Here is a 115,343-nt window from a genome sequence, read left to right as displayed (position 1 = left end):
AATATGAAAGTGGCGTGGTAACAGATCCTGTAACGGTAAACCATAATTTCACTATAGAACAAGTGATGCGCAAAGCCGATGAGCTTGGTTTTTCTGGCTTTCCTGTCGTTGATGATAGTAACAACCTAGTTGGCATTATCACTGGCCGTGACTTACGTTTTGAAACAGATCTTACTAAGCCGGTTTCTGCTTTAATGACGGCAAAAGATAAGCTGGTTACCGTAAAAGAAGGTGCGGCTCGTGAAGAGATTTTAGGCTTAATGCATGAAAACCGCATTGAGAAGATCTTAGTGGTTGATGATGCCTTTAAGCTGGTTGGTTTAATTACCGCGAAAGATTATAAAAAAGCTGAGAAAAAGCCAAATGCTTGTAAAGATGAGTTTGGTCGTTTACGTGTTGGTGCAGCTGTCGGCGTTGGCGCCGGTACAGATGAACGTATTGAAGCTTTAGTTGCTGCGGGTGTTGACGTGTTATTAATTGATACCTCACATGGTCACTCTCAAGGGGTAATCGATAGAGTAAAAGAAACACGTGCTAAATACCCAGATTTACAAATTGTTGCTGGTAATGTTGCTACCGGTGCTGGGGCTAAAGCATTAGCTGATGCCGGTGTTGATGCGGTTAAAGTGGGCATTGGCCCAGGCTCTATTTGTACCACACGTATTGTTACTGGTGTTGGTGTTCCGCAATTAACGGCTATTTCAAATGCTGTTGAAGCGTTAAAAGGTACAGGTATTCCTGTGATTGCTGACGGTGGTATCCGTTTCTCAGGTGATATTGCTAAGGCGCTTGTTGCTGGTGCGCACTGCGTTATGGTGGGCAGCATGTTAGCAGGTACTGAGGAATCACCAGGTGAAGTTGAACTGTATCAAGGTCGTTACTACAAATCATACCGTGGTATGGGCTCATTAGGTGCTATGGCACAAAAAGAAGGTTCAAGTGATAGATACTTCCAAAAAACTGATGGCGAAGCAGATAAGTTAGTACCTGAAGGTATTGAAGGTCGTGTTGCTTACAAAGGCCCAGTTGCTGCGATTATTCATCAGCAAATGGGTGGTTTACGTTCATCTATGGGTTTAACCGGTAGTGAGACAATTGAAGTAATGCGTACTAAGCCAGAGTTTATGAAGATTACATCTGCTGGTATGGGTGAGTCACATGTACATGATGTGACTATTACTAAAGAAGCGCCTAATTACAGAATGGGCTAGTCGAATAGTCTATTTCTTTGCTATCTAGCATAATAGCTGCATCAGAAGTACTCATTGACTAGCGTCAACTCCGTGCTTCTTCTTTGCTCTAATGCTAATTAGCTTCGAACTTAACTATTCTTAAGAAACTGAATACAAAAATTCAAACAGGCTGAGCTAAACTCTTACTAGAGAATACTCAGCCTGTTTATAATTTTACAACTATCCATTGCTCTATATGAACGAGCTTTAGGCAAAGCTGTTGAGCAATAAAATAAATGAGTTTATGTCTATAAATGATTTTGTTTTATTGCGATAACAATGCTGTATAAAGTGTGTTCATGACGAGCCATTAAAAGTAGGAAAACAACCGTGAATAAAGACATTCATGATCACCGCATACTGATATTAGATTTTGGTTCTCAATACACTCAGCTTATTGCTCGTCGTGTACGTGAAATTGGCGTTTACTGTGAGCTATGGGCTTGGGATGTAACAGAAGAGCAAATCAAAGCATTTAATCCTACCGGGATTATTCTAGCAGGTGGTCCTGAGTCAGTAACAGAAGCTGATTCACCTCGTGCTCCTGAGTATGTTTTCAATGCCAATGTACCTGTTTTAGGTATTTGTTACGGCATGCAAACTATGGCTGAACAGCTTGGCGGTGGGGTGCAAAGCTCTGAGCATAAAGAGTTTGGCTATGCAGCTGTTGAAGTGGTAGCGAAATCTGAATTGTTCAAAAACATTGAAGATCATATCGGTGCCAATGGCAACGCTTTATTAGATGTGTGGATGAGCCACGGCGATAAGGTTTCTGCTATTCCGGCAGGCTTTACTACTGTTGCTAAAACAGACAGCTGTGCTTATGCAGCAATGGCTAATGAAGAGAAGCAATTCTACGGTGTGCAATTCCACCCAGAAGTAACGCACACTAAACAAGGTATGCGTATTTTAGAGCACTTTGTTGTTGATATTTGTCAGTGTGAAAAGCTATGGACATCAGCATCCATCATTGAAGATGCTATTGCTAAAATGAAAGCACAAGTAGGTGACGATGAAGTGGTATTAGGCTTATCAGGTGGTGTTGATTCATCTGTTGTTGCTATGCTATTACACCGCGCCATTGGTGATAAACTTACTTGTGTCTTTGTTGATAACGGTTTACTTCGTTTAGATGAAGGTAAGCAAGTCATGGAAATGTTTGGTGACCATTTTGGTTTAAACATTGTTCATGTTAATGCTGAACAGCGTTTCCTAGATCGCCTAGCTGGTGAAAACGATCCTGAGAAAAAGCGTAAGATCATAGGTAATGTTTTCGTCGAAGTCTTTGATGAAGAGGCTGGTAAACTGGCTAACGCCAAGTGGTTAGCACAAGGTACGATTTACCCTGATGTAATTGAATCAGCTGCATCAGCTACAGGTAAAGCACATGTTATTAAGTCTCACCATAATGTTGGTGGCTTGCCTGAAGATATGGAGTTAGGCTTAGTTGAGCCACTTCGCGAGTTATTTAAAGATGAAGTACGTAAGATTGGTTTAGAGCTAGGTTTACCGTACGATATGCTTTACCGTCACCCATTCCCTGGCCCTGGTTTAGGTGTACGTATTTTAGGTGAAGTGAAAAAAGAATACGCTGATTTATTACGTCGTGCTGATGCTATTTTCATTGAAGAGTTACACAAGCATGATTTGTACAACAAGGTAAGCCAAGCATTTACGGTATTCTTGCCAGTACGTTCAGTCGGCGTAATGGGTGATGGTCGTAAATATGACTGGGTAGTAAGTTTACGTGCAGTAGAAACTATCGACTTTATGACCGCTCATTGGGCGCACTTGCCATACGATTTCTTAGGCTTAGTGTCTAACCGTATTATTAATGAAATTGATGGTATTTCTCGTGTGGTTTACGATATTTCAGGCAAGCCGCCAGCGACAATAGAGTGGGAATAATTTAATTCTGAGCTTTACTAAAAATTGATGAATTTTTCTCTAAATTAGATAGTAGAATAGAAATGAAGTTCGGCCCCAATATCGAAAGGTTTTGGGGCTTTTTAATTAAGGAATCAGGCAGTGAATATTTAACTAAGTTTAATCCTGATTATAAGTTGTCCGATTATTTTACAGTATTGGAACTTTATTTAATTAAAAACATTTAAGTTGTTGATTTTTTGGTGCTTTTTGTCTTTGGCTTGTTTTTTGCTAATCCCTGTGGAGTTTTTAATTTTTAAGGAATAAAAATAAATGAAAAAAGCTATATTAGGTGCGCTAGTATTTGTAATGAGTTTAACAGCTAACGCTACTTTGATAACAACAGAATCTTTCACAGGTAATTTTGATAATGATGAAAGTCGTTTTTACATCAGCTTTGATGTTACTGCTGACAATTCATTAGTTGAATTTACAAGCTGGGGTTATGCAGGTGGTGTAAATGCTGCAGGCACAACTATCTTAGACGGTGGCTTTGATAGTCAGCTATTTGTTTTTGATACTGCAAGCGTATTGTTAGCATCTGACGATGATGCATCAAACATAGAGTCAATCTCAAGTGGTAACTCTTGGGATGCTTTCATCTCTATTACCTTAGATATAGGTTCATACTTTGCTGTATTAACTCAATACAATAGTGATTATCTTTCTGGAGATTTAGTTACAGGAACATGGTCAGACTCAAATACTTCAGGTTTTGTAGATGCGAGCGGTAATGTTCGCACTTCTGCTTACGCATTTGATATCTCAGGGGCTAACTTAGCAAATGTTGGTGGTATTGGTCATAATACCACGCCTACTGATATACCAGAGCCGAGCTCTATTGCTTTGTTCGGTTTAGTGCTAGCTGGTTTAGCAAGCAGAAAAAAATTTGCTAAATAAAAGCTAATCAATACATATTATAAAAGCCTCACAAGTTGTTTGTGGGGCTTTTTTTTTATTACAATACTCTCAAACATTGGAGTATAAAATGATAGAAAGACTAGAAACAAAACAAAGAATGAGCCGTATCGTTAAGCATAACGGTACCATTTACCTCTGTGGTCAAGTTGCAGAAGATGCCACAAAAGATATTACCGAACAAACACAAACCATGCTAGATAAAGTGGATGCGTTATTAACGCAAGCAGGTAGTGATAGAGAGCATATCTTATCAGCAACGATTTATGTGAAAGATATGAGCTATTTTGCTGAGATGAATGCCGTGTGGGATGCTTGGATTCCGGAAGGTCATGCGCCAGCTCGTGCTTGTGTTGCAGCTAAAATGGCACGCGAAGCACTACTTGTTGAAATATCTGTGATTGCCGCAGAAATTACCGCCACTGACGCGCGCGGTTAGTTGATTGTGACAATACCCTAAATATGCTAGCTTTGAGCTTAAGCTAGCATATCTTGAAAATCGATAACAACAACTATTAAGGCACAGGAATGTCAGACTCAGGATTCTCCTCACAAAAGCTCAACCTTACTTTAGCACTTTGTGCCATGCTTATTTCTGCAGCATCATTTTATGCAACTTATTTGCAAGCTAAGTCTGCCGAACAGCAAGTAAAAGCCATGACTTTACCTTTATTACAATATGGTACTGGCAATGTCGATCCAGAGACTAATAAGCCGGTTATATCATTTAATTTAACGAATGGTGGCGTTGGCCCTGCCTTAGTGAAAACTGTGACCTATAAATACAAAGGGAAGTCTACTGTAAATTTCTTCGATTATTTAGAGGATTGTTGCTCAACTGAATTGAAAGAATTTAATAGTAACCCGCCTAAAAATTTAAGCCTTGCTAAAGGTGGCTATGTCACCTCATCAACGAATAATGTTGTAGTACCAGCCCAAGATAAGCTCGTATTTTACAAACTTTATCGAGGCGAGTTAAGTGAGTCTTTATGGTCAAAGTTAAATGCTGAAAGAGGCTATTTGACTGTGCAGGTTTGTTATTGCTCTTTATTAGAAGAATGTTATGTTACTGAGCAAAAGGGCGTTGTCGAATCTGTTGAAGCGTGTCCTGTCACTAATTAATAGTTAATTACTTAGGTGTGATTAGCTCTGTTAAAGGAAGAGTAAATGATAACTTTATATGGTTTTGGCGCCAATTTAGGTGTAGTTGATCCAAGTCCGTTCGTGGTAAAAGTGGATGCCTTTTTGCGCATGGCTGGCTTGGAGTATCAAACTATCGGTCGCTCAAGCAACTTAAAGCAGTCTCCGAAAGGCAAATTACCCTTTATTACCGTCGATGGTACTAATGGCAAAGAAACTATTGCCGATTCACAACACATTTTTGATTACTTAACAGAGCACCATCAAGTCACGCTTGATGATTGGTTAACCGATGAACAAAAAGCACAAGCGTATTTATTGACTAAATCGCTCGATGAAAACTTATATTGGTGTATTGTTTATTCTCGTTGGCTCAATGATGAGAGTTGGCCTAAGGTGAAACAAGCCTTCTTTGGTAAACTCCCTGTTTATTTACGTTGGTTTGTGCCAAATATGCTGAGAAAATCAGTATTAAAAACGCTATATCGTCAAGGTACAGGCCGTCATAGTAAGGCGGAAATTCTAGCCATAGCGGATAAAAGTTTTGCAGCGCTTTCTCAAATACTTAGCGATAAAGAATTCTTTTTTGGCGATAAAGTCTGTTCTTTTGATGCAGTTGCTTATTCATTTTTATGCCAAGTTATTACGAGCGACATTAGCAATAGTTTCAGCGAAAAAGCGCAAAGCTACGATAATTTAGTACGCTTTTGTCAGCGTATCGAAAAAGCCTTTTACTAACAGGAATCCTTAGTGCAATTTTTACAGCAGTATCACCAGCTCGGTGGAGCATTTTATCAGCAAACCTTACCTGTGCCGGTTAAAGCACCGAAGCTTTTACTTTGGAATGATGCTTTAGCGGCTGAGTTAAACATTAGCTTTAATCCGCAATCAGATGACACTTTATTAGGCGAAATATTTTCTGGCAATAAAATCGTTGAAGGTGCAATACCCTTAGCACAAGCCTATTCTGGTCATCAATTTGGTCACTTTAATCCACAGCTTGGTGATGGCAGAGCGCATTTGCTGGGTGAGCTAAAAGATATCAACGGCAATGTGCGTGATGTCCAGTTAAAAGGCTCAGGTATTACTCGCTTTTCTCGCCAAGGGGATGGTCGCTGTGCGTTAGGGCCTGCGCTGCGCGAGTTTATAATGAGCGAAGCCATGTACGCGCTGGGTGTACCAACAACGCGCTGCTTAGCTGTGGTAGCAACGGGAGAGCAAGTTTATCGTGAGCGCCCCTACCCAGGTGCAATCGTTACTCGTGTTGCTTCAAGCCATATCCGTGTTGGTACTTTTCAGTATTTTGCTATGCGCAAAGATGTAGACTCGCTAACAAAGTTGGTTGATTTTGCTATTAACCGTCACTTTCCAAGCATTAAAGCTGAGCAAGATGGACAATTGACGTCAGAGCAGGTATTAGCATTTTTCACAGCCGTTTCTGAAAAGCAAATTCCACTGATTTTGTCGTGGATGCGGGTTGGCTTTATTCATGGCGTAATGAATACGGATAACACCGCCATTTCAGGTGAAACCATAGATTTTGGCCCTTGTGCCATGATGAATAATTATCATCGTGAAACTGTGTTTAGCTCGATTGATAAATACGGTCGCTATGCTTTTGGCGAGCAAATGACCATTATGATGTGGAATATGACTCGCTTTGCTGAAACCTTGCTGCCATTAGTAAGTGACGATGAACAACAAGCGGTGGAATTGTTACAACCTTTACTAAGTTCGCTTCATCAAAAGCTGATGCAAGGCTATTTAGAGATGATGGCGGCTAAGCTGGGTATTGACGTGTTAACCGAGCAGGATAATGCACTTATTACCGAGTTAATTGAAATCCTAGAAAGCCAAGGACTAGATTACACGCAAACCTTTGTGAAATTAACTAAGGCGTTAGTTGATGAAGAGCTTCATCATGAACTTAAGGCAAGTTTAGGTGAGTGGTTTGCACGTTGGCTAAAACGGGTAAGTTCAGATAAAGAAAATGCCCAGAAAATCATGCAAAAGCATAACCCTTTGCTGATCCCAAGAAATCATCATGTTGAAGCTGTTCTTAAAGAGAGCCAAGAAACAGGGGATTTATCAGCATTACAGCAATTTTTGGCGGTGCTAAAGCAGCCTTATAGTCAATTGGCTGATACGCATTTATACCAAGATGCGCCATTAGATAATGATGAAAATTATCATACCTTTTGCGGCACTTAATAGAGAGCGGTTAACTAAGGGGCAACGAGCTTTTAGCTAAAATGAACTTATCGGAATCGTTACAACAATACTTTGGCTTTGATAGCTTTCGTGCAGGGCAAGAGCAAGCGATTAGCCAGCTGCTGCAAGGGCAATCGACACTGGCTATATTTCCAACTGGCTCGGGTAAATCACTGTGCTATCAGTTCACTGCTACACAGTTGCCGCATTTAACGTTAGTTGTTTCCCCGCTGATTGCTTTGATGAAAGATCAATTGGCATTTCTGCAAAGTAAAGGTATTGCCGCGGCTTGTCTTGATTCAAGTTTAACGCCGCAACAAAGCCAAGCCGTTATGCAAAGCGTTCATGCTGGTGAAACGAAAATTCTTATGGTTTCCGTTGAGCGTTTTAAGAATGAGCGTTTTCGACGTTTTATCGAAACTGTCACTATTTCTATGTTAGTGGTGGATGAAGCGCACTGTATTTCTGAATGGGGTCATAACTTTAGGCCAGACTACTTAAAGCTGCCTCAATATTGCCAAGCATTAAATATTCCTTTGGTGTTACTGCTAACCGCAACGGCAACCAAGCAAGTAAAATTAGATATGGCAGCAAAGTTTGCCATTCAGCCTGAGCATATAGTGCAAACTGGCTTTTATCGCGCTAATTTAGATTTGACCACGCTCGCGGTTGCTGAGCAGGATAAAAAAGCGCTATTACTAGCGCAAATAAGCAAGATGACTCAATTACATGGTCATGCCAGTGGTATTATTTACGTTACCTTGCAGCAAACGGCAGAGCAGGTTGCGCAGTTTTTACAAGAAAATGGCGTTAATGCCTGTGCTTATCACGCTGGTTTTGCTAGTGAAACACGTGGGCAAATTCAGCATGACTTTATGAGTAATAAGAGTCAGATTATTGTTGCCACGATTGCTTTTGGTATGGGCATAGATAAAAGCGATATTCGCTTTGTTATTCATTATGATTTGCCCAAATCAATTGAAAATTACAGCCAAGAAATCGGTCGCGCAGGGCGAGATAACCTGCCATCACATTGTATTACCTTGGCAAATTTAGATGGCTTAACCACCTTAGAAAACTTTATCTATGCTGATACGCCCGAGCAAAGCAGTATAGCCTATGTATTAGAAAGCATTGAGAGCCAGAAAAATAATGCTCTGTGGGAGATGCAGTTACTAGCGCTTGCCAATGACAGTAATATTAAACAGCTGCCATTAAAGACCTTGCTGGTACAACTGGAACTACTCGGTATTATTCAAGCAAAATACAGTTATTTCGCTGATTTTAAAATTAAGCTCTTACAACCTATTGAGCAAATTTTAGCGCGTTTTGATGACAATAGACGAGATTTTTTAGTACGAGTTTTCAATGCCGTTGCCTTTAAGAAAGTATGGGGCAGTTTGGATTTTACTCAGCTATTACAAGATACCAGTATCGAGCGCACTCGTGTAATAACCGCGCTTGAGTATTTGCAGCAGCAAGAGCTAATCGTGCTGGAAACTAAGGCGATGACTGATGTTTATGCTGTGCAAGTGAATGCTATTGCAGTGCAAGAGTTAAGTAAGCAGTTACACCAATACTTTGTTGATAAAGAGCGTAAAGAAGTTGCACGTATTGCCAACTTAATTGACTTTTTCCAGCTTAAAACTTGCCTTAGCGTTAATCTTGCCTGTTATTTTGATGATAGCTCTTTTCAACAACAGATGACGCAGCAATCGGGCAGTTATCAATGTTGTCATTGTAGTGTTTGTCGGGGGCAGACTATTAACTTAACAGGGATTAAGCAAAACTTAGCTTGGCCTAGTGATGAGATTATTTTGTCAGCGCTAGCTAAGCTTAAAAATGCGCTTGCTGATAAAACCCATTTAGCCATCAGCACAGAAAGCTATTGTCGTTTTCTGGCAGGTATGACATCACCACTATTTACACGTAATAAAGTCAGGCAAATGGATGGTTTTGGCTTATGTCAGCAACATGCCTATCAAGATATTCGTGATCATTTAGCTCAATTACTGCAACACTAAATCGCCAATATGGTTATAAGTTATTCTGATTGGGTATATGTGTGGCTATAATTGCTGACAGCGTTGTCATTTTGCGGTCTAGCAGCATTTCTATTGGCAAATTCGCTCAGATTGCTGTTTGATTGTACGAATAATTATCAGTTAATCTGCATGAACATTCATTTTATATTTAAGCCACTTTGACTATTAGGTGATTATGAAGGTTCTGAATAAGGGAGTATGCTGCGCTATTGCATTAGCCGTATCTTCAACAGGTTATGCGCAAGATAATTTAAGTGAGTTAATGCGCCAATGGCTCGATATTGAAAGCCAAAAGGGTAAAGTCCAGCTAGATTGGAATAGTAAAAAACAATATCTTGAGCAAACCCAATCCCTGCTAATTGTTGAGCAGCAAGAACTTAGCAATTTATTGAAAAAAGCCGATACCGATCGCTCTGACGTTGATCAACGTCGAATTGAATTAAGCCAACAACAAAGTGTTTTAGAGCAAGAGCAACAAGTGGTAAATAAGCAAATTTTGCAAGCCACTGCTTTTTGTCAAAAGTTACTGACGCGCTTACCACCACCACTACAAGAACAATGGCAAGAAAAGCTGTTATTGCTTAGTCAAGAGGGAGCAACTGATAGCGAAAAGCTTGAGCGTATTTTATCGCTTTATCAAATGGTAAATGAGTTTGATCAGCGTATTGCTCTTAATCGTGGTTCAATGGCGATTCCCGTTGAAGCAGGGCAAGAGAAAAACTTATTGGTTACGCAAATGTATTTAGGAGTGTCTCAAGGCTGGTATGTAAGTGACGATGGTTTGCATTATGGTTATGGCCGAGCTGATAACACAGGTTGGCAGTGGTGGCACAATGAAGCCTCTTCAGCAGAGCTTGGTAGAGTGCTGTTAGCTGATGACTTATTAAAGCTTAGAGATATTTTGCAAAAACCTACTACGGCGAAGTTCATCGACTTGCCTGTAAAAATACTTAGCAAGAAGGATGTAAGCTAATGGCAATTTATCAAGTAAAAATGAGTATCTTAACTGTGGTATTACTCGTTATTAGTAGCTTAACGGTTAAGGCACAGGCTAACGATAACTTGGTGGAAGAATTACTAGCGAGAATTTCTACCTCAAAGCAAGCGCTTTTGGATGTTGAAAAAAGCGTTAATAAACAGTCTACCGCACTGGCACGAGATATTGCCAAGCAGCAAAAACAAGTAAAAGAATTAAGAGAAAAAGCAGTAGTTTTGCAACGCTTTGCTGATGAACAGTTAATGAGTGTTGCTCAGCTAGAAAAGCGTTTGCAGCAATGGTCAACTCAGAGCAACTATCAAAAGCAATTACTAACCAGTTATGCTGAAGCAAGTCATTTGCCAACAGAGCAATTAACTCAGGCAAACGGTGAGGTAGTGGTTGATATCAATGCCTTGTCACATATGTCAGAGCAAGTATTAGCGCGATTATCACCAAGCTGGCAAGTGCAGGATGTCGTTACTGAGCAAGGCAGCATAGCGCAGGTAAATACTATTGCCATAGGACCGGTTGAAGTGGCTTATGATGCTGGCGCATTATCAGGGGGGCCGGTATCTCGAGAGTTGATAGCTGAGCCACGTATTCTTGCTGATATTTTTGATGAGCAAGCCATTGCCGAGCTTGGCTCAATTCAGGCTTCGGGCTCAGGTACATTACGATTTGACCCAACCTTAGGCAATGCTTACAAACTTAAAGATAAACAGCAGGGCATTTTAGCGCACATTAAAACAGGCGGTGTTTGGGCGCTGCCTATACTTTTCTTTGGTGTGCTATCGCTAGTAGTCTCTGTGGCAAAAGCTATTCAGCTGGTGAGACTGCCAACAATTGATGTCAATTTGACTGAAAAAATCAAAGAAATCTTACATCTAAATAACAATCAAGATGAGGTTAGCAAAGCGCAAACCCATGAGAAATTGGCCGTGCTATCAGCGACCAGCCAAGGGGCGCAAAAAGGCTTATTTGATATCGCTATGTCGACGCCTATTTCTCAAGAGCGCGATGACTTATTGATAGCTTATCTACTTGAATATAAGCATAAAACTGAGCGCTTTATTGGCGCGATAGCAACCAGTGCCGCGATAGCGCCGCTGTTAGGTTTACTTGGAACCGTTTCAGGCATGATCAGCACCTTTATGATGATGACCATTTTTGGTACTGGCGATGCCTCGACTGTTTCTGGTGGTATTTCCGAGGCCTTGATCACGACAGAGTTAGGTTTAATTGTCGCGATACCATCATTGATCTTAAGCGCATTGCTTAGTAGGCGCAGTAAAAGTTACTGTGCCAAGCTTGAAGCCAATGCCATTAAGTTAAGTAAAATCTCGTTTGCCTAAGCGGAGTAAGCATTATGGCTGAATACGCATTTTTGCTAGAAAGCGCCGTTATCTGGGCAATATTACTGGTGGCATTGTTTTGTTATGGCTTACTGATGGATTTGTGCTTTATGCATAAAGTCAGCGAGACTTGGTTTGATCGTACTCAGTATTGGTTAAAAAGTATTAGAACCATTTTAGCTTCGCTGCCATTACTCGGTTTGCTGGGCACAATTACGGGTTTGCTAACAACATTTTTTCGTATGTCGGTAGAAAATGGCTTTAATTTACAAGAGGTCATTAGTGGCGGTATTGCTGAGGCTATGTTTACTACGCAGCTCGGCTTAATCATGGTAATTCCTGGGCTATTAATGCTTGCCCATTTACAAGCTAAAACTAATAGATGGGTGGCATTAAGACGATGAAATCATTTATCGAAACTAAATTAGAAGAAAGCAAAGGCCAAGAGTTAGATTTAGCACCTTTGCTTGATGTGGTGTTTATTCTGTTGATCTTTTTTATTGTTACTACAGTTTTTGTTAAAGAAACAGGTGTTGATGTTGATAAGCCCACAGCGGCATCTACTAAGCAATTACAAAAATCGGTGCTTATGATTGCTATAACAGATAGCAAAGAAGTGGTTTATGGCGGCACTAATATTGGTGTTGATGGCGTAAGAGCAACCTTAACCCAAGCCATTAGAACTAAGGTTAAACCTTTGGTTATTCAGGCAGATAAAACCGTACCGACAGACTTATTAGTGCAGGTGATTGACCAAGCAAAACTTGCTGGTATTGCCAATGTCAGTATTGCTACGGTTAATAAATAATCCTATGACGGCAATAATCAACAAGGACAGTGAGAATATTTACTTTGCTTTGCTCAAGAAGATCATTCCTTGGCTTATCAGTTTGCTATTGGTTGTTTGTCTTATCTTGCTAATGCTTTACTTGCAGCAAGGCGATTACAGCAAAGAAGATACGGTAACGGTTCGCAAAGTTGATGTAGCTTTGCCACTGCCGCCACCACCTCCGCCACCAATGGAGCTAGAGCAAAGCCAAGCAGAATCAGAGGCTGCCAGTATTGATCTTATTGGTATGGGGGCAGGCCCAGTTTTAGATTACTCGCAAAAGCCAAAAGTGGCGCAGTTAAAGCTAGCCAAAGTCGATTTACCTAAGTTTGATGTCAATTCATTAGATTTATCGAAAACCATTGCGGTTGATTTTGCTTTAATTGAAGTGAAAAGCTTAGATCAGCTACCTAAAATTATTTCTTCCCGCTACGTACAGCCGCCATGGTCTGTTATTAAACGTGGTGTTACCCGTATTCCTACCTTGGTTGAGATTATTATTGATCAGCGTGGTCATGCTCATATTAAGAAAATTGTCGACCCGGTATATCCAGAAATGGTCGACACCATAAGAACTTGGGTTAAAAACGTTCGATTCTCTATTCCAAAGAAAAATGGTAAACCGGTACAAGCGCTGTATTTATACGGATTAAACTTTAACTATAATAGGTCAAAGTAAGACAATGAAATTACTTAAAAAAATATTAGTATCAAGTTGCTATTTGGCATTTTTGTCAACTTCTCAAGTGAGCCAAGCAAGTGCAGGGCATAGTGATTTCGTTATCAAAGTGGCTAAACCAACCTTTATCTTGCCGTCATTTTCTGGGCCTTATCAAGAACGAGAAGCAACCATAGCACCTGAAGAATATGAAACCGCTGAACGATTACGCTCAATGCTCGATAGTGGTCAAAAAGAGCAGGTATTAAAAGAGTTAGAGTCTTATTTTGATATTGAACTTAGCCCAGCCATGCTGAGCTTAAAAGCGCAAATCTATTTCACCTTAGAACAATTTGATAAAGCTGAACAAACCTTTAAAGCGGTACTGTCACGTAAACCGCAGTTAGTGAGGGTTCATCGTGATTTAGGTCAGTTATACCTGATTCAAGAAAAGTTTAAATTAGCTCGTCATCACTTTTCAGAGGCGATATCGTTAGGCTCAAATGAGGCTATGATCCACGGGCAGCTAGGCTATTTAAACTTAACCTTATATGGGCCATTTAGTGCAATTAGCGCCTATCAAAAAGCCATAACCTTACAACCTGAAGAAGTGCAATGGCAGCAAGGCTTATTGGCGGCTTTATCACAAGCCAAAATGTATGAGTCAGCGCAAGCGCTTATTTCAGAATTACTAGCAAAAGATCCGAACAATAAAGATTTATGGCTAAACCAAGCGGTACTGGCGATAAACGCCGATAATACTAACTTGGCTCTCGTCAGCTTAGAAATGGCGATTATGCTAGGTGATAGCGATGATATCAATTTAAAAACAGCTACCCAGCTGCACTTACAAAGGCATAGTTATGATAGAGCTGTCACCTTGATTAATGAGCATTTAAATAAGTCGACACTAGATATTAAGCTACTTAATGAATATTTAGTCTGGCTTGAACAAGTGGACATGTATCAGCAAGCGGATAAATTACTCGCTGGTGTTGAAGCGAAAGTGAAAGCACTGCCCTTAGCTGAGCAAAGTGTTTTTTATAGCCATAAAGCTAATATAGCGGCGAAACAAAAAAATAAGCAAACAGCCTTACGTTACTACAAACTTGCTTTAGAGCAAGATGCCAATAATGGTGATGCCTTAATTAGATTTGCCCAATTTGCTCTAGCGCAGAAAGACTATATTAATGCTGAGATTTATTACACTCGCGCCTCAGTGCTGCCTAAATTTGCCAAGCAAGCCTTACTGGGGAAAGCGCAAATGTATATAGATATGCTTGATTATAAATCGGCTATTAGCGAACTACAAAAAGCCTATGGTCGCTACCCAGAGCTACATTATTTGCCAGAGCAAATGGATATTTTAAAAAATATTATTCGTTCAAAAGATAAAACGACTATTTAAAAACAGACTTAAGGACAACTTGATGAAAAATTTTCTCGCAATGTTTATGCTCGCCACTTTAGCTGCTTGTGGCAGCACTAGCCAGCCAAGTAGCTATAGTAGTGAAACCCAATGTGATGACAGCAACTGGCAGAATGTTGGCTATAAGGTTGCAATGGCAGGCAAGTCCGTTAGAACCTTTAATCAGCTTAAAGAAAGTTGTAAAGACGCAATTGTGCCAGAGGCAAGAAGCACTTATTTAGCAGGATACCAGCAAGGAATAAAAGAGTTTTGCTCGTTTGAAAATGGTTTACAGCAAGGTAAAGAAGGCAAGCTAGATGCAACAGTTTGCCCTAAAGAGCTGAGAGCGGAATTTGAGCGCGGCTATAACATTGCTGCCAAAGCCGTTGAAATGCAAAATGAAAAAGCCAAACGTGCTGCCGATAGAGAACAAATGCGTCAACAACAAACTTCAGATTTAATTGGTGCAGGGCGTAGTCAGTAGTAAGAGGCATTAGCCTAGCTTTTTGAGTTTATAAAGGTCGCAAAAACTATATTCAGTACAATGTACAATAAACACAAGCATTGAATTAGCCGTTATCATTAAGTATTATTAGAATTAAGTTTTTGCTTAAAGTTGTCCTTTGTGAACTCATCTACGCTAAGAATATTAACCATATTATTGCTGTGCTTTACCTTTGTTGGTCAAGTAATGGCTAATACTGTTATGTCTTATCATATGGTGTCAATGCAAGCGCATAGCGCAACTATGTCGGCAAAACACACTATGCCTATGTCTCATCATGGTGATGAACATACCATGCACCAGAGTGAGCAAGCAGAGTCATCTGCTGAGCAATGTTGTGATATCAGCTGTTATTGTCTTACCACCGCCTGTTCAAGCTTGGCTGCTATGGTGGCTGGTTTTAATCAAAATACTCCTGTAGTGCAATCTGCCAGTATCACTAACCGTTCTAATTTGGCACTTAGCCAATACTCCTCTTCACTTTATAGACCACCAATATTTGCCTAGTCCTAGGGGTATTGGGTCTAAAATTTGGTCTAACACCTTATTTTTCCATTAATTATTGATTTAACTTAGTAGGCAATGCTGATCCTTCAAGCATAATAACTGCCGCTAAAACTTTGTAGAATAAGGAAGCGCTCTTATGTTTGAGCATAATAAATCCGTGTATAACTTTCGTGGTATTTTTCTGCTGATAATGGTGCCATTTGCGACAACATTACCAGTAAACTCAGCTTTAGCGAGTAATGAATTATCATTTCATAAAGCCATTAAACTCGCCCAAGAACATGATCCTTGGCTTAAAGGCAATATTTATCAGCAGCAGTCGCTGGAGTCTAAGAGTATTGCCGCAGGTACCTTACCTGATCCTAAATTGACCTTGGCATTGGCGAACTTGCCGAGCAATGGCTTTGATTTTCAGCAAGAAGCGATGACACAAGCAAAAGTGGGCATATCGCAAATGTTCGCTCGTGGCGATAGTTTAGCCATTAAACGTGAACAACTAAAAGTGCAAAGCGAAAGCTACCCTTATCAAAGGGATAACCGAAAAGCGCAAGTCGCAGTTACGGTTGGTAGTATCTGGCTTGATGCGTTTTTAAGTGAGCAAAGTATTGCCTTAATTGAAAGTAATCGCGCTTTGTTTGAGCAACTGGCTGATGTTGCTGAAGCAAGTTATTCATCTACCTTAGGGAAAACCCGTCAACAAGATATTGTTAGAGCCCAGTTAGAGTTAACTCGCCTAGAAGACAGGCTTGATTTGCTCGCCCAACAGCAAACAAAATACCAAGGTATGTTATCGCAATGGTTAACTAGCTTAGCACAAGAGCATGCCAGCCAGTTAAGCTTTCATGAGCTGGCATTAACGCAAACTCTGCCGCAAATTGACTTACAAGCACATTCGCTAATTTACAGTAACAATTGGCAAAAACCAGCGCAGATAGTTCAGTATTTTTCTCAGCATCCCGCGGTTTTAGCTATTGATAAGAAGGTGACTGCTAGCAAAACAGGTATCAAGCTAGCAGAGCAGAAGTACCAACCAGAATGGGGCGTAAGTGCAAGTTATGGTTATCGCGATGATGACCCATTAGGTAATAGCCGCGCTGATTTATTTTCTGTTGGGGTTAGTTTTGATCTGCCAATATTTACCGAAAACCGACAAGATAAAGAAGTACAGTCAGCTGTGGCTAATGCTGAAGCGGTAAAAACAGAAAAAGTATTACTGCTAAGACAGTTTTTTGGCTCTTATAAAAGCGGCAAAGGTCGGTTGTTAAGGTTAAAAGAAAGACAAGCACTCTATAAGGATAAGCTTTTACCGCAAATTCAAGATCAAGCGGAAGCATCGCTAACCGCATACACCAATGATGATGGCGACTTTGCCGAAGTGGTGCGCTCACGTATTGCGGTATTAAACGCACAAATAGATGCCTTAGCACTTAAGGTTGCAGAGCAAAAACTACATTTAGAATTAAATTATTTGTTTGCTGGCAATCCAATGCTAGCAAACAATGCAGGAGAAAAGTAATGGCTAATAATAATCATGTCATCAAAACCGCCATTGTTAGCGCTGTATTCGCTTCAATCATTACCGCAGTGGCGCTGATAGCTTTTGAGCCAGCACTAGACTCAAAAAAAAATGCAAATCAAGAAGCAGCAAGTGATGAAAAAAAGCCGCTTTACTGGGTAGCGCCCATGGATGCGAATTATAGAAGAGACAAGCCGGGTAAATCGCCTATGGGTATGGATCTAGTGCCGGTTTATGCTGATGAGGGCAGTGGTCCAGATGAGGGCGTAGGTACTATTAAAATCGCCGCTAATGTTGAAAACAATTTAGGTGTAAGAACCGCTCAAGCCAAGTATCAGTCTTTGCAAACCAAAATAAATACCGTTGGTTATGTTACTTATGATGAAGATAGATTAGTTCATATTCATCCACGAGTAGAGGGCTGGATAGAAAAGCTGTACGTTAAAGCCATAGGCGACCCTGTGATAAAAGGCCAGCCGCTTTATGAAATATATTCTCCTGAATTAGTGAATGCTCAGGAAGAATTATTACTGGCACTTGATAGAAAAAATAACCGTTTGATTAGTGCTGCGCAAAATCGTTTGATGGCACTGCAGTTACCTAAAAGTGCCATTGATTCATTAAAGAAAACCCGCACGGTTAAGCAACATATTACCTTTCATGCGCCGCAAAATGGCGTGGTTGAAAATTTGAAAATTCGTGAAGGCTATTATGTTAAACCGGGCTCAACCCTTATGTCGATTGGTGATTTATCTGAGGTTTGGGTTGAAGGAGAAGTATTTGAACGTCAAGCCGGACAAGTAACCACAGGTACGCCTGTAACCATGACCCTTGATTATTTGCCGGGTAAAATATGGCAAGGTCAGGTTGATTATATTTACCCTACGCTGGATGCTAAAACCAGAACCGTGAAAGTGCGTTTACGTTTTGCTAACGATGAAGGGCTGTTTAAACCCAATATGTTTGCTCAAGTGGCTATTCATACTAACAATCATCAAAGTGCCTTGTTGATCCCAAAAGAAGCTTTGATCAGAACCGGTAATCAAGATCGCGTCGTGTTGGCGCTAGGCCAAGGTAGTTTTAAATCGATAGCGGTTAAAGTAGGGCGTTACGATAGTGAGCATGTTGAAATTCTCTCAGGCCTTAATGAAGGGGATAAGGTGGTAAGTTCAGCGCAATTCCTGCTCGATTCAGAATCTAGTAAGTCATCAGACTTTAAACGTATGAGCAGCAATGCCAGTGATGATGACAGCACAGCGGTTTGGGTTGAAGCTCAGGTGCAAGGCATTATGGCTGATCATCATATGCTGACATTAACCCATCAGCCAATTGATGATTGGGGCTGGCCAGAAATGACCATGGACTTTGCCGTTGCTAAGCACCTTGATATTGAGCCGTTATCACTTGGGCAAACCCTGCACATTGAGGTGACTAAGCAAAGCGATAGCAAGTATATTATCAGTGCAATTCATATCCCAGACAATCAACAAACATCGCTAGAAAGTGAGCAAATAAGCCGCGCTAGCACAAGCGGTACTGTAGTTTCACTGATGAAAGATCACGGTATGATCACTATTGATCGTCAAGCGATTGCAAAGTGGCATAGGCCAGCTGCTACAGTAGACTTTGTCACGGCTGACAACGTTAGCTTAGCTAATATCAGCAAAGGCATGCAGGTTGATTTCACCTTTGAAGTTCGTGACGGCAATTTTATCATCACTGAACTTTCTCAAACAGTGAGTAGCACAGAGCAAAGTGCTGATCATAGCCATCATTAATTAGGAGTAGAATTGAGATGATTACTGCTATTATTCGATGGTCAATCAACAACCGCTTTCTGGTGTTACTGGCAAGTTTATTATTGGTTGCTGCGGGTCTGTATTCAGTTAAAAATACCCCGATTGATGCCTTGCCTGATCTTTCCGATGTTCAGGTAATAATTAAAACCAGTTACCCGGGGCAAGCGCCACAAGTGGTGGAAGATCAGGTAACGTACCCGCTAACCACCGCCATGTTATCTGTACCGGGTGCGGTTACTGTGCGCGGTTATTCCTTCTTCGGTGACTCTTACGTATATGTCATTTTTGATGAAAAAACTGATTTATATTGGGCGCGCAGCCGTGTGCTGGAGTATTTAAGTCAAGTAGCGCCAAACTTGCCAAGTAACGCTAAGCCGCAGCTGGGGCCAGATGCCACGGGTGTCGGTTGGGTGTATTTGTATGCCTTAGTGGATAAATCAGGCCAACATGACTTAAGTCAGTTGCGTAGTCTACAAGACTGGTTTTTAAAGTATGAATTGCAAACCGTATTAGGCGTATCTGAAGTGAGCGCGTTAGGGGGTATGGTAAAACAGTATCAGGTGCGTGTGAACCCAGATAAATTACGTGCTTTTGGCATTCCGCTATCACACATTCAAACCGCGATTAAACAAGGTAACCAAGAAATTGGCGCGTCTGTGATTGAAATGGCAGAAGCGGAATATATGGTGCGCGCCACGGGCTACCTTAAAAGTGTTGCCGATCTTGAAAATATTCCCTTGGGCGTTAATGAAAATGGTACGCCGCTGTTATTAAAAGATGTTGCTGATATTGGTACAGGCCCACAAATGCGTCGTGGCATAGCTGAACTAAATGGTGAAGGTGAAGCGGTTGGCGGCATAGTGGTGATGCGCTATGGTGAAAATGCTCAGCAAGTCATAAACCGTGTCAAAGCCAAGTTAGACCAGTTAAAACAAAGCTTGCCTGATGGTGTGGAAATTGTGCCTGTGTATGATCGCTCCGCCTTAATTGAGCGAGCAGTAGATAATTTATCAAATAAACTCTTGGAAGAGTTTGCTGTAGTCGCGCTGGTGTGTGTGATTTTTTTATTTCACGTGCGCTCATCGTTAGTTGCTATTATCAGTTTGCCGGTTGGTATTTTAACGGCCTTTATTGTTATGCACTGGCAAGGGCTTAATGCCAACATTATGTCCCTTGGTGGTATCGCCATTGCCATAGGTGCCATGATAGATGGTGCGATTGTGATGATTGAAAATATGCATAAGCATATGGAAAAACTCAACCATCAAGGGCAAGAATTAACCAATAAAAATCGTTGGCAGCTAGTGACTGAAGCGGCAACTGAAGTCGGGCCAGCACTATTTTTCAGTTTGCTTATTATCACGGTAAGTTTTGTACCAGTATTTACTTTAGAAGCACAAGAAGGGCGTATGTTTGCACCATTAGCCTTTACTAAAACCTATGCCATGGCTGCTTCTGCTGCCTTAGCAATCACCTTAGTGCCGGTATTAATGGGCTATTTTATTCGCGGTAAAGTGCTTGCGGAGCATAAAAACCCAGTGAACCGCCTATTAACTGCGCTTTATATGCCGGCCTTAAAAACCGTGCTGCGTTTTCCTAAAGTGACCTTGTCTGTTGCTGCCTTAGTGTTAGTTATAGGCATGTATCCTATAGATAAAATTGGTAGTGAGTTTATTCCACCTTTGGATGAAGGCGATTTAATGTATATGCCAACCACCTATCCGGGCATTTCCATTGGCCAAGCGAGGCAGTTATTACAACAAACCGATAAGCTAATTAAAACAGTACCTGAAGTGGCGAATGTTTTTGGTAAGGTCGGGCGTGCAGAAACTGCTACTGACCCTGCACCCTTAACTATGATTGAAACTTTTATTCAATTAAAGCCACGAGATGAGTGGCGAGCTGGTGTAACCACGCAAAGCTTAAAACAAGAGCTTGATGCATTGGTTAAATTACCCGGTGTTACTAATGCCTGGGTGATGCCGATAAAAACTCGTATTGATATGTTAGCGACAGGTATAAAAACGCCGGTTGGCGTTAAGGTTGCAGGCCCTGATTTAGCGGTAATTCAAGATATCGGCAAGCAGCTGGAAGTGCTATTAAATAAGGTTACTGGTACAGCGTCAGTGTATTCTGAACGTGTTGCTGGTGGTCGTTACGTTAAGGTTGATATTCAACGTGCCAAAGCTGCGCGTTATGGCTTGAATATCAGCGAAATTCAACAAGTGGTGGCGACTGCAATTGGCGGTATGAATGTCACACAAACGGTGGAAGGCTTAGAGCGCTATCCGGTGAGCTTACGTTATCCACAAGATTACCGTGATTCACCTGAGCAGTTATCACTGTTACCTATTGTTACCCCTAATGGTCAACGTATTACTTTAGGGGATGTTGCCCAGGTGTTTATTGAAGATGGCCCGCCAGGTATTAAGTCAGAAAATGCTCGTTTAAACGGTTGGACCTTTGTTGATATTGAAGGTGTTGATGTTGGCAGCTATGTAGAAAAAGCTCAGCAGCTTGTCGCGAATGAGTTAAAACTACCGGCAGGCTATTCAATTAGTTGGGCTGGTCAGTACGAGTATATGCAGCGGGCGAAAGCCAAACTAACTTATGTGGTGCCGCTTACGCTGTTTATCATAGTTATTTTGCTGTATTTAAGCTTTAAGAGTGTGGTGGAAGTTGCCATGATCATGGGTACTTTGCCTTTGGCTATGGTGGGCAGTATTTGGCTTATGTACCTTGAAGGCTTTAACTTTTCTGTTGCCGTAGGTGTCGGTTTTATTGCCTTAGCTGGCGTGGCGGTTGAGATTGGCGTCATTATGTTAGTGTATTTAAATCAAGCCTATCAGGATAAACTGAGCAAACTAGCTGAGCAGAAAAGTAAAGTAACTAAGCAAGATATATTTCAGGCGGTACTGACAGGTGCAGGGTTACGGGTAAGGCCAGTAATGATGACGGCTTTATCTATCATCATCGGCTTATTACCGATACTTTATGGTACAGGTACTGGCTCTGAAGTGATGAGCAGAATTGCTGCGCCTATGGTCGGCGGCATGTTAAGTGCGTTAGTGCTAACACTCTTAGTTTTGCCTGCCCTATATTATTTATGGCGCGTGGCTGGAATTGAAAATAGTTCAACGCACCCTAATAACGAGAAAATGTAAATGAAGTTGATAAATACCAGCCGTAAGCTGCATAAATGGTTAATGCTGTTTTTGGGTATTCAGTTTTTAATTTGGTCGATATCTGGCGCTTTTATGGTGATTTTAGATATCCATTATATTCATGGTGATAGCTTAGTTAACAACCCTCAGGTCGCTATTAAAGCAGACAGTGTGCAATTTCCTTTAGCCAAAGTGATTGCCCAATACCCGCAAGCAACAGAGATTGCCCTAGATACTTTTTTAGGGCAAAGCGTTTACCACTTTAAGCAAGGTAAAGAAAAGTACATGTTATCAGCCCTTGATGGCGCGTTACTTTCGCCAATATCAGAGCAACAAGCCATTGCAGCGGCTAAATTTCACTACGCAGGCAGTGGTGAGGTGGCAAGCGTTAACTTGATCACCGAAAACCCGCCATCAGAAGTGCGCGCGAGTATAGTACCTGCATGGCGTGTTGATTTTGATGACTTTGCTAATCCATCACTTTATATCTCTGCACGCCAAGGAACTTTAGTTGGGAAACGTCATGATAACTGGCGTATTTTTGATGTCATGTTCGCTTTGCATGTTATGGACTACCAAGGGCAAGAGGTTGATAACAAGCTGTTGTTTTTCTTTGTCTTATTCTCGCTGTTGGCGGCAATTGTTGGCGCAATTCTTAGCTATTTTGTTATTTTTAAAACCAATAGCGAAGTCTCAAGTATCAACCCTCAACAAGCAGGAGCTGCCTAATGTTATTGATAAAAAAACTGCATAAATGGCTGTCGCTGCTGGTTGGTTTACAACTACTCATTTGGTTGGGGACAGGTTTGTACTTTAACTTAATGGATCACCAAAAAGCCTCAGGTAATCAATATCGGCAGCGCATCGCACAAGCGCAGGTTGATAACAACCGTTTAGTTGAACCTAAACTGATATTGGCAAAAGCGGCACCTGCAGTAGCGTTTAAACAAATCTCCTTACTTGAAAAACCATATTATTTGCTTACGCATGAAAAAGGTTTATACCAACATTTCAACAACAGTTATTCATTGTTTGATGCTTATTCAGGTGAGCAACTTTTCATCGATGAAAATATAGCTGAAAAGCTTGCGTTAGCCTCATACAAAGGTTCAGGTAAAGTCAGCAATATTCAAAAACTATCGCCACCTTATGATGATATACCTAAAGAGCGTAATGATGTGTGGCAAATCAATATGGCTGATGATATCAATACCAGTATTTATGTAGATGCAGGCTCAGGCCGTGTTGTTAAACACAGTAATGATGATAAGCGCTTTGTTGATATCTTCTTTATGTTGCACTTTATGGACTATAGCACTGAGGGTAGCTTTAATAATTGGCAAATCATCGTTCTGGCGGTGTTTACCTTAGTCTTTGCTTTAACTGGGGCTATTTGGACGGTGGAGCTGATTTTTAATGGTCAATATCAAGTGACTTGGTTGACTGAGAGTTTTAGAGAGAGGCTTAGCAATAAACGCAAACTGAATTTAATTGCCGCTGATCAGCAGCTATTAGGCGCGTTTACATTATCAAAACACAGCACTTTGCTTGATGGCTTAGCTGAGCATGATGTTGAACTACCTTCTATCTGTGGCGGTGGCGGCAGTTGTGGTCAATGTAAGGTGCGTTTAGATGCCAAGGTAAGCATAACAGCTGCCGATAAACGACACCTTGCGCAAGCAGATTTGCAGCAAGGTTATCGCTTAGCCTGTCAGCATAAAAGTGCTGAGGTGGAGCAGGTAGGGTTGGTTAGTTAGTGTTCTTTGAAAATAAGTAGAGCTACGTTTTATAAAAGACTTTCTGTATTAAGGTCGTATGATCTTCATTTGTGATAACTCCTCCGTCCTTAGATTTATATTTTGGACAAGTAGCTCCAGTATTTGTCCATAAAAGGTTGGTTTCTCCTACCCAACCTTTTTGATTACGTATACTTATAGCTTTTCCTAATTTTTTTCCATCAGACTTTCTCAGTATGTACGACTCAATCGAATAAATAGGGCCGATTGGAGACAATAATGCTTTTTCATAGTGCACTATTTCGTAGTACTGTTTCAGTACATAAGAATTAATTAGATGTCGTTTATTATGTAAATAGTACGAATCTACTACATTTCTCAATTCAAACTCATCGGTAGGGATTTTTCTAAAGAAACCATGAGTCAAACCTTCTTGCTCAAAAATAAACTGGCCAACAAGTTTTTGTCAGAGCAATATTGTTTAAATAAATGGTTAGATACGTGATAATCACCACATGATATCAGGTATAAACATACTGAGAAAATTATGAGCTTCTTCAATTGCAGGCACTATTGTATTGATAAATTTCTATTTAGGAATAATTGTTCGTGTGTCTAAAATATAGAATGCACAGATAAATACAAACTATATTTATCTCACTATAGTAACTAATTATATATTTATTGCTGTATGCATTTTCCTAAACTCTTTGATAGCAGTATCTATGTATTCAGCTTTTTCTTTTTCATTATTTGGAATGTCATATAACTGCAAAATGTAGTCTGAGGTGGTTTCATGTTCTATATTTAGCAATTTAAAAGCGTCTTTAATTTCATTCATATTGATATCCTTATCTCCAGAACAAAAATCTCTAATTAGTTGTTCAACTTCAATCCGTTTCATAACTTTTCCTATATGTATAATCGTTCAATATTGTTCAATTTATGCTTTTCTGACTATAGATTGGGCACTTCTAAGAGTCAGTTATTAATAACAAATTAGCTAACTCATTGCTATATATAACTTTATGATTAATTTTTTGCTAGCAACATAAGAAAACAAAAAAGCTTGAGCATGGCTCAAGCTTTTTAAGGTGTTTACATTAAGCAAAATGAAAGCAAAACAATAATGCTTAGTGGCTAGTGCCTTTTTCATAATTGATTTTGTTGTAAACATTGTACTTGCCTGATGGCTTTTTCATTGGCATACGTTTAATGATTTCTAATGTGTTGGCATCGTAGACGATAAGCTCGCCATCCATATCCCAAACACTAAGTAGTACGTATTTTCCGTCTTTGGTAAATTCTACGTGAGCGGCATTTTTACCCGGTGAAGGCGCTAAGGTTTTCACAATCTCTAAGGTACTTTTGTTAATTACGTGTACCTTGTCGCTGTTAGGACCAAAGAATACATCAGTCCAGGCATACGGCGAGTTAGAGTGACTGCGCATAAAGAAACCTGGGCCTTCAGTTTGAATCTCTTTAATGACCTGCCAGCTTTCCATATCAATCACGGTAATTTTCCCTTCTTTGATATTTGGCGAAGCAAAGACTTCTTTATCTTGGTAATCCCACGTGATACCAGAACCTAGGTGTGGCATGCCGGTTAAAGCAATAGAGGCCACTTTCTTCTTGGTGTCTAGGTTAATTACTTGGCCGTTATGACTGTTACGCGCGGTACCAATGAGGTTGATGTATTCAGGGTCAAAGAAGAAATCATTTAATACATCGTCAGTTTTAATGCGACGTACTGGGAATTGATGCTCTAGCTTCCACCCCTCGGCTTTAGCTTCATTTTTATAATCGTGTGCCCAGCCTTTATAAACTTCAACGCCGCCTTTATCGCTGTAGGGAATTTCCCATACTTCTTTTACGTCTTTTAAAGCTACGATAAAGCTATGGCGAGGTGGCGCGTTATAAACAGCACTTACCCGAGAGCTGACGCCGTCGCTGTCTTTAGCATCAATCACTTTAATTGGCGATAAATCACTGGTGTTTAAAATCACCACATTATTCGGTAAATAGTTACCAACGATTAAGTAGTTACCATCACTTGAAATGGCGATATTACGGGTGTTAATGGCCGCGCGAACTTCGGTAACGGTTTTGCGGTTATAAATATCGTACTTGCTGATCCAGCCATCACGTGATGCGAAGAATACAAAGCGTCCATCTGGTGAATACTTAGGGCCACCATGTAAAGCAAAGCGAGTTTTAAAGCGATCTAAACGCTCAAAAGTATCACCATTAAGTAAAGTAGCACTATGATCGCCAAGTTCAACCACAATAAATAAGTTCATTAAGTCAGCATCAAACTGGGCTTCATTAGGCAGCTTACTTTGGTCAAAGTGTTCAACTTTTGATTTGTTAATATCCGCTATTGTCCAGCTAAGCGAAGCTTTTGATGGCGTATAGATATAGCTCGCTAAAGCTTCAATTTCGGCTTTGCTTAAGGTTTTATTAAAGGCTGGCATTTGTGTTGCTGCACGACCTTTGTTAATGACCTTAATGGCTTTGTTTTTTCTAAAGCGGGCGAGGTTTTCTGGTAATAGTGCAGGCCCCATAGCACCTAATCGGTCAACACCGTGACAGCTTTGACAGTGCTGCTGATAGAGTTTTTCAGCTTGGCTGTTATCTTCTTTGCTAACTTGAGCATTTGCGCTGTGGAATGCGCCAAGAGATAAGATGAGGCCAATGGCAGTGTTGATAGCAAAGGAGTATTTCATAGACTGATCCTATCGATGACTTGGCTACCCTCAGTGTATCTCAGAGTAGCTTGAGCTTTGTTGCTAAGGCGTGTTTACGCTGATTTGATTTCCTGTGCTTGAATGTAATCATTGGCATCTAAGAAACCTGGCGTAGATAACTGCTGCTCAGTTAATTGATTCACCACGTCACCAATCACAATTAAAGTTGGTGGGGTAATATTGTGTTTTTCAACTAGCTCAGCCAAATTACCTATAGTACCGCGGTAAGTTTTTTGCTCTGGTTGTGTGCCTTTGCGAATTAACGCTGCTGGTGTATCAGCGCTGCGACCATGGTTTACTAACTCTTCAGCAATTTTAGGTAAGGTATTGATACCCATGTAAAACACCACTGTTTGGCTAGCATTACTTAAGCTTGACCAAGGTAAGTTTAATTGGCCGTTATTTTGAATATGACCTGTGATAAAAGTACAACCTTGGGCAACACCACGGTGAGTTAGTGGAATACCTGCGTAGGTTGTACAGCCAGAGGCTGCGGTGATGCCTGGGCAAATATGACAGCTAACGCCACGTTGTAGCATAAACTCAGCTTCTTCACCGCCACGACCAAAGATAAATGGGTCGCCACCTTTAAGGCGTAAAACCTTTTTACCTAGTTTGGCTTGTTCCACTAAAATTTCATTAATTCTATCTTGCGGTACGCAGTGTTTTGCTTGCTCTTTACCAACATAAAAACGCTCGCAATCTTCAGGTAGTAGCGCAAGGATCTCTTCGCTTACTAAACGATCGTAAATGGCGATTTCTGCTTGTTGAATAAAACGCATCGCACGTATAGTCAGTAACTCTGCATCACCTGGGCCAGAGCCAACTAAGGCAACTTCGCCTTTATTTAGCACTGACTTACCTTTTGATGAAATTTCTAAATTAACCTTGCTTAAATTTGTCATGTTTTTGCTCTCGCTTTCTACTTCAACTTTGATTGGTATTCGCAGTCAAAGTGAAAAATATTTTTATATCGTTTTCTACTAGGCCAGCTGTCAGGAATTAGCTTGGCTTAGTTTACTTCCACCATAGGGATGTTTAATGCTTTATTGTTATCAAATTGCTCTTGGCTCATTAGGCCAATTTCTACATCATTTAGGTAACAGCCCGGATCTTCTGCCCATGCATCGCCCGATTGTGCAAAGGCACGTGTTCGGGTGTTACCACCACAAATAGCTAAATGCTCGCAAGATGCACAGCGACCTTTTACTGGTCTTGGGCTTTCTCTAAAACCTAACATTAATGGATCTTGGGTATCGCGCCAAACTTCTGAGAATTTTTGTGTTTTTACATTACCAATGGGATGATTCCACCAGTATGTGTCTGGATGTATGGTGCCAGTATTATCAATGTTAGCAACATTAACGCCACTGGCATTACCGCCCCAGTTGATTAAGCGTTGTTTTAAATTGGCAACACATTCTGGGTGACTGTCACCAAACTTTTTCATTGCCCATTGTAGTAAGAAAGGACCATCAGCATCATTGTTACCAGTAACAAAATCGGTATCTATACCTTGTGAAATATGTGACCAAGCACGCTCGTAAAGCAGCTCCATGGCATCTTTAGTCATTTTAAACATGGCATCGTTTTCAGCATTGCGCTTACCACGACCAGAATAGTTTAAGTGAGATAGGTAGAACTTATCGACTTTGTACTCTTCCATTAAATCAAGCATGGCAGGTAAATCGTCAAAGTTTTCACGTGTTAAACACAAACGCATACCAATTTTTATGCCGGCTTCTTGGCAAAGCTTGATGGCATGCATTGAGGTTTTAAAACTGCCTTTTTGACGACGAAACTCATCATGAAACTCTTCTAAACCATCAATACTAATACCGACATATTGATAATTGGCGGCTTTAATTTGGTCGATATTAGACTCGTCAATTAACGTGCCATTGGTTGATAAGGCAACATAGAAGCCTTTTTCTTTTGCGTAAGCAGTAATTTCATAAATATCAGGACGAAGCAGTGGTTCACCGCCTGATAAAATGAGCACTGGAACGTGGGCAACTTTTAAATCATCAATGGTTGCTTTAATTTGTTCGGTTGTTAGCTCATCTTTAAAATCAATATCTAATGATGTGGAGTAACAATGTTTACAACGTAAATTACAGCGACGAATTAAGTTCCAAATTACCACAGGACCTGGCATTTTTCTTGATGGTTTGACTGGCTTAAAGTCAACCATATCGTCATGTAATGTCTTTAATAATTGTGAAATTCTAAACATAATCGTTATGCCTTGTGCTCTCGAAAGTGGCTTGCCTGTAACAGTTACGCTGTTTTATTTTTTAGTCGCAAACCAGTCTTCTTTAGTATTTCTGTACTGGTTAACATAACATTGCTTTTATAGTGCGTGCTTTGACTTGAATCATTATTGCGCTCGACTAAAACGTCTTTTAACAATTCTTTGATCTGACCTCGTTGTTGTTGAATTTCTTCTGGGGTTTTGCCGTGCACCATGGCAAATAAGTTGTAATTCCAACCGGGTAAAAAACGCGGTCTTAAATAACAATGGCTTACAAAGGGTAAACGGCCAACGGCATCGCCAAACTTTTCTGCTTGCTGATCATCTACATCCCAAACTGTCATACCATTGTACTGATAACCTAGTTTGTAATGGTTAGGCACTGCTGCGATGCGTCGAATAATGCCGCGTGCTTGTAAATCTTTAGTGAGCGCTAACACTTCATCAACACTAATACCCAGTTGCTTAGCAATCGCATGATATGGCTCTTTGGTAATAGGCAAGCCATTTTGCGTGGCTAGAATATATTGGCGCTCTAGCTCTGTTAATCCGTTCATTTCTTCAGACATAGTATTTCTCGTAAATCGCTATTAAACAGGCAAATAAAGGCCAACAAAAAACTCTTTTAGTTTAGGTACATTAAGCACCTTAAGCCCTGTTTTTTCTTCTATGGCGAGTACTACTTGTTCTATTTCTTCCTTCGCTTCGGTGGCGATAACAAACCACATATTGTAGTCATGATCACGCTTGTAGTTGTGAGCAATTTGCTCAAAGCTATTGACCTGTTCGGTAACTTTTTCAAAATCTTGCTCTGGTACAGCAAGTGCCGCTAGGGTAAAAGCACCACCAAGACAAGCAGCATCAAACATTGGCCCAAAGCGTGTTAATACTCGCTGTTCGCGCAGGGCAGTTAGATGTTCGATGACTTCATCTTCTGTGCTGTTAACTTCTTCAGCTATTTGCGCAAAAGGGCGTTCACATACAGGTAAACCGTGTTGCAGTAAGTTAATTAGCTTTTTATCTAGTTCATTTAGCTGGGCTACTTCGCGTCGTTTTGCGGTGCTTTTATCCATGAGCGCGTCCTCTACCGTATTTTGCTCCGTTTTGTTTATAGGCTTTAAAGCTAAACAATACGTTCTTTTCAATATGAGCTAAGCCTAATGACTGAGTAATTTGTGCTATTTGTCTTAGGACTATGTCTCTATCGCGACCGTGGATCATGCAAAATAGGTTATAAGGCCAATCAGGCAAACGGCGTGGTCTTTGATAACATAAGGAGACTTCAGGACATTTAGCTAGTTGATTAGCAATGGTATCAATGTCTTCATCAGGTATATTCCACACCACCATAGCATTGGCGTTAAAACCTAAGCTGCGATGTTTGATCACTAAACCAAAGCGGCGAATTAAACCATCTTGATGCCAAAGGGCAATTTGCTGGCATACTTGCGCTTGCTTGGCATTGATAAGTTGAGCAAGCTCAGCATAAGGTTGCAGGCTTTTGGCTAAACCTTTTTCGATACCGTTTCGTAGCTGGCTTTTTTGCGTCTCACTTAGTGGGGCAATAAAGTCTTGCTTAGCTAAATTGTGATAAAGCTCAAGGTGCTGTGCATTAACAATTGGGCTGCGCACATTGGTGATATTAATGCCAAAGGCTAAATCAATATGATACGAAGCTTCCATTGGCAGCACTAATACTGGGTAGCCAGTTAAGGCTTCAATTTTTTTAATGGTGTTGTTTAAGGCGACTGGGTCGCTGGCGGTAACCACAAACCATAAGTTAAAGTCATGTTCGCGACCGTAATTATGGTTAACCTGCTCAAATTGATTGACTATACCAGCCACTTTATCAAGCTCAGCTGGCGGTACCGCAATGGCAGCAAGGGTACTAGCGCCGGCTTTTTTATGGTCAAATACTGGGCCAATACGCGAGATAACACCTAACTCATCAAGCTGCATGATGGCATCAAAAACATCTTGCTCTGTGTAGCTATTGCCATTAACACTTAACTGCTCAGCTATGCAGAGATAAGGCTGTTCAGATAAAGGCAAACCGCGTTGAAAGTTATTGATAATGTCTTGTTGTAGCTGAGTAATAAACTCGGCATTTGCTCTCTTAGTTAATGACATAATTATAATCCAATGTGGTGTGCGCGATTAGTAAAGAAAATACCGCTCGGGCTTTTTGATGGCATAGTTTTTAATAGCTCTTGGGTTTGAGTGTCATAAACATGTACTTCGTTGCTGTCACGTACCGACATCCAAACATGCTCACCACGTGGCGTGAATTCCATATGTAATACTGCTGGCCCTGGTGTTAGTGTTTTAACTAGCTCAAAGGTTTGTGTATTAAATACTTGAATGGTGTTGTTATCTGGATAAGCAAAGTTAACCCAAATTTGGCGATTGTCAGGCTGAGCCATGACGAAAATTGGCTGGCTATGCGCAGGAATTTCAGCCACTTGCTGCCAAGTTTTGGTGTTAACAACTAATACTTTGTGTTGACCAACGGCTGGCATAAAAGCGTAGTCGCCGGCCATTGCCCAACCTTCTAAGTGTGGCATTTTATAGACAGGTAATTTTTTATCGCCTTTACCGTAATCTTTCAAAATACGGGTAACGCCTTTATCTAGATGCCATAAATCTAACATTGCCATGCCATCTTCACCGAAAAGACCGGCAATGTAGTAGCGACCATCTGGGCTCATTAAGGCATCGTAAGGGAAGTAGCCAATGTCAGTAAACTTGGTTAGTTTCATCTCTTCGCCTTTATCATGGCCGGAGAAATCTGCAATCCAGATTTCATGGCTATCGAATAAGCTAAAGATAAAGCGATGGTTTGGTGCATCCACTAAGCCAACCACTTTTGAGCGAACTGAGCTGCCGTCTTTATTTTTTGGCTTACCAACTAGCTCTGTGGCATCAATGGTGGCGACTAGCTCTAAGGTATCGGCGTTAAACACTTTTACACCACCTGGGGTGTAGTTTGACACGGCAACAAGTTTGCCGTCTTGGCTGATGGCACCGCCAATGCTGTTACCTGATTGAATCACACGGTTATCTATTTTGTCTTTTAAAATATCAACCTTAGTTAAACCGCCATCACGACCAAAAACATAGGCATAACGTTGATCGCGTGAGTAAACAATGGAGGCATGTGATAAATCGCCTAAACCGTCAATTTCAGCTAATACATCCTTGTTAGTGTGGTTAACGATTTGAACTTGGCCTGTGGCACGCTCAATAATGACACCCATATCACCGGTTGAGCGTAATGCTGCATTATTGCTTGTTTGCGCTGTGTTAACACAAGCCGTTAATGCTGAGCCTAATACTATGCCTGTGGCTAACTTGAGTAATGTGTTTTTCATCTTGATTCCTTCTATTAATCTTTTACTTTTAACTTATTGCTATTGGCTAATTGGCTTTTTCAGCCATTGCGCCTTGTTTTAATTGCTCGGCAATCCATAAGGCTTCTTGTTCAGTTAAAAGGCTTTTCCATGGTGGCATAGCTGTGCTGGTGCGACCGTGTAAGATGGTATATTGCAAAAATAATTCGTTCTTACCTTCAAGGTTTTCAGGAAGTAAGGCTGGACCTAAACCACCTTTTAAGGTCATGCCATGACATGAGCCACAATCTTGTTTAACAATATGAGTTAACTGTGCTTTTCTTTCATCGGTAAGCGGTTTTTTATCGCTGGCATGGCTCATTGGTGAGAAAATGATGTTAGCGATAGCCAGCACTGCCACTAAGCTTGGCGATAGGTGAGGCTTCAATCTTGCTATATTCATAGTAGGTGTCCAAACAGTTTTTAAGCTTGGAGACACATTACCATGTTCGCTGTAGGGCTTTTTTGTCAAAGATCATGCTTTGCAAATCTTTGCCAGGGATAATTTGATTTAAATCACCTAAAGGGGATTTTTGTTATGACTAGGCATAATTGAGGTACGCCTAGCCATAATATGGTTAGCTTAGTCGATGTCAAAGACATCAGCACCTAATCTTTCAAGGTAGTTGCTATATTCTTTGTCGGCTTCTTTGATGTGATTTATTAACCAAAACTCTAATAAGTTAGTGACTTGTTTTAGAGATTCATGACCTTGCTCTTGATAAATTTTCACGTAACCATCAACCGCATCTATCATAGCTTTGTGCTCTTCTTTATGCGCTTCAAGATTTGGATAGCCATATTCTTCCATCAGCGCTTCTTCACGTCTAAAGTGATACTTGGTATAGCGCACTAGTTCATGTAAGGCATCACGCTCGAATTCTTCACATTGAGCATAATCATAGGCAATACTAAATTGGTTTAGAAGATGAACTAATTTCTTATGATCCTCATCGATATAATCTATACCTAAGTTATAGTCGTTTGACCATTTGATTTGCCTAATGTGTTTCTGTCGTAGCATCGGCATCAACATTAATGCTGGCGCAACGGGTAATACGGCCACAAGTGGTGATGGAAAAACAAAGGCTAATACGATAGCACATGACATTAATAAGATAACAACATAGAAAAGAGCTGATTTAGTTTTATTAGAAACACTCATGAATAATATCCTTACTATAAGTGTGGTTAAGTAGAGTAGGTACTCTACTCGATATGTCTCTTTGCTGTCAGTGGATAAATTGAAATTAAGACAATAATTTGATTTTGATCAAATCTTTGCAATATCAACTATATATCAACAGATGTCTTTATGTTTTTAGGGCAAAAAAAACCAGCTTGTTTGAGTTAACAAGCCGGCTTTGCTTAAGTTATTTTGCTTAGCTTAGCTTAGCTTAGTCTAGTTGAGTTTAGTAAACACCGCGTTCATGTAAGTGTTCACTGTATTGTTTATCGGTACCATTAATGTGGTTGATTAGCCAGCCGGTAAGGAACTCTACTATTTCATTTAAGGCATCATGACCTTTTTCATTATATAGCTGCACAAACTCTTCTACTTGGGCAATCATTTGCTCGTGTTGTGCTTTATGTGCTTCAAAGTCAGGGTAGTCGTTTTCGCTCATCAGTTTTTCTTCACGTTCAAAATGATACTTGGTATAGCTAACTAATTCCTCTAGCGCTTCTTTTTCGAAGGTTTCGCTCATGGCGTAATCGTAAGCCATGCTAAATTGGTTTAATAGTGAGATTAGCTTTTTGTGATCATTGTCAATGTGAGTGATACCAACACTGTATTCTTCTCGCCACTGTACTTGGTTGTCTTGACCTTTCCTTTTATAGAGCATGGGGATCATGATCAATACGGCGATCAAGATCCATGAAATAGGATTCGCTAAGCTAGAAAGAAATCCTAAGAATATTGCTACTATGATCAGACCTATAACAGCTGCGTAAATAAATGATTTGGTGCGATTGTTCATAAACAATACCCTTAAAAATAATGAGGTTAATGAGTTGTTTAAATAGTCTTAAACACTTTGTGTGGTAATTATTTTCATTAAAGTGGAATGATTTATTGACCTTGATCAAGTTGTCTAGTCATTAAGCGTTATTTTTTTTCAAACTTGATCTGCATCACATTTTCAAAGTCAAAATTGACCGATAGTAATAATTAGTTACACAAAATTGGTCTTTTGTTCCTGTTTCAAGTTTAGGCAAGTTTTCCAATTCTGTCGTTTTTAATGCTTATATCAGTAGATTTGGTCAAGAAAAGTAACCTGCTGATATAAACATTAAAACATAGGAAAGTTTTGTATTTCTTATAAGGCTGACCTAGAAAAGCACTTAAAATAACATCTGGAGAGTAACCGATGAAAAAAGTAAAGTATAGTCTTTCAGTTCTTGGACTTGCTATTGGTATGGCAGCTAGCGGCGTTAGCATGTCAGTATCAGCAGCTGAACCAACTTTATCTGAAGCTGATTTTGAAAAAGCACAATTACACTACTTCCAACGTTGTGCAGGTTGTCACGGTGTTCTACGTAAAGGCGCTACAGGTAAAAACCTAGAGCCTAAGAACATGCTTAAAAAAGGTCAAAAGCGTTTAGAAAAAATTATTGCTTTGGGTACTGAAGGCGGTATGAACAACTTTGATGATTTGTTCACTAAGCAAGAAATTGCTAACTTAGCAACCTTCATCCAAATGAAACCACCTGTGCCACCAGAAATGTCTTTAGAGCAAATGCGCTCTCACACAAAAGAGTACGTTGCCCTTAAAGATTACCCAACTAAACCATTACACGGTTTAAACTGGAAAAACTTCTTCGTTGTAATCGAGCGTGATGCAGGTAAAGCAGCAATTGTTGACGGTGACACTAAGAAAATCGTTACTCACATCGACACTGGTTATGCGGTACACGTAATTAAAGGTACAGAGCACCATAAGAAAGACCACGCGAAAGATGTAGGTCGTTTCTGGTACACAATCGGTCGTGACGGTAAAGTTAACAAGATCGATTTATGGCAAAAACCTGAGAAAATGTTAGTTGCTGAAACTAAGATGGCATATGACGCACGTGATATCGCGGTATCAGGTGACGGTAAATACGTAATTGCTGGTGGTTACTGGCCTGCGCATTTCGTAATTATGGATGCTGAAACATTAAACCCACTTAAAGTTGTGTCTACTCGTGGTTACAACACTAAAGGTGAGTTCATTAACGAAGCTCGTGTAGCGGCAATTTACACTGCGCCAAATGAGTCTGCTTTCATCGTTGCAGTTAAAGAAACAGGTAAAATGTTACAAGTTGACTACTCAGACTTAGACAACTTAACAATTACTGCGATGGAATCTGCTGAATTCTTACACGATGGTTTCTTCGACCCTTCAGGTCGCTACTTCCAAATCGCTGCTAACGCATCAAACAAAATGGTTGTTGTTGATACTAAAGACGCTAAGTTAGAGATGATGATTGACGTAGACAGCTTACCTCACCCAGGTCCTGGTGCTAACTGGACTGATAAAGAGTGTGGTCCTGTTGGTGCAACAACTCACTTAGGTGTTGGTTTAGTATCTGTTTGGGGTAATGACCCAATCAACCACCCTGATCAAGCTTGGAAACTATGTTATGAAGTTGAAACTGACGGTGCTGGTGTATTCATCCGTACTCACCCAACTTCAGACTACGTATGGGCTGACCAACTTAAACACCCAGAGCCAGAAGTACAACAATCAGTACAAGTATTCGATAAGAAAACTCGTGAAATTGTTAAGACTATCCGTGTAACTGAAGAAGAAGGTAAAGCAGCTCTTCACATGGAATTCAGTGCTGACGGTTCAGAAGTATGGGTATCTGTATGGAACCGTACTGATAACTCAAACCCAACAGGTGAAATCGTGGTTTACGATGCAAAAACGCTTAAAGAGAAAGCGCGTATTAAAGGTTTAACTACCCCAACAGGTAAGTTCAACGTTTCTAACCGTATTAACCACAAAACCTAAGTTGTAGGTAATAAAACTTAAGATAAGTTTTATTGATATAAAGGGCATGGCGGATGTCATGCCCCTTTTACTTTCAGGATGAAAGTAAGTTCTGGAGATAGGACATCACAAATTGGTTGCAGGAAGTAAGTTTTAGGTGTGGTCAAGGCGGACAAGCAACACAGTTATTACTCCCTTTACACGTTAATTTGTATACATTAACAATCACGAGTTCATTATGGCAAATAACACATTTACAAAACCTAGCTTTTGGTCACGCCGATTAGTGCTAGGTACGACCGTTGCCGGTGCCGTTATATTTTTCGTTGTTGGTATTATGTTCTGGGGTGGTTTCAACACTGCCATGGAAGCCACAAACACCACAGAATTTTGTATTGGCTGTCATGAGATGGAAGCCAACGTTTACCAAGAATATACACCAACGATCCACTATTCTAACCGTACGGGTGTAAGAGCAGGTTGTCCTGATTGTCACGTACCGCGTCCATGGATCCATAAAATTGTTCGTAAAATTCAGGCTTCAAGAGAGGTCTTTTTCTGGTTAACGGGCAAAATTGACACCAAAGAGAAATTTGAAGAGCACAGATTCGATTTAGCGCAAAATGTATGGAAAGCAATGAAGGAAACTGATTCAAGAGAGTGTCGTAACTGTCACAACTTTGAATCGATGAACCCTGAGTTCCAAAAGCCTCGCGCACGTAAGCAGCATTTAAATGCCTTTGAAACAGGACAAACATGTATTGATTGTCATAAAGGTATTGCTCATACAGACGTAAGACATAAGTTAACAGATGAGCAACTAGAAGAAATTGAAGCACCAAATCCAGCTTATATTCGTGAAGTACCACAGGCGTATAAAGATGGTTTAGCAAGAATTGAAGCGAAAGAAGCTGCAGCAGCCGCTAAATTAAAAGCAGATAAAGCAGCAGAAAAAGCGAAAGTTGATGAAAAAATTAAAGCAGCTGTAGCAAGTGCATTAGCCAGTGCTGGCGCTAGTGCTGGTGGTGACAGTGCTTCGGCAGGCGCATCAGCAGGTGCAAGCAACATTAATGTTGATTGGGGTAAAGCAAATTCAACGGATGTTGGTGTATTCTACCCAGGTACAGCGTCAATTGAATGGATACTAGGTCGCAACCATGGTGGTAAACGTGCCTTTAGCAAAGGCGACCGTTGTTTAGAGTGTCATAGTGAAGAAATCGCTGATATCGGTAATAATATCGTTTCAGGTGAAAGTGAAAAAGAGCTTGAACCGAATGTTATTCCAGGTAAGCGTGGTAGCTTCGATGTCACTATTGATGCCACTCATGATGATGAAAACTTATACTTACGCTTTAGCTGGGCTGATGGTGACCATGCGCCTGTACCATTTGTAGATGGCGGCAAAATGGACCCTGAAAACCCAATGAAATTAGCCTTTATGATTGCAACCGATGAAGCAGAATATGCTGATAGAGCAGGTTGTTGGGGAACGTGTCACGCAGATGCTAACACTATGCCATTTGCACCAGACATGGATACCTTAAAAGGCAGTGATTTAGCTAAACGTTTAGATTTCAAATCAGGTGTTACTAAGTATGTGAAAGAGTCTCGTACTAAGCTAGAGCTGAAAGGTCGAGGTGGTAAAGCACTGGGCGGCTGGGACAAGCTTAAAGGCGAAGGTGACATTAAAGCGGCGCAAGATGGTAATCAATATATGGACTTAGTACGTTATAGTTCAGGTACTAAGAAAGTTGAAGATGGTCAAATCTTAGCTGAGCGTAGCATGCACGGTGGTCAAGGTGCTGAAGTTGAAGCATCGTTAAATGGTGGTACTTGGTCGGTTATCGTGAAACGCAAGTTGAAATCAGACAAAGCTGGTGATGTCAGCATTGAACCAGGTAAAGTGTATAACTTTGGCTTTGCAATACATGATGATTACTCAAGTGCTCGTTATCACCATGTATCGTTTGGTTACAAGCTAGCGCTTGATAACGCCGATGCAGAAGTAAACGCAACTAAGCAGTAGTTATTACTCTAGCTATATCGCTATAACATATTAAAGTAAAGCCCCTTGAGCCGCATTGGTTCAAGGGGCTTTTTTATTTGTAAAGCGTTAAAGGCTAAATTTAGGTACACTAGCGCTTATTATGTATGCCTTTGATATTACTCAGCTATGGATTTATTTTCGCCAGAACTTATCGACCCTATCAATATTTTACCTTGTGATGGTAAAGCTTATTATTATGGTGAAGTGATAGAAGATAGTTTGGCAAAAGCGTATTTCAATACTTTATTTCAACAAGTTGCATGGCAACATGATCAAGCATTAGTGTATGGCAAGTTAATTGAGACAAAGCGTAAGGTAGCTTGGTATGCCGATTTACCTTTTCAATACACTTACTCTGGGGTGACAAAACAGGCATTGCCTTGGTTTAACACCTTACTTGAAATAAAAGCTTTGGTTGAGAGCAAAACGAATGAAACCTACAACGCTTGTTTATTAAATTTATATCATAATGGTGAAGAGGCGATGGCTTGGCATAGTGATGCCGAAAAAGAGCTTAAAGAAAATGCCGCTATAGCATCGTTGTCGCTTGGAGCTGAGCGAAAGTTTTCCTTTAAGCATAAGCAAAATAAGCAAACTGTGGATGTGTTATTAAAGCATGCTAGTTTATTGGTGATGCAGGGAGAAACACAAAAACACTGGTTGCATCGATTAGCGCCAAGTAAAAAGGTAACAGAGCCTCGAATTAATCTTACCTTTCGGACTATGATGACTCCTTAGTATATGGTGACTCCTTAGTAAGAGAAAGCTTTACTAAGTGTTATTGGCAATCTTGCTTTATGGATATATTTCTCCCCTGAGCTTTAGCTTGGTATAAGGCTGTATCGGCTAAATGTAACAGTGTTAGTTCATCATTCTTTTCTTTGGGAGTGACTGCCGCTACGCCAATACTTACGGTGATATTCTTTTGGCTTAGCTGGGTAACTTTGCTTGCTTCATGAGCTAAGCATAAGTTAAAGACATCGTTGCGGATATTTTCGGCTATTTCATAAGCGTATTGCAGGTTCGTTGCACTGAGAATAACAGCGAATTCTTCGCCACCAAAACGTGCAGAAAAGTCGTTAGGACGATTGGCGTAGCCACCATTACTGAGTAGCTTACCTAAATCCTTTAGGCAGCGATCGCCATAAATATGACCGTAGTGATCGTTATACTCTTTAAAAAAATCGACATCAATCAATAATAAAGCGAGCGGTACTTGTTCTCGTTTACAAAAATTCCATTGCTGATTTAGGTGCTTATCAAAGGCACGACGATTAGGAATGTTGGTTAAGCCATCGGTACAGGCTATTTTGCTCAGTTGATTATTGGCAAAGCGTAGATTGCCCTCAGTTTCTTTTAAGTGAGTAATGTCGTGACCTATGCCTAACACGCCAATTAATTTGCCATCGGCACTATACATAGGTGTTTTAGTGGTCTTTAAATAAACATTTTTCTTGATAGCAGCATAGGAAACCCACTCCTCATTAACTGTGGCTTTATCGCAATTTAAGGCCTTTAGATCATTATCACGAAAGAATTGCGCCAGTGTGGCATCAACAAAATCAAAGTCTGTTTTACCGACGATTTCAGCTTCAGTGGCACCAAAAAACAGCTCAAATTCATGATTACAGTAGAGGTAAATGCCATCAGGATCTTTTAGCCAGATCAGATCGGGTAGAGTATTTAGTAGAATTTTGAAATTATTATCTTTCGCTAAAATATTATTAACGAAGGTGGTGGTAGCAGAGAGACATTTATTCATAAGATAAATACATCAAAAGTGATTTTATTTATTTCCATTGTCTTCATGAAGCTGACTACTTGTTAATTTATCGTTTGAAAATAAATTAACACTTTCAGTAAAAACAACATCCTGTAGCTTATTATTTTAACATAGCTAGGCTGGCTTTGCCTTGTTGTTGCTAAGTTTTATCTAGTTTTATCTAGTTCTCGCGGAAATGCAGAGAGCAGTGACAAAGTGGCGACAAAATTTTGCTCACTTTATGCAGAGAAATTGGCTCAAGTTATGCTTGTTCAAAAGATATAAGTAACCATGAAGACTGTGTTTATAGCTTGTAGCGTCTCAGCTGAGACCTTATATCGACTAACAGGCTTTGATATGGGAGGGTGTTATGAGTGCTGAAAGAAAACGTCAATATTTGTTGCATTTAAATCGCGCTGTTATTTACTTGGCTAGCTTGCTTGGTTTATTTTTTGATGCAACCACTGCTTATATCGTGGCGTTAACATTATGGCTGTGGTTACCACAGTGCTTAAATATTGAGTTAGCCATTATGAAATGCATACAAGGTTAAGCATGCGCTTAACCTTGTGTTGTGAGCCATATTAAACACTTAAATGTAAATAGTGTTGGTTGTTTAGCTCGGTAATACTCTGGTAAGCAGCTAACTTCTGTTGATTGACAACGCTAGTTTGCTCAGACACATAAGGCATGATAGCAGGAGGTGCGATAAGCTCTCCTAACTCATTTAAGCTATCTTTAATGTCATTGTGTCTATGATATTTATCGATATAGTAATCAGTTAATAGCGATAAGGCATTTATATCAGAGCTTGGGCTAGTTTGCTCGTCAGAGCTTGCCTGCATATAAGTATCAATCACTTTTTGTTGCTGTTGATAGTAAGCTTGCGCTAATTCAATATCTTTCGCTGTTTGATAATTAGATTTGATCTCATCCTGTTGTTGAGATTGCTTTTCTTTCACAGCCTCTGCAATCGCTTGTTTTTGCTCTGGCGTGATAAAATCGTTTAGATACTGTTGACTAGACAAGCGAGCTTGTTCTACCCGATCGATAGGCTCATTACTGTAATTTAGATGATAGCCAATGCCATTCATTGAAGAAACATTTTGTATATTCATTGTCTAATCTCCTCTATTGAGTCTGTAGAGATTTTAGCCAATGACAAGCAAAGAAAATGTTGTTGTTTGTAAACTATCAGCAATAAATTGCAATGCAATAAGGTGAGGCATTGCTATGTGTTTACCCTGAAATTACAAGGCTTGCTATTGTTGAAATGCTTGTTGCACTTGTTTGATTGCCGCTAGTCTGGCGTTTGTCATAGCATCTTTTATCGCAGCACCTGTAATACCTTGCTCAATAAAAGCTTTGGCATTGACTTGGCTGGCGGCAAGCATAGCTTGAGCTAAAAATTCTTCTTGTGGGTAAGGGCGATCTTCAAAGCCTAAGCGCCCTAAAAAGTCAGCCTTGCAAGCAAGAATAAACAGTGGGAATTCTTCGGGTTTTCGCCAAACATCAAGATGGTTGAAAATTTTCAATAAGGTATTTGCTCTTAGCTGAAAGGCTTTATGGCAATGTAAATGATGTTCACAAACCTTGAGTGCTAGTTGCTTATATTGGGTGGGAATTTTTAGCTCTTGGCAAATTTTTTCAACTAAAGGTAGGCCTGCTTTTTCATGACCGTGATGGCTTGGCCATTTTTCCTGTTGTGTCAGTCCTTTACCTAAGTCGTGACATAATGCGGCAAAACGAACGCGTATTTTATCTTGCTCATTGTTTGCCTTAAATGCTGATGTATTTGTGAGCTTCACCGCTTGTTTTAACACCATCATGGTATGCACACCACTGCAAATTTCTGGGTGCCATTTGGCTGGGTTGGGCACGCCCCATAAGGCATCAAGCTCTGGCCATAGTGCTTTTAAAGCTTGGCAATGGTGTAATACTTGGAAAAATACTTCCGGGTTATCTTCGGCTAAGCTGAGCTGCATTTCTTGCCAAACTCGCTCAGCTGTTAAACTTGCTAGTTCACCACTGTTACTAATGTTTGTTATTAATTGCAAGGTTTCATCGGCGATAGTAAAACCATAGCTATGATAACGGGCGGCAAAGCGAGCCACGCGCAATACCCTTAGTGGGTCCTCTATAAAAGCCTCGCTGACATGGCGTAGCACTCTATCTTCTATATCTTGCTGGCCGTTATAAGGGTCGATAATGCTACCATCGTCAGCCATGGCCATAGCATTCACGGTAAGATCGCGACGCTTTAAATCTTCTTCAATGGTGACATCGGGGGCAGCATAGCAGCTAAAGCCAGTATAACCTTGGCCTTGTTTACGCTCTGTTCTGGCAAGGGCGTATTCTTCTTTCGTTTCTGGGTGTAAAAACACTGGGAAGTCTTTACCTACTTGCTGAAAACCTAAAGCTAGCATTTGTTCAACTGTTGCCCCAACCACAAGATGATCTTTATCTTTGATGGCGCGATTTAGGAGTTTATCGCGCACAGCGCCGCCGACAAGGTAAGTTTCTAATGGTGATTGATATGAAGTGTTAGAATGAGGCAAGCAGAAAATCTCAGAATTAAGAATAATATACTATCAAGTTTATCATAGTTAAATTAAATAGGGCTTGCTAATGCTGCGATATGTTCTTAACTGGCTTTACCGCGAATAAGTAAGTTATTAATGATAAGTGTATATTTTTGAAAACATTCTTAGGGTAAGATATTTTTATATAAAGACTTTATACAGGTACAGTGGAAGTTTAAGGAAGCTATGCGAGAATTTAAATATCAAAATGAATCGGGAAGCAAAAAGGGAAATTGGTTTTTTAATCGCTTTGATTACTTTGAGTTTTATGGCTTTGAAGGCATGGCAACGATGCAATTTCACAGTGTTATTATGTGTATCGCCTATATGTTAGTACTTGCCTATGCTGATATCTGGCTAGTATTACTATTGTTATGGCCTTTGTATGTTGCTGTTGTTACTTTGTTTTTATTACAGCAAAAACGATGTAAGTACAGGGGCTATTTTCTTTTTCCTAAGCGAATTATTCAGAGCCTTAAAGCCCATCAAAAGGAGGTTGATCCTTTTGACTTTGATAGCATTGCTAGTCTTGAAAATGTCCACTTATCTAAAGGCTTTGCCCAGCATAAGTATAATCATCGAAAATAGTGCTGTTATTCACGTGCTGCGTCGTGATTTCCATAGACATCTTGCCTGCAACAGGGTAATTTCTATGCATTGATTTATTTCTTGCTAGTTTTGGTTATGTATCGCAATTTTTTCGCGTTAAGCGAATTACCTTTTTCAATCTCTCCTGATCCTAAGTTTTTGTTTATGAGTGATAGGCACAAAGAGGCCTTAGCTCACTTAACTTATGGCTTGGCGGAAACAGGTGGTTTTGCCCTATTAACTGGCGAGGTAGGTACGGGAAAAACCACGGTAAGTCGCTGCTTGATGGAGCAACTACCCGAAAATACCCAAGTTGCTTTTATTCTTAACCCAACGCTATCAAGCAAAGAACTGTTAGCAACCTTGTGCGATGAATTAAAAATTCGCTATCGAAAAAGTGACGCCACGGCGAAAATATTAACGGATAAAATAGCCGATAAGTTATTAAAAAATCATGAGAATGATATAAATACTTTGCTGATTATTGATGAAGCTCAGCACTTAGAGGCAGAAGTTTTAGAGCAGTTGCGGTTATTAACAAATCTAGAAACCAACACTAAAAAATTACTGCAAGTTATATTGATAGGTCAGCCTGAATTACAGCAACTATTGCAACGACGAGATTTACGTCAGCTTGCGCAGCGCATAACCGCGCGTTATCACCTTTTACCGCTAACTAAGCAAGAATTGCAGCAATATATTAGTCACCGTCTGTTTGTTGCTGATTGTACTCGTCAGCTTTTTAGTAACTCTGCTATCGCTAAGTTACATCAATTATCTCAGGGCATTCCAAGGCTTGTTAACTTACTTTGTCATCAATCGTTATTGTTAGCCTTTAATAAAAATGAAAGTGTTGTCAGTAAAAAAACAGTGCTTAATGCCGCAAGCCAAGTACTTGGCGAAGATATTCATAGCAAAACAAGCAATAGTGCGCCGATAGTAACCGCTGTTGCGGTAGCTGGCGGATTATTCACCGTTTTAGTGGCTGGTTTTTGGTGGGGGCAGGGCATTAACCAACAACAAGCTGAGGAAGTTGCTCAAGAAAGTATAAATAGTAAGGCTATTACACCTCAAGTTGAAGTTGCTAGCACTGAGGTTAGCTCTTTAATAAATGAGCAAGCTAAAGCCGTTGTAGATGCTACAGAGCAACTGGGTACAACAGCTCCCGGTGAATTAAGGTCAAACCGTGATAAAGTGAACACATCAACTGCGGATAAAATTTTTGCAGGCTCTGAGAGTACTAATCAGCAAGTACAACAACAGCAATTGCTCATTTCAGCAGATAAGCAGCCTTTGCCGGAAATTGCCCAACAAACTAGTGCTATCAATAAGGTTGCGCCTGCGGCTAAGACAAGGTTAGTTCAGCAAGATTTAGCGCAGAAAGATATGACGTCACCTGATTTAGCTGAAGTAGAAGAGGTGTCTCCTGAGTTATTAGCGCTTTTTAACGCGGCTGTTGAAGCAAATCCACTAGTAGAAAATACTCAACAAATAGAGCAACCACAGCCTGAGCAAAGCAGGCAAATAAAGCCGTTAACGCAAATGCCAAACTGGGTGCAACAAGGTGTACCTAGCTTGAGTTTTGAACAGCATATTTACGCTTCTGATGGTCAAGGCTGGGTGACGGTAAATGGCAGAGATAGGTATCAAGGGGATATGATTAATGCTGATTTGCAAGTCAGTGAAATATTACCACAGCAAGTGATATTATCTTATCAAGGGCAGCTATTTAGCTTACCAGCATTGACTAATTGGTAGCGTCATTAGTTTTCCTATTGATAAAATTTATTTTAGCCAATTTGTTTTAGGCAGTTTATTTTAGGTAAAAAAAAGGGCAGTAATTGAATTACTGCCCTTGGTGTTAATTCTGCTAAATTAGCCTAATTTACGCTTTCGGCTGTTACCGAATAAACCAAGAACAGCTAAACCAATTAAGGCAATTGAGCTTGGCTCTGGAATTTGGTTAGCGTCTTTGATTTCACGCTTTAACTTAGCTTCGATACCTGTTGTGAAGCTTGCAAAAGTATCTGCATGCATGTGAAAGGCATTTTGACCACCAATTACGTTATCTTGGTAGTACTGAGGTAAATTTCTCGCATCGCCAATGGTAATACCGTTAATTGTATCAACACCAGCGGCTAAAGCAGCATCACGCGCTGCTGCTGTATTTGCACCTGAATTTTGTGTACCGTCACCAGAAACATCCATTACCTGTTTAGCGGCAGTAAAGTTATTGGTATCAAAAAGGCTCGCACCGTAGTTGATGGCTGAGCCAATAGCTGTCGCTCCCGTAAATGGACGAACAATACCTGCAATTAAATCAGCAAAAGCATTAGCTGATTGAACACTATCAATTAAAAACCAGTCAATTTGGGTTCTTTGTCTATCAGAACTAGACCACTCAATATACTGTACAGCAATGCTGCCATGAGTACCGGCTAAAATAGTGTTAATGATATCTGTATTGCGAAATGCTGCAATATAGCCGTTACGTTGAAGATTGTATTCAGTGTCGTTAACGCTACCAGATACATCAGTTAATAATTGTAATTCTACATCAACTTCAATCAAGTTAGCATTAGCTGTAAATGCAGCAAAAGCGCCAACAAATGCAGCAGCTTGGCATAGTTTTTTTAACATGTTATTAAGTCCTTGGGTAACGAGTTTGTAAAAATATTAAAGATTAGTGCCAGCTAAGCAATTTATAGGCCAATATTTTAATATGCCGTTCTATAAGGGCTAGTGAATAGCTTTTATAGAAAGGATTAAAAAGTATATATAAAGTGTAAAGAATGCTGACAGATGTTCACTTAAGAGTATTACTTTTATTAATGTAATTTTTGATGCTAATGAGTAAGTTAGCATCCATTTAAAGATTAAAATGGATACTAACTAGTATTTTCTAGTGATTACTGCCATACAGGCATTTTTGCTTCGAATGCTTCAATGACATCTAATTTATTTAATGTCCAGCCAACGCTGTCAACACCCTCTTCTAAACTATACTGTTGAAACTTATTGAGAGAAAAAGAGAAGTTAAGCGCTGTACCGTCAGATGTTGTACAGCTCACGGTATTGTTTGGTAAGTCTATTGCAAGTGTTAAGTCAGCATTTCCGGCGTGTTGGAAAAGTAACTCTACTTCTTGTTCTGTTAATTTTATTGGCAAAATACCTATGTTGATACAGTTACCGTAGAAAATATCGGCAAAGCTTGGCGCAATAATCACTTTAAAACCGTATTCTTGCAGTGCCCAAGGAGCATGCTCTCGGCTAGAGCCACAGCCAAAGTTTTCTCTCGCTAATAAAATGCTCGCGTCGGCATACTCAGGTTTATTTAAAATAAACTCTGGATTTGGCTGTGTGCCAGCGTGATCTAAATAGCGGCTGTCATGAAATAGATGCACGCCAAAGCCGACACGCTCGGTTTTTTGTAAAAATTGCTTAGGGATGATTTGATCGGTATCGACGTTAGCGATATCTAATGGCACCACTAAACCGTTATGAGTAGTAAATTTTTCCATTGTTCTTTCCTAAATATTGCTTACGCGTTTAAATCAACAAAATGACCTGTTAAGGCGGCAGCAGCAGCCATTTCTGGGCTAACTAAGTGGGTGCGACTGCCACGACCTTGGCGACCTTCAAAGTTGCGGTTACTGGTTGAAGCGCAGCGATCACCTTCTGATAACACATCATCATTCATACCAAGGCACATTGAGCAGCCCGGTAAGCGCCATTCAAAGCCTGCATCGGTAAAGACTTTATCTAAACCTTCTTTTTCTGCTTGCTCTTTTACGCGGTAAGAGCCTGGTACTATGATGGCATCAACAGTATCAACAACCTTCTTTCCTTGAGCGACAAAACGCTCAACTATGCCTGCTGCTGCACGTAAGTCTTCAATACGTGAGTTAGTACAAGAGCCAATAAATACTTTATTGACTTGAATATCAGTCATTTTTGTACCAGCGGTTAAATCCATATATTTTAATGCATTAATACATGACTCTTTTTCAATAGGGTCAGCAAAGTCATCAGGTGATGGTACAACGCCATCAACACTAATCACTTGTCCTGGTGTGGTGCCCCAAGTTACTTGTGCTTTGATATCCTTGGCTTCTAGCGTCACTACTGCATCAAATTGGGCGTCTGGATCAGACTTTAATTGTTTCCAGTCTTCAACGGCTTGCTGAAAAACTTCGCCTTTGGGTGCATATTCTTTACCTTCAACATAATCAAAGGTCGTTTGATCTGGGGCTATTAATCCTGCCTTTGCGCCGAACTCTATACTCATATTACATACTGTCATGCGCTCTTCCATTGTTAACGCTTCAATAGCTTCACCGCAATATTCAACAACGTAACCTGTTGCACCAGCACTACCGGTTTTACCGATAATAGCTAGCACTATGTCTTTGGCACTAATACCAGCGCCAACTTGACCTTTCACCTCAATTTTCATGGTTTTGGCTTTGTTTTGACGAAGTGTTTGCGTGGCAAAAACGTGCTCAACTTCAGAGGTACCAATACCAAAAGCTAATGCGCCAAATGCGCCATGGGTTGCGGTATGTGAATCACCACATACTATGATAGTACCAGGTAAGGTTAAACCAAGCTCAGGCCCCATTACATGGACAATACCTTGGTTTTTGTGACCCATACCGAATAATTGAATACCAAACTCTTTACAGTTTTTTTCTAAGGCACGTAATTGATTGGCTGCGCCTTCACCAGCAGCATTAATTTCAATTGAGCGTGTGGATATATTGTGATCCATGGTAGCAAAAGTACGCTCAGGGTGTCTTACTGGGCGATTATGAAAGCGTAAGTTAGCAAAAGCTTGCGGCGAGGTTACTTCATGGATTAAATGTCTATCAACATAAAGTAATGGGGTTTCACCTGCTTTTTCTTCAACTAAGTGATTTCGCCATAACTTTTCATACATAGTTAATGCTTGTGCCATAATTATGCCTCCTCAGATATTGTTTGTTGCATGATTTGTTGGCAAATATAATCGCCAACTTCACTGGTAGACTTTGCTTGTTCGCGCTTATCGCTTGGTAGTAAGTCAGCGGTTAAAATGCCGTTATCTAGTGAGGCAGCTACGGCATCTTCAATGGCTTTGGCAGCAGCACCTTGGTTTAAGCTATAACGAAGCATTAAAGCCGCAGATAGAATTTGTGCAATCGGGTTTGCTATACCTTTACCAGCAATATCTGGCGCGCTGCCACCTGCAGGTTCATACATACCAAAGCCATCAGTATTTAAGCTGGCAGAGGGTAATAAGCCCATAGAGCCGGTGATCATCGCGCAGATGTCCGATAAAATATCGCCAAATAGGTTAGGACATAGCATTACGTCAAACTGGTTTGGATCGCGTACTAGCTGCATAGCGGCGTTATCAACATATAAATGTTCATAACTAACTTCTGGATATTCAACCGCCACTTCTTCAACCACTTGACGCCATAATTGACTGGTTGCTAATACGTTAGCTTTATCGACAGAAGTCACTTTATTGTTACGTTTTTGTGCTGCTTGGAAGGCTAAATGAGCAATGCGCTTTACTTCACGACGCGAGTAAAACATAGAATCAAAGCCAGTTTCTTCTTCGCCTTCACCTTTGCGACCTTTTGGCTCGCCAAAGTAGATATCGCCGGTTAACTCACGAATAACTAAGACATCAAAGCCTTGCTCTGAGATATCGCTACGTAAGGTTGATAAGGACGATAATGCTGGTTGCAAGGTAGCTGGGCGCATATTACAAAATAAGTCAAAGTGGCCTCGTAACCCTAATAAAGCACAACGTTCTGGTTGTTCAGTTGGTGGCAAGTTTGCCCACTTAGGTCCGCCAACACTACCAAATAAAATAGCATCGCTAGCGATACAGCCTGCCATGGTTGATTCTGGTAGGGCATGACCGTGATTATCTATCGCAGCACCACCAACATCATAATCTTGGGTTGTGATGTCAAAGTTAAACTTTTCTGCGACAGTGGCTAATACTTTTTTCGCCTCTACCATGACTTCGGGGCCGATACCGTCACCGGCTAAAATTGCTATTTTGGACATTGTATTTTTAAAACCTTTTCATTATTAATCTTTGATGTTAATTACTTGCGGATTGCATTAGCCTTGCTTTTCTTGTCTAGCAGACTTAATGTCGGCGATTGTGATCGCTCTATGAATACTGTTTAAGGCATGAATTAATGCTTGTGCTGATGCTTCAATAACATCGGTTGCCAAACCATAACCATGGAAGTTTCTACCTTGCCATGTGATCACTAAATCGGCTTGACCTAAGCCATCTTCACCTGAGCCTTTGTTGGAAATTTTGTAATCTGTTACCTCAAACTCGACATCAACCGCTTGTTTAATGGCTTGATAAAGCGCATCAACGGGGCCGTTACCTGTAGCAGACTCTATGGAGGTGTTTTCGCCAGATGCTAACTTAATACTTGCTGTGGCAAAGTCACCGTCACCACACTGTACATTTAGTTTTTCCACCTTGTAAAAATCTTGTTGGTCTTGCTGCTGAATGTTGAATAACAAGGCTTCTAAATCGTCATCAAATACTTGACCTTTTTTGTCTGCTAAGGCTAAGAAATCCGCGTATAGTTGTTCAATATCGTAATCTGATTCTTGGTAGCCTAAATTTTCCATGCGGTGCTTGATAACGTGACGACCGCTGCGAGAAGTTAAGTTTAATTTGGTTTTGGCAATACCAACACTTTCAGGTGTCATAATCTCATAAGTGTTGCTCGCTTTTAACATGCCATCTTGGTGGATACCAGAGGAGTGACTAAAGGCATTACCACCAACAATTGCCTTGTTTAATTGCACTGGCATATTACAAATAGTACTGACTAATTTAGAAGTGCGGGCAATTTCTTGGTGATTAATATTAGTTTGTACGCCTAGTAATGATTCACGAGTTTTCATGATCATGGCAACTTCTTCTAAAGAACAGTTACCTGCACGCTCACCAATGCCATTAACGGTACATTCAATTTGTCTGGCGCCTGCTTGTACGGCAGCCATTGAGTTCGCAACCGCTAAACCTAAATCGTTATGACAGTGAACTGATATTACTGCTTGATCTATATTGGGTACGCGGTTGAATAAGTTAGTGATTATACCTTGAAATTCAAAAGGTAAGGTGTAACCAACGGTATCAGGAATATTGACTGTAGTAGCGCCTGCTTTAATGGCCCCTTCAACCATACGACATAAGTTATCAATAGGGGTACGGCCAGCATCTTCACAAGAAAATTCAACATCATCAGTGAACTTGCGTGCATATTTTACTGCATGAATCGCCATAGCTTCGACATCGCTGAAATCTTTGCGCAATTTTTGTTGCACATGCACGTCAGAGGTTGAAATAAAGGTGTGAATACGAAATTGCTCGGCAACCTTTAATGCATTGGCACAGGCGTCAATATCAGCTTCCATTGCTCGAGCTAAGCCACAAACACGAGCATTTTTAATGGTACGAGCAATTTGCTGTACTGACTCAAAATCACCTGGTGAAGAGACAGGGAAACCGACCTCCATAACGTCAACACCTAAGCGTTCTATCGCTTGAGCAATTTGTAGTTTTTCATGTACAGATAGGCTGGCGTTTAGTGCTTGTTCGCCGTCGCGTAAGGTGGTGTCAAAGATAATGACTTGATCGTTACTTGCCTGATTTGTGCTCATAGTGCTGTCCTTTAAAATTTTTAAGGTGATTTTGCTGTTAATGGCCTTGCTAGTTACGTGCGGACATAAAAAAACCCGCGTTAAGTAGCGCGGGTTTTTATTTTATTCTGCTTGATATTTTAGTGGGTAAAGTAAATAAGCATGAATAACCTAGCCGCGCGACCTGAGTGCGAGGAGGAGGTTAAGTTTAATAATATGCTTAATGCTAATGTTCATTTTTATGATGTTACTTTACTAACGTGGTTAACTAAAACTATCTTGTGCATATTAATAGCGCATTTAATTTGATGCTGTCAATAAATTAATCAATTTACGCTATGGTATTAGGCTATATTCTATTGCTAGAGGTTATATTCAACCGTTAAAGAAGCATTAAAGTCAGTTTCACTGTCAATGTCATTTTCATAGCTGGAATGGCTAATATCTGTACCTAAAGTAAAGCGCCAATTTTTATAGCTATGCTGAATACTGGCTGATGCCATGACCATTTGCTCAGCAATACTGGTTAGCGGGTTACCTATGATAGGGTTATCAGGCGCTTTATCGCTATTGTCGTAATTTAAATCGAGATAGCGAAATTTGCTGGTTAAGCGCGTGTTTGTGCTTAATTGGGAGATGCCACCTAAGACAATAGTTTTGGCATCATTATCGTACAAACTGCCTAGGGTACGACCTTGAAAGCGCATACCGGTTTTATAGATGTGATGCTCGTAATAACAGTTACCTACACCAGGCCCTGTGTTACAGTCGCCATAACTATCTGTGACCTCTAAAAATAGCCTTGTTGGGCTATTAAATAAATTCACATGCATATCTATGCCACCTTGAACTTGGGCTTTAGTAACCATTTTCAAGCCGCCTTCATTGGCGCCATCTTCGGCAAAGTATTGACCGTAGAGTGCCATAGGGGTATCAAATAAATTGAAGGAGTAGCGCATATCCCAACCGGCTTGTTGGTTACCTGGTTCTTGATTATCACTACAATCTAAGCCACCTGCACCACAGTTATCTTTACCTATCAGTACATTCCAGAAGGTTTTTAAATCTTGAGGTCTATCTTCGCCGCCCCATTGAGCAAGGCGTGTGATACCAAACTCAAGGTTTTTCATTGGTTTAAAATTTAAGCGAAAGCCCCATAACAGGGTGTTTTTTACTATGCGCTCATCATCCATTTTTCCCATAAAGGTAGTCACCGTCCACGGGATATCGAATTCGGTGAATGGAATGGTAAATGCTTCTGCGGACTTGCGCGTTAATGATACTGCTGTGATCGGTCTGGCATTGTTGGTTAAGCTTAAACTGGTATCCCAAGTTGGACCAAACCATCTGTCTTGCTTGCCTGCGGCAATAACCCAGTTGCCTAAAAATGCTGCCAGATAGCTGTTATCCCAGCGTTTTTTGTCATCTTTATCGTCAGCACTTGGGTGATAGCTCAGCGAGACATTACTGGCAATATTGCCAATCATGGTAGTTGTTTGTACTTGTAGGCTATTGGCATCTCTATAGGTGTCACCAAAGCTGGTAAAGCGACTGTCTTCTACTGCAGTTTGTGCTTTGATGCGAACTTGATTTTGTTGTGCCAATTTAAATTGATGCTTTACATAATAATAAGCATTTTTTTGCTCTTCACTTAGCAATGAAGTATTTAAGTTTTTAATATCGCGATGAACATCGTGCCACATCAAGGGATAAGTGGTCACAGGCGTTAGAATAATGCCAGTATCAGCGAGTAGCTGAATATTTGCTTTAAGGTAAATATCTGAAGTATCAATCCATGGCTCTGCACTGATAGAGCTTGTATAAAACAAGCCAAGTAGAGTGGAGCAAAGTGCTGCTCGAGGGAAAATTTTATTCATGAAAATCAAATTAGCTTACTGATAATACCGCGACAAAGCCCAATATTATACGGTTTTTTCTAAGTAATGTTGGGCATTTTTATCTGAAAATGTTTAAAAAATGTAAAGCATTCAACCTAGGTTATCATGTATAGCTTTTAAAACTTCCAGTAGGACATTTTTTTTCTCAGCTTTAAGTTACGAATAATATTGAAAGGCTTTTTCACTTTGCTAGGATTTTGTAGTTTATGCTCGACGGCATTAATAACGCGCTCACTTGACTTGCCATCAGTATAAGGGTGAGTCTCTTTACTGAACTTTGCAATTTTAGCCATTAAATCGCTGGGTTTGGTTAATGCTTGTGTAATGGCGCCTTCAATTTTGTCTTCATCATCAACATTGATTAAGTGCTCTAAACCATCAGGATTTCTAAAGGTAACTACAGGCTTATTGAGTAAAATAAAGTCAGTAATCATAGAGGAGAAATCTGCCAACATAATATCAGCCTGCTCCATATACGGAATAAGGTTGTCAGTTTCGATAAAGGTCAAGTTGTCATGTTGAATGGCTTTATAGGCATCAACGGTTTCTTGCGCCATTTTGGGATGAAAAGTAACCCACCAACGCCAAGGGCTATTTTTTGATAGCGCTTCAATAGTTTTTAGTAGCCTAGGTGCTTGCGTTACTCGAGGTGAAAAGGTTGAGCTAAAAAGAACAATAGGTTTATCATCTTTTTTCTCTAACTCGATAAAGCCATCCCTTAGGTTAGGGTTGTAGTAGGGATCCATAGTACAAAACCCTGTCTCTACAACATCAAAATATTTATGCTTTTGCGCTAAGGTTTTAAAATGTGTGGTTGAGCTAGGACCGTGAGTACAATACATATCAAAGCAATCACGAATGATGTAAAAATAGTTTTCACCGTCTTTTTGTCTTTGCTTACCACCGATAAAACCGTGAAATAGTGATATTTTTAGCCCAGGAATAAAACCAGGCGCTAAGTTACCAGGGAAAAAAACCGCAACAGGATTATAAGCATTAACTTCTTCTACGCTAGTTAATAATGCTTCATCTTCCTTAAAGTAATCTAGATTGACATTGCTACCTTCCACAAACCATTTTGCTTGATCGCCACGTTTGCGAATTTCAGCCTGAAGTGGGCGAAGAATTTTAAAGGAGTAGTTTTCTGATAAGTATAGTAGGTAATTTTTCATGGCTTGAGTATCAAACTAAAGTAAGTTATTTGTTTAGTACAGTTTCAAAGAACTCAGCCATATTTTTAACTGTTTCTTGATGTGACATTTTAGTTTTTATGGTGTTAATTGCACCATCTGCTAGGCGTTTTCTTTCTTCTGGCTGGTTATATAAATAACGGATCTGCTCTGCTATGGCAAGGCTATCGCCAATAGGAACAATATAGCCGTTGACGTCTTGCTCGATAATTTCCATCGCGCCTTCATTCGCTGAGGTAATAACAGGGGTGCCACTGGCAAGAGATTCTAATACCACCCTAGGTAAACCTTCACGCTCTGAAGGTAATACTAAGACATCACAACTAGCGGCGATTTGTGGGACGTCGCTGCGAAATCCGGTTTGAATAATATGTTCACTCATACCTGTCGCTTGAATTTGACTGCTAAAAGGCTCGCAATCAAAATTATCACCAACAAGTATTAGGTTAACATCTTCGATATCTGTTAGTGCTTTCATGGCGTCTAACATATAGTGCATACCTTTGTAGGGTCTAGGGCTACCGATACAAAGGATATTAAATTTACTCTGGCTTAGTTTGTTATCTAAACTAGTCAACTCAATAGGTTTGTCTTGATACCAGCTTAAATCATGACCCTTATAGATGGTACGTGAAAATGCTTTAATGCCTGCGCGAACCTTATCTTTAACATTTTTGGTTACCGCATTAGAAACACCGATATAGCCATTAATTCTCGGGTGTAGGGTACATAAATAGTTACTAGGGTCAGTTTTATACATGCCGCCAGTGGTACCACGATAAGCAATCATTTTTGCTTTTGTGCCTATACAGGCAAAGGCAGCATTAGGAATACCATTAGACTCAGTCGCATAAACAATCTCAATATTATGCTGTTTAATGTGTTGATGAATTTGCTTAATAACTTGCCAGCTATATTTCTTTAATGATTTTAGTTCGATGAGATTGATATTGTCTGTGTTTTTGTAATTGTCGTAATAGGCATTCGTAGTACAGGTAATAATGGTAACTTGGTGGCCTTTTTTAGCTAGAGAGATATAACACTCAGCCTCAGGTCTAACGGCATTATAAGAGCGGCCACGATTGGGGATAACTAATATATTCATTCACTTGTCTTTGTAAGGATGTTTTTCCCTTACTGCCAGCTATCCATTGAGCTGCGGCGACGGGCGAAAAACTTAGGTAAAATTAAGCCAAGTAACAAGCCTATACCCAAAACGGCAGCACCATTAAAAAACCATTGCTTTTTAATATTCATATCTTGGTCTTTTAATTTACTTTGTGTATTGGCTAAGGTTTTTGTTAATTGGGCTGCTTCATTTGTTAAGCTAGTGTTAGCTTGTTCAAGTGTACTTATTTTTGCTTTGAGATCATTTACTTCACCATCAAGCTGGCTAGTATATTCACTGCTGCTGGCAATTTTACCATTTAACTCGGCGACAACAAAGCGAAGTCCTGGTTTGTCGGTGATATATTTACTTTCTATCCAGGTGGTGCGGCCTTTATCATCAATAATTTGGTTATAGCCCTTATCAGCTTGACCTGTAATTTGTATCTGAGTGCCTGCGGTAATGGTGCCTAGAATACGGTAATTCGTGCCGGGACCAGCATGCATAAATATGGTTAATTCGTCGATAATAAAACCTGACTGCATACCTTGCTCGGTTTCTTGTGCATAGCTTATTGGTGAAATAGCAAAGGAAAGGAGTATAGCGAGCACTTGAGTAAAGTTTTTCATGAAACAACCAATTGATGTAAAATAAATCATTAAAGACAAGATATTATGTGTTTGCAGCATAGTTGGCAAGTGAAATGATCTTCTTGGTATCTTGCTTTTCTCAAGGTATGCTGTAGCAGTTACTTTTGATATATAAAAACAGCAAATGACTACGGAAATTGAACTTAAATATTTATTATTTACTGAGCCAAATGACACTAACATTAGTGCGATTAATCAGTCTATTAATACAGTATTAACGGCGAATAATCTTGCTTTTGAGTTTAGTGAAAAGCAATTAACAAATAGCTATTACGACACTGATGCGCTGACATTACGCCAATTAGACTTTGGCTTGCGTGTTAGAGGGAAGAAGCTTGGCGGCCAAGATTTTTGTTATGAGCAAACCATAAAAACATCAGGCAAGGTGGTTGCAGGTTTGCATCAACGACCTGAATATAATGTTGATTTGTCTAACGCTAATGTTGATTTAGCTTTGTTTCCTGAGCATATCTGGCCTCAAGGCACTGATGTGGCAACGATAGCAAAAAACTTATCTAGTATTTTTACCACCAACTTTACTCGATATAACTATGTTATTGAACTAGCAGCTGGCAAAGTCGAGTTGGCTTTTGATTGTGGTGACATCAGTTGTCTTAATTATGAAAAGACCAAGCAAATATTCGAAATAGAGTTTGAGTTACTTAGCGGAGAAACCTCAGCGTTATTTGAGCTGGCTCGATTGATGATGTCAAACATTGCTATGCGTCCAGGACAAGATAGTAAAGCAAAACGGGGTTATGCTTTGGCGGCAGAGTTTGCCGGGGCAACAAAAGTAAAAAAACAGGCAAACGTTGAAGATTTAGGTACTTTAGCACCTCAGTACTTGGCCTTAGATATTATCCCTATGGTGAATGTAGATGACATTGGCCAAGCCTTTGTTTGCGGTATCAATTTTGGCTTAAAGCAATTGCAAGCAAATGTAGCTCGTTATGTTGATAAACCTTCTTTAACAACATTGAGTAAAATCAGTGAGAATTTTGCTTTATTAAGGCAAGGTTTTTGGTTGTTTGAGCAAGTATTACCCGCGGATTGTGAAAAAATTAGAGATGAGCTGAGTTACTATTTGCGAGTGATTCACTGGGTAGATAATGCCCAGCACTTAAAAGAGTTAATGACAAAAACGGGTAGCTATCGCAAGAAGTTATCGCACTGCCAAGCCTTAATAGACAAGTTAAAACTAGAAAAACAGCGTTACCCCGATGAGAAAAAAATGTTAGCGCTATTTCATGATGAAGGCTTTAACTTATTGCAATTGTCATTACTTGAATTGCTTGTTGGTGAGCAAGCACTTATTAGCAGAATCAATTTAAATGCCCAACCATTGCTTGACTTTACTCAGATAAAATTAACGCAAAGTTTGCAACAACTCACCGATGAGGTGCGAAGTTTAGCGGTAAATGAGCAACAGAGTGAGCGCTACTTAGGTCTTTATCCGTTGCTTATTAGAAGCCTGTTAACGGGCAGCTGGTTTGCTTCTTTATATAATTATCAAGTAGGGGATGCTCAGTTGAGTGAGCAGCAATTGCTGTATCGTCGGCCATGGTTAGATGTGAAACAGGGTATTAGTGAACTGCAAACCTTAGATTTATTACAACAGCAACTGGCGATTTTACCTGTGCAGCAAAACAAGCTTGAATTGTGGCTGTCTAATAAGGTAGATAATTTACTGCAAGCGTTACAGCAATCAGTTGATAATGCATTATCAATCCAGCCATATTGGCATCATGTATAATTTGAATTGAATTTTCTTTATGAATAGACCTTATCTCTATATTTTCTTTATTACTTTTATCTTCACTGCTTTTAATAGTGTCAGCGCAGAATATGCGTTGCCAAAAGGAAAAGACAGGTTAATAGGTGAGCTTCAGTACCACCAAGTTAAAAAGGGTGATTATTTTCAACAAATCGCTGAGCAGTATAATGTTGGTTTTCTTGCTTTAATGGCGGCAAATCCAGCTATTGACCCTTTTCTACCTGAAGAGGGGAGTCAGGTGGTCATTCCTACCGCCATGCTTTTACCTTTTGTTCGTAGAGAAGGGATCGTAGTCAACCTGCCAGAGTTGAGATTATATTACTTTGATCCTAATGAAGATAAGGTGCACGTATTCCCTGTAGGTATTGGCAGACAAGGTTTAGCTACGCCTGTAGCAACCAGTTATATTAGTGAAAAGCGAGAAGATCCGGTGTGGCGTCCAACTAAAGCGATGCGTGAGCGCTACTTTGAAGAAAATGGTGTTGAATTAGCAAAAGAAGTTCCGCCTGGCCCTGAAAATCCCTTTGGTAAATATGCTTTGCGCTTAGGCACGAGTGAGTACCTTATTCACGGAACTAATAAGCGTTTTGGTATTGGTATGCGTGCCAGCTCAGGTTGTATTCGTATGTACGATGAAGACATTAAATGGATGTATGAAAATATTCCGTTAAAAACTAAAGTACGTATTGTCGATCAGCCAATCAAAATGTCTTATGAACGAGGGAAAAAACAGCTTATTGAAATCCATGAACCGTTAACGGAAAAGGAGCCTGATATTCCCACCATTAAACTGGCTGATGCCGTGCAGCGCTTTGTTGGCAGTAATCGTCATTATTGGCAACAACTTTTACCTGTTATAGAGCAGCCACAGGGCTTAGTAATCGAGTTAAGCGAAGAATAGCTTAATGGATTTTTTATAGGCATAAAAAAAGCACTTCATGAGTGCTTTTTATTAGAGCTTAACAAGCGGATTACTTCTTGTAAGATGCTACCACATTATCAATGCGATCATTGGCTTTTTGCGCACTAGCTAGTGCATCTTCAGCAGCAGATTTTGCCGCTTTAGCATCTTTACTGATTGCTTGGCTTTGTGATTTTAATTGAGCAACTTCGTTAGATAAGCTATCCACTTTATTGGTTAGGCTAGCAATGTTTTCTTCTAAAGCACTGTTGTTAGCACAACCCGTTAATGCAGCAGCGACAGCGATTACAGCAATTTTTTTGATTAACATAATGATATCCCTAGTGTTGTTATTAATAGTCGGCACAATTATGGCATAGAACAACGAAAAAGCACAAAAATTATTACTTTTTACTTACAATTTACACAAAATTTAATATTTAACCTTTACTTGTTGACGTGCTTGATTAAATCGTCCATTAATCTTTTTTTAATTTCTAGCTGTTGATCAACGGCTAAACCATATTTTTCAGCTAATACTTCATAGTCACTTGGCGCTAAACTGACCGTTAAACGCGGTCTTTTTGGACGCTTATTGACAGGGAGGCCAAGAATATCTCTGATTTGATCTGATGGGCTTAGGCCTGCCTCAAGCGCTTCTTTTCTGATAGAGAGTTGAATTTTTTCATCCATGTCAAAAGCCACTTGTACCGCTTTCATTGCTTTGACTGATGATTGCCATTTTTCCGGGATTTTTCTGCTCATAAGACTACTCTTCAACATGCCCTAGGTTGCTGGATACATATCAACCACATCGGTTAGTGGTCTAAATAAGGTAAGGCAGACGTCAGTATCGCCGTCTTGCCAAACCTCAATATCAATACCTTTGCTTTGATCAGCGTTAAATAATGCATACAGCTCAAATTGTTCACCGCTGTCTTTTCCTTGGTAGGCACTAAGGTTTTCGCTGCGGTGATCTTTACGATGAAAATAACCGACTTTAGCAAAGGTATTTTGCTGATATTCTTCGTCTGACCAACCCATGGTTAAGTCACTGTCTTGCTGTTTATTTAAAAATGCTTGCCCTGGTTCATCAAAAATTTCTGAAAAATCATCAAGATCAAATAAAGATTCCACATCTTCACGCTCAATTTTAATTGAAAACTTGAGCTCCGTTGTGTCATCCGCTTCTAATGATAAGAATAGCTCAAGATTATTGTTGCCTTTTAGAACCCACTCAAGTTGATTGTGATGTTCATACTCATAGGTATTGATGGCTGATACTTGAAATTCTTGCCCTCGTAGTGCTTCAGGTAAGGCAAAGCTGTCAGTTAACACGATAATATCACCAATAAGTAGCTGATTAACTTGAGTAAGTTTACGCTGTTCTTGTTTGGTTTTATTGAAGATTTTATTGAATAAACTCATAGGGGCGACCTTTCACTTACGGGCATTTATTTTGGCTTAACTTTAGCGTAATTCTTGGCATTATTGTTAGCAGTTAAAAACGCAAAAAGCGAGTTACCTAGGTAACTCGCTGTTTTAAGCATAATGTACTATTTTTGCTTGGCTTTAATACGCTCTAACACTGAGTTAGCGCTATTGTCTTGTGAGCCAATGCCTGCAGCTTTAAGTTGAGCCGCAAGTGACGCATCACTGTCTTCAGATTCAAGTACTTCGGCAGCTTTCATTTGATCATCAAACTTTTGCTGCTTAGCTTTAATGCGCTCTAATGAGTCTTTCGCACTTAATAGCTTAGAGTTGCTTGAAGAGAAGTTGTCAGTAATTGCTGATGTTGCTTTTTGCACGCTTTCAGTGGTTTTAACCATTGAAAGTTGACGCTTATGCTCAGCAACTTGACGTTCACTCTTTTTCACTAGCTCTTTTAAGCGTTCAGCATTACCTGTGAAGCTATCTAGCGCTTGCTGTTGAGTTGCAAGCTCGCCTTCAAGGTTGGCAATCTTTTCTGCTACCGCTAATGCTAAGCTTTCATCGCCTTTTTCAAGCGCTTGTGCCGCATAGCCTTCATGCTCAGTAATTTCTCTTGTTAAGCGATCTACTTCGCGTTTTGCTGCCATTTGTTCAGCCATTACGCCAGTTAAGTCACGCTTAGCTTTAGTTAAGTGATTTTCAGCATCACGGATTTCTTGTTCAAAAATACGGGTCGCATTGGCATCAATAATAGCTTCACCAGCTTCTGAAGCACCACCGCGAATTGCAGTCATAATCTTTTTAAATATACTCATAATTTACTCCTAATAGGTGACATGTGGTTTAAACGCTATCGTGCTTTTAGCGAAGGTAGTCACTCATATCATCAATTACTTCAAGTGCGTTGTTACTTAGTACCGCTAACTCATGTTCAATATCTGCAAAACTAGAGTTATTGGACAAGGCACCAAAAATTACGTATTTATCACCAATTTTTGAGAATGATGATAATGGCATTGGAATGTTCATTTCTAGCATGCTTTGATGCATTGCCGCTATACACTCAGGTTTTACCTCTTCTTCGCCCCATAAGTAGCTAATACAAAGAATTTGATCTTCAGTTACTGAAACGAATACGGGAATTTCTTCACGCCCTAAAATACTAATTTGTAGTACGTCCACCTCACCAGATATTGGTTGGCAGTCGAAACTCATCCCTGTGTCTGAATTATCTGCCAGACTATTTAAATGATCGGCTATAGTATGAATATTCATGTATTTCCTATCCTTATTAATAAACAAAGCGATACAGTAACTTCACTGCTTGCTTAAAATCGATGACATAATATGTCGTCTTGGTTAAATTTAGCACTTTGACATATTATGTCAAGAGCCTATTTGTGATTAATTTTATTTAGTTGTAACGCTAATTAACATATTTAGGCTGTACTTGCCTAATTCAAGCCTTGTTGATCTTGCCAAGCCTTTTGGTGCAGCTGATAAATTGTATGACTGCCTAAGGTGTTGACCTCTATTTCATTTTTATTTTCATAAAAGTTATTTGGAAAAACAAAAGCGGCTTTAAGTATGGCTAAGTTTAACCAAGTATGTGCAATGGGCAATGCCTGAAGATTATTTAAACGTTGTAATGGGCTTAACCCTGTTTTAGCTGCAATAGTCCAACCCCATTCACCAAAACTTGGCACATTGTCATGGTATTGTTGAACATGAGAAAATTCTGCCGCAGCGACTGTGTTGCCAATTGAAATAAAAGACTCTTTCGCATGATAAGGGCTAGTTGATTGGATCGCTATTAGGCCATCGCCAGCAAGTAACTGTTTTAAACGGGCATAAAAGTTCACAGAATACAGCTTGTTTAGATCGGGGTGACTTGGATCGGGTAGATCAACAATAATGGCATCAAACACTTGATTTTTTGCCAGTAATTCATCAATAGCAATAAAAGCATCCGCGGTTTTAATGGTGACGCGTTTATCTTGCAAACTATTTTGATTTAGTTGGTTAAGTTGTTTGGCTAAGCGCGGATTAACATGTTGCTCTGGTTGCTTAAATATATTGATTAATTCACTGTCTAGGTCAATTAAGGTCACTGATTTTGGCGAGTACATAAGCACATCACGTAACGCTAAGCCATCACCGCCGCCGATAATAAGAATATGCTCTTGTCTGGCTGATGCTGCTAATGCTGGTGCAACTAAATAGTCATGATAAATATGCTCGTCTAATGAGGAAAATTGCAAGCGACCGTTTAGGTAGAAATTGATAATGTTTTCATGCTCTAAGCCCATATGGCGCTCAGTAAAGGTTAATTGCTGATAACGGGTTTTAGCTGAATGTACAACTTTGTCTAAATAGAGCACGCTATTCATTTGATTGAGCCATTGGTTACCGTAATTGAACATAACAACAATGACTACAGCGAGTACTAGGTGCAAACTAACAAAGGTTTTTTTCCATTTAAGTTTATGCCAGTAACGCCAAATAAAGAAGGCGCCTGCGACTAAGTTCAAACTTGCCGTTAAGGCCGCGGCTTTAGATATATCTATGCTTAGTAAAAACATAACCCAAATTGCTGCGCCAATACCAGCACCCACATAGTCTGCGCCGTAAATAGTGCCTAAGTTATTGGCTAAGTGCTTTTGATGAATGTGCTCTCGAATGCGGGCAATAAGCGGAATTTCCATACCAATAAAAAAACCCAGCAGTATGCCGAAAAAGTAAGGACTTTTATGTGCTAACCAGCTTAATTGCTTAAAAATACCACCTTGTGGACGCATATCTGGCGGCATAGAGAATAAATCAGCGATGATGTGGGGAAATATTTGCGTAATAGCAATCAAGCCACCAATAAGTAAAATTGCGCTACTACCAAGCAAGGCGATAATTAGCTCAAGCCAGACAAAACCATTAAATGCACATTTTACCTTTCTTGCGGCAAATGCACCTAAACCCATTGAGACGATCATCAGGCCAATCATAGTGTAGATGGCGCTTTCCATAACGCCTATGACTCGGCCGGCATAATGGGATAATAAGTATTCATAAATTAACCCACAACCTGCTAATACGGCCATGGTAAGAATTAATAAGGTGTCATCGAGTAGGTGGCTTTTTTTGCTTGTCATGAGATTGAAAATAAAACTAGGGAGTGAATAGCGATAAAAATAAGCCCAGCGTATTGCTGGGCTTGTTGATGTTTAGGCCATCAATGCCGTTAAAATTAATGCTATACCTATGCTTGTTGCCATTTCTATACTGGCAACACCGATATTGTGTTGTTGATCCACTTCTTCTACTAAGTTGATACCCCATAAAACAATACGTTTAGCAAGTGCAGTTAATAGTGCAACCAATAACGTCATAATAACGCCAAACACTAACCAGCCAATTAAGTTCATTACTAAGGTATCTGGGCTATAAATTAAGAAATGACTTGCCGCGGTAACAGCTAAAGCGGTACTAATCACTTGACCACTATAGCGAATAGCCAAAGCTAATTGCCCTTTACTCAAAGCTTCTTGTAAGCAGTCTTCTTGGTTATTCTTAGCGTATTGATTTTCTCTGATACGAGTGACAATCACTAATACTGCTTGTGCGACAAAGAAGCCACTGGTAATCGCGATAAAGGTACTTAAATCTAAGCCGTCTACCCAAAGCAATACGGCTCTAATAACAATCGCTGTGGCAATAGCACCAGCAGCATCAATAATGCCAATGGTAAGATTTTTCTCTTTAATTAATGCGGTTTTATTTAAGCGTTGCAGTGCGACTTTATCGTGGATAACTCGGCCCACTTTTATCAGTAATAAACCATAGCCGCCGTAAGCGAGCATACCGACCACTTCCATCATGTAGCTGCTGGCAGCTTCACCTGTGATTGCCCCAGTTAATACAATACCTAGTGCTAATATACTGCCAGCGACACTAATACCGAAGGCAAAGTTGTCTTGTTTGGCTAATTCTTCCGTGCTATTAACTTGTGCTGATAAGCCCGATAAAAAGCGCATTGCACCAAGTAAAATAATGGCTATTGTGATGTCGATGGCGAGAAAAACAAGTAGTTCCTGATTAACACCAACGAGTTCGATAAATGTATTCATAAATTGTCCTGCTATTCCTGTTTTTCTTATTTACCACGTCTAAAGCTACGTGATGTGTTGGTATTACTGTTGCGAAAGCTTGAGCTTTTACTTGATCTTGATTTGCTAGCGTAGCTACTTTTTTTCACATTGTTACTTCGAAAGCGATTGGCACTATTTTGTGCGGTTTTGCTTTGGCTTGATAAGCTTGATGAACCCGCGCGATTCTTGCTGTAAGGACTAGTGAATTTTTGTCCTCGACTGGCAAAAGATTTTTTCATGCGAGTATCAAGATTGGTTTGTTTTTTCAGCTGGCTTGGTGAGCTATAACGAGTACGGCCATAATCATTGTAGTAGCTGTAATTTCGGTAGCGTCCCCAGTCATTGTAGTAGGTGCGTCGACCAAATAAGTCGCCCATCATGGAGTACATGCCATACCAAGCCCAGAATGACATGCCGTTGCTGCCCGTTTGCCATTGCCCGTAATTCGGGTTGCCAATAAGCTGCTCACCAACGCCAAAGTCTTGCGCATTATTAGCCGCCAAACTTTGCTCTTTTGAAAGAGAGTTAATACGTGGCAATTGACCGTCAGACATATCGGCAAGCACATTGAGAGGATCACTTAATGCGTCAGAAAATAGCACAGGATCGGCGGCTTGATAGATATTAAGCAGTTCATTATACAAAGCCTGTGATGAGGCAAACATTTGCGGTTGATTTTTGGCGGTATTGAGGCGATCAAGTAATGCTTGATACATAGGACCTTGAGTTGATGCGTCCTTTTGAAATTCTGCTATCAGTGGTGATAGGGTTGGTTTCATTGCCAACACTTTTTCCGCATATTGATTAATCAGGTTAGCATTGCGAACTTGTCCGTTAGTTAATGCATTACCTAACTGTTCAATCCGTTGCTCTGTTATGGGTAGTTGCTGAGTGATTTGCTCTTGAACTGGATCGCCACACGCTGTAAGTAAAAATACTGTCAGCAGGGCAAAAAAGTGCTTAAACAAATCTCTAGCGCACCATTTGTTAAAAAAAACTCTATTAAGCGCTTGCATTTATGCCATTGTCTCCTCAAAAATGCTAAGTTAGCAAATGATACCAATTGAATAAGAATCAACTGTTTATTTTACTTGGCATTATATGGGTTTTTTAATTAATAGCACTAATTAATAGCACTTATGACATATTATGTCTATAGGTAGCTGGCGGAATGAATATGAGCGTAGAGCATTTATCCTTACCCACCTTATCTGAGTCATTGCTGGCTAAACAGCAGCAAAATTGGCAAAAGTTTAATGAGCAGCACCCTGATGCTTGTAATCTTCTCACTAAAGCACAACTGGTTGTTTTTAAAAGAGCAATTACATTAAGCGATTTTATTCTTAAAAGTGCACTGCAAGCACCTGATTTAGTTATTGCTTTATTCGTTGGTGAAAACCTGACAAAAGCCGCTGATTTTAAGCAGCCAGATTATAAACGCTTACTCGCAGAGCTATTATCTGACTGTCAAGACGAAGCTCAACTGCACCGTATTTTAAGGCGTTTTCGTTTACAGCATATGGTTAATATTGCCATTGCTGATTTAGTTTTGAATGTTGATTTAGAAGTCTCTCTCGCCTGTTTGTCATCATTAGCTGATGAGTTGATTGTCGCAAGCTTGGCTTGGCTTACTGAGTTTTGTCAGCAGAAATGGGGCGTACCTCAAAATCGCCAAGGTGAGCAACAAGTGTTGTTGGTTTATGGTATGGGCAAACTTGGCGGTAAAGAGCTAAATTTTTCTTCCGATATTGATTTAATTTTTACTTACCCTGAAAGCGGTGAAACTAGCGGTTGTCGCCGCGTATTAGATAACCAGCAGTTTTTTACTCGTTTAGCGCAAAAGTTAATTACGTCTTTGCATCAAGTAACGGCAGATGGCTTTGTTTATCGTGTTGATATGCGTTTAAGGCCATTTGGTGAAAGTGGTCCGTTAGTTTTAACTTTCAATGCCATGGAAGATTATTATCAAGAGCAGGGGCGTGATTGGGAGCGCTATGCCATGTTAAAGGCGCGTTTAATTGGTGACAGCCCTTATCATCAGCAATTATCGAGTATGCTAAGACCCTTTGTTTATCGTCGCTACATTGACTTTAGTGTTATTGATAGCCTTCGCCGAATGAAAATGATGATTTCTCAGGAGGTTAGGCGTAAGCAACTGGTCAATAATATTAAGCTAGGTGCTGGTGGTATTCGAGAAATTGAATTTATTGTGCAAGTGTTTCAGCTTATTCGTGGTGGTCGAGACAAGTACCTACAACAACGTCACTTATTAACAGTATTACCGCTATTGGTTGACGCAGGCGAGTTATCAGAGAAAAGTAAACAGGTATTAGAGTCAGCTTATTGTTTTTTAAGACGAGTTGAAAACATCATTCAAGCACTAGCCGATCAGCAAACACAAACATTACCTGATACAGAAATTGACCAGCAGCGTTTGCTTAGTGTCTTAAATATAGCAACATGGCCTGATTTTTTAGCTCAGTTACAACTACATATGGATGGTGTTCACTTAGAGTTTGAACAATTGATTGGTGTTGAAAGCCCTAATCATCAAGCTGCGGATGAACATTGGGTGACATTATGGCATAGCCGTTGGAGTGATGAAGAATCAATTGCTTGGCTAGCACAAGATGATGGCTTTGCCGACAGTGAAGCAATATGGCGACACTTAAGCACTTTTAGAGATGAATTAGTTAAGCGCAGTTTAGGTAATCGCGGTCGTTTGGTATTAGATAAACTGATCCCATTATTGCTTTGTCATATTCAAACACTAGCGCAAGCTGATGTTGTACTAGAACGTGTGTTAACGGTGTTTAGTAAGATCATCACTCGCACGGCTTACTTGGAGTTACTGTTTGAAAATGAGGGTGCCTTTAAGCAGTTAATTCACTTATGCAAAGCAAGTAGTTGGGTCACTGATTATATCGCTAAGTACCCGATTTTATTAGATGAGTTAATTGATCCTAAGTTGTTGCACAATCCGCCACAATTATCAGCATACGCGCTAGAGTTAAGAGAGCGTATGTTGCGTATTCCAGAAGAAGACTTAGAAGCGCAAATGGAAGCGTTAAGGCAGTTTAAACAATCACAGCAATTACGTATTGCTGCGGCTGATATTGCTCAAGTGCTTGATGTTGCTAAAGTCAGTCAACATTTAACTGCACTGGCAGAAGCTATTATTGAGGAAGTCATTAACCTTGCGTGGCAGCAAGTATCTACGCGATTTGGTGTGCCTGAATCTTGCGTTGATAGTGAGAATAAAGGCTTTGCTGTTATTGCTTATGGTAAAACAGGCGGTACAGAGCTAGGTTATAGTTCAGATTTAGATTTGGTGTTTGTTCATCACAGTGAACGAGAAGAAATGACTACAGGTCGCCTAGATGGCGCAAAATCCATTCCTGCAAGTCAGTTTTATATGAAGTTAGCGCAGCGGATTATGCATATTTTTAATACCCGCATGAGTAGCGGTATTTTATATGAATTAGATATGCGCTTAAGGCCTTCAGGCAATTCAGGGGTATTGGTAGTACACCTGAATACTTTTGCTCAGTATCAGCAAGAAGATGCTTGGACATGGGAACATCAGGCTTTAGTGAGAGCTCGTATGGTCTATGGTAATAGTGTACTGCTAGAGAAATTCGCTAAGATAAGACAGCAAGTGCTAGCAAGCACACGAGATAAAGCTAAATTGATAAATGATGTGGTAGAAATGCGCGAAAAAATGCGTAACCACTTAGATAAATCAACAGAGCAAATGTTCGATATTAAGCAAGGTGTAGGTGGCTTAGTCGATATCGAGTTTTTGGCGCAGTTTTTAGTGTTGGCCTATAGCGCTAATGATATCAAGCTAACTTTGCCATGCGATAACCTAGGCATTTTTAAAGTGTTGGCTCAGCAAGGCTTTATTAGTAAACAGGAACAAGATTTATTAAGTCAGAATTACCAGAAGCTTAGAGCTTATGGACATCAAGCAAGTATGCAAAACCTTTCGCAATTGTTAGAGGTAAGTGAATTGGATGAGCAGCAAAAGATAACGGCTTTATGGCAAAAATATCTCGTTACTTAAGCTTGATTTAAGAGCGCTATTAATAACTTTTACCTGCGCCTTGTAATAAACATTCTTGTTCTAAATATTCATTGGGTAGGGTTTCAATAACGACTATCGCTCTTTGGCGATAGCAAAAGTAAATTGATAACCCTTGTTCAAAGTGGCCTTCAACTGCTTTTGCTACTTGGAAAGCCGTTGTTAGGATATCTTTTTCAATGCGAAATGGGTCTTTAACAATATAGTCTCTATTTAACCACCAAATCATTTCAAGACCATCTTTGTTGGCATATTCAGTCAGTTTTTGATTCAAGGTTTGCCCTTTTCTAAAAGGGCGTGATTCAATACTACCACGCCAATTTTCTCTGTAGGGGCGAACAACCATTTCTCGTGCTTGAAGTAATTTAGCTAAGTCGCCTTTTGGCTCGGGAAGGTAAATAATATTGTTGCGGATTTTAGGGCCTTTACCATCCATATCGCCGTGTAAATTAGCATAAAACTTAGACAAGCCTATGGCCGCTTTATTGGTTGTTTTTGGTGTGGCAACGTTCGATTTGTTGGTGGTTACTGCTTTATATTTATCTTCAGGTACGGTATCTATGATAACTTCTTTTTCATCAACTTGACCTAAAGAGCCATCAAGTGACAATAAGAAGTCTTGATTAGCTAAAAATGCCCAAGCAAGCGCTGATAATATTAAAGCTAATATAATATTACGTACCCAAAAGTTCATAATGTAATCAATACCTTCGAAAATATCCTCTCTTTATACTTTACGCAAAGAATAGTATTTATACAATAATATTGCTTAATTCCTGGTTTTGTTTAAGCCGATACTATTTATAAAGGGAAGGATCATCCTGATTGGGTCTGGTTTTAAACCTACGATGAAGCCACATATATTGCTCAGGTTTACGACGTATTGCCGCTTCTAACTCTTGGTTTACGCGGGTAACATCTGCAACATCATCATCAGTTGGGAAGTTTTCTAAAGGAGGCAGTATTTCTAAGGTGTAGCCGCTGCCATCATCATTTCTTATCGGCACTATCATCATAGTATCGACATTTTTTTGCCGAGCAAAAATTAATGTGCCAGTGGTTGTTGCTGCCTCTTTGACAGCAAAAAACGGTACAAAGAGACTACGGTTTCTACCATAATCTTGATCAGGTAAGTAAATACAAACTTCGCCATCATGCAAGGCTTTTATAAGGCCTTTAACATCTCGCTTGCCGAGCATATATTTGTTTGAACGACCTCGACCTCTAAATTGAAAATACTCCATTAGCGGGTTGTTATGAGGGCGATAAAACACCACCATAGGGTGACCGTAACCGACACCACGGGCATTCATTTCGACACTTAAATAATGCATTGCCAGTAAAAGTACGCCTTTGCCCTCAGCTTTAGCTTTTTCTAAATGCTCTAAGCCTTTGATGGTCATTTTACGTTTTACTCGCCAATCAGGCCACCACCAACCCATGCCCGTTTCTAATAGGGCTATGCCGGTGTTTTCAAAATTGGCCTTTAAAATGGTTTGCAATTCTTGCTCTGTTTTTTCTGGAAAACAAAGTCTGAGATTGGTTAAAGCAACATGTTTTCGCTTTGAGCCGATGCGAAATAGTAATCTGCCTATACCTCGTCCCATTGCTAACTGTAATTTATATGGTAGCCAAGAGATGCTGTAGAGAATAAAAACACCTAACCAGGTAAGCCAATATTGAGGTAATAAAAAGGATAATTTAAAGTCAGGCTGTAATACTTTGTTTCTGCTCACGGTTTGTCTGCTCTTGGCGTTTGTTGGCTGGCGCTGATTATACCCAAATCGCATGTAAGCGCAAAACAAAGCCGTACAAAAGAAGTTATCTTGTCACTGTTTTTTCAAGTAGAATAGCGAAACCATTTACATTAACTACATGAATGAATAAGCATACCCGTTATGGAATCAAACAAGGCGATAAATAGTGATGAAATTGAGTTAATTATAGGTAACTCAAACTCTAACTTTTCTGGTGTAACTTCAACTATGTTACAAGTATTGTCACATCAGCGGGAGCTTATCAATCTACGCGTAATGGGCAAACACCATTTGCCGGATGAAAGTTTAGCGATTAGTTTTTGGCAAGTTGCTCGAATGTGTCGTAAGCCGTTATCAAATGGTAAGTTTCGAATATTTCATGCACGCCGTGTTGATGAGATGATCCAAGCGTTACTTTTAAAGTATGTGTTTAGGGCAAAAATCAAAGTAGTCTTTAGTTCAGCAGCTCAGCGCTATCGTTCGGGCTTTACCCTTTGGCTTACCGATAGAATGGATGCGGTTTTAGCTATGTGTAAGGCATCAGCGAGTTATTTACATAGAAAGCCTGATGCGATTATATATCACGGTGTTAAAACTGATGTTTATACCCCAGCTAAAGATAAGGCACAGGCGTGGCAAGCGCTAAATTTACTACCCGAGTCTGTTGATAAAGGTAAACGTGGTATTGCTATTTTAGGGCGCGTTAGAAAGCAAAAAGGTGTGCACCTTTTTGTGCAAGGCTGTATTGAGGTGTTAGATAAATACCCAGATTATACTGCAGTTGTTGTCGGCTCTATTTCTTCAAGTAATGAAGATTTTGTTAATGAACTAAAGACTAACATTGCCGAGGCTGGTTTAAGTGAGCGTATCGTATTTGCCGGCGAACAAGATTTTAAAGATATTCCGGGAATATTTAGTGCCTTATCTTTAGTGGTAGCCCTAAGTGATAATGAAGGCTTTGGTTTAACTATTTTAGAGGCGATGAGTAGCGGCGCTGCAGTATTAGCTTCAGAAGCAGGGGCTTGGCCTGAAGTTGTTAGACAAGGTGAAGATGGCTATGTGGTGCCGATAAAAGATCAAGCTGCGGTTTCTGAGAAGTTAGACCTTATGCTAGCAGAGCCTGAAAAGCTTGCTGAGATGGGAAGTGCTGGTCGAGCAAGAGTATTAGAGCATTATTCAGTTGCCCGAGAAGCAAAAGAGCTATGTGATTTCTTTAGAGGCTTAATGTAAATATTTCACCTTGAGAAACTAAAAAGGCAGCGACGCTGCCTTTTTTAATGCGATTGTGTAGTTGACTTACTGAGCAGGCATTAAACCTGAGTTAATAGCATTAATATCTTTATCCGTTATGGTACCTGCAGCACGTTTTAATAATAAAACGTTTTGAATATAGCCGTAACGTGTTGAAGATAAGTTGCGCTTAGCATTGTAAAGGTTACGTGTACTGTCTAGTACATCAACAATAGTACGTGTACCTACTTCAAAGCCTGCTTCTGTTGCTTCTAGTGCTTTTTGCGCTGAAAGTACAGATTGTTCAAAAGCTTTGATGGCAGAAATGGCAGCAATAACCGTGTTGTAGGCGTTACGCGTTTCACGTACAACGCTACGGTGTGTTAATGATAAATCTTGGCTTGCTGCAACAAAGCGGCTTTGCGCTTGACGAACAGAGCTTTGAATTGCACCACCAGAATAAATTGGTACGTTTAAGCTTACGCCAATTGAGTAATCATTTAGATCTGGACCATCAGGTAATGGCGAATTAGTGTCAGTATCTTTATTGTTGTATTCCGCACCAAAATCAAGCGTTGGGTAATGGCCTGCACGTGCAATATCAATATTATCTTGTGCAATATCAATACCTACTTTTGCGGCAATCAAATCAAGGTTTTTAGCTTCTGCTTTAGCTTGCCATTCGTTCGCGCTATTTGGTACTGGCGGGTTAGTACTAAAGCGCTCGGTATTTAAAATACTAACATTTTTCGGGTAAGCATTAGTGATCACACGAAGCTCTTCTTCTGCTTGATAGATAGCATTTTCTGCACGAATTTCTTCGGTTACCGCGCTATCATATTGCGCTTGTGCTTCATGTACATCGGTGATCGCTGTTAAGCCAACTGAAAAGCGCTGTTTAGTTTGCTCTAATTGACGAGCAATGGCTTCTTTTTCTGCTTTGGCAAACACTAAATCGTCTTTAGCGCTTAATAAGTCAAAATATGCTTTAGTGACACGAGTGATCAAGTCTTGCTTGGCAACTTGATAAGTTAAATCACTTTGGTGTGCTGCTTTTTCTGCATTGTTTAGGCGTAACCAGCTGTCATGATGGTATAACTGCATATTTAATTTCGCGCCATAACCAAGTGAGGAAAACTCGGTTGTGCTGACCTCTTGCGTAAGGCGACTGTAATCTTCTCTTTCACCGTCGGCATAACTGCCTGAGGCACTGATTTGTGGAAGCAATACTGCACGAGCTTGCTCGATATCTTCCTGCACTACTTTAAATTGCGCTTGTGCTTTTAACACAACAGGATCATTGAGTAATGCTTGTTGGTAAACTGACAATAAGTCATCAGCGTGAGCGTTTGTGCTAGAAACAGCACTTGCTATCGCTATAATTAATGTACTTAGTGATTTTTTCATGAGTAAGGTATTCCTTGTGTGCACATGCACCCATAGTTTTATATGTTGTTTTTATACCCTGTAATGTTACAGAATTTTTTACTTTAACCAAATAAAATAACTGTTTACTAGTGTAACAAATTATTATAGTTAACCAACTTTATTCATACATTAATGGCAACTTTAGGGAATTTCGCGTGAATAATATGAAAAAAAGCACAGAGGCAATTAGACGCTTTCATCAAGATGACGTTATCGTTAGCCAAGTGACTTGCAAGTATCATGGCTTTTTTAAAATGAATGAGTATCAACTGTCGCATAAGTTATTTAATGGCGGTCAAAGTGAGCTTATTCATCGAGAAATATTTGAACGCGGTGATGCGGTTGTGGTTATGCCTTATGATCCCGTACAAGATAAGCTATTACTGATTGAGCAGTTTAGGCCTGGGGCACTACGTAGAGCCGATAGCCCATGGTTGCTAGAGTTTATTGCCGGCATGTTTAATGAGCAAGAAAAGCCAGTAGATGTAGCCATAAGGGAAGCGAAAGAGGAAGCTGATTTACAGCTCAATGAACAAGATATTCAACCTATTATGGAATATTTATCTAGCCCTGGCGGCATGAGCGAGTCAATTCACTTGTATTGGGCGAAAATTAATGCTGATGAGATTAAGGCAGGGCGAGTTTGTGGCTTAGATGATGAACATGAAGATATTTTGTTACATCTTGTCACTCGAGAGCAGGCGCTAACATTATTATCTGAAGGAAAAATTACCAATGCCGCAACCATAATTGCCTTGCAATGGTTAGCACTAAATTATAAGGGCTTAGCATAGTAAAGTTGCTGGCACTGCCATAGTTAGATCAAATCAGGTACAATGCTATTTTAGCGTTGAAGCATATAAGCCATATAAGTATACGGGGGAGGTAGATGAGCTTTTTTTTAAAGAAAAATGAAAAAAACAATCAGCAGAGTCGTTATCAGCCTAACCTAGTGAGCTTGATGCAATTGTGCTCTAATAACTATATGTTGTTGCTTAAGTTATTGGCTGATAAGACTAAGTTGTACGAGCAACGTCATTTTTTTATCTCAGAGCATTTATCATATGCTATCACCATCACTGAAGTAACGCGTTATACAAGTTTACTCACTTTTGCTCAAAATTCAGAAAACAGTGCTTGTGTCAAACTCAGTAAGTTAATTCAGCCAAGCATGGTGGTGCGTCTGTATCATGATGCCCGTATGGCAGAAGTCATAAGTAGTCAAGGCATTAGACAAATTAAGCCTAGGTATGACTACCCTAATACACATATGCACCAGCAAGATGAAAAGAATCAAATCAATCAGTTTCTTAATGAATGGTTGCACCTTTGCCTTGAAATGGGGCAAGTTGATGTTGCGGTGCAATTTCAGTCCTAGTTTCTAGATAAACAATTATTTAAAAATATCTTAATTATGCAGTCTTCTCACTCAAGCCCATTACGTATTGCTCAAATGAGTGATAGTCATTTGTTTGCCGATAAAAACGGCTTGCATTGTGGTGTGAATGTTTATCAAAACTTATTGACAGTTCTTGCTGATATCGCCACTCGTGAACATATCGACTATGTGGTTTTTACTGGCGACTTAAGCCAAGATCATACTGTTTGTTCGTATGAGAATTTTGCTAATGCTGTTTATCGAGCAGATATTAACGTACCAGTATTATATTTAGCTGGTAATCATGATGAATATGCTTTGCTAGATAAATATCTTGTTAATTATCCTTTTAGCTCTGCAAAATTTATTGAAAATGAATTTTGGCGGGTGCAATTAATTGATAGCAAAAGTAATACGCCAGCAGGTAATGTTCAGCTTGAGCAATTAAATAAGCTAGATGCAATAGAAAAGCATCAGCTGTTATTTATGCATCATCATCCGATAGATGTGGGTTATTTTATTGATCGTCATGGTTTAGAAAATAAAGAGGAATTTTGGCAAGTTATAGCAAATGCCAGCACTATTAAGGGTATTGCTTGTGGGCATGTGCATAGTGCCGGTGAGTATGCCGCGTACAGTCAGCAGCGGGAACAAAGTGTTCCTGTGTTTACTTGTCCAGCAACCTCTATTCAATTTGACCCAAGTGTGGATGGCGTTAGTGCTTTACCTGTGGGGCCTAGTTATAGGCTATTTAATTTATTTGCCGATGGCACACTGCAAAGTGAAGCTATTTCACTTTAGTTAGCTTTTTATGTTTAAGGTGCGACATGCGTCATAATGTTTTATATGTTCACGGTTTTAACTCTTCACCGTTATCGGTTAAGGCCGAGCAAACCAAGGCTTATTTAGCTAAGCATTTACCAAACGTTGGCTTTTATTGTCCACAGTTAGCAACAACGCCCATTGATGCAATAACACAACTCGAAGATATTATTTATAGCGAACAAGACTGTACTTGGCATTTAATAGGCTCATCATTAGGCGGTTATTTTTCAAATTATTTAAGTGAGAAATTTCAATTAAAAGCCGTGTTAGTCAATCCTGCGGTGAAACCTTACGAGTTACTGGCTGATTATATCGGTGAGCAGAAAAATCCCTATACTGAGGAAGTATTTTTTGTCAGGGCAGAGCACATGAGCCAACTAAAAGCATTGGAGCAGGCAGCGCCTAGTGTTGATTGTAAACAAAAAAATAATTACCTTGTTATGGTACAAACAGGTGATGAAGTGTTAGATTATCAACAAGCCGTTGACAAATATCAGCATTGTCGGTTAATTGTGCAACAAGGTGGTGATCATAGTTTTGTCGGCTATGAGAAAAACTTAGCTGCCATTGTCGACTTTTTTCAATTAACATAGGCATAAGCTTGAAAGTAATATAATCATTACCGCTTTTATGCAAAACATCTTTAACCACTGCTAATAACTATAAATTTCTATGACTGATCAATATAACTCAGAATCCATTGAAGTCTTAAGTGGCCTAGAGCCAGTAAGAAGACGTCCGGGCATGTATACCGACACCACAAGGCCAAACCACTTAGGTCAAGAGGTTATTGATAACTCAGTTGATGAAGCACTAGCTGGGCATGCGCAAAACATTTTAGTGATTTTAGATAAAGATCAATCATTGGAAGTTATTGATGATGGTCGTGGTATGCCAACAGACATTCACCCTGAAGAAGGGGTCTCAGGTGTTGAGCTAATTTTCAGCAAATTACACGCAGGTGGTAAGTTTTCAAATAAAAACTATCAATTTTCAGGTGGTTTACACGGGGTAGGTATTTCAGTAGTCAATGCTTTATCAACGCGTGTTGATGTGACGGTTAAGCGTGACAGTAAAGTATTTGAAATGGCTTTTGAAAACGGCGAAAAAGTTGAAGCGCTAAGAGAAACCGGCACTGTCGGTAAACGAAATACCGGTACTAAAGTAAAATTTTGGCCGGATGCCAGCTATTTTGATTCACCGAAGTTTTCCGTATTAAGGCTAACGCATTTATTAAAAGCCAAAGCGGTATTGTGCCCCGGTTTAACGATAAAGTTTCATGATAAAACCGAAGATAAAAAGTATCAGTGGTGTTATGAAGATGGTTTAACTGATTATTTAAAAGAGTCGGTTAAAGATTATGTTAACTTACCTGAAGATCCTTTTGTTGGTAGCTTTTCATCGCAACATGAAGCCGTTGATTGGGCGGTAACCTGGTTGCCAGAAGGCGGTGAAGGTCTAGGTGAAAGCTATGTTAACTTAATTCCAACCATAGCTGGTGGTACGCACGTTAATGGTTTGCGTCAAGGCTTGTTAGAGTCAATGCGCGAGTTTTGTGAGTTTAGAAATATTATCCCGCGCGGCGTTAAATTAACGCCAGATGATATCTGGGATAAATGTAGCTATATTTTATCGATAAAAATGCAAGACCCTCAATTTGCCGGGCAAACGAAAGAGCGTTTATCGTCAAGGCAATGTGCTGCATTTGTAACAGGCGTAGTAAAAGATGCCTTTAGTTTATGGTTAAATGAACATACAGAAATAGCTGAAGCGTTGGCAGAATTTTGTATTAGCAATGCGCAAAAGCGTATGCGTGCCAGCAAAAAAGTCGTACGTAAAAAGGTTACCCAAGGCCCAGCATTACCAGGCAAGCTAACGGATTGTGGCAGCCAAGATATTAATTTAACCGAATTATTCTTAGTGGAAGGTGACTCTGCTGGCGGTAGTGCTAAGCAAGCGCGCGATAGAGAATATCAAGCCATTATGCCGCTGCGTGGTAAAATACTTAACACATGGGAAGTTGATTCAGGGCAAATTCTTGCCTCACAAGAAGTGCATGATATCTCTGTTGCCTTAGGGATAGATCCTGACAGTGATGATTTATCAGAATTACGTTACGGCAAAATCTGTATTCTTGCTGATGCTGACTCCGATGGTTTACATATTGCCACCTTGCTCTGTGCGCTATTTACTCAGCATTTTCTGCCGCTTGTACAAGCAGGCCATGTTTATGTTGCTATGCCACCGTTATACCGCATTGATTTAGGCAAAGAAGTTTTCTATGCGCTCGATGAAGCGGAAAAAGATGGTATTTTAGACAGAATAGAAGCAGAGAAAAAGCGCGGCAAAGTGAATGTTCAGCGCTTTAAAGGCTTGGGTGAAATGAACCCAGTTCAATTACGCGAAACAACAATGGATCCAAATACCCGCCGTTTGGTGCAACTCACCGTTGATGAGCATAGTGATACTATGGAATTAATGGATATGTTACTTTCTAAAAAGCGCAGTAATGACAGAAAGGAGTGGCTGCAAACTAAGGGTGATATGGCTGTGGTTTAGTGTGATTTTTAGCAACTTTACCCCCAGCAGACTATTAACTCAGCTTTTGACTGGGTTAATAGTTATCGTCTTAAACCTTCCTTTTGCTTTTGCTAAGCAAGTCAATATAGAGCATTTTAATACTGATGCGTCACGTGTTGAGCAACTCATTGATACAAATTTAACGCTGGCACTTAAGCGACTTATAGTTTATCAGCCACTGGTTAGTGAACTTAGTATCAAGCAGCAGCTGTTATATTATAAATTGCTTGCAGAAATTTACGTTGAACAAGGCCAGTATACTCAAGGTAAGACAACGGCAAATCAAGGGCTAAATATAGCGAAACAACTTGCCAGCCCTAGCATAAAAATTACTGAGCTTTTATATATTCGAGGTTTTGCCTTTGAGAGCTTAGGTCATATTCCTGATGCCAGAGAAGATTATAAAAAAGGCTTAGAAGTTGCCGAATCACTACATAATAAAGTGTTTATTGCCTATGGCTTAATTAATCTTGGCGCTATTTATTACTTGAGTGATGATTATGAGCGCTCTTTGGTGGTGTTAAATGATGCCTTTAATATTGCCGAGCAAACCAGTGATGAAGAGCTTAAAGGCTCGGTCAATTCAGAGCTAGGCATCTTATATTCCTACTTGCAACAAGATAAGCAGTCTATGGCTTATTATCAGCAAGCGTATGCACACTTTAAAAAGGCAGGTAAGCTTCATGCAGCGCTGAATAGCTTACATAACATTGCCATCAATCATAATAGCAATGAGCGCTATGCTCAGGCCATTGCTGTATTTAAAACCATCATAGCTGAGTCAAAAAACACTTCATCGGATAGTGAGATCTTGTATGGTGTTTATTCAGGTATGGCTTGGGCGCATTTAGAGCAGGAAGAGAGTAATCCAGAAGCTGCTTATCAATACCTGATGCAAGCCAAGCAGTTTATTGACTTTACTGAGCAACACAGTGTGTTAGTGCAGTTTTATATCAACCAAGCATTTATTTTGTTTGAGTTAAAACAGTATGACAAAACCTTAGTGAGTATTGATAAAGCAGAGGCTATGTTGGCCGAACAAAGTCAGTTAAGTTCACTACAAAAGCACAGTATCATTAGCTTACATAATTTAAGAGCGAATACCTTGTTTGAACAACAACAGTTTGAACAAGCCTATCAGTTAAAAACCCAAGTACTACTTGATATTGCTGCCATGGATGATAAAGAAGATACTCGCTCAGTTGAACAAGTACGCTTGCATTTAGAAAGTGAACAGGCAGATGCGCGTAATAAGGCATTGCAAGATCAAAACTTATTGCATGAAGCGGCATTAACTCAAGCGAAAATAGCTAATGAAGAAGAAAATATCTATTTATTGTTAAGTGCATTAGCAGCGTTAGCATTTGCTTGGTTACTGGTTAAGTTACTACAAGGCAAGAAAAAATTAAAAATTGCTTCAAGTGTCGATCCATTAACTGGCGTAGTAAATAGGCGTAGCTTAATACATCAGGGAAATAAATCACTTGCTTTGGCTTGCCAAAAAGAATTCGCTTATAGCGTATTAATGATTGATATTGATCATTTTAAGCAAATTAACGACAACCTCGGCCATCGTCAGGGGGATAGTGTCTTGGTTGAAATATCAAAGCTAGGGCAAATTATGATGCGTAAAACTGATATTTTTGGCCGTTATGGTGGCGAAGAGTTTATTGTCCTTTTGCCGAAAACATCGCTGGCGCAGGCCAAGATCATTGCTGAGCGATTACGAGTGGCTATTGCTGAGATAACTTGGCCGATGACATCGCTTGAAAAAGTTACCGTAAGTATTGGTGTTGCCAGTAAGCAAGCACATGAGAAAGGGGATTTATTAAGCCTTATTAATACTGCTGATGAGAGATTATATCAAGCAAAGGCTCAGGGCAGGGATAGGGTGTGCGGATGAACTTAGCCTATGTTCGTGATTACTTACGCCTTGTCTTACTTGTGCCAATATTGCTTAGTTCATTATTGCTTAGCTCATTATTGTTTAGTTCATTAACGCTGGCTCAACAAAGTGATATAGCGCAAGAGAAAAAAAACGTCTCCCAGCTTTCGGCGCTAGCACCCGTAGCTGAGTTATCTATTGACCCGCAATTAATATCTTTAATTAGCTTGTTAAATGACAGTGAGCATGACCAAGTTGATACTCAGCAAACAATAACCCGATTATCAGACCTTATTGCTTCGTACAATTATGCTGAGCAATGTTTGTTACTCATTGCTAAGGCGTTAACTGCGAAAAGTAATCAGCAATATTTGCAAGCAACTGAGCTATTTCAAAGCGCAGAACAATTATTCGAACATATACCTGACGCACAATTATCTGCGCCAATATTTTCGCAACTGCATCATCATTTAGCGCAACTTTATGCGGAACAAGCCGATTACCAGCAAGCATTTTTACAACGACGTGAGTATTTAAAAAAATATCAGCAGTATCGAAAAAGCAAACGCCAACAGATGATTGACTCGCTCAAACAAAACATTGAGGTAGAGAAAAAGGTTGAGCTTAATGAAATACTGATTTCGCAAAATGAAAGTAAGGCCAGGCGTATCGCTGAGCAGCAAGCACAAAAACAGCAACGTCGTTATAATTTTATCGCGATTTTGGCGACAACCTTTGTCTTCATTTTACTGCTTTTTAGGCAGGTAAAAGTGCGCAATAAATTATTGCAGCTAACCAAAATAGATGCGTTAACGCAAGTGTATAACCGTAACACCCTGTTTGAACAAGGCCATAAATTAATAGCAGACTTTGCTAATAAGCCAAGCGACTTTACCGTGTTACTACTCGACTTAGATCACTTTAAAAAAATCAATGATAATTTTGGCCACCATATTGGTGATCAAGTACTGGTAAAATGTGCGCAATTAGTTGGTGAAACCATGCGCTCTCGCGATGTTTTTGCTCGTATTGGTGGTGAAGAGTTTGCCGCCCTTTTACCTTATGCTGATTACAATAAAGCAAAAGCTATTGCTGAACGGATTAATGAGAAAATATCACAGGCGAGTTTTGATTATTTACCTAGCGAGCAAAAAGTGACGGTGAGTATCGGTTTAGCAAGTATGACACACAGCAACATGAGCTTTGATGAGTTAATACATTGCGCTGACTTAGCTATGTATCAAGCAAAAGAGCAAGGGCGAAACTGTGTTGTCAGTTATAACAAAATTGCCCATGAGCAGGAAAGGCGTAGTCAAGACAGTGGCGTTGAATAATTCACAGTTTATTTAGCCTTAACTATTTTTTCCCATGCGAGAATCAGCTAAGCTATAACGAGCTTAAAAAGGCAGTAAACAGATAAATAATAGGCAGTTTTTATTGAGAATGAATATCCGATAAAAAATGCTCAGAAAATAATTCATTTAACCGCATTTTACCTGCGTGTTAGTCGTATCAGGAAAACCAATTCATGTCAGATGTACTCGAATACAGCCCCGATGGTGTAGAGCAAGTTCCTTTAAGGCGCTTTACCGAAGAAGCTTATTTAAATTATTCCATGTACGTTATTATGGACCGTGCATTACCTCACATTGGTGATGGTTTAAAGCCGGTGCAAAGGCGCATTGTTTATGCCATGTCTGAATTGGGTTTATCCGCTGCGGCAAAATATAAAAAATCGGCTCGTACTGTCGGTGATGTATTAGGTAAATTCCACCCCCATGGTGATTCTGCCTGTTACGAAGCTATGGTATTAATGGCACAACCGTTTTCATATCGTTACCCGTTAGTGGATGGGCAAGGTAACTGGGGGGCGCCAGATGATCCTAAGTCATTTGCAGCTATGCGTTATACCGAATCGCGTTTATCACGCTTTAGCGAGGTTTTACTCTCAGAGTTAGGGCAGGGCACGGTAGATTGGCAGCCAAACTTTGATGGCACCATGAAAGAGCCAAAAACCTTACCAGCTAGGTTACCGCATATTATGCTTAATGGTATTACCGGTATTGCTGTTGGTATGGCAACTGATATCCCGCCGCATAATGTCAGAGAAATTGCCAATGCTTGTGTTCATTTAATAGAGCAACCGAAAGCGGAATTACCTGAGTTACTTGAGCATGTTAAAGGACCAGATTACCCAACAGATGCTGAAATAATCACCCCGAAAACTGATATTGAAAAAATATACCAAACAGGTCGCGGCAGTATCAAAATGCGCGCTGTTTACGAGGTTGAGCAAGGTGAAATAGTTATCAGTGCCTTGCCGCATCAAGCTGCAGGCGGTAAAATACTTGAACAAATTGCTGCACAAATGCAGGCGAAAAAGCTACCTATGGTGGTCGATCTTCGTGATGAATCCGATCATGAAAACCCAGTGCGCTTAGTTATTGTGCCAAGGTCAAATCGTGTTGATGTTGAGCAATTAATGCAACATTTATTTGCCAGTACCGATTTAGAAAAAAACTATCGCGTAAACCTGAATATGATAGGTTTAGATAACCGCCCAGCGGTGAAGGATTTAAAAACAATTTTAGCTGAGTGGCTAGCGTTTCGCCGTGAAACAGTGCGTCGTCGTTTACAATATCGCTTAGATAAAGTTTTAGCACGATTACATATTTTAGATGGTTTATTGGTTGCTTATCTTAACATTGATGAAGTAATTGAAATTATAAGAAATTATGATGAACCTAAAGCGGAGTTAATGTCGCGTTTTGGTTTATCAGATGCGCAAGCTCATGCCATTTTAGAAATCAAACTTCGCCAATTAGCTAAGCTTGAAGAAATTAAAATTCGTGCCGAGCAAGATGAATTAAATAAAGAGCGTGAATACTTAGAAAAAACGCTGAACTCCAAAGCGCGCATGAATACCTTAATGAAAAAGGAAATTCTTGCCGCAGCTGAGCAGTATGGTGATGAGCGTCGCTCTAAACTGGTTGAGCGTAGTGAAGCAAAAGCCTTAACGGAAAAAGATTTAGTACCAAGTGAGCCAGTTACTGTCGTGGTATCTGATAAAGGTTGGGCGCGTTGTGCCAAAGGCCATGATATTGACGCTAAAGCCTTAAGTTATAAAGCCGGTGATAGCTATTTATGTTCCGCGAAAGGTCGAAGTAATAGACCTGTTGCCTTTATTGGCTCAGATGGTCGTGCATTTACCACTGATGCTCATACGCTACCCACGGCAAGAAGCCAAGGTGAGCCACTTACCGGTCGATTTAACTTAGCAACTGGGCGAACCTTTGTTCATTGTGTTATGGCTGATGATGAGGCTAAGTACTTACTGGTCAGTGATGCTGGCTACGGCTTTGTTGCTAGCTTTAGCGATATGGTTAGTCGTAACAAAAATGGTAAAGCGCTGATTAGCTTACCTGAAGCGGCTAAGGTTATGTCACCACAGCGCGTTGATAATATTGACAGCGATAGTTGTTTAGCAATCACCACAGAAGGTCGAATGTTAGTGTTCCCAGTGAAAAACTTACCGGAATTAAGTAAAGGTAAAGGGAATAAAATTATCAATATTCCTTCGGCTAGAGTTAAGGCGCGCGAAGAGTTCGTGACACTATTAGCGATAGTGCCAGAAGGGGCATCTATTACCTTACATGCTGGTAAGCGTAAGTTAACTTTAAAAGCGGCTGATATCGAACATTATCGTGGTGAACGTGGCAGGCGCGGTAATAAGTTACCACGTGGCCTACAACGTGTTTCTCATTTAGAAGTTGAGTTAGCGAAAAAGCCAGAAGTGATAGAAGAGTCACAACCTAGCGAATAAATAACCTGATATATATGAGTTTAGGTTAAATACAAAAACGCTGACTTATGTCAGCGTTTTTTGTTCTAGGCTTTGGTCAATAAAATAGTCACTAACAAGCCACCATTGGTGTAACACCGATCAGTTAAGAAAATTATTATGATCGGTTGAACGATCTTTACAATCTGTCAAAATCCAGTGATCACAAGTCACTGGATTTTTTTATGCTTTCAAATTGGTTACTCGATACAGACACTTTTGCTGCTCCCGAAGATTTATCTGTTTTCCAAAAACATTTGCCAATGGAATGGATAGAGAAGGTACTCGTTGAAACGGATAAAGCCAGTATGAGAAGGCGCAAACTACCAGCTGAGCTTGTTGTCTGGCTCATCGTGGGAATAGGCCTTTATCGTAATCGCCCTATTACCGAGGTTGTTGATAAACTTGACCTAATACTGTCAGATAAACTGGGTGAAACACTTGCTCCCAGTGCAATCCCGCAAGCACGAAAGCGCTTAAGTGACACTCCATTAGCTGAACTATTTAAATTGACGGCGACACATTGGTCACAACAACAAGATGGGGATGATACTTGGTGTGGGCTATCACTTTTTTCAGTGGATGGCACACAGCTTCGTTGTGCAGACACGCCAGAAACTGCAAGCGAGTTTGGGTATATCAAGCACCGCCAAGATAAGCACCTTGAATATCCAGTAGTACGATTATGTGCATTAATGTCATTGCGTAGTCGCCTAATAAAAGATGTCGCATTTGGCTCAAGCCGAGTTGGCGAGGTTAATTATGCGAAACAGTTAATTTCATCAGCATCAGCAAATTCACTCACTATTTTTGATAGGTGCTACCTAAGCGCAGAACTTATGATGAATTGGCAACGGCATAACCAAGAGCAGCACTGGTTAACCCCCATAAAAAGTAATACCAAATACCGTGTCATTGAACAGTACAGTGAACATGATTTTCTCATTGAAATGTCAGTATCAAATCATGCCAGAAAACAAGACCCGAGTTTACCTGAAGTTTGGCAAGCTCGCCTCGTTACTTACCCAGAAAACAAACAAAGTAATCATATTAAAGGGCTCCTGAGCTCTTTAACTGACATTAATAAATACAAAGCAGAAGATATTCTGGCAGTGTACTTCGAGCGTTGGGAGATAGAAAATGGCTATGGGGAGTTAAAGCAATTTCAACTTGATAATGCAATATTGCTTAGAAGCCAAACAGTTCAGGGCGTAAAGCAAGAAATATGGGGATTATTAATTGCGTATAACCTAATTAGAGCCGAGATAAGCCAAATAGCGACAGAAGCACAAGTCTCTCCGTTACGCATAAGCTTTGTGATGGCAATGCGATTTATCCAAGATGAGTTTATGTGGTGTGCAATAGCCTCACCAGGTAGTATTCCTAAAAAGTTGAGGGCGATGCGGGAAAACGTAAAACAATTTATATTGCCAGAGAAACGAAAACGGCCCAAAGCCCGGACCGTTCGTATTTCTAAAACCCGCTACCCTGTCAAATCAAAACATGCTTAATTGACATGTGTTAACCATTTATGCGATTTTGTGCAAATATCTCACCGTTAATCGCAGCGATTTGTCGCTGAGCAAGCGCTAAGCCAAAACTGTCGCTGCCCGCGGGGCGAGATTTATCAACGCGAAAAAACGGCTCGAATATTTTGCTTAAATACTCTTTAGGTACTCCAGGGCCATTATCTGCGATATCAATTTCAAAATGCTGTACGCTCTCTTTTAGGGTAATTTTGATACCTTTATCTTTTGAGGTGTAGCGTAAGGCATTGCGGATAATATTTTCTAGTGCTTGACCTAAGGCGCGATGGCTTGAGTTATTTAATTGGGCGCTATTTGGTAGCTGGCAATGAATACGTTTTTGCGGAAACTCAAATTGCGCATCATCAATAACCACATCAAGTAAATCGACTAAATCAATTGACTCTTGCTGTAGCTTGGGCTTTTCGTTAGTTAACCAAGCCAAGGTTAGGGTATCTTCTACTAAGCGACGAATTTGCTTTGATTCTCGCTTTATTCGCTCGATATTTTCTTGGTTTTCATTTTGGCTTGATAAGTTGTCTAAGGCTATATCAAGGCGAGTTAATGGTGTTCTTAGTTCATGGGATAAATCGGCGATAAGCTGCCTTTGACCAACAATTAACTCACCAATGCGTGCTGCCATTTGATCAAAGGTATTAGCAAGCTCACTTAGTTCATCATTTCGACTGCCTAATAGCTTTCGTACTCTTACCTTTAAGTTGCCATGGCTGAAAGCCTGAGTCGCTAATTGTAGTTGCTTTAATGGCGCCATAATATGGCGATAGAGTAAATAGGATAACAGCGCCAGTAAGATCATCGGTAAAATGATTTGCATTGTTACGCGCGTATGACGCCAATACGAGCCGGGTCGCATGCGCTCAGGCAATTGGATTAAGAAGCTAACTTGGCCCTCTTGAAACGGTACTTCCATTACGGGGTTACGGGCAAAATATAAATGCACTTTCCAATCAACACTGCGGCCGAAATTATAGCCTTGATAATAATCTGCTTTAATGACATCGCCAGCCAGTTTGTTTAGTTGATAATTAATGACAGAAACCCAAGTATCTTCTCTTTGTTGCAGCGTTTTAAGGTAGGTTTCTAAGGCGCTAACTCCTAGCGTTAGGTAAATTTGCTCTGCTTGTTTTCCTCAGGCGGTAAGCTCTTGTCTGTGCTCGTCTTTTAGAAAACTCATGCCTCCCTCTGTGCGTGAGGTGAGCGTGTTAATGACATAGAATAAAGCGACTATGCCGGCAGTAATCAGTAGGCATAACTTCCACATTAACTGTCGATTCATGATAGACAGTAACCTTTACCGTGGATTGTTTGTAAACGTTCTCCTGACCAATTGCCGTCATTGAGTTTTCGTCTAACTCGACTAAGGTGCATGTCTAAACTTCTATCATACGCACCTAAATTACGCTTCAACACTTTTTGGTATAAATGTGCTTTGCTTAGTAACTCACCTTGATAGAAAAGTAGCTCCCATAACAAGTTAAATTGAATGGGGGTAAATTCTATGGCTTGTTCAAACAAGGTGACACTTTGTTCATTGGCATTGAGAAATAGCCCATCTAGGCTTAACTCTTTCGGACTTGGTTTTGCTAAGCCAGCGCTGCGTCTAAGTAGCGCTTCAATACGAAGTAGTAACTCTGTGGTGTTAAATGGTTTAGTGACGTAATCATCTGCTCCTTGGCTTAAGCCTTTAATGCGCTCTTCCTCCGCGCCTTTCGCGGTTAACATAATAACTGGAGTTTGGCTGGTTTTTCGTAACATGCTTAACAGGGCATAGCCATCTCGCTTGGGCAACATAACATCGAGTAGAATTAAGTTAAATTACCCAGAGCAAGCTTGAGGTAAGCCGTCGTCACCGTCATAGCTTTGTTGAATTTGGTAGCTTTCCCGTTGAAGTAATTGTGCAAGTTGCTCGTTTAGGGTTGGATCATCTTCAATAATGAGTATTATTATCATTAATCTAAATGCTAATAATGCGCATTCTAAAGTGTGTTTTGATAAATGCCAACACTGATATGTTGGTATAAGTAAAAAGTAACCATGAAAACCCTGTTAATGAAACAACAGTGCTAGTAATTTTTTGAATTGCTTACTTTAGATAATTGATATGTTCTTGCTCGCTGCGTTTGTCGTGATAGTAACAATACTTAAATAAGGTTTCATCGCGGTGGTAATGAACACAAAAACTATTTTTAACGCCTAGGTTACGTAAAAAACTATTGTGACTATCACCTTTAATATTTTTTGTTTTTGGATTAAAGGATAGTGCTTTTTCTTGAGTAAAGGGAGATGTTTGTTCTAAGTAATGAAACCTGTTGTGCAGATAGTTTGTTTAACGGAGTAACCAAGGAAGGGTAGAAGGGTATAGTTCCTTGATTACTTAGTTTGATGTATAGGTTAATATCCCTGAGGTATGTTATTACGAGTGCCTCGTTTCAGTTCTTCTTGATCTTTTATCTCTCTTGCTCTTCGTTCAGCAGCAGTAGTGCATACCTTTCTTGGGAAGTTACTGCCCGTGATTTTTTCTTTTTTGCACTGGTAGCCCTCGGCATTTTTACGATTCGTATCTGCATCATTGCTAGCAAGTAGTTCATTGTTATCATTACTGGCACAAGCCGTGAGTGTTAAAGCAAGTAAACACATTATTATTTTTTTCATTATTAACTCCATAGATTTATTTTGATTGTTACCAATTTAATAAAAGTCATACTTTTAATTCTAACGGTAATACGCATAAGTATTTTTATTGATTATTTAAATGATAGGTATTCTCAATCACCAATATACTAGGTTTACTTTTGCTTATATGTCAATCAAGTACTTGGTAAACTTTATAAATTTATTCGATACTTATTTAAAAACATTGAGTTATTATGCGGAATTTCTAGGGGCTGTTGATCTTTCGCGAGTGTTTTTTGAGCGGCATGGTAAAGCGTTATAATTTGCTTCGCCAAAAGTAAACTAACAACTCAATACCATGCCTAGACTAATGCTAACTGATAAGCGGTGGTTAAAGCTACTTCAAGTAATGAAGAGCACTGGCCGCATATACAACAAACCAAAACACAGAATGACGTTTGAGGGGATATTATATCGACTGAGAACAGGCATCCCGTGGCGCGATTTACCAACAGAGTTTGGCGGCTGGAGTAGCATTTATCGTCGCTTTAATTTGTGGTCGAAGAAAGGCTTATTGAATATGCTATTCAATGAGTTAGCCAAACTTTCAGATTATGATTGGGTCTTTCTTGATGGTTCTATAGTTCGAGCACACCAACACAGTACAGGGGCTGCTACTGACAATTCTGAACAAATAGGAAAAAGTCGAGGGGGAAATTCAACTAAAATTCACTTGGCAGTGGATAGTGGTGGTTTGCCAATTTGCTTTGAGCTATCAGAAGGTCAACGACACGACATCGTTCATGCAGAAAGTTTGGTAGCGCAGTTAGATGATGTAAATACCGTAGTTTGTGATAAAGGGTATGACAGTGAGCCATTTCGCAAATTTGTTCGAGAGCTGGGCGGGGTAACGGTTATTGCCAAACGTAATTACGGACAAGACATAGATAAAACAAGCATGGATTGGTGCTTATACAAATATCGTCATTTGGTTGAAAATGCATTTGCGAGAATCAAGCATTTTAGAGCTATTTCAACGAGATATGATAAATTAGGAAGGAATTATGCCAGCATGGTATCGCTGGCATTTATGTTAATGTGGCTACCGATGTACTGCTGAACAAGATATGTACAGCAAAGATCAACAACCCCTAGTATTTAACTTGTTAATATTTTTGATTGAAATTTGTAACAATAAATTAACGTGTTTGAAACTTTATTATTTTTACCTATAAGTTTCGTTAAATAACCTTATAAATGAATATTAAAGTTGTGAGCAGTGCTAATTAAAGATTGCTGCGTTCTGTAGCATTTTTATATTGGCTTGCGGGTAGTTAGAGCCAGTAAAAAATAGCTCTTGTGTTTGCGGGTTAAAGCTAAGCATTTCATGCTGAGAGAAGGAATTTAGCGGTAAGCGTACTATGGGGCGCATAGCGTTACTTGCTAAATTAAAAGCATTTAATTGATCATAGTTTTTCTTTGCTTTGTGAAAATAAACTGTCTCTTGGTCAATTGTCCAAGCATAAATAGTCGAGAAATACTGTTTGTCTATGATGCGCTGAGCTTCACTGTTAGCGCTGATATCTTTTTGCCATAGCCCTTTTTTCAACTTAGTGTAAAGTAAGCTGTTCGCTGATGCCATGATGCCATAGCGGCCGCCATCAAAAGTAAGGCGCTCTAGCTGGTTGCTGTGAATATCAATACTGTGAATATCTGTGTATTGTCCCGTATAAATGGCAGAAAGCACTTTAGTGTCATCGAAACTCCAACTTGGCCTATTGTGTTTTATATAGGGCGTTTTTAATACGGTGATTTTTTGATTTAAGGTGGAATACACGTAGATGGCATCACCTTTTTGCCCTTCAACCGGCGCTAAAAAAGCAATTTTTTTACCATCATGAGACCATTTGGGGTAGCGAACATTTTGTCGTAATTGCGTGAGCTGTACTCTCTCTGTACCATTGCTATTGGCAGACCATAATTCAAAATGACCTGACTCATTGGAAACATAAGCAATACGCCCTGCTTTATCACTATAGTCTGCTGAGCCATGGCTAAAGTTAGACTGCATTACAGGGAAAGGAGTGCTGGCAATATCTGCATTAATAGCCAAACTGGCAATGTAGTCATTATCGTGTCTGACTTGATAAAAGAGCTGGTTAGACTGTTTGGCAAAGCTTGGATAACTAAAGCCGGTAATATTTAGGCTTTGGCTGGTTTTGCTGGCTAAATCGAAGACAAAGCCGTTATGTATATATGCGCGCTGTGCCGCATAGATTATTTTCTTACCATTAGGGTGCCAAGCAAGGCCAGCAATATCTTCTTCGCCAAAGGTTAACTGCTCACTTGTTTTAGTTGCTAAGTTAACTAGGTGAATATTCTCATTAAAGCGATTTACCCGTCTTGATATAGCAATGTATTTGCCATCAGGTGAAAACGCCATATCTCTATCTTTTGCTGCACAATTATTTGCACAAGAAAAGCGCGTCATCGGGAAGTTTTGTTTGCTTAAATCGATAAAATAGATGCCAGTATCATCTGCGCTGTCATCGTCATTGTAAACCGCTAGGGTATTATCATCAGGGGAAATATCTAAATAATAATAGCCACCGCGCATAGGGCAGTTAGCAATAACTTGTTCCTGATGGTTGTGTACATCTAGTTGCATATACTGGCAGATATTGTTGTCTTTATCTTTGCGTGAGAAATACAAATAACGACCGTCATTGCTCCATACACTATGACCTTGCAGGGCGTTATCAAAGGTTAATTGTTTTGGCGGCAATGCTGGCTGAGTGATATCTTTCATATAAAGATCAACCGGCTTATTACTTGATATTTGGCTATAAACGATAAAGCGGCCATCAGGTGATGGCGCAGGAAATAGTTCACTCCCTGGATGCTTAGTCACTTGGCTTGTTGCTTGTACATTGACTAAATGAGTGGGCTGAGGGTTGTGAAATAGACTATCTAAGATGAAAAAACATATCGCTACTAAAGCTATGGCGGCTATGCTTCGCCAATAGTGTATTTTGTTGAGCTTGTTGTTTTGACGTGCACTTAGTGCTTCGTTTGGCTCGTTATTGTGGCTAGCTTCAAGTGAGGGGCTTGTTAGCCACTGAGGTTCGATTAATAAGCGATAGCCCGCCTTTCGAATCGTTTCTATAACTTCGTTAGGCTCTCCTGCTTGCGCTAAGTTCTTACGCAAGTGCCAAATAGCATTGGTTAAGCTTTTATCGCCAACAAAGCTGTTTTCTCCCCAGACTTGCTCAATTAACTCTTCCCGTGGAATGACACGAGGATGATGCTTGGCCAGATAGCACAATACTTCAATAAACTTTGGCTGCAAAGATTGCTTTTCACGATTTTCTAACTGGATCGTAAATTCTGCTGGTGTGATTAGGTACTGACCAATTTTAAAGGAATTGTCCTGCATCATTGTTAAGTTGATTTTATTCTCAAAGTCAGGGCAGCGCTGCCGTATTTAGGATGAATCCATGCTAGCAAAAATTTACCGCTGGCGGTAAATTTTTTAGCGAATATTGCTGGTGTTTGCTGATTTTTTGTCATCATCGTTGAAAACTGCTCTTTTCACTAAATATTCGTAAGCGATTGTTTTGTATTTGTTAATTTTAAATAGTCATTAAATAGAGGTTAAATAGAGGTACAAATGACCTGCCGTAGATTGTATTGACTGGCTTTGTTTCTTAAAAGTGGAGAGACAAGTAAAAACTTGTAACTTTTAGCTGCTTTTACCTTTGCTTGATCTGTCTAAAGTTATACATGCAATAAGTAAAACAATGCGTAAAAGCAGACTAAAAAATATAACGATAATAAATTTACTTTAGGGCTCGCCCTAGTTAAGAAACACTACGAAGAGAGATGCATGATGAATAAAAAGCCTATCACCATCGCCATTCAAACTGCGATATATAGTGCCGTTACCAGTGGCATGTTAGCGGTTATGCCAAGTTATGGTGCACAAGAAAGTGATATTGCCAAGCCTGCAGTGGCAAATAGCCAGCAAGAAGAGGTGGTCAATAAGAAAGCAGATGAAAAGATTACGGTGACAGGCTCGCGCCTTCGTCGTGATAGCTTTACGGTGGCAACTCCGCTGGTAACTATGGATAAAGAAGCCATTGGTGATACTGGTATCGGTGAAATAGGCCAGATATTAGTTGATAATATGCCTGCGCTTTCTTATGGCACGAGTAACGCTACCAGCCAGTCTAGCGTTTCTAATACCGGTATCACGACCGTTGAGTTACGTAACTTAGGTGCTAACCGTACTTTGACATTAATTGATGGTCGTCGTGTGGTGTCAAACTCTAAAAGTGGTAATTATGTCAGTATGAGTACTATTCCTTCAGGAATGGTGGAGAAAGTTGAAATTATTACCGGTGGTGCCTCTGCCACTTATGGTGCTGATGCGGTTTCAGGGGTGGTAAACATTATTACCCAAAGTGATAAAGAAGGTTTTGAGTTTAAAGTGCGCGGTGGTGAAACCACTGATGGCGGCGGTAAAGAATTCACCTTTGATGGCAGTTATGGTGACTCTTTTGCAGACGATCGTGGCTATTTTTATTTTAGTGCTAACTACGATAAAGATTATGGCCTTAAATATACTGACCGAGCGCGTGCCGCGCAGGAGGCGTCATTTCGCTATAACTCTGACACCATGCGCAATGAAATTCTAACGGAAGATGGTTATCAATTATTACAGCAAACTCCTATGAGCGATTGGCGAAATCGCAGTGATGGTATTGCTGGTGGTGTCTTTTTAGAGTCCAGTAAATTTGATACCACCTATTGGTATGATGAAAATGGTCAACGTACTGATTGGAATGAAGAAAGAGACGGTGTTAATAGTCGTCAATGGGTGCAATTAAGAGTGCCTAGCGAGCGTATGTCAGCGGCATTAAAAGTTGATTTTGATATTACTGATGATGTGATGTTTTATTCACAAGTTCAGTGGAGCGGTAATTACACGGTAAATGATAAGTCACCAGAAGACTCCTATGAAGGTGAAAATGCCACTTATACCGACAGAGAAACTGGTGAGCCAGGTGTGGTGGTATTAGGTTACATTCCAATTGATAACCCGTATGTACCAGATAACATTCGAGAAACTGCAGGTCAGTATAAAGATCGTATTTACTGGGATAGACGTTTTTATGAAGTCGGTAATATTTCAACCGATAATGAGCGTGAAACCGTACGAGCCTGGGCCGGTTTACAAGGGACAATGTTTGATGGTGCTTGGGATTGGGATATTTCAGCAGGTTACGGTAAGTTTCATCAATTACAGTATCGTTACAATGAAATTGATGTCTTCAAGGCGAGAAATGCTCTAGATGCTGGCTATGCGGCTGATGGCTCTATTCAATGTAATGATGCGCAAGCGCGTGCTGATGGCTGTGTTCCTCTAAATTTATTCGGTGTTGGTTCAATTACACCTGAAATGGCGGATTACATTCGTGTTAATCCAACCTTAAATACCTATAATGAGCAAAGTAATATTATGGGTTACATCACTGGCGATTTATTTGAGATGCCAGCAGGCCCAGTGGCAACGGTATTTGGTTTTGAGTATCGCAAAGATACTCAAGAAGCGGTCACTGATGATGCCCTTACTTATGGTGGTATTACTTGGAATTTAATTCCTGCCTTTAAAGGTAGTGTTAGCGTTGCAGAAGTGTTTGCTGAAGCGTCATTGCCATTATTACGTGACTTACCTGGGGCTGAGTACCTATCACTAGAGGGCTCAGTGCGTTTATCAGATTATGATGTCAAGAATGTTGGCTTAGTGTCTAGCTATAAACTTGGCTTCTTATGGTCTGTTGGTGAAGGCTTAAATTTACGTGGTAACTATGCAATCGCCCAACGTGCACCAAGTGTGAATGAATTATATGAGCCGGCGGCAGGTGACTTTGATAGCTTTGATGATATTTGTGATGGCGTAACGGCAACCTCAACGGGAGCTGGGCATGACAACTGTCGTTTAGATCCTCGTATTGCTGCCGTTATTGCCACTGATGGTGAGTTTGAAGATGACAATAGTGGTTATTCACCTAATGCTGGTAACCCAGAGCTATATGAAGAAACAGGTACTACAGTAACCTTTGGTTTCACCTATGAACCTCGTTTTGTTGATGGCTTAAGTGTTGCGGTTGATTATTATGATATCTCTATAACTGATGCTATTTCTGAGTATGGTAATGAGCAGATCATTGCTCAATGTTATGACTCAAGCATCCCATTAGGTCAGCCAAATGAGTTTTGTGATGCTATTTCTCGTGATAATGACGGACAAATTCAAGAGGTTATGCAACGAAGCTATAATATCGATGAGTTAGGTACTCGTGGTGTCGATATAGCCTTAGCCTATTCATATGATCTAAATAGTCTAGGCAGCTTGAAGTTCAAAATGGATTGGACTCATATGTTAGAGCACTCAAAGACAGTTACCGGTAATGATGGGGCAGTAGTTGAAGACTATGTTGGCTATGTTGGGGTATTTGACGATAAAGCGGCAGCTTCACTTGCTTGGTATTTAGATGACTTACGTGTGCGTTGGAGTACCAGCTATAAGAGTTCTGCGTTACGTAGTTACTCAGGGCAAATTAGTTGGCAGGAAGATATGGAAAATAATGCTGAACTGTGTGCAGCAGGCGATGCCGCTTGTGTTGCAGATCCAGAAGCATTGGCTTTCCAAAAATATGATGCCTACTTTAAGCATAATTTATCTATCTCTTATGATATTGATATGAGTGATGACAGCTCTGTGCGAGTGTTTGGCGGTGTCAATAATATTTTTGATGATAAAGGTCAATTCTATTACGGCGGTCGAGGCAATTATGGTAGTGAATATGATGCCGGTACAGGTCGCTTTGTTTACTTAGGCGCTGAATTAAAGTTCTAACCTTAAGGAACACCCTAGTTCATGTTTAGCCCTTCGACTGGGGGCAATCGCCTTATGGATGAGGTGCTCACTTAAGGCGTTACCAAGCTTTTACCATTGGCTTGGATAACTTTTTTAGGTAACTTCACAAGGATGTGAAGTATTTTCGACGTTATTTCAGCTAAATAACGGTTTTATTATCAAGCTTGTATTTATACATTAAGCTGTATTGGTATTGTTAGGCACAATTATGCTTTTAAAAAAATCCCTGATTATCAAGGTAGTCGCGCTAATCTCTATCTTGGTTAGTAACTTAGCTTTTGCTTTTTTAACTGATGAAGATAAAGAAAAGAAAAAAGCAAAAGCAGAGCTATTAGAAACCGTAACAGATGGTCCCTATGTCTTTGCTCAAGGTAAGCAATTATCTTCTTATTGGCTTTGCCAAGGTAAAGTGATTGAAGAGAATGTTAACGCGGATGTTTTTCCGTTGAGTATTTCTCGCTGTAACTTAGCCGCCAAGATACACGGTTTATCGAGTGTTGAAGATAAAGTATTAACTTTTCAAGGGGACTTTGATGTTGCCGCATTAAGTGACTTTCACGGTCAATACGACTTGATGATGAAGCTGCTGATGAATAACCATATTATCGATGAAAATAAGCAATGGGCCTTTAGCAATGGCCATTTTGTTATTACCGGTGATATTTTTGATCGCGGTGACAAGGTCACTGAAATATTGTGGTTTTTATATGATCTAGAAAAGCAGGCAAAAAAGGCCGGTGGTAAAGTTCATCTAACCTTAGGTAATCATGAAGTGATGGTGCTTAATGGTGATTTACGTTATTTGCATCCTAAATATTTAGTAGCTGCAGACAAGCTTGCTAAACCGTTTGAACAGTTATTCTCCAAAGAGAGCATTTTAGGTAATTGGCTTAGAAGTAAACCTGTTTTAGTTAAAGTGAATAATATGCTATTTGCCCATGGTGGCTTTCATCCTAGCCTTGCAGAAGAAGATAGAACTATCCACGATATTAATCGGGTATTTAAAAATAGCTTAGTAAAGGCTGAGCTTGATGAGCCTCGAACGGGATGGGCAGAATATTTACATAAAAGCAATGGTCCTATTTGGTATCGTGGTTACTTTAAAGATGATGGTGCTAGCTCAGATGAAATCGATTTGCTGTTAAGGCATTTTGATGTTGACCACTTAATTGTTGGTCATACCTCGCAAAAGCAAATTGAAACCCGCTATCAAGGCCGAGTTATTGCCATTGACTCCAGTATTAAAAAAGGAAAATACGGTGAGATTTTATTTGTATCAGGCAGTAAAGCTACAAAGCAACCCGTAAAAATGTGGCGCGGTAGTTTATCAGGGAAAGTATTGCCGCTTTATAAATAGTGTTTACAACACAAAAAAGTCCGCAGAGCGGACTTTTTTTATCAAAGATGAAAGCCTTAGAGCTTAGCTTTTCACTTCAGCGTTGTGATATACCTCTTGGACATCATCGCAATCTTCTAACATGGCAAGAAACTTCTCAAAGTTGGCAATATCTGCTTCGTCAGTGATTTCAGTGTAAGTTTGCGGTACCCAAGTAATTTCTTCTACTTCTAGATCATACTCTGGCATTGAGTTAGCAAATTCAGTTTTGATTTTATAAAACTCAGTGTGTGGCGCTGTTACTGTGATAATACCGCCTTCAAGCTCAACATCAGTTACGTCAATGTCAGCCATCATTAAGGTTTCTAATACGGCTTCATCGTCTTCACCTTTAAAGGCAAATACTGCAGCATGGTTAAACATGTGTGAAACTGTACCAGATGAGCCAATTTTTGAGTTTGTTTTAGTAAAACATTGACGAACATCTTTAATAGTACGGTTACCGTTGTCAGTTAAACAGTCAATAATTACCATGCAGTTACCTGGGCCAAAGCCTTCGTAACGTGCTTCGCTATAATCTTCGCCACCCGCACCGCTAGCTTTGTCGATTGCTTTATCAATAACGTGTGTAGGTACTTGATCTTTTTTAGCTTTATCAATTAAACCACGCAAAGCAAGGTTACCATTTGGGTCTGTACCGCCATTTTTGGCACAAACATATATGGCTTTACCATATTTTGAGTACACTTTGGTTTTTTGGCCGGCTGTTTTTGCCATGGATAATTTTCGGTTTTGATAAGCTCTGCCCATGATAAATGCTTCTTCTGTGTTCAAAAAAATAGTGGCTAGATTCTACCAGCGTCTCTATAAGCTGACTAGGGGCGTAGATAAATTATTCATGGGAATTTTGGTTTTTGCTGTGCAATAGGTGTATGCTGCCAGAGAAAAGTTGATCGGGATAACGACTATCAGGAAGATACAATGAACAAACTTATCTTTTGTTTTGATGGCACCTACAATGAGCCTGAAGATGTTAAAGATTTTTGCAGTGATAGCAGCATTACCAATATAGCCAAACTTCATGTGTTATTGGGTGGCAGCTTTAAGCCGTTAAATGCTAAGAATAATCAAGGATTAAAGCAGCACAGTTTTTATTATAGCGGTGTTGGTACTCATGGTAATTGGCTTACTAATCTTTTTAATGCGCTGTTTGCGCCTTCGTTTGGTGATTTAGAGGATATTTTGTCGCAGGCAAATAGCGACTTTCAGCGCAACTATCAAGCCGGAGATGAAATTTATATCTTTGGCTTTAGTCGTGGTGCCGCTATTGCTCGCATCTTTGCTGCTAAGCTTAAATATCCGGTTAAATTTTTAGGTGTATTTGATACCGTGGCTGCAACGGCCGCTACATTGGATTTAGATGCTGATACCTTGCCGGTAAGCGATATTGTTTTTGAAAATGATGTTTTGGCTGGGCATATTGAGCAAGCTGTACACCTAGTGGCGCTAGATGAAAAACGAATTGCTTTTCAACCGACCTTGTTTAATCGTGATAGTCGAGTTTTAGAAGTGTGGTTTGCTGGCAGTCATTCAGATATTGGTGGCGGTTATTGGCACAATGGGTTATCAGATATCACCTTGAATTTTATGCTCAGTCAAGTAAAGCCGCATTTAGCTATTTTAACAAAAGATACTATCGATTATTCCCGCCTGGTGATTGCTGAACAAGAGTCCGCTATTGGCCCTGATGATGTTTATATTAAAGCTATGGTTGATGGCGTGTTACACCAAAAACATCGCACTAACAAACTGGCAAAAACCTTAGCGCCAAGAAAGGTGAGGGTGAATGTTAACGAGCAGCCCTCAAGCTTTGCGCCGTTAGTTCATTGGACTGTGGCAAAGCGCTTTACTCAGCTTGCTGAATATAGGCCTTATGCATTAAGAAACGTAAATTATAGTCTGTTGCTTAATAGTGGTGCTGTGCAAGCACAACTATTTGGTGTTTATGGCTTAGATTCTTACACTGACTAGCTTTTAGTGAAAGTAATAATTTTTAAGCTCGTTTAACGTTTCTGATGTTTGTATTTTTTGTAATGCCTGTTGAAATAGATAAGCTTTACTGTCTTTTGCCAGCTGTAACGATCCGCCTTTTGCCTTGGTAAAGGTGAGGTGTTTAGATTTTTTTGAAAAACCTAGTAGCATTGCTTTTGGCTTAAAGCAACAGGGATGTATTTTCAACGATTTGTCGGGGTGCTTATGTAAATAATAGAGTAGAGAGTCTTTGTTATAGAGAAAAAAGTCTGCTTTTCTGTCACTAATGGTTGTTAATGCTGTAGGTACTGATAAATCATGTGCCTTTCTTAAATAAATGCCGTGTTTGTTAGCATCAAAATCGTTACCACCTATGGCAATAAGCAACACTTTTCCACGCATTTGCGCTAAGGTTTCAATATCAGGCTCGCTTTGATGAGAAATAGCCACTGTATGGCTCGTTAGACCATTTTCAAAGAAATATAGGTATTGTTCACGTGCTTTGGTTTTTCCTAGGCCGGGATAAAAGTCGACATCACCCTGAGCTAACATTTTTAATATACGCTTTTTAGGGGCTCTGACCGTTTTAAGTTTACAACCTATGCTATTAGCCGCGAGCTGAAAAAGACCATGATATAAGCCTTGATTATCGGGTGCTTTGTTGATGAAAGGTAAGCGCTCACTTGTTCTATAACCCATAGTAAATTCGCAGGCACTTACGTATGAGTTTGATAAAAAGATAAGGCAACTAATCAGTAAAAATTTCATCAATAAAGTTCATTGTATACAGTAGCTTAACTATTAGGATTTAAAATAACCTTATTAAGGCGCTCTATAAAGGTTTTATCTTTTAAGATATTCGCATGTTGTGCTTGTGAGCCGTAAATACGTAACGCTTCTTCTTGCAAAGATAAAGATAACTGGCTTTTTAGTGGTACCACGCCGTCACCTTCTTCTCCCGGTAAGTAAGAAAAAAATAAGTGATAAGGGATAGATTTGGGTAATTGCCATTGATGTGCGGCTTTTATGTAATCACTGCCTGTGGCTAAATCGCGCCAAGAAGCAATAACTATTGGGGAATTCTCAACACCTTTTAGTGCGCTATCCATACCTAATAATGGGCTATTAATGGTGACATATAAAGAGATATCAAAGTTAGTTTGGCTTTGTTGATGCTCTCTTAAAAATGTTCTTGTCACTAAGCCGCCCATGCTATGACTAATCAGTTGCATCTGATTAAATTGATATTCTTCTTGTAAGTGTTTTAATGAAGTGAGTAAATAGTTACTTACTATCTCTAACGGTACACCGCTTGGGTAATAAAGTACCCAAGGTTGGAACTTATCTTGATCAAGCTTGGCAATAATGTCGCTAAATTCAGCTGGACTACCTGATATACCATGAACAAATAATACCGGGGTTTTTTTCGCATCATAAGCTTGCAAAAAGAATAGTCCGCCGCCAACTTCTCGCAAAAAGTCGATAGGACGCCATAAGCCCATAGTGACATTTTCTTTGGCGAAAATACTGTCGTTTAGGCTGACAATCTTACCGATATTGTCGCTACTTTGCTTGGCACTGTAATGAATTTTACGCTTATTGCCGACATTTTCATCTTGCAAGATAGTGATGTTAGGTAATACTTTATGCTCTGCTTTATTTAAGGTGATTTCAGTAAAGTTTTTCGTACCAGCTTTGTACATACTGGCACTTTCATTAGGCTCTCGCCTGTTATTATCATTTTTGTCGATATAGGCACCGATTAAGTAATTCCCTGGCAGTAAGTTGAGCTTATAGTTACCTTGGCTATCCGCTTGCACTTGGCTGATAATTTCAGCGCGGGTCTCAGTTTTAGTTAATGCTGCAACAATAATGTTGGCTTCTGTCGCTTCAACAGAGTGAACTTGTCCGGTAATTTCGGCAATCTCATTAAGCTTTTCTGATTGTTCGCTGATGGTTTTAAGCGCACAGCCAGAGGTTGTCAGCATTAATCCTGCAACTACTGTTGTTGTTAACGTTTTAAAAATCAAGCGCATGAAAACTTTCCTTTGTAATTAAAGCTTAGCTAGCAGCACAGTTAAATCCTGCTAGGCTGATAATTATTCTGATTGGCTGTTGTCAGTTTGCGCTAACCAATCCATCATTAATTGATAACCTAAGGCTAAAACAACAGCACCGACAAATAGGCCAATAATTCCTGATAACAGCATGCCGCCAATAGCGCCTAGTAGAATCACTAGCATAGGAATATCCATACCACGTCCTAAAAATAGCGGTTTAAGGAAGGCATCGCTACTGCTGACAATAATACTAAACACCAAGAAAACAACAGCAGGTGTGGTATCTGCGACAGAAAAATAATAAGCGGCGATGGGGCCAAGTATGATAATAGGCGGTAGTTGTGCGATTGCCAGTATCAGTACGGCAATGGCCCAAATACCCGCAGCGGGTATATCGGCAATCAATAAACCAACGCCCGATAATAATGATTGAATAACCGCAACACCTAAAACACCCGTGGCAACACTGCGTATGGTTGCTACAGTAGTGCTAATGGTGCGAACGCCATTAGCGCCCATTAACCTTGTCATAAAGCGTTGTGTGCCTGTATGGCAGGCTTGTGATTTCGCCATAAACACGACAGCAATAATTAACGAAACAATAAATTGTAATATGCCTACCCCTAAGCCTGCCGCTGCAGAAAGTAAAGCGCCTGAAAGATTTTTGATTTGGCTTGCGTATTGGCTGGCGACTTTTTGAATGTCTTGATAGGCCGCTTGCCAAAAAGAATAGCTTTTTTCACCTATAATGGGCCACTCTTTAACACTTTCATTAGGTACAGGAATTTTTATTGTGCCTTGTTCCATACCTGAGTAGAAATGCTGAGCAGAGTCTATGGCTGAAGAGGTAAGATGAGCGGCAGGAATAGCTAATATGGCGATGCCGATGAGTGCAATTAAGGTAGAAGCTGCTTTGCTGCTACCACGGAGTAATTTAGTTAATTTATTGTGTAAAGGTTTTAACGCCACCGCCAGTATGGCAGCCCAAACAATGATTAAAATAAAGGGGCGTAAAATTTCAAAACACCAAGCTAAAATGATGGCAATAGCACCTAATTTTATAGCGATATCAATAACCCGCTGATTAAATATTTGACTACTGGTTGTCTGTGTTGATTCGCTCATAACTTGAGTTAGCTCCGTGTTAATTTATTGCGTTTTACTTATTGTAATTTGTGGTGTTTATGCCGTTACTTTGTCTTAATCATTGGCGGCTACTATTTAGTTTTGTGGCTTGATAGTGACGACATGCGTGAGCCAACTAAGCTTGCAACTAAAATCGCCAAATAAAATTGTCCAACAATAGCCTCAAGGTAAACCAAAAACCTGGCTACCGGTAACGTTGGCGAAATATCACCAAAGCCTAACGTGGTAATGGTGACAAAGGAAAAATAGATAAATTCAGGAAATAAGGTAAACCAGTTACTGTGGCTACTCATGGCAGGGAACGAGCCGGAAAACTCCAGCTGTAAAAGCGTATATAGCACTGCCCAAATAAGCCCCATTAATAGATAAAGACATATGGCGCCTAGAATCTTATTACCGTCGATATCGCCAGTAAATAACACCTGCCGAGCTGTTTTTATTGCGGTTGAAATAAAAAAGCTGAGGAGCAAAAGTAAATAGAATTGATCAAAACCGGCGTCATCTAACCAGTTACTAAATAGCGCCACTAATAAAATAGCGACAGGAAAAATAAACGCTTTGCGCAAAATAAAGTTTTTTGACTTAACGCCCCAAACGGCAACGAGCAAGGTCATTACAGTAGTTGATTGCACTAATCGTTGCATTGATTGGTCGAAAAACTGTTGTGCGGCGGCGGTGCTTAACAGCAATAATATTAACGCGAAGGTTAGGTAGACAAAATTGTCGCGCTCATCCATTTTCTTCAAAGGTAACGTCTCTGTTTTATTGCTATAACATTTTCGTCGTAGGAGAGTCGAAACATGTTACAAAATAGTTATTATTATCTACAAATTTAACTAAATTTAGCATGGCTAACAAGTAGATATAGGGTTAAAGTAAATAAAATTATGATCACAGGGATATCGCTATGACAACCAGCAGCGTTTTTATGACAGAAGAAGAGATAATTAGCAAAATTCGTAATAGGGAAGTGTTTACTGCCAGCCTTGAAGGTGGTGCGCTTACCTTAAAGATAGACAAATACCTTCCGGCGATGTCGGCAGCAATTCATGATGGTGGTAATTTACGTAGCGAATTAGCTGATAATTGTTTGTTGTCTCAAGCTGAGCGCTATTATGAAGAAGACCCATACACAGCCAGCTTTGTTGCTGAGCAAGCAATTACTTTAACGGCTCATGACTCTCGCTATGAGTATGATCTTAATCGCAATACTGATGAATGCGTGTATGAAACGGCGTGGGGTAAAAAGATTTGGAAAAAGCCACTTGATAGTGACAGCATTACTAAGAGTAAAGCTAAGCATAGTCAATTCTATCGTATTGTTGCCGCAGTGGTTGAAGCCCTGATTGAAGATTTTGGTCAATGCATTGTCTATGACAATCACTCGTATAATTATCAGCGCCATGAAAGAAAAGACTTACCTGTGCTTAATTTAGGTACTAGTTCAGTTAAAAGTGATAAGTGGCGACCTGTGATTGATGCCTGGCTTGCTGATTTAAAAGCCATGCAAGTTGATGGTGTTGAGGTAACTGCTGCTGAGAATGATATTTTCTATGGTAAAGGTTATTTAGCCGCTTTTTGCCACAGTAAATATGACGATGTCTTAGTGCTTGCCACGGAAGCGAAAAAAGTGTTTATGGATGAATTAACAGGTCAAGCCAATGAACAGGTTTTACCATCACTACAGCGTGCGTACAATGATAGTGTTGCCAAGCATACCCAGTGGTATTTAAAGCAATATCATCAGGCTTAAATCATTATGGCTTTTAAATTAAATAACTTGGCTTTAGCGTTAGCCTGTGCCGTACCATTATCAACATTGCTTGTTGGTTGCGCTACAGATAAAGCGTCGCAGCCTATGACTGAGCTTAAGCGCAAGCCTGCTTTATCTGACACCATGAGTTATTACGATATCCATCATCCCGTGATTGGACGCAATGGTATGGTGGTGAGTCAAAGCGCCTTAGCGAGTGATGTTGGCGCGGAAATTTTACGCCAAGGGGGCAATGCGGTTGATGCTGCTGTTGCTGTCGGGTTTGCTTTAGCAGTAACCTTGCCGCGAGCAGGTAATTTAGCCGGTGGCGGTTTTATGTTGGTGCATTTAGCCAAAGAGAATAAAACCTTGGCGATTAATTATCGTGAAATGGCGCCCAAGGCGGCACATCGGGATTTATTCCTTGATGACACAGGGAAAGTTGATCATCACAAGTCATTGCAAACCTTAGCTGCTTCTGGCGTACCAGGTACGGTAGCAGGCTTTGATTATGCGCTAAAACACTATGGCACTATGAGTTTGGCGCAAGTGCTAGTGCCTGCAATTAAGCTAGCGCAACAAGGCATTCTGGTTAATGATGACATGATAAGGATCATGAAAAAAGAATTGCCAAATTTACAAGCAAATGCAGAGACTTGCCGAGTGTTTTTGGCTAAAAATTGCCAACTACCTCAGGTAGGAGAAATCTTAGTTCAGTCTGACTTGGCTAGAACTTTGTCGCATATAGCTCAGCATGGTAAAGCAAGTTTTTATCAAGGTGATATCGCCAAGAAAATTGTTGCTCATATGCAATCGGGTAATGGTTTGATCACTATGGAAGACTTGGCTGCTTACAAAGTGGAAGAAGAGCCTTTGATGCGCGGTACCTATCAAGATTATGAGATTGTCACTATGCCACCACCGAGTTCAGGTGGCGTTCACCTTATTCAAATGATGAACATGCTTGAGCAATTACCTATGGATGACGTTGCTCAAGGTAGTGCAAACTTATTGCACTTACAAACTGAAATTAGTAAACGAGCATACGCTGATAGAAGTAAGTTTTTAGGGGATCCTGACTTTGTACAAATGCCATTATCAGGCTTGCTATCAAAGGAATATGCTAAAGAGCTAGTAGCTGATATATCACTTGATGCGCTAACTCGTTCAAAAGATATTGCCCACGGTGAACCTCAAGCGTATGAAAGCCCTGATACTACCCACTTTTCGGTCATGGATAGTCAAGGCAATGTTGTTAGTAATACTTACACACTCAATCATTACTATGGTAGCAGTATTACTATTCCTGGCACGGGTATGTTAATAAATAATACTATGGATGACTTTACTGCCAAGATAGGGGTTGCTAATAGTTATGGTTTAGTTGGTGGGCAAGCTAATGCGGTGGCAGGTAAAAAGCAGCCGCTAAGTTCGATGACTCCGACTATTGTCTTTAAAGCTGGTAAACCTTTTTTAGCAACGGGGACGCCAGGTGGTAGTAAAATTATTACCAGTGTTTTTCAGCAGTTAGTTAATATTTTGCATTATGATATGAATGTGAGTGAAGCAACTAACGCGCCGAGAACTCATCATCAATGGCAGCCAGATATCTTGTATGTTGAGCAGGGGATATCGCCAGATACTTTAGATATTTTATCTAAAAAAGGTTATCAAATTGAGTTAACGCGAAGCTTAGGTAGCTTGCAATCTATTATGTTTAAAGATGGCGTTTTTTATGGTGCAGCAGATCCTAGAAGACCAAACGCAAAAGCGGTTGCTTTGCCATAACCTTATTTGGGACGGGTCACTACCAATAAAAAAGCCATCGAGACGATGGCTTTTGCTTTTCTTTACTTTGCTTTGTTTTACTTAGGGTTAAATCCAGCCTAAGACATCTTTCATTACCGACCAGCGTGGCTTTTTCGCTTTAGGGTTTTCCCCTAAAATCCAGTAATCATAAACTTTTTTCTGGAAGCCATTTTCTTCTTTTAGTTTCAGCCAAGTGTTAATAAAGGCAACATATTCTAGCTGTCCTTTCGGTAAGGTAAAACCAACAGGCGCTCTTAATTTCATTCCTTTTGGTATTACGGCTGAATAGTTAGGGTAGAGCATTGCCCAAGCTGAGCCTGCTTCTGTGGAGAAGATTAAGGCATCAACCCCTTCATATTTGCCTTTAAGGAAGTTTCTGACACTCGTTACTGGGGTTAGCGTGGCATTAGGGAAATATTCTTTTACCGCTTCACTATAGTATTTGCTGTTACCAATACCTAAGTTAAGCTTTTTCATCTCTTTAATATCATAAACATCAGCAAAGTCATCACGTTTAGAGTCACTGATAAGTAAGCCCGCAGTGTGATAAGTGTAAGAGTCAGAGAAAGCGACTTTTAATGCCCTAAGTGGCGTAATTATTTTGCCGCCTATGGTTATATCAACGCTACCATTTGCGAGAAGCTCAGCCTCTTGTTTTTTGTCTTTAATGCGGATAAGCGCCATTTTAACACCAAGGTCTCGGGCGAATTCATTAATAATTTCAACATCAAAGCCAACAATTTGATTGTCTTTATTACTAAACGCATAAGGTAAGCTGGCATTAAAATAACCGACGCGAATACTACCGCGTGCGAGAATAATATCTAATCTATCTTGTTGCAGCTCAGCTTGGCTAAGTGGCGTGAGTTCTGTGTAGCTTTCATGAGCAACTTGCTCAGCCATAGGTTTTAATGATTCAAAGGTTTGTACGCCCTCGTACTTATAGGGGATCATTGCAGTCAGTAGTAAACCAGCGGCTATCATAACGCCAAAGGTAACACCTAAATGCACGGCAATAGCCTGCATTAATCTGTGCCAGCGCAGTTTTTTAAGTACCGCTGATGCTACTAGTAAGGTCACAACAAAGCCATGTAAGGCGGCAAGGCCTGTAGCAAAGCGCGCGGTAACAACACTACCTAAAAGATACAATTGGAATTGGTCTGCGGGTAAATCAAAAAAGTCTAATAAAAATGGGATAGCGACAGCCATGCTACCAAAAGCCGTTAGCGCGCCCATAACCACAAAGGAGATGTAGTCGTCTAATCCTAAAGGAGAGCCAACATACCAAGCAGAAAACAAGACAAAGCCTAAACCAAGTAAAGTCCCTGTGCTTGGGAAACTGTAGGCGGTAGGCACGAGTACATCAACGGTTGAGTTAGTTTCTTCGCACTCCATTTTATGCTTGGCAAGCAGTTCTTTACAGCGATCAATGATCATAGGTAATACCACTAACACGGTACCCGTTGCTATTGCGGTAATTACCGCTTCACCTGCGGTAGATAGTACTTCCTTGTATGAAAGTGGCGTTGCCCAATGAATAAGTAAAGGTAAGAAAACAAAGGTTAATAAGGCTGCTGCGATGATATAAACCCATAAAAATATTTGTAAACGGCCTAGCTCTTCTACCTCAAGGGTACCAGCAGCAGATGCTGAAATAGCAAAAATACCTAAAGGTGCCAGTTTGGCAACATATGAGGCAACCTTCATTAAGCTATCACCAACATTGGTGGTCAGTGTCAGTAGGGTTTCTTTATTTTTTACATTGATCAGCGCTATACCCATTAACAATGAAAAAAGTACAACCGCGGGCACTATGGTTTCTGATAATGAGGCAAAAATATTTGACGGTATATAAAGCTTAATAAAGTTAAAAGCTGCGGGCTCGGCCACCATACTGGTACTAAAGAAGCCGCCTGTTTGCCAGTTAGGGTAAGCCAAAGGCAATAGTAATAAGGTACACATCACTGACAGCCACATAATTAAAATGACTTTGACAGCCCGAACACCTATGCTTGCCGCCATGTCACTATCTAGTCGCCCTAAGCCACCAATAATGGAAACCAGTACATAAGGGAGTACTGTCATTTGCAGTAAGCGAATATAGACATTACCTATTACTTCTAGCTCACCTGCTGGCTCTCCGACAAATATACCGGTGGCAATACCAAGTAAAAGGGCGATGATCACGCGTTGAAAAGGGCTCAACTTTTTATAAAATTTTACAACTGGCATCATGCCTCCGTGTATATACTTAGCACTACTTTACTGTGCTGTTTTCTCTAAGTTCTTTGTTAGTTGGCTGACTATAAGTCAATACACTATACTTTATCACTTGATTTCTTGATTGAGTAGCGTGATATTTAGTTAATTTATAAAAGAATATTCTTGAATAGATCTCTGGTGAGTAAATTTTTTTGCTTGCTCTTAATATCCACAAGGATCAACAGCCGCTGGGACAAATGTGAGTATTTACCTATGAATACAGCACCGTCAATAAGTCAATTACAACTGCGCGCCTTTATTATTGTTATAGCTATTTTTGTCTTGACCAAGGTCGCTTATCGTGTGTTTATTGAACAGCCGCTAGTTGAGGAAACGCTAAGCTTATTAATTAAAAGAGATTTAGAAGATATTCGCCATGATGCCCAGCGATATTTAACGCATTTAGAAGATATTAACTATAAATTGGTACAGCAAAATTTCCCTGAACAAGCGGTGCCAGATGAGCTTTTCTTAGCGTTAGATATTGATGGCGTTTTTTTTATCGACGCAGCATTAAACACAGTAGTTAAAAAAGGCTTTAATCACTTAACTCAGCAGCCGCTTCAATTTGAACTTGATGATTTTGATCGCTTTCCTGAGCATAAGCGTTTATTTTTGCCGCGTTCCAATGGGCAGAAATTTATGCCAACTTCAGGCATGATCCAAACCCTTTATGGGCCAGCATTCTTTAGTAGCGCCCAGATTATAAGTACGCTGAAAGAGGGTGAAAATAACGGCTACATTATGGTGGTTCGTATTTTAGAGCAAAACTTTTTAGATGATTTTGCTAAAGATGGTTATGCGCAGTTATCGCTTAACGCGATAAGCAAAAGTGTTAACCCCGATAAGCTTAAACATTGGACAGATATTCCGGTTATTGGCCGGCAAAACCCTGTCAATCAATTAGTGATTGATGATTATTTTGATAAACCTATCGCTATATTAACGGTAACCCATACCACCAGTGTTGTTTCTCCTTGGTTTGATGAACGCGGTTTTATTTATGTTGGCATTTTGATGTTATCACTACTTGCATGGCGAGTATGGGCAATTAAGCGCTTTGTTACCCCTATTCGCGCTTTAGCTCTACAAATAAAAGCAATGAGTGAAAACCTAAAGTTAGAAAAGTTAAATGAAGACAATAAAATTGCTGAGTTAAATCACTTTGCTGAAAGTTTTAATCACTTAACGACAACAGTTAAACAGCAAGCCAGTAAGCTGAACGAGCAAATATACCTTGATCCACTGACACAAATTGCTAATCGTAGAGCCTTTAATCAACACTTTACTCGGCAAGTCAATTTATTAAAACGCCATAACATTGGCTTTTGCTTGATCATGGCTGATGTTGATCACTTTAAGCGCTATAACGATAGCTTAGGTCATCTAGCTGGCGATGAAGCTTTAGTGAAAGTAGCGCAAATTCTTACTGGCTTTTTTAAGCGTAATGCTGATATTTGTGCTCGTTATGGTGGTGAAGAGTTCATTATGCTTTTTAGTGATGTCTCAATAGCGTTTGCTGAGCAACAAATGAATGATATGTTAGCAAGTATGCATGAGCAGGCCATTGAGCACCCAGACTCGCCAACCGCACAATATGTCACCTTAAGTCTTGGCGCTTGTTTTGTGGATGGTAATAAGGTTGATGCGAGTAAGTTACAGCAAGAGGGAGTGATAGCTTTAGCAGATGAAGCCTTGTATAGCTCTAAAGAGCAGGGGCGTAATCGACTGACCATTAAGCATTACTGAGCTGACTGAATTTACGTTGACTCGTTTATAGGCCTTATAGATAATGCTTGTTAAATCAGTAATTTCACCAAGGAAAGTAAACAAACATGTCAGAACAATCACAAAGCACAGAGGGTAAAAGTGCAGAGGGTAGCGCCGAGATTAGTCATGATCCTGTACGCAAAATTACCAAATACATTCTGTTTTTAACTGCTTTTCTTTTTATTTGGTACGTTATTGCTGATAGGCACGCTCCTTGGTCTGATCAAGCCAGGTTACAAACCTATGTAATTCCTATTGTTCCGCAAGTATCAGGTCGTGTTACTGAAGTATTCGTAGAACAAGATCAAATCGTTAAAGCTGGCGATGTTTTATTTCATATTGATCAAAGTGATTACAAGCTTGCGGTTGAAAATGCCGAAGCAGCACTGGAGCTTGCAGGCCAAGAAATAGGTGCTGGCATGGCAGCTGTGGTTACTGCACAAGCACAGTTAGTAGTTGCAGAAACCAATGTTGAACATGTAAAAGCACAAAGTGCCCGTGTGTTTGAAATGGAAAAGAAGAATGTGCTTTCACATTCTGACGGTGATAAAGCCCGTGCTGCCATTAAAGCAAGTAAAGCACAAGTAGTGAGCGCCCAAGCTAATTTAGATAAGGCAAAACAAGCGCTTGGTAAAGAAGGTAATGAAAACCCGCGTATTCGTTCTGCCATTGCCAAGCTTAAAAAAGCACAACTTGATTTAAGCCGCACCGTTATTGTTGCCCCGGCTGATGGTGGTATTACTAACTTACAAATAGATACTGGTTATTATGCCAATGCTGGTGTTGCCGCCATGACGTTTGTTGAAGGCAATAATGCTTGGATTCAAGTGAATCTTCGAGAAAATAATTTAGCGAACCTTGCTGTCGGCAATGTGGTTGAAATCGCCTTAGATGTTAACCCCGGCGCTATTTACCAAGGTAAAGTCAGTAGTATTGGTTTTGCAGTTGATACCGCCTCTACTAGTGCGGTCGGAGGGCTTGCTTCAGTTGAGTCAAAAACTGGCTGGTTAAGAGATGCGCAGCGCTTTCCTGTAATGATCACCTTTGATGATGATTCAACACGTGGCCTTCGCCGTCTTGGTGGCCAAGCTGATGTGCAAATTTATACTGGCGATAACTGGTTTGTTAATAGCATGGGCAAATTGTGGATAAGAGTACTGAGTGTGCTTTCATATATTTACTAAATTGTTAAAGCATTAAATGAACTCTCTATTTATCAGTAAACTCTACGCCGATGTTAATACTATGCGAGTATTACGTTTTGCCTTTGGGGTAACCTTTGCTTGTGGTTTAGCTTATGGTATCAATTGGCCTCTGGCATTTTTGCTGCCGGTTTTTACCGCCTTGATTTTGGCTATGCCTCTGCCTAAACCATCATTACGCGCAAGTTTGCAGAATATGATGTCGACCTTATTTGCTTTTGCTATCGGTTTGGTATTTTCATTATTTTTTTTACAATTCCCTCTAGCCTACTTGGTTATGTTGGCTTTGGTATTGTTCCACTTGTATTACTATCTTAATCGTGGCGGCTCTTTTTGGTTTACCTTGATGGCAATGATCGCTATTTTAGTGTTGCCTATGATAGCCAATAGCCATGAAGGCTTAGCGGTAAGTTTTTCTGCTGGTTTTGTTTACTCTAGCTGGTTAACTATTGCTATGATTTGGCTTGCGCATTTTGTTTTTCCAGACCCTGAATTTACTCAGTTTCCAGTAAAACCTAAGTACAATAAAGCTTATGTTGATGTGGCTGCTAAGCTGGCGTTAAAAAGTACTTTAGTGGTTTATCCTATAACAGCAGTTTTTATCACTTATGGTCTGTCAGATTATTTATTGGTGATGATTTTCTCTGCGCTATTTATTTTAAAGCCTGACTTAACTCAAGGGAAAGAGGCTGGCAAAAACTCTTTAATATCAACAGTGCTAGGCGGTGTGTTTGCTTGGTTGTTTTACTGGCTTATTGTCGCTGTACCTCAGTTTCACTTTTATCTGTTATTAATGTTGGCAACCACGCTGTTTTTTGGCCGAAATATTTTTTCAGGTTCAGCAATGGCAAAGTATTACAGTTCAGGCTTTATCGCGCTTTTGGTAGTGGTGAATTCAAGTATGGCGGCAGATGCTAATTTTAATGCCATTTTAGCTCAGCGAATTTTATTAATCACCACCGCGATAGTTTACATTGTTTGCGCTCTTAAGGTGATTGAACGGTACTTTTTAAGACATGAGTATAAGACATGAGCTCAAGCAAATATCAAAAAAGTGATAATGTGAGTTGTAAGGCAAGCTAAAGATAAGCTTAAGGAAAGTTATGGCACAATTAATTAAGTTAGCAACTAGGTTAAAGCAAGCGCTTGTTATTGCGCTTGTTTGTCAGTTAAGTGCATGTTCTATGCTGCCGACTGATTTTGAACGTGAAGATAGCCATGCTTTTACCGATACTGCGCAAACCCGTCTTGGCCAGTTAGCCAAACAGATGCAGTCAAAAAATCCTGAGCATTCCTCTATGTTCCTTATTGGTGAGGGCACAGATGCCTTTTTAACTCGTATGGTGCTTATGAATATGGCAGAGCGCTCTATTGATATTCAATATTTTATTTTTAAGTCAGATATTATTGGCAAGTTAATGATGGACACTATGCTTGAGCGAGCAGAGCGTGGTGTGCGCGTACGGATATTGTTAGATGAATTAACCCTTGATAGTGAAACAAAAGCGATTTTGTTCGCGATGGATCATCACCCATTAATTGATGTGCGCATATATAATCCATTTTCCTCAACAGGCTATAAAGCACCCGCTGCACTAACCGATACGGCACGAATTAACCGCAGAATGCATAATAAATCCTTTACGGTAGACAGTCAGTACACTGTTGTTGGCGGTCGTAATATTGAAGAGAACTATTTTTCTGCCAATAGCCGAAGTAATTATGCCGATTTAGATATTGTTGCTGTGGGCCCTGTGGTTACTGATGTTAATGAGCAGTTTGATATTTACTTTAATAGCCCATTAGCTATTCCAAGTTTTGTTTTTGACGAGCATAAACATCATAAAACGCGTCTTGCTCAGGTTAAGTCTGAACTAGCTAGATTTGTTGAGTCGATACAAGACTCAGATTACGCCCAAGACTTGAGAAGTACCACTATGTATAAGCGCATTGTTAATGGTCTTTCTGGTCAAGATGAAGCGTTAATTTTTCAAGGTAAAGCGCACGTAATTTACGATAGCCCAGAAAAAACCTTAGGTAAGTCTGAGTTAGAAACAACCTATATGATCGCTATGCTTAGGCCACATACAGAAAAAATTGCGCAGACATTAGAGTTAATTTCACCTTATTTTATTCCAGGAGATGAAGGTACAAAGCATCTGACGGATTTGGTAAAAAAAGGGATTAAAGTGCGGGTGATCACTAATTCGCTGGCATCAACAGATGGCATTCTAGCCCAGTCTGGTTATGCTAGGCATAGATATAATTTGCTAAAAGGTGGCGTTGAGCTATATGAGCTAAAGCCTAAGGCAAAGTCAAAAGCGAGCCGTTCATTAAAACGTAGTGCTGAGGCAAAAAGTGCTTTGCACGCCAAAACTTATATTTTTGATCGCAAAGAGGTGTATATAGGCTCGTTTAACTTTGATCCTAGATCTGCCTTAATTAATACTGAGCTGGGGCTTGTTTGTGAAACTCCTGATATGGCGAGCTATATAGCAGCAGAGCTTTTTGACAAAAGTGTTGAACAAGCCGCTTATCAATTGGCTTTGATTGATGATGATGTAGTTTGGCTTGAAGCGAGTCATGATGGTCAGGTGATTAAGCATAGCGTACAGCCGGAAACAAGTTGGTGGCGTCGCTTTAATTTATACCTTTACTCTCTGTTACCCATAGAGTCGCAATTATAGCTTGGCTGATATGTCTATTTTTCTTCGAAATTTTATTTTACTTACGGCAATTGTTTTGCTTACTGGCTGCTCAACTGGCGCAAGCTTTAATGCGGTAAACTTTTTTCAGGGAAAGTTGCCGCAAAAAGTGTGTCGGCAGTATCAAGACTTATCCTATCAAGATGCGCAAAGTAAAATGAATCTTGATATTTACCAGCTGCAGCAACAGGTTGAGCGTAGTTTAGTTTTTCGTGAGAAGGTCGCAGTAAACCTTAAGCAATTAAACGCCTTAGCGAATCAAGATAAGCCATTTTCACCTAAATTGATTAACCAACTAAGCCAAGCCATTGCCCTGGAAATTGAGTTAATGAAACCTATATTAGCAACGGCGGCAAAGCATGGTTGTTGGTATAGTGAGCAAACAGCCAACGTTGATAATCGCATCAAGCTAAAAGGTTCTATGATAGCGCTGGCTACCTTAGTATCGCTTTATGATGAATACGGTACTGTGTTTGCGGTGATCAGTGAAAATGATCGCTTACGACGTTTCCTTAACCATGCTGACAGTGGTTATAGCCGCGATGAATATTTGCTTGAAAGCTTAACTAGTATGTATGTTGATACTGATATGCTTGCTTATGTCAGTGATTTAGTTCACGCCTACCATGATAACAAAGAGAAAATAACTCAGCTGGCAAAGCTAGATGATAACTTGGCGTATTTGCTACACATGGTTGACACCTCGAAAAGTTACCCTGTGCTACTGCAAATGGACTTTATTGATATTGCTAATTATCGACGAAAAATTCGCCGTAGAGTAACCCGTGATACGCTCAAGGAAATTGGCCGAGCCACCGTTAATAGCTTAAGTGAAGGCTTTAGTAACGCGGTTGGTAATTACGAAGAAAGAAAGGGCTTACTTTATCAAGATAAAGCCGTTGAGCATTATGTTAGGCAACACTTGCAGTTAGGCGATATTTTATTGGAAAAAACGCCCTTTCGTTTAACTGATAGTATGATACCAGGGCATTGGGGCCATGCTGCGATTTGGATAGGTACAGAGCAAGAATTACGAGCTATAGGTTTGTGGCAAAACCCATTAGTGCAAAAATACTATCAAGAAATTCAGCAAGGACAATTACTGGCTGAGTCATTACGTACAGGTACACAGCTGAGCCATTTATCTGATTTTCTTAATGTGGATGATCTTGCTATTATCCGCCCGAAAATACCGTTAACATTAGCGCAAAAGCGCTCTGTGATTTTGTTGACCTTACGACAAATTGGTAAAGCCTATGACTTTAATTTTGATGTTGAAACCACAGATAAAATTGTTTGCTCGCAGCTTGTCTATTTAGCCTATCAAGATATTGATTGGCCGACAGAATCAACCTTAGGTCGCTATACTATTAGCCCTGATAATATCGCCACGAAAACATTAGATGATGGCCCTTTATCGTTAAAACTTTTTTATCATCAGGGTAAGTTGCAACAGGCGCATTCATTGAACTTAATGCAGAAGCTTATGCAAGCAGAAGTAGAGTAAAATTTGATTAAATGATGAACTGATTTGGAGATTTCTATGATGGTTAAAAATAGTGTATTAGCTATATGCCTTTTTTCGTTAATGGCGTGTGCGACAACAACTAATCAGACAGCAGAAACGGATAAAACCGTGGTATCTGTTGGTGTATGTAAAGAGCCTAGACCACAAATGTGTACCATGGATTACACGCCAGTTTGTGCCAATGTTGCCGGAAAAACCCTAAAAACTTATGGCAATGCCTGTGGCGCTTGCGGTGATGTTAATGTTAACGAATATGTTAAGGGTGAATGTATAACTGATGATGTTAAAGCTTTTCCTAACCATGCTACAGGAGGTAGCGCGGTAAAAAAGAGCAGCAGCTAGCGCGTAATGATGTTTGGCATGCAGCTAAACTCAAAGGTGTTAGTTATCGCGCTATCGGGCAAGAGCCTGCTTGGTTACTGGAAATCATAACAGGTAAGCATTTTTATTTAACTACAGACTATGGGCAAGTAGTTAAACGCTATTTATATGTGCAGCCTGAGCAATTTCCAGAGCAAAAGCGTAGTCACTTTTATGTTAATGATCAGCTTGAGATTATCATCGAGGGTGTTAAATGCCTAGATGCCATGAGCGGTGAGCAGTTTGCCTCGAAAGTGACCATAATTACCGCCAATAGACGCTTAACCGGTTGTGGTCGGGCGTTACATTAATGTTTTGTTAGCTTGTTATTAAGCAACGGAGTTTAACGGGTGAAAGTATTATTACTCTCAGCTTATGATGCAGCTAGTCATCAATATTGGCGTAAAGCCTTAGTTGCTCAATTTCCTCAATATCATTTTACGGTGTTAGCTTTACCTGCACGTTTTTTCTCGTGGCGCATTCGTGGCAATAGTTTAACTTGGGCGTTTAAACACCGAGATATGTTAACGCAAGACTATGACTTAATTATTGCCACTTCAATGACAGATCTGTCGGCGTTAAAAGGCTTTGTGCCAGAGCTGGCAAATACGCCAAGTATTTTATATTTTCATGAGAATCAATTTGCTTACCCTAAATCGGGGAAAGAGTTTACTTCGGTTGAACCGCAGGTTTTAAATTTATATGGCGCCTTGGCAGCTGATAGGGTGGTTTTTAATAGTCAGTACAACCAAAACACCTTTCTAAAGGGGTGTCAGCAACTATTAAAAAAACTACCAGATCAAGTACCTGAAAACTTAACTGAGCTGTTGCAGGAAAAATCTTGTGTCTTGCCTGTCCCCATATTAAATACAGCCTATTTAAACCATAGCGGACAAACTGGGGCGCTTGAGATAGTTTGGAATCACCGATGGGAGTTTGATAAAGGCCCAGAGCTATTACATAGGGCGTTAGTAAAGCTAAAGCAGCAAAATGTCGACTTTAAATTGCACCTTGTTGGTCAACGTTTTCGTTATAGCCCTGACGTGTTCGAGCAAATTTATCAGGAATTTACTGGCTATATTGGCCAGTGGGGTTTTATTAAGTCGAAAGCACAATATCAAGCGTTATTACAATCAAGTGATGTAGTGTTATCTACCGCGCTACATGATTTTCAAGGGCTGGCTATTTTAGAAGGGGTTGCGGCTGGCTGTATACCCCTTGTACCGAACAG

The 115,343-nt window shown here is 40.0% G+C and carries 101 protein-coding genes (2 of these 101 only partly in view); 54 read left to right on the top strand and 47 right to left on the bottom strand.

Going from position 1 to position 115,343, the window contains the following annotated elements; all coding sequences use genetic code 11:
- From guaB to EMK97_RS08095, 21 genes are all read left to right on the top strand, one after another.
- Positions 1-1,211 carry the 3' portion of an IMP dehydrogenase gene (gene guaB, locus EMK97_RS08195; protein WP_130601114.1) on the top strand. Its footprint begins 262 nt before the window's first position, so only the last 1,211 of its 1,473 coding nucleotides appear in the window; its start codon lies beyond the left edge, outside the window; its stop codon occupies positions 1,209-1,211.
- A gap of 351 nt (positions 1,212-1,562) precedes the next feature.
- Positions 1,563-3,140 carry a glutamine-hydrolyzing GMP synthase gene (gene guaA / locus EMK97_RS08190; protein WP_130601112.1) on the top strand — a complete coding sequence of 526 codons (1,578 nt, stop codon included), beginning with the start codon at positions 1,563-1,565 and terminating at the stop codon, positions 3,138-3,140.
- A gap of 291 nt (positions 3,141-3,431) precedes the next feature.
- Positions 3,432-4,058: a DVUA0089 family protein gene (locus tag EMK97_RS08185; RefSeq protein WP_130601110.1), complete on the top strand. Its 627-nt coding sequence runs from the start codon at positions 3,432-3,434 to the stop codon at positions 4,056-4,058.
- An 88-nt stretch (positions 4,059-4,146) separates the two neighbouring features.
- A complete protein-coding gene (locus EMK97_RS08180; RefSeq protein WP_130601108.1) occupies positions 4,147-4,515 on the top strand; it encodes a RidA family protein in 369 nt (122 codons plus the stop codon).
- An 89-nt stretch (positions 4,516-4,604) separates the two neighbouring features.
- Entirely contained in the window at positions 4,605-5,198 is a 594-nt protein-coding gene (locus EMK97_RS08175; protein WP_130601106.1) for a hypothetical protein, read from the top strand.
- A gap of 45 nt (positions 5,199-5,243) precedes the next feature.
- Positions 5,244-5,954, top strand: a complete 711-nt coding sequence (locus EMK97_RS08170; protein ID WP_130601104.1) for a glutathione S-transferase family protein — start codon at positions 5,244-5,246, stop codon at positions 5,952-5,954.
- 12 nt (positions 5,955-5,966) lie between these two features.
- Positions 5,967-7,427 carry a protein adenylyltransferase SelO gene (locus EMK97_RS08165; RefSeq protein WP_130601102.1) on the top strand — a complete coding sequence of 487 codons (1,461 nt, stop codon included), beginning with the start codon at positions 5,967-5,969 and terminating at the stop codon, positions 7,425-7,427.
- A 41-nt stretch (positions 7,428-7,468) separates the two neighbouring features.
- Positions 7,469-9,451, top strand: coding sequence for a RecQ family ATP-dependent DNA helicase (locus EMK97_RS08160; protein ID WP_130601100.1), 1,983 nt, complete (start codon positions 7,469-7,471; stop codon positions 9,449-9,451).
- A 196-nt stretch (positions 9,452-9,647) separates the two neighbouring features.
- Positions 9,648-10,445 (top strand): DUF3450 family protein, encoded by a 798-nt coding sequence (locus EMK97_RS08155; protein WP_130601098.1) that lies wholly within the window; start codon positions 9,648-9,650, stop codon positions 10,443-10,445.
- Positions 10,445-11,803, top strand: a complete 1,359-nt coding sequence (locus EMK97_RS08150) for a MotA/TolQ/ExbB proton channel family protein (RefSeq protein WP_130601096.1) — start codon at positions 10,445-10,447, stop codon at positions 11,801-11,803. The genes EMK97_RS08155 and EMK97_RS08150 overlap by 1 nt, the downstream gene beginning before the upstream one ends.
- Before the next feature lie 14 nt (positions 11,804-11,817).
- Positions 11,818-12,207 (top strand): MotA/TolQ/ExbB proton channel family protein, encoded by a 390-nt coding sequence (locus tag EMK97_RS08145; RefSeq protein ID WP_130601094.1) that lies wholly within the window; start codon positions 11,818-11,820, stop codon positions 12,205-12,207.
- A complete protein-coding gene (locus tag EMK97_RS08140) occupies positions 12,204-12,611 on the top strand; it encodes an ExbD/TolR family protein (protein WP_130601092.1) in 408 nt (135 codons plus the stop codon). Before EMK97_RS08145 ends, EMK97_RS08140 begins: the two co-directional genes overlap by 4 nt.
- The gene (locus EMK97_RS08135) at positions 12,583-13,311 is read left to right on the top strand and encodes a hypothetical protein (protein WP_211342285.1); all 729 of its coding nucleotides are present in this window, start codon (positions 12,583-12,585) and stop codon (positions 13,309-13,311) included. The genes EMK97_RS08140 and EMK97_RS08135 overlap by 29 nt, the downstream gene beginning before the upstream one ends.
- Positions 13,312-13,315: 4 nt before the next feature.
- A complete protein-coding gene (locus EMK97_RS08130; RefSeq protein WP_130601088.1) occupies positions 13,316-14,698 on the top strand; it encodes a tetratricopeptide repeat protein in 1,383 nt (460 codons plus the stop codon).
- Positions 14,699-14,720: 22 nt separating this feature from the next.
- Entirely contained in the window at positions 14,721-15,182 is a 462-nt protein-coding gene (locus tag EMK97_RS08125) for a DUF2799 domain-containing protein (protein WP_130601086.1), read from the top strand.
- Between the two features lie 141 nt (positions 15,183-15,323).
- Positions 15,324-15,710 (top strand): CopL family metal-binding regulatory protein, encoded by a 387-nt coding sequence (locus tag EMK97_RS08120; protein ID WP_130601084.1) that lies wholly within the window; start codon positions 15,324-15,326, stop codon positions 15,708-15,710.
- A gap of 136 nt (positions 15,711-15,846) precedes the next feature.
- Complete coding sequence (locus tag EMK97_RS08115) at positions 15,847-17,226, top strand: TolC family protein (protein WP_130601082.1); 1,380 nt, start codon at positions 15,847-15,849, stop codon at positions 17,224-17,226.
- Positions 17,226-19,004, top strand: a complete 1,779-nt coding sequence (locus EMK97_RS08110) for an efflux RND transporter periplasmic adaptor subunit (protein ID WP_130601080.1) — start codon at positions 17,226-17,228, stop codon at positions 19,002-19,004. The genes EMK97_RS08115 and EMK97_RS08110 overlap by 1 nt, the downstream gene beginning before the upstream one ends.
- 17 nt (positions 19,005-19,021) lie before the next feature.
- A complete protein-coding gene (locus EMK97_RS08105; protein WP_130601078.1) occupies positions 19,022-22,189 on the top strand; it encodes an efflux RND transporter permease subunit in 3,168 nt (1,055 codons plus the stop codon).
- Complete coding sequence (locus tag EMK97_RS08100; protein ID WP_246028913.1) at positions 22,190-22,918, top strand: PepSY domain-containing protein; 729 nt, start codon at positions 22,190-22,192, stop codon at positions 22,916-22,918.
- A complete protein-coding gene (locus EMK97_RS08095; protein WP_130601076.1) occupies positions 22,918-23,946 on the top strand; it encodes a 2Fe-2S iron-sulfur cluster-binding protein in 1,029 nt (342 codons plus the stop codon). Before EMK97_RS08100 ends, EMK97_RS08095 begins: the two co-directional genes overlap by 1 nt.
- A 652-nt stretch (positions 23,947-24,598) precedes the next feature.
- Here the strand turns inward: EMK97_RS08095 and EMK97_RS08090 are convergent.
- The 11 genes from EMK97_RS08090 to EMK97_RS08040 form a co-directional block, all read right to left on the bottom strand.
- Positions 24,599-24,829, bottom strand: coding sequence for a hypothetical protein (locus tag EMK97_RS08090; protein ID WP_130601074.1), 231 nt, complete (start codon positions 24,827-24,829; stop codon positions 24,599-24,601).
- Positions 24,830-25,058: 229 nt separating this feature from the next.
- The gene (locus tag EMK97_RS08085) at positions 25,059-26,651 is read right to left on the bottom strand and encodes a nitrite reductase (RefSeq protein ID WP_130601072.1); all 1,593 of its coding nucleotides are present in this window, start codon (positions 26,649-26,651) and stop codon (positions 25,059-25,061) included.
- A 74-nt stretch (positions 26,652-26,725) separates the two neighbouring features.
- Entirely contained in the window at positions 26,726-27,577 is an 852-nt protein-coding gene (cobA, locus tag EMK97_RS08080; protein ID WP_130601070.1) for a uroporphyrinogen-III C-methyltransferase, read from the bottom strand.
- 107 nt (positions 27,578-27,684) lie between these two features.
- A complete protein-coding gene (nirJ, locus tag EMK97_RS08075) occupies positions 27,685-28,908 on the bottom strand; it encodes a heme d1 biosynthesis radical SAM protein NirJ (protein WP_130601068.1) in 1,224 nt (407 codons plus the stop codon).
- A gap of 44 nt (positions 28,909-28,952) precedes the next feature.
- Positions 28,953-29,495, bottom strand: a complete 543-nt coding sequence (ahbB, locus tag EMK97_RS08070) for a siroheme decarboxylase subunit beta (RefSeq protein WP_211342284.1) — start codon at positions 29,493-29,495, stop codon at positions 28,953-28,955.
- Positions 29,496-29,516: 21 nt separating this feature from the next.
- Positions 29,517-29,999 (bottom strand): Lrp/AsnC family transcriptional regulator, encoded by a 483-nt coding sequence (locus EMK97_RS08065; RefSeq protein WP_130601066.1) that lies wholly within the window; start codon positions 29,997-29,999, stop codon positions 29,517-29,519.
- Entirely contained in the window at positions 29,992-31,056 is a 1,065-nt protein-coding gene (gene ahbB / locus EMK97_RS08060; RefSeq protein WP_130601064.1) for a siroheme decarboxylase subunit beta, read from the bottom strand. Before ahbB (EMK97_RS08060) ends, EMK97_RS08065 begins: the two co-directional genes overlap by 8 nt.
- A 2-nt stretch (positions 31,057-31,058) precedes the next feature.
- Positions 31,059-32,297: a cytochrome D1 domain-containing protein gene (locus EMK97_RS08055; protein WP_130601062.1), complete on the bottom strand. Its 1,239-nt coding sequence runs from the start codon at positions 32,295-32,297 to the stop codon at positions 31,059-31,061.
- A gap of 46 nt (positions 32,298-32,343) precedes the next feature.
- The gene (locus EMK97_RS08050) at positions 32,344-32,718 is read right to left on the bottom strand and encodes a c-type cytochrome (RefSeq protein WP_246028912.1); all 375 of its coding nucleotides are present in this window, start codon (positions 32,716-32,718) and stop codon (positions 32,344-32,346) included.
- Positions 32,719-32,898: 180 nt separating this feature from the next.
- Positions 32,899-33,480: a bacteriohemerythrin gene (locus EMK97_RS08045; protein WP_130601060.1), complete on the bottom strand. Its 582-nt coding sequence runs from the start codon at positions 33,478-33,480 to the stop codon at positions 32,899-32,901.
- A 247-nt stretch (positions 33,481-33,727) separates the two neighbouring features.
- Complete coding sequence (locus EMK97_RS08040; RefSeq protein ID WP_130601058.1) at positions 33,728-34,294, bottom strand: bacteriohemerythrin; 567 nt, start codon at positions 34,292-34,294, stop codon at positions 33,728-33,730.
- Positions 34,295-34,684: 390 nt separating this feature from the next.
- On the opposite strand from EMK97_RS08040, the gene EMK97_RS08035 reads away from it, so the two are divergent.
- The 3 genes from EMK97_RS08035 to EMK97_RS08025 all read left to right on the top strand — a co-directional run bounded on the left by EMK97_RS08035 (position 34,685) and on the right by EMK97_RS08025 (position 39,077).
- On the top strand, positions 34,685-36,313 hold the full coding sequence (locus EMK97_RS08035) for a cytochrome D1 domain-containing protein (RefSeq protein WP_130601056.1): 1,629 nt from the start codon (positions 34,685-34,687) through the stop codon (positions 36,311-36,313).
- 217 nt (positions 36,314-36,530) lie between these two features.
- Positions 36,531-38,318, top strand: coding sequence for a NapC/NirT family cytochrome c (locus EMK97_RS08030; RefSeq protein WP_130601054.1), 1,788 nt, complete (start codon positions 36,531-36,533; stop codon positions 38,316-38,318).
- 147 nt (positions 38,319-38,465) lie between these two features.
- Positions 38,466-39,077 (top strand): alpha-ketoglutarate-dependent dioxygenase AlkB family protein, encoded by a 612-nt coding sequence (locus EMK97_RS08025; RefSeq protein WP_130601052.1) that lies wholly within the window; start codon positions 38,466-38,468, stop codon positions 39,075-39,077.
- Positions 39,078-39,117: 40 nt separating this feature from the next.
- On the opposite strand, the gene EMK97_RS08020 is transcribed toward EMK97_RS08025, so the two are convergent.
- Positions 39,118-40,101, bottom strand: a complete 984-nt coding sequence (locus EMK97_RS08020) for a sensor domain-containing diguanylate cyclase (protein WP_130601050.1) — start codon at positions 40,099-40,101, stop codon at positions 39,118-39,120.
- A 370-nt stretch (positions 40,102-40,471) separates the two neighbouring features.
- On the opposite strand from EMK97_RS08020, the gene EMK97_RS08015 reads away from it, so the two are divergent.
- A complete protein-coding gene (locus EMK97_RS08015; protein ID WP_130601048.1) occupies positions 40,472-40,654 on the top strand; it encodes a hypothetical protein in 183 nt (60 codons plus the stop codon).
- A gap of 31 nt (positions 40,655-40,685) precedes the next feature.
- Here the strand turns inward: EMK97_RS08015 and EMK97_RS08010 are convergent, their stop codons facing one another.
- Both EMK97_RS08010 and EMK97_RS08005 read right to left on the bottom strand, forming a co-directional pair.
- Positions 40,686-41,219: a hypothetical protein gene (locus tag EMK97_RS08010; protein WP_130601046.1), complete on the bottom strand. Its 534-nt coding sequence runs from the start codon at positions 41,217-41,219 to the stop codon at positions 40,686-40,688.
- Between the two features lie 144 nt (positions 41,220-41,363).
- On the bottom strand, positions 41,364-42,659 hold the full coding sequence (locus tag EMK97_RS08005; protein ID WP_130601044.1) for a multifunctional CCA addition/repair protein: 1,296 nt from the start codon (positions 42,657-42,659) through the stop codon (positions 41,364-41,366).
- A 210-nt stretch (positions 42,660-42,869) separates the two neighbouring features.
- Here EMK97_RS08005 and EMK97_RS08000 point away from each other — a divergent pair, with 210 nt between their 5' ends.
- Together EMK97_RS08000 and EMK97_RS07995 are read left to right on the top strand one after the other, a co-directional pair.
- Positions 42,870-43,271 (top strand): hypothetical protein, encoded by a 402-nt coding sequence (locus EMK97_RS08000; RefSeq protein WP_130601042.1) that lies wholly within the window; start codon positions 42,870-42,872, stop codon positions 43,269-43,271.
- Positions 43,272-43,367: 96 nt separating this feature from the next.
- Positions 43,368-45,029: an AAA family ATPase gene (locus EMK97_RS07995; RefSeq protein WP_130601040.1), complete on the top strand. Its 1,662-nt coding sequence runs from the start codon at positions 43,368-43,370 to the stop codon at positions 45,027-45,029.
- A 117-nt stretch (positions 45,030-45,146) separates the two neighbouring features.
- Here the strand turns inward: EMK97_RS07995 and EMK97_RS07990 are convergent, their stop codons facing one another.
- The 9 genes from EMK97_RS07990 to EMK97_RS07950 form a co-directional block, all read right to left on the bottom strand.
- Positions 45,147-45,911: a DUF1194 domain-containing protein gene (locus EMK97_RS07990; RefSeq protein WP_130601038.1), complete on the bottom strand. Its 765-nt coding sequence runs from the start codon at positions 45,909-45,911 to the stop codon at positions 45,147-45,149.
- Positions 45,912-46,180: 269 nt separating this feature from the next.
- Positions 46,181-46,792, bottom strand: a complete 612-nt coding sequence (leuD, locus tag EMK97_RS07985; protein ID WP_130601036.1) for a 3-isopropylmalate dehydratase small subunit — start codon at positions 46,790-46,792, stop codon at positions 46,181-46,183.
- 20 nt (positions 46,793-46,812) lie between these two features.
- Positions 46,813-48,228, bottom strand: a complete 1,416-nt coding sequence (gene leuC / locus EMK97_RS07980) for a 3-isopropylmalate dehydratase large subunit (protein WP_130601034.1) — start codon at positions 48,226-48,228, stop codon at positions 46,813-46,815.
- A 2-nt stretch (positions 48,229-48,230) separates the two neighbouring features.
- Positions 48,231-49,337 carry a 3-isopropylmalate dehydrogenase gene (gene leuB, locus EMK97_RS07975; protein WP_130601032.1) on the bottom strand — a complete coding sequence of 369 codons (1,107 nt, stop codon included), beginning with the start codon at positions 49,335-49,337 and terminating at the stop codon, positions 48,231-48,233.
- Between the two features lie 57 nt (positions 49,338-49,394).
- A complete protein-coding gene (gene leuA, locus EMK97_RS07970) occupies positions 49,395-50,966 on the bottom strand; it encodes a 2-isopropylmalate synthase (RefSeq protein ID WP_130601030.1) in 1,572 nt (523 codons plus the stop codon).
- Between the two features lie 341 nt (positions 50,967-51,307).
- Positions 51,308-52,822 carry a capsule assembly Wzi family protein gene (locus tag EMK97_RS07965; protein ID WP_130601028.1) on the bottom strand — a complete coding sequence of 505 codons (1,515 nt, stop codon included), beginning with the start codon at positions 52,820-52,822 and terminating at the stop codon, positions 51,308-51,310.
- A gap of 137 nt (positions 52,823-52,959) precedes the next feature.
- Positions 52,960-54,015, bottom strand: coding sequence for a CDP-glycerol glycerophosphotransferase family protein (locus tag EMK97_RS07960; protein WP_130601026.1), 1,056 nt, complete (start codon positions 54,013-54,015; stop codon positions 52,960-52,962).
- A gap of 25 nt (positions 54,016-54,040) precedes the next feature.
- Positions 54,041-55,138, bottom strand: coding sequence for a glycosyltransferase family 4 protein (locus EMK97_RS07955; protein ID WP_130601024.1), 1,098 nt, complete (start codon positions 55,136-55,138; stop codon positions 54,041-54,043).
- A 29-nt stretch (positions 55,139-55,167) separates the two neighbouring features.
- Entirely contained in the window at positions 55,168-55,770 is a 603-nt protein-coding gene (locus tag EMK97_RS07950; RefSeq protein ID WP_130601022.1) for a TIGR04211 family SH3 domain-containing protein, read from the bottom strand.
- Between the two features lie 145 nt (positions 55,771-55,915).
- Between EMK97_RS07950 and EMK97_RS07945 the strand changes: the two genes are divergently transcribed.
- Positions 55,916-57,544 (top strand): CYTH domain-containing protein, encoded by a 1,629-nt coding sequence (locus EMK97_RS07945; RefSeq protein ID WP_130601020.1) that lies wholly within the window; start codon positions 55,916-55,918, stop codon positions 57,542-57,544.
- Positions 57,545-57,563: 19 nt separating this feature from the next.
- Positions 57,564-58,466: a L,D-transpeptidase family protein gene (locus EMK97_RS07940; RefSeq protein ID WP_130601018.1), complete on the top strand. Its 903-nt coding sequence runs from the start codon at positions 57,564-57,566 to the stop codon at positions 58,464-58,466.
- A gap of 70 nt (positions 58,467-58,536) precedes the next feature.
- Here EMK97_RS07940 and EMK97_RS07935 read toward each other — a convergent pair whose 3' ends face one another.
- From EMK97_RS07935 to EMK97_RS07900, 8 genes are all read right to left on the bottom strand, one after another.
- Entirely contained in the window at positions 58,537-58,797 is a 261-nt protein-coding gene (locus tag EMK97_RS07935; RefSeq protein ID WP_130601016.1) for an Lpp/OprI family alanine-zipper lipoprotein, read from the bottom strand.
- 116 nt (positions 58,798-58,913) lie between these two features.
- The gene (locus EMK97_RS07930; protein WP_211342283.1) at positions 58,914-59,231 is read right to left on the bottom strand and encodes a hypothetical protein; all 318 of its coding nucleotides are present in this window, start codon (positions 59,229-59,231) and stop codon (positions 58,914-58,916) included.
- A gap of 21 nt (positions 59,232-59,252) precedes the next feature.
- The gene (locus EMK97_RS07925) at positions 59,253-59,894 is read right to left on the bottom strand and encodes a hypothetical protein (RefSeq protein WP_130601012.1); all 642 of its coding nucleotides are present in this window, start codon (positions 59,892-59,894) and stop codon (positions 59,253-59,255) included.
- 128 nt (positions 59,895-60,022) lie between these two features.
- On the bottom strand, positions 60,023-60,712 hold the full coding sequence (locus tag EMK97_RS07920; RefSeq protein ID WP_130601010.1) for a PspA/IM30 family protein: 690 nt from the start codon (positions 60,710-60,712) through the stop codon (positions 60,023-60,025).
- Between the two features lie 46 nt (positions 60,713-60,758).
- Positions 60,759-61,172: a YjfI family protein gene (locus EMK97_RS07915; RefSeq protein ID WP_130601008.1), complete on the bottom strand. Its 414-nt coding sequence runs from the start codon at positions 61,170-61,172 to the stop codon at positions 60,759-60,761.
- 179 nt (positions 61,173-61,351) lie between these two features.
- On the bottom strand, positions 61,352-63,043 hold the full coding sequence (locus EMK97_RS07910; RefSeq protein WP_130601006.1) for a polyamine aminopropyltransferase: 1,692 nt from the start codon (positions 63,041-63,043) through the stop codon (positions 61,352-61,354).
- 72 nt (positions 63,044-63,115) lie between these two features.
- On the bottom strand, positions 63,116-64,018 hold the full coding sequence (locus EMK97_RS07905; protein WP_130601004.1) for a DUF350 domain-containing protein: 903 nt from the start codon (positions 64,016-64,018) through the stop codon (positions 63,116-63,118).
- 26 nt (positions 64,019-64,044) lie between these two features.
- Entirely contained in the window at positions 64,045-65,007 is a 963-nt protein-coding gene (locus EMK97_RS07900) for a hypothetical protein (protein ID WP_130601002.1), read from the bottom strand.
- A 203-nt stretch (positions 65,008-65,210) separates the two neighbouring features.
- On the opposite strand from EMK97_RS07900, the gene glnE reads away from it, so the two are divergent.
- Positions 65,211-68,105: a bifunctional [glutamate--ammonia ligase]-adenylyl-L-tyrosine phosphorylase/[glutamate--ammonia-ligase] adenylyltransferase gene (gene glnE, locus EMK97_RS07895; RefSeq protein WP_246028911.1), complete on the top strand. Its 2,895-nt coding sequence runs from the start codon at positions 65,211-65,213 to the stop codon at positions 68,103-68,105.
- Between the two features lie 19 nt (positions 68,106-68,124).
- Here glnE and EMK97_RS07890 read toward each other — a convergent pair whose 3' ends face one another.
- Positions 68,125-68,817, bottom strand: a complete 693-nt coding sequence (locus EMK97_RS07890; RefSeq protein WP_130601000.1) for a TcpQ domain-containing protein — start codon at positions 68,815-68,817, stop codon at positions 68,125-68,127.
- Positions 68,818-68,920: 103 nt separating this feature from the next.
- Positions 68,921-69,859, bottom strand: coding sequence for an LpxL/LpxP family Kdo(2)-lipid IV(A) lauroyl/palmitoleoyl acyltransferase (lpxL, locus tag EMK97_RS07885; RefSeq protein WP_246028910.1), 939 nt, complete (start codon positions 69,857-69,859; stop codon positions 68,921-68,923).
- 162 nt (positions 69,860-70,021) lie between these two features.
- Between lpxL and EMK97_RS07880 the strand changes: the two genes are divergently transcribed.
- A complete protein-coding gene (locus EMK97_RS07880) occupies positions 70,022-71,110 on the top strand; it encodes a glycosyltransferase family 4 protein (RefSeq protein ID WP_130600996.1) in 1,089 nt (362 codons plus the stop codon).
- 66 nt (positions 71,111-71,176) lie between these two features.
- Here the strand turns inward: EMK97_RS07880 and tolC are convergent, their stop codons facing one another.
- Positions 71,177-72,517 carry an outer membrane channel protein TolC gene (gene tolC / locus EMK97_RS07875; RefSeq protein ID WP_130600994.1) on the bottom strand — a complete coding sequence of 447 codons (1,341 nt, stop codon included), beginning with the start codon at positions 72,515-72,517 and terminating at the stop codon, positions 71,177-71,179.
- Between the two features lie 185 nt (positions 72,518-72,702).
- On the opposite strand from tolC, the gene EMK97_RS07870 reads away from it, so the two are divergent.
- The 9 genes from EMK97_RS07870 to EMK97_RS07830 all read left to right on the top strand — a co-directional run bounded on the left by EMK97_RS07870 (position 72,703) and on the right by EMK97_RS07830 (position 84,558).
- Positions 72,703-73,332, top strand: coding sequence for an NUDIX domain-containing protein (locus EMK97_RS07870; RefSeq protein ID WP_130604423.1), 630 nt, complete (start codon positions 72,703-72,705; stop codon positions 73,330-73,332).
- A 95-nt stretch (positions 73,333-73,427) separates the two neighbouring features.
- Positions 73,428-73,916: a DUF1249 domain-containing protein gene (locus tag EMK97_RS07865; RefSeq protein ID WP_130600992.1), complete on the top strand. Its 489-nt coding sequence runs from the start codon at positions 73,428-73,430 to the stop codon at positions 73,914-73,916.
- Positions 73,917-73,952: 36 nt separating this feature from the next.
- A complete protein-coding gene (locus EMK97_RS07860) occupies positions 73,953-74,717 on the top strand; it encodes a metallophosphoesterase (RefSeq protein ID WP_130600990.1) in 765 nt (254 codons plus the stop codon).
- Between the two features lie 26 nt (positions 74,718-74,743).
- Positions 74,744-75,334: a YqiA/YcfP family alpha/beta fold hydrolase gene (locus EMK97_RS07855; protein WP_130600988.1), complete on the top strand. Its 591-nt coding sequence runs from the start codon at positions 74,744-74,746 to the stop codon at positions 75,332-75,334.
- Positions 75,335-75,413: 79 nt separating this feature from the next.
- Positions 75,414-77,300, top strand: a complete 1,887-nt coding sequence (gene parE, locus EMK97_RS07850) for a DNA topoisomerase IV subunit B (protein ID WP_130600986.1) — start codon at positions 75,414-75,416, stop codon at positions 77,298-77,300.
- 46 nt (positions 77,301-77,346) lie between these two features.
- Positions 77,347-79,224: a GGDEF domain-containing protein gene (locus EMK97_RS07845; RefSeq protein ID WP_246028909.1), complete on the top strand. Its 1,878-nt coding sequence runs from the start codon at positions 77,347-77,349 to the stop codon at positions 79,222-79,224.
- A complete protein-coding gene (locus EMK97_RS07840) occupies positions 79,221-80,540 on the top strand; it encodes a diguanylate cyclase (RefSeq protein ID WP_130600982.1) in 1,320 nt (439 codons plus the stop codon). Before EMK97_RS07845 ends, EMK97_RS07840 begins: the two co-directional genes overlap by 4 nt.
- Positions 80,541-80,734: 194 nt before the next feature.
- Entirely contained in the window at positions 80,735-83,029 is a 2,295-nt protein-coding gene (gene parC / locus EMK97_RS07835; protein WP_130600980.1) for a DNA topoisomerase IV subunit A, read from the top strand.
- Positions 83,030-83,232: 203 nt separating this feature from the next.
- Positions 83,233-84,558 carry an IS4 family transposase gene (locus tag EMK97_RS07830; protein ID WP_130600978.1) on the top strand — a complete coding sequence of 442 codons (1,326 nt, stop codon included), beginning with the start codon at positions 83,233-83,235 and terminating at the stop codon, positions 84,556-84,558.
- Positions 84,559-84,568: 10 nt separating this feature from the next.
- On the opposite strand, the gene EMK97_RS07825 is transcribed toward EMK97_RS07830, so the two are convergent.
- From EMK97_RS07825 to EMK97_RS07815, 5 genes are all read right to left on the bottom strand, one after another.
- Entirely contained in the window at positions 84,569-85,705 is a 1,137-nt protein-coding gene (locus tag EMK97_RS07825; RefSeq protein WP_246028936.1) for a sensor histidine kinase, read from the bottom strand.
- 18 nt (positions 85,706-85,723) lie between these two features.
- On the bottom strand, positions 85,724-85,870 hold the full coding sequence (locus EMK97_RS19185; protein WP_246028908.1) for a hypothetical protein: 147 nt from the start codon (positions 85,868-85,870) through the stop codon (positions 85,724-85,726).
- A complete protein-coding gene (locus tag EMK97_RS07820) occupies positions 85,867-86,349 on the bottom strand; it encodes a winged helix-turn-helix domain-containing protein (RefSeq protein WP_342774643.1) in 483 nt (160 codons plus the stop codon). Before EMK97_RS07820 ends, EMK97_RS19185 begins: the two co-directional genes overlap by 4 nt.
- 60 nt (positions 86,350-86,409) lie before the next feature.
- On the bottom strand, positions 86,410-86,544 hold the full coding sequence (locus EMK97_RS19405; RefSeq protein ID WP_342774642.1) for a response regulator: 135 nt from the start codon (positions 86,542-86,544) through the stop codon (positions 86,410-86,412).
- Between the two features lie 441 nt (positions 86,545-86,985).
- On the bottom strand, positions 86,986-87,246 hold the full coding sequence (locus tag EMK97_RS07815; protein ID WP_130600976.1) for a hypothetical protein: 261 nt from the start codon (positions 87,244-87,246) through the stop codon (positions 86,986-86,988).
- A 319-nt stretch (positions 87,247-87,565) separates the two neighbouring features.
- On the opposite strand from EMK97_RS07815, the gene EMK97_RS07810 reads away from it, so the two are divergent.
- The gene (locus tag EMK97_RS07810) at positions 87,566-88,327 is read left to right on the top strand and encodes an IS5 family transposase (RefSeq protein WP_130598256.1); all 762 of its coding nucleotides are present in this window, start codon (positions 87,566-87,568) and stop codon (positions 88,325-88,327) included.
- A 162-nt stretch (positions 88,328-88,489) separates the two neighbouring features.
- Here the strand turns inward: EMK97_RS07810 and EMK97_RS07805 are convergent, their stop codons facing one another.
- Positions 88,490-90,646 (bottom strand): winged helix-turn-helix domain-containing protein, encoded by a 2,157-nt coding sequence (locus EMK97_RS07805; RefSeq protein WP_130600974.1) that lies wholly within the window; start codon positions 90,644-90,646, stop codon positions 88,490-88,492.
- A gap of 2 nt (positions 90,647-90,648) precedes the next feature.
- On the bottom strand, positions 90,649-90,780 hold the full coding sequence (locus tag EMK97_RS19355; RefSeq protein WP_281274965.1) for a hypothetical protein: 132 nt from the start codon (positions 90,778-90,780) through the stop codon (positions 90,649-90,651).
- Between the two features lie 316 nt (positions 90,781-91,096).
- On the opposite strand from EMK97_RS19355, the gene EMK97_RS07800 reads away from it, so the two are divergent.
- Positions 91,097-94,129, top strand: coding sequence for a TonB-dependent receptor domain-containing protein (locus EMK97_RS07800; protein WP_130604422.1), 3,033 nt, complete (start codon positions 91,097-91,099; stop codon positions 94,127-94,129).
- Positions 94,130-94,358: 229 nt separating this feature from the next.
- Positions 94,359-95,507: a metallophosphoesterase gene (locus EMK97_RS07795; protein WP_130600972.1), complete on the top strand. Its 1,149-nt coding sequence runs from the start codon at positions 94,359-94,361 to the stop codon at positions 95,505-95,507.
- 63 nt (positions 95,508-95,570) lie between these two features.
- Here EMK97_RS07795 and EMK97_RS07790 read toward each other — a convergent pair whose 3' ends face one another.
- Complete coding sequence (locus EMK97_RS07790; protein WP_130604421.1) at positions 95,571-96,296, bottom strand: YebC/PmpR family DNA-binding transcriptional regulator; 726 nt, start codon at positions 96,294-96,296, stop codon at positions 95,571-95,573.
- Positions 96,297-96,467: 171 nt separating this feature from the next.
- Between EMK97_RS07790 and EMK97_RS07785 the strand changes: the two genes are divergently transcribed.
- Complete coding sequence (locus EMK97_RS07785; RefSeq protein ID WP_130600970.1) at positions 96,468-97,517, top strand: T6SS phospholipase effector Tle1-like catalytic domain-containing protein; 1,050 nt, start codon at positions 96,468-96,470, stop codon at positions 97,515-97,517.
- A gap of 3 nt (positions 97,518-97,520) precedes the next feature.
- Here EMK97_RS07785 and EMK97_RS07780 read toward each other — a convergent pair whose 3' ends face one another.
- The 4 genes from EMK97_RS07780 to EMK97_RS07765 form a co-directional block, all read right to left on the bottom strand.
- Positions 97,521-98,216 (bottom strand): substrate-binding periplasmic protein, encoded by a 696-nt coding sequence (locus EMK97_RS07780; RefSeq protein ID WP_170176735.1) that lies wholly within the window; start codon positions 98,214-98,216, stop codon positions 97,521-97,523.
- Positions 98,217-98,311: 95 nt separating this feature from the next.
- Positions 98,312-99,553, bottom strand: coding sequence for an alpha/beta hydrolase (locus EMK97_RS07775; protein WP_130600966.1), 1,242 nt, complete (start codon positions 99,551-99,553; stop codon positions 98,312-98,314).
- A 63-nt stretch (positions 99,554-99,616) separates the two neighbouring features.
- Positions 99,617-100,702, bottom strand: coding sequence for an AI-2E family transporter (locus EMK97_RS07770; RefSeq protein ID WP_130600964.1), 1,086 nt, complete (start codon positions 100,700-100,702; stop codon positions 99,617-99,619).
- A 92-nt stretch (positions 100,703-100,794) separates the two neighbouring features.
- Positions 100,795-101,460 carry a potassium channel family protein gene (locus tag EMK97_RS07765; protein WP_130604420.1) on the bottom strand — a complete coding sequence of 222 codons (666 nt, stop codon included), beginning with the start codon at positions 101,458-101,460 and terminating at the stop codon, positions 100,795-100,797.
- A 170-nt stretch (positions 101,461-101,630) separates the two neighbouring features.
- Here EMK97_RS07765 and EMK97_RS07760 point away from each other — a divergent pair, with 170 nt between their 5' ends.
- Positions 101,631-102,476: an N-formylglutamate amidohydrolase gene (locus tag EMK97_RS07760; protein ID WP_130600962.1), complete on the top strand. Its 846-nt coding sequence runs from the start codon at positions 101,631-101,633 to the stop codon at positions 102,474-102,476.
- Positions 102,477-102,482: 6 nt separating this feature from the next.
- Positions 102,483-104,264: a gamma-glutamyltransferase gene (gene ggt / locus EMK97_RS07755; protein WP_130600960.1), complete on the top strand. Its 1,782-nt coding sequence runs from the start codon at positions 102,483-102,485 to the stop codon at positions 104,262-104,264.
- An 87-nt stretch (positions 104,265-104,351) separates the two neighbouring features.
- On the opposite strand, the gene EMK97_RS07750 is transcribed toward ggt, so the two are convergent.
- The gene (locus tag EMK97_RS07750; RefSeq protein ID WP_130600958.1) at positions 104,352-106,517 is read right to left on the bottom strand and encodes a cation:dicarboxylate symporter family transporter; all 2,166 of its coding nucleotides are present in this window, start codon (positions 106,515-106,517) and stop codon (positions 104,352-104,354) included.
- 243 nt (positions 106,518-106,760) lie between these two features.
- On the opposite strand from EMK97_RS07750, the gene EMK97_RS07745 reads away from it, so the two are divergent.
- From EMK97_RS07745 to EMK97_RS07710, 8 genes are all read left to right on the top strand, one after another.
- Positions 106,761-108,296, top strand: a complete 1,536-nt coding sequence (locus EMK97_RS07745; protein ID WP_130600956.1) for a sensor domain-containing diguanylate cyclase — start codon at positions 106,761-106,763, stop codon at positions 108,294-108,296.
- 86 nt (positions 108,297-108,382) lie between these two features.
- Complete coding sequence (locus EMK97_RS07740) at positions 108,383-109,501, top strand: HlyD family secretion protein (RefSeq protein WP_130600954.1); 1,119 nt, start codon at positions 108,383-108,385, stop codon at positions 109,499-109,501.
- A 16-nt stretch (positions 109,502-109,517) separates the two neighbouring features.
- Positions 109,518-110,552, top strand: a complete 1,035-nt coding sequence (locus tag EMK97_RS07735) for a DUF2955 domain-containing protein (RefSeq protein ID WP_246028907.1) — start codon at positions 109,518-109,520, stop codon at positions 110,550-110,552.
- A gap of 70 nt (positions 110,553-110,622) precedes the next feature.
- The gene (locus EMK97_RS07730) at positions 110,623-112,206 is read left to right on the top strand and encodes a phospholipase D family protein (protein WP_130600952.1); all 1,584 of its coding nucleotides are present in this window, start codon (positions 110,623-110,625) and stop codon (positions 112,204-112,206) included.
- Between the two features lie 10 nt (positions 112,207-112,216).
- Positions 112,217-113,731, top strand: coding sequence for a YiiX/YebB-like N1pC/P60 family cysteine hydrolase (locus EMK97_RS07725; RefSeq protein WP_130600950.1), 1,515 nt, complete (start codon positions 112,217-112,219; stop codon positions 113,729-113,731).
- A gap of 36 nt (positions 113,732-113,767) precedes the next feature.
- Complete coding sequence (locus EMK97_RS07720) at positions 113,768-114,094, top strand: hypothetical protein (protein WP_211342282.1); 327 nt, start codon at positions 113,768-113,770, stop codon at positions 114,092-114,094.
- A 149-nt stretch (positions 114,095-114,243) separates the two neighbouring features.
- Positions 114,244-114,423 (top strand): hypothetical protein, encoded by a 180-nt coding sequence (locus EMK97_RS07715; RefSeq protein ID WP_130600948.1) that lies wholly within the window; start codon positions 114,244-114,246, stop codon positions 114,421-114,423.
- A gap of 39 nt (positions 114,424-114,462) precedes the next feature.
- Positions 114,463-115,343 carry the 5' portion of a tRNA-queuosine alpha-mannosyltransferase domain-containing protein gene (locus EMK97_RS07710; protein ID WP_130600946.1) on the top strand. 220 nt of this gene lie beyond the right edge of the window, so the window shows 881 of its 1,101 coding nt (coding positions 1-881); it begins with the start codon at positions 114,463-114,465; its stop codon lies beyond the right edge, outside the window.

The sequence above is a fragment of the Litorilituus sediminis genome, from assembly GCF_004295665.1.
Lineage (GTDB): Bacteria > Pseudomonadota > Gammaproteobacteria > Enterobacterales > Alteromonadaceae > Colwellia > Colwellia sediminis.
The sequence above is the reverse complement of the archived record's forward strand: the minus strand, read 5'-3'. Positions and strand labels throughout refer to the sequence as shown.

Bases quoted from the DNA above. Each gene is read 5' to 3' on its own strand.
- EMK97_RS08185 (WP_130601110.1), top strand. From the start codon at position 3,432: ATGAAAAAAGCTATATTAGGTGCGCTAGTATTTGTAATGAGTTTAACA.
- EMK97_RS08180 (WP_130601108.1), top strand. From the start codon at position 4,147: ATGATAGAAAGACTAGAAACAAAACAAAGAATGAGCCGTATCGTTAAG.
- EMK97_RS08175 (WP_130601106.1), top strand. From the start codon at position 4,605: ATGTCAGACTCAGGATTCTCCTCACAAAAGCTCAACCTTACTTTAGCA.
- EMK97_RS08170 (WP_130601104.1), top strand. From the start codon at position 5,244: ATGATAACTTTATATGGTTTTGGCGCCAATTTAGGTGTAGTTGATCCA.
- EMK97_RS08160 (WP_130601100.1), top strand. From the start codon at position 7,469: ATGAACTTATCGGAATCGTTACAACAATACTTTGGCTTTGATAGCTTT.
- EMK97_RS08155 (WP_130601098.1), top strand. From the start codon at position 9,648: ATGAAGGTTCTGAATAAGGGAGTATGCTGCGCTATTGCATTAGCCGTA.
- EMK97_RS08150 (WP_130601096.1), top strand. From the start codon at position 10,445: ATGGCAATTTATCAAGTAAAAATGAGTATCTTAACTGTGGTATTACTC.
- EMK97_RS08145 (WP_130601094.1), top strand. From the start codon at position 11,818: ATGGCTGAATACGCATTTTTGCTAGAAAGCGCCGTTATCTGGGCAATA.
- EMK97_RS08140 (WP_130601092.1), top strand. From the start codon at position 12,204: ATGAAATCATTTATCGAAACTAAATTAGAAGAAAGCAAAGGCCAAGAG.
- EMK97_RS08135 (WP_211342285.1), top strand. From the start codon at position 12,583: ATGTCAGTATTGCTACGGTTAATAAATAATCCTATGACGGCAATAATC.
- EMK97_RS08130 (WP_130601088.1), top strand. From the start codon at position 13,316: ATGAAATTACTTAAAAAAATATTAGTATCAAGTTGCTATTTGGCATTT.
- EMK97_RS08125 (WP_130601086.1), top strand. From the start codon at position 14,721: ATGAAAAATTTTCTCGCAATGTTTATGCTCGCCACTTTAGCTGCTTGT.
- EMK97_RS08115 (WP_130601082.1), top strand. From the start codon at position 15,847: ATGTTTGAGCATAATAAATCCGTGTATAACTTTCGTGGTATTTTTCTG.
- EMK97_RS08110 (WP_130601080.1), top strand. From the start codon at position 17,226: ATGGCTAATAATAATCATGTCATCAAAACCGCCATTGTTAGCGCTGTA.
- EMK97_RS08105 (WP_130601078.1), top strand. From the start codon at position 19,022: ATGATTACTGCTATTATTCGATGGTCAATCAACAACCGCTTTCTGGTG.
- EMK97_RS08100 (WP_246028913.1), top strand. From the start codon at position 22,190: ATGAAGTTGATAAATACCAGCCGTAAGCTGCATAAATGGTTAATGCTG.
- EMK97_RS08095 (WP_130601076.1), top strand. From the start codon at position 22,918: ATGTTATTGATAAAAAAACTGCATAAATGGCTGTCGCTGCTGGTTGGT.
- EMK97_RS08090 (WP_130601074.1), bottom strand. From the start codon at position 24,829: ATGAAACGGATTGAAGTTGAACAACTAATTAGAGATTTTTGTTCTGGA.
- EMK97_RS08085 (WP_130601072.1), bottom strand. From the start codon at position 26,651: ATGAAATACTCCTTTGCTATCAACACTGCCATTGGCCTCATCTTATCT.
- cobA (WP_130601070.1), bottom strand. From the start codon at position 27,577: ATGACAAATTTAAGCAAGGTTAATTTAGAAATTTCATCAAAAGGTAAG.
- nirJ (WP_130601068.1), bottom strand. From the start codon at position 28,908: ATGTTTAGAATTTCACAATTATTAAAGACATTACATGACGATATGGTT.
- ahbB (WP_211342284.1), bottom strand. From the start codon at position 29,495: ATGTCTGAAGAAATGAACGGATTAACAGAGCTAGAGCGCCAATATATT.
- EMK97_RS08065 (WP_130601066.1), bottom strand. From the start codon at position 29,999: ATGGATAAAAGCACCGCAAAACGACGCGAAGTAGCCCAGCTAAATGAA.
- ahbB (WP_130601064.1), bottom strand. From the start codon at position 31,056: ATGTCATTAACTAAGAGAGCAAATGCCGAGTTTATTACTCAGCTACAA.
- EMK97_RS08055 (WP_130601062.1), bottom strand. From the start codon at position 32,297: ATGAAAAACACATTACTCAAGTTAGCCACAGGCATAGTATTAGGCTCA.
- EMK97_RS08050 (WP_246028912.1), bottom strand. From the start codon at position 32,718: ATGAATATAGCAAGATTGAAGCCTCACCTATCGCCAAGCTTAGTGGCA.
- EMK97_RS08045 (WP_130601060.1), bottom strand. From the start codon at position 33,480: ATGAGTGTTTCTAATAAAACTAAATCAGCTCTTTTCTATGTTGTTATC.
- EMK97_RS08040 (WP_130601058.1), bottom strand. From the start codon at position 34,294: ATGAACAATCGCACCAAATCATTTATTTACGCAGCTGTTATAGGTCTG.
- EMK97_RS08035 (WP_130601056.1), top strand. From the start codon at position 34,685: ATGAAAAAAGTAAAGTATAGTCTTTCAGTTCTTGGACTTGCTATTGGT.
- EMK97_RS08030 (WP_130601054.1), top strand. From the start codon at position 36,531: ATGGCAAATAACACATTTACAAAACCTAGCTTTTGGTCACGCCGATTA.
- EMK97_RS08025 (WP_130601052.1), top strand. From the start codon at position 38,466: ATGGATTTATTTTCGCCAGAACTTATCGACCCTATCAATATTTTACCT.
- EMK97_RS08020 (WP_130601050.1), bottom strand. From the start codon at position 40,101: ATGAATAAATGTCTCTCTGCTACCACCACCTTCGTTAATAATATTTTA.
- EMK97_RS08015 (WP_130601048.1), top strand. From the start codon at position 40,472: ATGAGTGCTGAAAGAAAACGTCAATATTTGTTGCATTTAAATCGCGCT.
- EMK97_RS08010 (WP_130601046.1), bottom strand. From the start codon at position 41,219: ATGAATATACAAAATGTTTCTTCAATGAATGGCATTGGCTATCATCTA.
- EMK97_RS08000 (WP_130601042.1), top strand. From the start codon at position 42,870: ATGCGAGAATTTAAATATCAAAATGAATCGGGAAGCAAAAAGGGAAAT.
- EMK97_RS07995 (WP_130601040.1), top strand. From the start codon at position 43,368: ATGTATCGCAATTTTTTCGCGTTAAGCGAATTACCTTTTTCAATCTCT.
- EMK97_RS07990 (WP_130601038.1), bottom strand. From the start codon at position 45,911: ATGTTAAAAAAACTATGCCAAGCTGCTGCATTTGTTGGCGCTTTTGCT.
- leuD (WP_130601036.1), bottom strand. From the start codon at position 46,792: ATGGAAAAATTTACTACTCATAACGGTTTAGTGGTGCCATTAGATATC.
- leuC (WP_130601034.1), bottom strand. From the start codon at position 48,228: ATGGCACAAGCATTAACTATGTATGAAAAGTTATGGCGAAATCACTTA.
- leuB (WP_130601032.1), bottom strand. From the start codon at position 49,337: ATGTCCAAAATAGCAATTTTAGCCGGTGACGGTATCGGCCCCGAAGTC.
- leuA (WP_130601030.1), bottom strand. From the start codon at position 50,966: ATGAGCACAAATCAGGCAAGTAACGATCAAGTCATTATCTTTGACACC.
- EMK97_RS07965 (WP_130601028.1), bottom strand. From the start codon at position 52,822: ATGAATAAAATTTTCCCTCGAGCAGCACTTTGCTCCACTCTACTTGGC.
- EMK97_RS07960 (WP_130601026.1), bottom strand. From the start codon at position 54,015: ATGAAAAATTACCTACTATACTTATCAGAAAACTACTCCTTTAAAATT.
- EMK97_RS07955 (WP_130601024.1), bottom strand. From the start codon at position 55,138: ATGAATATATTAGTTATCCCCAATCGTGGCCGCTCTTATAATGCCGTT.
- EMK97_RS07950 (WP_130601022.1), bottom strand. From the start codon at position 55,770: ATGAAAAACTTTACTCAAGTGCTCGCTATACTCCTTTCCTTTGCTATT.
- EMK97_RS07945 (WP_130601020.1), top strand. From the start codon at position 55,916: ATGACTACGGAAATTGAACTTAAATATTTATTATTTACTGAGCCAAAT.
- EMK97_RS07940 (WP_130601018.1), top strand. From the start codon at position 57,564: ATGAATAGACCTTATCTCTATATTTTCTTTATTACTTTTATCTTCACT.
- EMK97_RS07935 (WP_130601016.1), bottom strand. From the start codon at position 58,797: ATGTTAATCAAAAAAATTGCTGTAATCGCTGTCGCTGCTGCATTAACG.
- EMK97_RS07930 (WP_211342283.1), bottom strand. From the start codon at position 59,231: ATGAGCAGAAAAATCCCGGAAAAATGGCAATCATCAGTCAAAGCAATG.
- EMK97_RS07925 (WP_130601012.1), bottom strand. From the start codon at position 59,894: ATGAGTTTATTCAATAAAATCTTCAATAAAACCAAACAAGAACAGCGT.
- EMK97_RS07920 (WP_130601010.1), bottom strand. From the start codon at position 60,712: ATGAGTATATTTAAAAAGATTATGACTGCAATTCGCGGTGGTGCTTCA.
- EMK97_RS07915 (WP_130601008.1), bottom strand. From the start codon at position 61,172: ATGAATATTCATACTATAGCCGATCATTTAAATAGTCTGGCAGATAAT.
- EMK97_RS07910 (WP_130601006.1), bottom strand. From the start codon at position 63,043: ATGACAAGCAAAAAAAGCCACCTACTCGATGACACCTTATTAATTCTT.
- EMK97_RS07905 (WP_130601004.1), bottom strand. From the start codon at position 64,018: ATGAATACATTTATCGAACTCGTTGGTGTTAATCAGGAACTACTTGTT.
- glnE (WP_246028911.1), top strand. From the start codon at position 65,211: ATGAATATGAGCGTAGAGCATTTATCCTTACCCACCTTATCTGAGTCA.
- EMK97_RS07890 (WP_130601000.1), bottom strand. From the start codon at position 68,817: ATGAACTTTTGGGTACGTAATATTATATTAGCTTTAATATTATCAGCG.
- EMK97_RS07880 (WP_130600996.1), top strand. From the start codon at position 70,022: ATGGAATCAAACAAGGCGATAAATAGTGATGAAATTGAGTTAATTATA.
- tolC (WP_130600994.1), bottom strand. From the start codon at position 72,517: ATGAAAAAATCACTAAGTACATTAATTATAGCGATAGCAAGTGCTGTT.
- EMK97_RS07870 (WP_130604423.1), top strand. From the start codon at position 72,703: ATGAAAAAAAGCACAGAGGCAATTAGACGCTTTCATCAAGATGACGTT.
- EMK97_RS07865 (WP_130600992.1), top strand. From the start codon at position 73,428: ATGAGCTTTTTTTTAAAGAAAAATGAAAAAAACAATCAGCAGAGTCGT.
- EMK97_RS07860 (WP_130600990.1), top strand. From the start codon at position 73,953: ATGCAGTCTTCTCACTCAAGCCCATTACGTATTGCTCAAATGAGTGAT.
- EMK97_RS07855 (WP_130600988.1), top strand. From the start codon at position 74,744: ATGCGTCATAATGTTTTATATGTTCACGGTTTTAACTCTTCACCGTTA.
- parE (WP_130600986.1), top strand. From the start codon at position 75,414: ATGACTGATCAATATAACTCAGAATCCATTGAAGTCTTAAGTGGCCTA.
- EMK97_RS07840 (WP_130600982.1), top strand. From the start codon at position 79,221: ATGAACTTAGCCTATGTTCGTGATTACTTACGCCTTGTCTTACTTGTG.
- parC (WP_130600980.1), top strand. From the start codon at position 80,735: ATGTCAGATGTACTCGAATACAGCCCCGATGGTGTAGAGCAAGTTCCT.
- EMK97_RS07830 (WP_130600978.1), top strand. From the start codon at position 83,233: ATGCTTTCAAATTGGTTACTCGATACAGACACTTTTGCTGCTCCCGAA.
- EMK97_RS19185 (WP_246028908.1), bottom strand. From the start codon at position 85,870: ATGAATCGACAGTTAATGTGGAAGTTATGCCTACTGATTACTGCCGGC.
- EMK97_RS07820 (WP_342774643.1), bottom strand. From the start codon at position 86,349: ATGTTACGAAAAACCAGCCAAACTCCAGTTATTATGTTAACCGCGAAA.
- EMK97_RS19405 (WP_342774642.1), bottom strand. From the start codon at position 86,544: ATGATAATAATACTCATTATTGAAGATGATCCAACCCTAAACGAGCAA.
- EMK97_RS07815 (WP_130600976.1), bottom strand. From the start codon at position 87,246: ATGAAAAAAATAATAATGTGTTTACTTGCTTTAACACTCACGGCTTGT.
- EMK97_RS07810 (WP_130598256.1), top strand. From the start codon at position 87,566: ATGCCTAGACTAATGCTAACTGATAAGCGGTGGTTAAAGCTACTTCAA.
- EMK97_RS07805 (WP_130600974.1), bottom strand. From the start codon at position 90,646: ATGATGCAGGACAATTCCTTTAAAATTGGTCAGTACCTAATCACACCA.
- EMK97_RS19355 (WP_281274965.1), bottom strand. From the start codon at position 90,780: ATGATGACAAAAAATCAGCAAACACCAGCAATATTCGCTAAAAAATTT.
- EMK97_RS07800 (WP_130604422.1), top strand. From the start codon at position 91,097: ATGAATAAAAAGCCTATCACCATCGCCATTCAAACTGCGATATATAGT.
- EMK97_RS07795 (WP_130600972.1), top strand. From the start codon at position 94,359: ATGCTTTTAAAAAAATCCCTGATTATCAAGGTAGTCGCGCTAATCTCT.
- EMK97_RS07790 (WP_130604421.1), bottom strand. From the start codon at position 96,296: ATGGGCAGAGCTTATCAAAACCGAAAATTATCCATGGCAAAAACAGCC.
- EMK97_RS07785 (WP_130600970.1), top strand. From the start codon at position 96,468: ATGAACAAACTTATCTTTTGTTTTGATGGCACCTACAATGAGCCTGAA.
- EMK97_RS07780 (WP_170176735.1), bottom strand. From the start codon at position 98,216: ATGGGTTATAGAACAAGTGAGCGCTTACCTTTCATCAACAAAGCACCC.
- EMK97_RS07775 (WP_130600966.1), bottom strand. From the start codon at position 99,553: ATGCGCTTGATTTTTAAAACGTTAACAACAACAGTAGTTGCAGGATTA.
- EMK97_RS07770 (WP_130600964.1), bottom strand. From the start codon at position 100,702: ATGAGCGAATCAACACAGACAACCAGTAGTCAAATATTTAATCAGCGG.
- EMK97_RS07765 (WP_130604420.1), bottom strand. From the start codon at position 101,460: ATGGATGAGCGCGACAATTTTGTCTACCTAACCTTCGCGTTAATATTA.
- EMK97_RS07760 (WP_130600962.1), top strand. From the start codon at position 101,631: ATGACAACCAGCAGCGTTTTTATGACAGAAGAAGAGATAATTAGCAAA.
- ggt (WP_130600960.1), top strand. From the start codon at position 102,483: ATGGCTTTTAAATTAAATAACTTGGCTTTAGCGTTAGCCTGTGCCGTA.
- EMK97_RS07750 (WP_130600958.1), bottom strand. From the start codon at position 106,517: ATGCCAGTTGTAAAATTTTATAAAAAGTTGAGCCCTTTTCAACGCGTG.
- EMK97_RS07745 (WP_130600956.1), top strand. From the start codon at position 106,761: ATGAATACAGCACCGTCAATAAGTCAATTACAACTGCGCGCCTTTATT.
- EMK97_RS07740 (WP_130600954.1), top strand. From the start codon at position 108,383: ATGTCAGAACAATCACAAAGCACAGAGGGTAAAAGTGCAGAGGGTAGC.
- EMK97_RS07735 (WP_246028907.1), top strand. From the start codon at position 109,518: ATGAACTCTCTATTTATCAGTAAACTCTACGCCGATGTTAATACTATG.
- EMK97_RS07730 (WP_130600952.1), top strand. From the start codon at position 110,623: ATGGCACAATTAATTAAGTTAGCAACTAGGTTAAAGCAAGCGCTTGTT.
- EMK97_RS07725 (WP_130600950.1), top strand. From the start codon at position 112,217: ATGTCTATTTTTCTTCGAAATTTTATTTTACTTACGGCAATTGTTTTG.
- EMK97_RS07720 (WP_211342282.1), top strand. From the start codon at position 113,768: ATGATGGTTAAAAATAGTGTATTAGCTATATGCCTTTTTTCGTTAATG.